The sequence below is a fragment of the Bradyrhizobium sp. 153 genome (genome assembly GCF_023073835.1).
In the GTDB taxonomy this organism is placed as follows: Bacteria; Pseudomonadota; Alphaproteobacteria; order Rhizobiales; family Xanthobacteraceae; genus Bradyrhizobium.
In genome coordinates this window covers 1-93305 of the sequence record NZ_JADPKH010000127.1, presented here as the reverse complement: position 1 = coordinate 93305, position 93305 = coordinate 1, and the positions used below count along the sequence as shown (strand labels likewise).

Sequence of the window (93305 nt, the reverse complement as noted above, 5' to 3'; positions counted from 1 at the left end):
GGAGGGGGGTAGCCCCGGGCGGGATGCTCGTCGGAAGCGAACTGCGGGCAACAGAGCGCTCGCCACTTCAACGCTAGAACCGAAAGGCCGCGCCGTGTGGCACCCCCCTCCCGGACCCTCCCCCACAAGGGGGGAGGGAATGGAGAGAGCCGTGCCCAGCCGCTCGGAAAGCTGAGGGTCGGGTCCGATCACGCCATACCCCCGATCCGCAGCTCGCGCGAGTCGATCCCCAGCGGGGCGTGGGTGGCGGCGATGATGAGGCCGCCGCTTGCCAAGTGCTCTCGCATCAATCCGGAAAACATGTTCTGACCGCCGGCATCCAGCGCCGTGGTCGGCTCGTCCAGCAGCCAGACCGGGCGGCGCACCGTCAGCAGCCGGGCCAATGACAACCGGCGGCGCTGGCCCGCGGAGAGGAAGGCGGCCGGCAGGTGGGTGGCGTGGTCGAGGCCGACCTTGGTGAGGCTCTCGGCGGCATCGCAGCGCTCGCCGCCGAGAAAATCAGCCCAGAATGCCAGATTTTCCGTCACACTCAGCGCCGGCTTCAGTGCATCGCGATCGCCGAGATAATGGCACTGCTCCGGCAGCGTCAGCTCGCCATCGCCCCCGTCCAGCGCGATCGTCCCGCCGGCCGGAATGAGCAGGCCGGCGATCAGCCGCAGCAGCGAAGTCTTGCCCGATCCGTTGCGGCCGACGACCGCCAGGGCTTCGCCCGAGGCGGCCGCAAAATCGAGGCTGGCGAACACCTCGCGTCCGCCCCGCACGCATCTGAGTCCGCTGCCGGAAAGCCGCATCTCGCTTCGTTTCAACCCGCTCAAAGCCGGGCCTCAGGAAATCTTGGGGTAGCGCATGGGAATTTTTGGCTCGCGAATTGCTGCGGCACGATTGTGGCTGTGGCGGCGCGGTTAGAAAGCTTCTATAAGCCCGGAACTACTTGATGCAGCAACTCAACCTGCCCCTGCAAGCGGCCCAGCCTGATACGCTGACGGTGTTAAAATACCCTGCCGGGTATAACTAGCAATTGGGATTCCTACATGACCTCGCTCGACAGCTTCAAATGCAAAAAGACCCTCAAGGTCGGCGCCAAGACCTATGTCTATTACAGCCTGCCCACGGCCGAGAAGAATGGTCTGAAGGGAATTTCGAAACTTCCCTATTCGATGAAGGTCCTGCTCGAGAACCTGCTGCGCAACGAGGACGGCCGCTCGGTCAAGAAAGAAGACATCGTCGCCGTCTCGAAATGGCTGCGCAAGAAGTCGCTGGAGCATGAGATCGCATTCCGCCCGGCGCGCGTCCTGATGCAGGACTTCACCGGCGTGCCCGCGGTGGTCGACCTCGCCGCGATGCGCAACGCGATGCAGAAGCTCGGCGGCGAGCCGGAGAAGATCAATCCGCTGGTCCCCGTCGATCTCGTCATCGACCATTCCGTGATCGTGAACTTCTTCGGCGACAACAAGGCTTTCGGCAAGAACGTCACCGAGGAATACAAGCAGAATCAGGAGCGCTATGAGTTCCTGAAGTGGGGCCAGAAGGCGTTCTCGAACTTCTCCGTCGTGCCGCCCGGCACCGGCATCTGCCACCAGGTCAATCTGGAATATCTGGCCCAGACGGTCTGGACCAAGAAGGAAAAGATGACGGTCGGCAAGAAGACCGGCACCTTCGAGGTCGCTTATCCCGACTCGCTGGTCGGCACCGATTCCCACACCACCATGGTCAACGGCCTGGCCGTGCTCGGCTGGGGCGTCGGCGGCATCGAGGCGGAAGCCTGCATGCTCGGCCAGCCGCTGTCGATGCTGCTGCCCAACGTCGTCGGCTTCAAGCTGAAGGGCGCGCTGAAGGAGGGCGTCACCGCGACCGACCTTGTGCTGACCGTGACGCAGATGCTGCGCAAGCTCGGCGTCGTCGGCAAGTTCGTCGAGTTCTTCGGCCCCGGTCTCGACCATCTCTCCGTCGCCGACAAGGCGACCATCGCCAACATGGCCCCTGAGTATGGCGCGACCTGCGGCTTCTTCCCGGTCGACGCCGCCGCGCTCGACTATCTCAAGACCTCCGGCCGGGCCTCGGCGCGCGTTGCGCTGGTGCAGGCCTATGCGAAGGCGCAAGGGCTCTTCCGCACCGCCAAATCGCCCGACCCGCTGTTCACGGAAACGCTGACGCTCGACCTCGGCGACGTCGTGCCGTCGCTGGCCGGCCCGAAGCGCCCCGAAGGCCGCATTGCGCTGCCCACGGTCGCGGAAGGCTTTTCGCTCGCGCTCAGCAGCGAGTACAAGAAGGCCGAGGAGCCTGCGAAGCGCTTCCCCGTCGAAGGCAAGAATTTCGATCTCGGCCATGGCGACGTCGTGATCGCCGCGATCACCTCGTGCACCAACACCTCGAATCCGAGCGTCCTGATCGGGGCCGGCCTGCTCGCACGCAATGCGGCAGCGAAGGGCCTCAAGGCGAAGCCGTGGGTGAAGACCTCGCTTGCCCCGGGCAGCCAGGTAGTCGCGGAATATCTCGCCAATTCCGGCCTTCAGGCCGACCTCGACAAGGTCGGCTTCAACCTGGTCGGCTTCGGCTGCACCACCTGCATCGGCAATTCCGGTCCGCTGCCGGAGGAGATCTCGAAGTCGATCAACGACAACGGCATCGTCGCGGCCGCCGTGCTCTCCGGCAACCGCAATTTCGAGGGCCGCGTCTCGCCGGACGTGCAGGCGAACTATCTGGCCTCGCCGCCGCTGGTCGTCGCCTACGCGCTCGCGGGCAGCGTGACCAAGAACCTCGCCACCGAGCCGCTCGGCGAAGGCAAGGACGGCAAGGCGGTGTACCTGAAGGACATCTGGCCGACGACGAAAGAAATCAACGCCTTCATGAAGAGGTTCGTGACCGCGTCGATCTTCAAGAAGAAGTATGCCGACGTGTTCAAGGGCGACACCAACTGGCGCAAGATCAAGACGGTCGAGAGCGAGACCTATCGCTGGAACATGAGCTCGACCTACGTGCAGAACCCGCCATATTTCGACGGCATGAAGAAGGAGCCGGAGCCGGTCACCGACATCGTCGAGGCGCGCATCCTCGCCATGTTCGGCCACAAGATCACCACCGACCACATCTCGCCGGCCGGCTCGATCAAGCTCACCTCGCCCGCGGGCAAATATCTCAGCGAGCACCAGGTGCGCCCTGCCGACTTCAACCAGTACGGCACGCGCCGCGGCAACCACGAAGTCATGATGCGCGGCACCTTCGCCAACATTCGCATCAAGAACTTCATGCTGAAGGGCGCCGACGGCAACATTCCGGAAGGCGGTCTGACCAAGCACTGGCCCGACGGCGAGCAGATGTCGATCTACGACGCCGCGATGAAGTACCAGGAAGAGAAGGTGCCGCTGGTGGTGTTCGCCGGCGCCGAATATGGCAACGGCTCCTCGCGCGACTGGGCCGCAAAGGGCACGCGCCTGCTCGGCGTTCGCGCGGTGATTTGCCAGAGCTTCGAGCGCATCCACCGCTCGAACTTGGTCGGCATGGGCGTGCTGCCGCTGACCTTCGAGGAGGGCACCTCGTGGCAGTCGCTGGGTCTCAAGGGCGACGAGAAGGTCACGCTGCGCGGCCTCGTCGGCGACCTCAAGCCGCGCCAGAAGCTGACCGCCGAGATCGTCTCCGGCGACGGTTCATTGCAGCGCGTTTCGCTGCTTTGCCGCATCGATACGCTGGACGAGCTCGACTACTACCGCAACGGCGGCATTCTGCACTACGTGCTGCGCAAGCTCGCGGCCTAAGCGCGGATTTGTGAACGATGGCTCACTGCGAAGTGAGTAGAAGCCTGAACGAAGGCGGCCTATCAAAAGGCCGCCTTCGCGCGTTTGCGGCACGTTTCGGATGGGCCCGGCCGGTGGAAAACCTCCTCCTGGACGGTTGCCTGGAAGGACGAATGTGCCGCGCCCCGTAAGACTACGGTGACCATCAGGCGATAAGATTCCCTCTCACAAGCAATGGTGTGCGGCGTTCGACATGACAACAATGACGGCTTCTCATCCGGTTTCACGTTGGTCCAGTGCCCTCTGGTCGGGTGCTCTCGGCATCTGTGCGATCGTCGCCGTCATCCGCCCCGCCGAGGCTGATCCCCGCGCCGTTGTCGAATTGTTTACCTCGCAGGGTTGCTCGTCCTGTCCGCCCGCCGACAAGATCATCGGCGATCTGTCCAAAGATCCCTCGGTCATCGCGTTGAGCATGCCGATCGACTATTGGGACTATCTCGGCTGGAAGGACACGCTGGCGGATTCACGCTTCTCTGCACGGCAGCGTGCCTACTCGCGCGTGCGCGGCGACCGTGAGGTCTACACGCCGCAGGTCGTCGTCAATGGCTCGACCCATGTCATCGGCAGCGATCGGACCGGCATCGAGAATGCAATCGGTAAGACCGACAAGGGCACGGGAGTGATGAGCGTGCCGGTGACGATGTCGCTTGCGGGCAAGCAGATCAACGTCTCGGTGGCCGGGAGCAACGAGCCCACGGTCTCGCATGGCGAGGTCTGGATCTGCTCGATCGCCAAGTCGGTGCCCATCACGATCACCCGCGGCGAAAATCGCGGACAGCAGGTCACCTATCACAACGTCGTACGCAACCTGCTGAAGGTCGGCGACTGGACCGGCCGTCCGGAAAGCTGGACGGTGCCGATCGAGAATCTCACGCGCGATGGCGTCGACGGCGCGGTGGTCTATGTCCAGGATGGCAGCCGAGAGAAGCCGGGCCCGATGCTGGGCGCGGCGTACACGTCGCTGCACTGATTTCTTGGCGTCGTACTCTGCTTTCAATCCTCATGGTGAGGAGCGCGCCCTTGCGCGCGTCTCGAACCATGAAAGGCCCCCCGCTGATGCAATGGGCCTCCATCCTTCGAGACGCCGCGCAAGAGCGCGGCCTTCAGGATGAGGAGAGACAGCTTTTGTGCGGATCATAGAGTGCGAATCAGAGACAAGTTCGCAGGACCAGGAACATCCCGATCCAAACAAAAAAGGACCAACTTGCGTTGGCCCTCCTTGCCGTGCGTACAGACCCGATCCTGTCGACCCCGGGGGGCTGGGGGCTGAGGAATCCGGAACCGAAGGACCGGGTCAACGCACGTAAGTCTTTTCGCAATGCAGGGCGGCAGTCGCTAGGCGGAAAAGCGGCGATACTATGATTCCTGCTAACGATGCCGTGACGGTTTGCCGCGACAGAGTTCCACCGCTGCGTGTGTTCGGATCCGCAACCGATTCCATTGGTTGAGCAAGGGAGCCCCTTGCGGCGCGGTACGGTTGGCGCGATCATGCAATTGTCATGAGCGCAGTTCCCGGGACGGTCTTCGGGGATGCGGGGTCATGTCGCGCGATCAGGAGGCGCTTCCCATGAGTCTGATGTCGGAGGATGCCGCTCCGAGCGAGCAGCGCGCGGCGACGCGCCCCGCCGCTGCGACGCCGCTGCCGAACCGGGTGACGTTCAACCGCCTCGAACTGCACCGGATTCTCAATCTCTATGGCCGCATGGTCGCCGACGGCGAGTGGCGCGACTACGCCATCGACTTCCTGAAGGACCGCGCCGTGTTCTCGGTCTATCGCCGCGCCTCGGAAGTGCCGATCTATCGCATCGAGAAGGACCCGCGGCTCGCGCGCAAGCAGGGCATGTACAGCGTGATCTCGGCGACCGGCCTGATCCTGCGCCGCGGTCACGAGCTCGAGCGCGTGCTGCTGGTGATCGATCGCAAGCTGGCGGTGGTGTAGGCGGCGTCGGGTGGGCGCAACGCGCCTACTTCCCCGGCACCGTGCTTGCACCCTCGCCGAGGGCGCGCTGCATCATCACCGTATCGAGCCAGCGGCCGAATTTCAGCCCGACATTGGGATGCGTGCCGATCATCTTGAAGCCGCTCTTGGCGTGAACGCCGATCGAGCCGGCATTGGCGGAATCGCCGATCACCGCGATCATCTGCCGAAAGCCGCGCGCCTCGCATTCGGTGATCAGCCGCTCCAGCAGCAGAGAGCCGACACCGCGGCGGTGGAACGAGGGATCGAGATAGATCGAATTCTCCACCGTGAAGCGGTAGGCCGGCCGCGGCCGGTAGGCACCGGCATAGGCATAGCCGGCGACGCGACGATCAAGGATCGCCACGAAATAGGGATAGCCGCCGTCGATCAGTGCGCGATAGCGGCGCGTCATCTCGGCAACATCGGGCGGCTCCAACTCGAACGTCGCGGTGCCCTCGCGGACGGCCTGCTGGTAAATGGCGGTGATGGCGGGAAGATCGGCCTCGAGCGCGGGCCTGATTTCGGGTGCGGACATGGCGGCAAGATTAGAGCCTTCCCGCGGCCGCTGGAAGAGGGCAGGGCTGCTTCCCAGCCGTCATTGCAGGCGCAGCAGCCTCGATCTTCTCCGCTGTCATGCCCCGCCTAGTGCGCAATTGCGCACGGGGGCGGGGCATCCAGTACGCCGCGGCTCCTCGGCTTATCACGAACGTCTCTGGATACTGGATCGCCCGCCGGAGCCCGTCATCGGGCCCGCCAAAGGCGAGACCCGGTGGCGGGCGACGACACCGGGTATGTGACGACATCTGCCCCAAACAAAAACCCCGGCCTTTCGGCCGGGGCTGATGTCGTTCTCTCAGCCTATCGCTTAATCGCGCTGGCCGAGGAGCTGCAACAGCAGCGTGAACAGGTTGATGAAGTTCAGGTACAGCGATAGCGCGCCGGTGATGGCCGCACGCTCTGCGATGTCACCGCCGGCCGAGGCGTAGCCGTAGATGTAGTCGTTCTTCAGCCGCTGGGTATCCCAGGCGGTGAGGCCCGCAAACACCAGCACGCCGACCACCGACACGATGAACTGCAGCATCGAGCTCGCCAGGAACAGGTTGACCAGGCTCGCGATGACGATGCCGATCAGGCCCATGAACAGGAACGAGCCCATGCCAGTCAGGTCACGCTTGGTGGTGTAGCCGTAGAGGCTCAGCGCACCGAAGGTGGCTGCGGTGATGAAGAACACCCGCACGATCGAGGTGTGCGTGAACACCAGGAAGATCGACGACAGCGAGATGCCCATCAGCGCCGAGAAAACCCAGAACAGGATCTGGGCAGTCGAGGGTGCCAGACGGTTGATGCCCGCCGAGATCACGAACACCATCGCGAGCGGCGCCAGCATGAACAGCCACTTCAGGGGGCTCACGAACATCGCGTAGCCGAACGGCGTCAGGAACAGCTTGCCGACGCGGACGGCTTCCGGCGTCGGGACATCCGTCACGGCGGCCATGTAGACGCCGAGCGCCGCCAGGCCCGTGATGGCCAGGCCAATGCTCATGTAATTGTAGATGCGCAGCATATAGGCGCGCAGGCCGGCATCGACCGTCGCGGCGTCAACACGCCCGGCGGCCCTGCCGAAAGGAGAAGCGTAGTTACGGTCTAGGTCCGACATGGTCGAATTCCCGTTGGTTGGTCCGGTCCGGCACGAGGGTCGCCATGCCGCCGGTTCGTCAGTTCTATCTCGGATACCGATGCCAGCCGACTAAATTCTGGCTCACAATCGGGGCTCCGAACCCACTCGATATGTGGGAAACTAACACATTCACCGCAACCGTCCACGCGCGGCCGAATGTCGCCCTCGGCCACAATCCTGACGGGAGGACGTGGTTAACCGCAGGAATCGTGCGATTCCGCTCCCGCGCGGTCAGCCGCTACCTTTTGTCACAAATTCCGCAACACCGTCGCGGGCTTTTTGTTCAATGCCAGCAACGTGCCGGCGAGCCCGAGCCCGACCGTGACGACGAGCGCGGCCGCGACCACGCCGGCCGCGCTGCCGGCCTGCCAGACGAAACTCAGCGTCATCAGCCGCGTCACGATCATCCAGGCCGCGATGCTGCCGGCGATCACGCCGAACAAGGCGGTGGCGAGCCCGATCAGGAGGTATTCGAGTGCATAGGCGCCGAGCAGCCGCAGCCGCGTCGCGCCCAGCGTCTTCAGGATCACCGCATCATAGACCCGGTGGCGATGACCAGCGGCGAGCGCCCCGCCGAGCACCAGGATCGCCGAGATCAGGGTCACGGCGCTGGCGCCGCGGATCGCCAGCGCCAGGTTGGTCACCACCGAGCCGACCGTCTCCATCACCTCGCGCACGCGCACGCTGGTCACCATCGGATAGGCATCCGCCACCTGCTTGATGATCTGGCCGTCGCCCGCAGCATTGCCGTCGGCTTCAGTCAACGTTGCGATATGGGTATGCGGCGCGCCCTTGAAGGCGTTGGGCGAGAACACAAGGACGAAGTTGATACCGAGGCCCTGCCAGTCGATGGTGCGCAGATTGCCGATTTTAGCCGGGATGTCGCGGCCGAGCACGTTGACCACGACCTCGTCGCCAAGCTTGAGGCCGAGACCGTCAGCAATCTTCTTTTCCATCGAGACCAGCGGCGGGCCGGAATAGTCGGCGCTCCACCATTCGCCCTCGACCACCTTGGAACCCTTCGGCAGCTCGCCGGTGTAGGTCAGGCCACGGTCGCTCTGCAGCACCCATTCGGAATCGGTGGAGGGCTTGAGCTCCTCGGCGCGCAACCCGCGCGCGCCGACGATGCGGCCGCGCAGCATCGGCACGTCCTCGACCTTGGCGCCGGGAGCGATCTGGCGCAGATAACCGTCGAACTGCTCGGCTTGCGCGCTCGGGATGTCGATGAAGAAGAACGATGGCGCCTGATCGGGGAGCGCGGCCAGAAACTGCCGACGCAAATTGCCGTCGATCTGGGTGATGGTGACAAGCACGGCGAGCCCGAGCCCCAGCGACAGCACGACGGACGGCGTCAGCGCGCCCGGCCGGTGGATGTTGGCGATGGCGAGCCGCAGCATCGGCAGCTGCGTTCGCGGCAGCCGCCGAGCGATGGCCATCAGCAAGGCGGCGATGCCGCGCAGCAGGGCGAACACGACGATGGAGGACGCCACGAACACCGCGGCGATGCGCTTGTCGAATGAGAGACCGATCACGACGGCAACGAGCAGGACGATCACAACGCCCATGAACACGAGGTAGCCCAGGCGCGGCCGGTGCCATTCGGAGCTGATGGTGTCGCGGAACAGCGCGGCCACGGGCACGTCGTGGACGCGGCCGAGCGGCCAGAGGCCGAAGGCCAGCGCGGTGAGCAGGCCATAGATGAAGGACAACGCGAGCTCGTCGGCATGCACGGCCGGCACGACCGGCAGCGGCAACAGCTTGCCGAACAGGCCGACGATGGCGAAGGGCATCGCGGCGCCGAGCGCAAGGCCGATCGCCGAGCCGATCGCAGCGAGCAGGATCACCTGCGCGAGATAGATGCCGAACACGTCGCGGCCCGTGGCGCCGACGGCTTTGAAGGCCGCGATCACCTCGAGCTTCCGGTCGATATGACTCTTCACGGCATTGGCAACCCCGACGCCGCCGACCAGCAGCGCGGCGAGCCCGACCAGCGTTAGGAATTGGGTGAAACGATTGATGTTGCGCTCGAGCTGCGGCGAGGCGTTGGAGCGGCTGCGGATCTCCCAGCCGGCCTGCGGCGCGGCATTGCGCGCATCGGTGATGAAAGTCTCGGTGGCGCGTTCGTTGTTGGCGGCGTCAGGCAGCTTCACCCGGTAGACCCAGCGAACCAGGCTGCCCGGCTGGATCAGGCCGGTGGCGTGCAGGCCCGCCTCGCTGATCAGGAAGCGCGGGCCGAAGCCGATGCCGCCGGCGAGCTTGTCCGGTTCGGCCTCGACGGTGCTGCGGATCTCGAACGTCGCCGAGCCGATGGTGACGCGGTCGCCGGTCTTGAGCGACAGCCGCGCCAGCAGCGTCGGATCGGCGGCAGCGCCGAACGCGCCGTCGCGCATCGCCAGCAGCTCGGACATCGGCAGCGGCGGCGCAAGTTTCAGCTGGCCGAGCATCGGATAGCTGTCGTCGACCGCCTTCATCTCGACCAGCGCCAGCTTGCCGTCCGTCGAGCGCGCCATGCCGCGCAAGGTCGCGGCGGTCGACACGGTGCCGCGCGAGCGCAGGAAGGCGACTTCTTCCGGCTTGGCCTCGCGCTGGAACAGCACGAACGAAACGTCGCCGCCGAGCAGGGTGCGGCCTTCGCGGGCAAGACCGTCGGAGAGGCTCGCCGAGACCGAGCCGACGCCGGCGATCGCCATCACGCCGAGCGCGATGCAGGCGATGAAGACGTAGAAGCCGCGCAGGCCGCCGCGCAATTCGCGCAATGCGTAGCGCAGCGAGAGCGCGACGCCATTAGGCCTCGCCAACGGTTCGGCAGCCGTGCTCATGCCGGCGCAGTCTGGGTGTCGATGCGCCCGGAGCGCAGGCGGATCACGCGATCGCAGCGGTGCGCGAGCGAGGAATCGTGCGTGACCAGCACCAGCGTCATGCCGCGCTCGGCATGCTTGCTGAACAGGAGATCGACGATCTGCTGTCCGGTGGCCTCATCCAGATTGCCGGTCGGCTCGTCGGCGACGAGGATGGCGGGATCGGGCGCCAGCGCGCGCGCGAGCGCAACGCGCTGCTGCTCGCCGCCGGAAAGCTGCGTCGGATAATGATGCAATCGATCGCCGAGCCCGACCGATTGCAGCTCCTGCGCCGCACGCCTGGCGGCGTCCGGATTGCCGGCGAGCTCGAGCGGCACCGCAACGTTCTCCAGCGCCGTCATGGTCGGGATCAGATGGAAGGATTGGAAGACGATGCCGACCTGGCGGCCGCGGAAGCGGGCCAGCGCGTCCTCGTCGAGGGCATTGAAAGGCGTACCATTGACCACCACCTCTCCGCTATCAGGACGCTCCAGCCCGGCCATCACCATCAGCAGCGTGGATTTGCCCGAGCCTGACGGGCCGATCAGGCCGATCGTTTCGCTGCGGCCCACACGCAGGCTGATATCCTTGAGGATGTGAACGCGTGCCGCACCCGTGCCCAATGAGAGATTGACGTTGGAGATGGCGATGGTGTCCGGCGCGGTGCCGGCGAGCGAAGAGGTTTCGATGCGAGTGTCCATGGTCCGGTCATATGGCAACTCCGCTGGCGCGGTCGAGAGGCGTTACGGATTGTTCATGCACATAGCCGTGTTGATGCTCGCTTTGATGACGGTCGTCACGACGGCTTCGGCCGGGGGGCAGAAGCCGATCAAGCTCGTCGTGCTGGGCGATTCCTTGAGCGCTGGTCTCGGCCTGCCGGCCCAGGAGGCATTCCCGACGAAACTCCAAAAAGCCTTGCAAGCCAAAGGCATAACGGTCGACATGGTCAATGCCGGGGTGTCCGGCGACACCTCCTCCGGCGGCCGCGATCGGCTGGACTGGTCGGTGCCTGAAGGAACCGAGGGCGTCATCGTCGAACTCGGCGCCAACGACGCGTTGCGGGGCATCGATCCCGATTTGACGCGCGCCGCGCTCAGCGACATCATCCAGCGGCTCAAGGGACGCAAGATCGCGGTGATGCTGTGCGGCATGCTGGCGCCGCCGAATTACGGCGCAGATTATGCCGCGCGCTTCAATTCGATTTATCCGGATCTGGCGAAGAAATTCGACGTGCCGCTCTATCCGTTCTTTCTCGACGCCGTCGCCGCCGACGCCAAGCTCAACCAAGCCGACGGCATCCATCCGACCGCGGGCGGCGTCGACATCATCGTCGACAGGATCATGCCTACGGTGGAGGCATTCATTGGCACGATCGCTGAGCAACGGCGTTGAAAAGCAGGCAATGCTAACCGTAATTCCCAGGGTTTTACCGGGGTGAGGTTGGCCAAGCTTCGCAGAGTCACACAACTGCGATAGGAATCAGGGTACCGGTGATTCGTCGCCGGCTCTAATTTGGATACCGTCCTTGCCTTGAGGGCTGTACCCAAGCATCGGGAGTGCGAAACGATGCCGCGTTTGTTCACGGGTCTGGAAATTCCGGCCGAGATCGGCCAGTCGCTTTCCAACTTGAGGGGCGGCCTTCCCGGCGCCCGCTGGATCGATCCCGAAAATTATCACGTCACCTTGCGCTTCATCGGCGATATCGACGGTGTCTCCGCCAACGAGATCGCCTCGATGCTGTTTCGCGTCGACCGCAAGCCGTTCGAGGTGAAGGTGCAGGGCCTCACGAGTTTTGGCGGCCGCAAACCGCGGGCAGTCGTTGCGACGATCGCGCCGAGCAAGCCGCTGATGGAATTGCAGGCCGAGCTCGAACGGATGATGCAGCGGATCGGTCTCGACCCTGAAGGCCGCAAGTTCATCCCGCATGTCACGCTGGCCCGGCTGCACGACGCCTCCGATCGCGACGTTGCCGACTATCTCTCGCTGCGCGGCTACTTCCCGAGCAAGGCGTTCATGGCGGAGCGTTTTGTTCTCTTCTCATCCCGCGCCTCCACCGGCGGCGGCCCGTATGTCGTCGAGGACGCCTACGAGCTGTGTGCGTAGGTCGCTCTTGTGCCCCGGCCGTAGAGCCGGGGCCCCGCGCTCCGCGTTGAACGAAATTTGGCGATGAACGAAACAGTGGGTCCCGGCCCAGCGCGTCCGGGACACGAATCCGCATACCCCGTCCACCAATTCACGGCTTGCAATTTCCGTCCTTCTCTGGCGGAAAGGGCCATGCTCTCGACCCCCAGTTCCTCATTCCGCGAAGCCTATCAAGCCCAGATCGCCTCCGGGGCGATCGAGCCTGATGCCGCGCAGGCCGAAATCGCCGAAGCCTATGCAGCGCTCGACCAGCGGCTCGCGGCTTACAAGCCCGCGCGCAAGCAGGGTCTGCTCAGCCGCCTGTTCAGCAGCGACAAGGACGAGGCGCCGCGCGGACTCTACATCCATGGCGAGGTCGGCCGCGGCAAGACCATGCTGATGGACCTGTTCTTTCAGCATTCCTCGGTCGAGCACAAGCGCCGCGCGCATTTCCACGAGTTCATGGCGGAGGCGCATGAGCGCATCTACGATTATCGCCAGAGCATCGCGCGCGGCGAGATCGCCGACGGCGACGTCATCGCGCTAACCGCGAGTGCGATCTTCGAGGAGAGCTGGCTGCTCTGCTTCGACGAATTCCACGTCACCGACATCGCCGACGCGATGATCCTCGGCCGTCTGTTCGCAAAATTGTTCGAGCTCGGCACCGTCGTGGTCGCGACCTCGAACGTCGCGCCCGACGATCTCTACAAGGGCGGCCTGAACCGGTCGCTGTTCCTGCCCTTCATCAAGCAGATCACCGATCACATGGACGTTGCGCGGCTCGACGCGCGCACCGATTTCCGCCTGGAGAAGCTTCAGGGCGTGCCGATGTGGCTGACACCGGCAGATGCCGATGCGGATGCCGCGCTCGACCGCGCCTGGTCGAAGATGAGCGGCGGCGCCAGATGCAAGCCGCGCGACATCTCAATCAAGGGACGCATCCTGCACGTACCATGCTCGGCCCATGGCATCGCGCGATTCTCGTTCGCCGATCTCTGCGAGAAGCCGCTTGGGGCATCGGACTACCTCAGGCTCGCGCAGGACTATCACACCATCCTGGTCGACCATATTCCAGTGATGGACGTCTCTCAGCGCAACGCCGCCAAGCGCTTCATCACGCTGATCGACACGCTCTATGACAATGCGGTGAAGCTGATGGCCTCGGCCGATGCCAACCCGATCGCGCTGTACCTTGCGACCGAAGGCAACGAGGCCAACGAGTTCAACCGGACCGCGTCACGCCTGATCGAGATGAGCTCGGAATCCTATCTGGCGTTGCCTCACGGCCGCAAAGATTCCACCGCCAGCGGCTCGACCAAGGGTCTGGTAGAGACTTAAGTCCTATTTCTATCCTCCGGTCATTCCGGGGCGCGCGCCAGCGCGAACCCGGAATCTCGCGCTACAATTTCGAGATTCCGGGTTCGCCCGCGCAATGGCGCAGGCGCCCCGGAATGACGGCTTAGAGGCTGCTGGCCGGAATCGCGGCAAGCTCGACAATTGGGCATCCACCGACTTGAACGGGGGAGGCGAAAGGGATAACCACCCGTCTCAGTTTTCCCTCCTTACGTGTCTAAAGGACAGGCTCACATGGCGCGCGACAAGATTGCTTTGATTGGCTCCGGTCAGATCGGCGGAACGCTGGCTCACCTCATCGGCCTGAAAGAACTGGGCGACGTCGTGATGTTCGACATCGCCGAGGGTGTGCCGCAGGGCAAGGCGCTCGACATTGCGCAGTCCTCCCCGGTCGACGGTTTTGACGCGCATTATGCCGGTGCGAACTCCTACGAGGCGCTCGACAACGCAAAGGTCTGCATCGTCACCGCCGGCGTGCCGCGCAAGCCCGGCATGAGCCGCGACGACCTCCTCTCCATCAACCTCAAGGTCATGGAGCAGGTCGGCGCCGGCATCAAGAAGTACGCCCCCGACGCCTTCGTCATCTGCATCACCAACCCGCTCGACGCGATGGTCTGGGCACTGCAGAAGGCCTCGGGCTTGCCGCACAAGAAGGTCGTCGGCATGGCCGGCGTGCTGGATTCGGCACGCTTCCGCTACTTCCTGGCCGATGAGTTCAACGTCTCCGTCGAGGACGTCACCGCCTTCGTGCTCGGCGGCCATGGCGACACCATGGTGCCGCTGGTGAAGTACTCCACCGTCGCCGGCATCCCGCTGCCCGACCTCGTCAAGATGGGCTGGACCTCGCAGGCGCGTCTCGACGAGATCGTCGACCGCACCCGCAACGGCGGCGCCGAGATCGTCAATCTGCTCAAGACCGGCTCGGCCTTCTACGCCCCGGCGGCGTCCGCGATCGCCATGGCCGAGAGCTATCTGAAGGACAAGAAGCGTGTGCTGCCCTGCGCCGCCTACCTGAACGGCGAGTACAGCGTGAAGGATATGTATGTCGGCGTGCCCGTCGTGATCGGCTCCAAGGGCGTCGAGCGTGTGGTCGAGATCGAACTCGCCGGCAAGGACCGCGAGGCCTTCGACAAGTCGGTCGGCGCGGTGCAGGGCCTCGTCGCCGCCTGCAAGAAGATCGCCCCCGATCTTCTCGGCCGCTAAGCGCCAGCAATTCCCGCCGAAGTCCGAAAACCGGTCTTCGGCGGTTCCGTTTCCGGGGCCCGCGCATCGTGCCGGGCTTTCCGGTTCGGCAGTCCAGAGATCTCGAAGTCAAAGAATCCGGGTTGCAGTTCCTGTGGTATATGGTATGCCAGCCACAAGACTGAGGTGGGCCCTTGAGGTCACCGCCCGCGGGTTCAGGGAGCGACCATATGAATATTCATGAGTACCAGGCCAAAGCGCTGCTGAATGAGTTCGGCGTGCCAATTTCCAAGGGCGTGCCCGTCCTCAAGCCGGCCGACGCGGAAGCCGCCGCCAAGGCGCTGCCGGGTCCGGTCTGGGTCGTGAAGAGCCAGATCCATGCCGGCGGCCGCGGTAAAGGCAAATTCAAGGAAGCCAGCGCCGGCGACAAGGGCGGCGTCCGCATCGCCAAGTCGGCCGCCGAGGTCTCCGAATTCGCCAAGCAGATGCTGGGCGCGACGCTGGTGACCGTGCAAACCGGTCCCGCCGGCAAGCAGGTCAACCGCCTCTACATCGAGGACGGCTCCGACATCGACAAGGAATTCTACCTCTCGATCCTGGTCGATCGCGAGACCTCGCGCGTCTCCTTCGTGGTGTCGACCGAGGGCGGCGTCAACATCGAGGAGGTCGCGCACAACAGCCCTGAGAAGATCGTCACCTTCTCGGTCGATCCCGCGACCGGCGTCATGGGCCATCACGGCCGCACGGTGGCGAAGGCGCTGAAGCTATCAGGCGATCTCGCCAAGCAGGCCGAAAAGCTCACCGCGCAGCTCTACGCCGCCTTCGTCGCCAAGGACATGTCGATGCTGGAGATCAACCCGCTGGTCGTGACCAAGCAGGGCCAGCTCCGCGTGCTCGACGCCAAGGTCTCGTTCGACGACAACGCGCTGTTCCGTCATCCCGAGGTGCTCGCCCTGCGCGACGAGACCGAGGAAGATGCCAAGGAAATCGAGGCGTCGAAATACGACCTGAACTACGTCACCCTCGACGGCAACATCGGCTGCATGGTCAACGGCGCCGGTCTCGCCATGGCGACGATGGACATCATCAAGCTCTACGGCATGTCGCCGGCCAACTTCCTCGACGTCGGCGGCAGCGCCAGCAAGGAGAAGGTCGCGGCCGCCTTCAAGATCATCACCGCGGACCCCAACGTGAAGGGCATTCTGGTCAACATCTTCGGCGGCATCATGAAGTGCGACGTGATCGCCGAGGGCGTCACAGCCGCCGTCCGCGAGGTCGGTCTCAGCGTGCCGCTGGTGGTGCGCCTCGAAGGCACCAATGTCGAGCTCGGCAAGAAGATCATCCGTGAATCCGGCCTGAATGTGGTGCCGGCCGACAATCTCGACGACGCCGCGCAGAAGATCGTGAAGGCCGTCAAGGGAGGCTAAGGTCATGGCCCAGGACCATCTCGCCGCATCATCTCCGCTCCCCGAGCACGCGCGCCTCGCCGCGTTTGCCGGCGAATGGGATGGTGAAGAGATGGTCTTCCCGTCGCGCTGGACGGAGGGCGGACCGGCCACCTCTCACGTCGTCGCGCGGTTGGAGCTCAACGGGTTCTATCTGATCCAGGACTCGGTCCAGATGCGCGACGGCAAGCAGGTCTTCGCCACTCACGGCATCTTCACCTACGACCGCGACGATCGGACCTACAAATTGTTCTGGTACGACTCGCTCGGCTACACGCCGCCCTCGCCCGCCTCCGGCGGCTGGGTCGGCAAGACCCTGACGCTGGTGCGCGGCTCGCTCCGCGGCAATGCGCGCCACGTCTACGAGATCATCGACGACAATTCCTATTCGTTGAAGATCCAGTTCTCGCCGGACGCGGAAGGCTGGGCCGACGTGCTCACCGGCGTCTACCGCCGCATCCACTGACCTCTCACTCGTTAGTTCGCGAAAGCAGACCTCATGTCCATCCTGATCGACAAGAACACCAAGGTCATCTGCCAGGGCTTTACCGGCAAGAACGGCACCTTCCATTCCGAGGCCGCGATTGCCTATGGCACCAAGATGGTCGGCGGCACCTCGCCGGGTAAAGGCGGCGCGACGCATCTGGGCCTGCCGGTGTTCGATACCGTGCGCGAGGCGCGTGAGAAGACCGGCGCCGATGCGTCGGTGATCTACGTGCCCCCGCCGGGCGCGGCGGACGCGATCTGCGAAGCCATCGATGCCGAGATTCCGCTGATCGTCTGCATCACCGAAGGCATTCCGGTCGTCGACATGGTGCGGGTGAAGCGCTCGCTGATCGGTTCCAAGTCGCGCCTGATCGGGCCGAACTGCCCGGGCGTCATGACCGCGGGCGAGTGCAAGATCGGCATCATGCCGGCCAACATCTTCAAGACCGGCAGCGTCGGCATCGTCTCCCGCTCCGGCACTTTGACCTATGAAGCCGTGTTCCAGACCTCCCAGGAGGGCCTCGGCCAGACCACTGCCGTCGGCATCGGCGGCGACCCGGTTAAGGGAACCGAGTTCATCGACGTGCTGGAAATGCTGCTCGCCGATCCCAAGACCGAGTCGATCATCATGATCGGCGAGATCGGCGGTTCCGCCGAGGAGGACGCCGCCCAGTTCCTCAAGGACGAGGCCAAGCGCGGCCGCAACAAGCCGATGGTCGGCTTCATTGCCGGTGTCACCGCACCTCCCGGCCGCCGGATGGGCCACGCCGGCGCGATCATCTCGGGCGGCAAGGGCGACGCCGGTTCCAAGACCGAAGCGATGAAATCGGCCGGAATCCTGGTCTCTCCGTCGCCCGCACGCCTTGGTCATACGCTTGCCGAAAAGTTGAAGGGGTAATTCACTTCTTCGTATTTTTCCGGGCGAAGTTTCGCAGCAAATAGGGTAAAGGGTGCCTGTCGCGCCGAGCCTCTGCCGGGAGCTCGGCGCCAGCGCCGTTTGTTATGCGCGAACCGAAATCGCCAGGAACTCCAGTATGTCTCGCCAGGACGCGAACGCAGCCTTTGCCCTCTCATCCTTTTTGCAGGGCACCAACGCCACCTACATCGACGAAATCTACGCCCGCTACCAGAAGGATCCGTCCTCGGTCGACCCCGAGTGGCAGGAGTTCTTCAAGAGCCTGAATGACCAGCCCGGCGACATCAGCAAGAACGCCGAAGGTCCTTCCTGGGAGCGCGCCAACTGGCCGCTGACCCCGCAAGACGAGCTGACCTCCGCTCTCGACGGCAACTGGGCCGAGGTCGAGAAATCGGTCGGCAACAAGATCGCCGCCAAGGCGCAGGCCAAGGGGGGCGGCCTATCTTCCGCCGACCTGCTCCAGGCCACGCGCGACTCCGTCCGCGCCCTGATGCTGATCCGCTCCTACCGCATGCGCGGCCACTTCCATGCCAAGCTCGATCCGCTCGGCATCGAAGCCCCGCGCAATCGCGAAGAGCTCGACCCGCGCACCTACGGCTTCAGCGAAGCCGATTTCGACCGCAAGATCTTCCTCGATCACGTGCTCGGTCTCGAATACGGCACGCTGCGCGAGATCACCGCGATCTGCGAGCGCACCTACTGCCAGACCCTCGGCGTCGAGTTCATGCACATCAGCAATGCCGCGCAGAAGGCCTGGATCCAGGAGCGCATCGAGGGGCCGGACAAGGAGATCTCGTTCACCCGCGAAGGTCGCCGCGCCATCCTGATGAAACTGATCGAAGCCGAAGGCTTCGAGAAATTCTGCGACACCAAGTTCACCGGCACCAAGCGCTTCGGCCTCGACGGCGGTGAATCGCTGATTCCCGCGCTGGAGCAGATCATCAAGCGTGGCGGCAATCTCGGCGTGAAGGAGATCGTGCTGGGCATGCCGCATCGCGGCCGCCTCAACGTGCTGACCCAGGTGATGGGCAAGCCGCACCGTGCACTGTTCCACGAATTCAAGGGCGGCTCGGCCAATCCCGATGCAGTCGAAGGCTCCGGGGACGTCAAGTATCACCTCGGCGCCTCCTCGGACCGCGAGTTCGACGGCAACCGCATCCACCTGTCGCTGACGGCGAACCCCTCGCATCTCGAGATCGTCGATCCCGTCGTGCTCGGCAAGGTCCGCGCCAAGCAGGACCAGCACGGCGATCCGCCGGATATGCGCATCTCCGTCATGCCGCTGCTGATGCACGGCGACGCGGCGTTCGCTGGCCAAGGTGTCGTTGCCGAATGCTTCGGTCTGTCGGACCTGAAGGGCTACCGCACCGGCGGCTCCGTGCACTTCATCGTCAACAACCAGATCGGCTTCACCACCTATCCGCGTTACTCGCGCTCGTCGCCCTACCCGTCAGACGTGGCGAAGATGATCGATGCGCCGATCTTCCACGTGAACGGCGACGATCCGGAAGCGGTCGTGTTCGCGGCCAAGGTTGCTACCGAGTTCCGGCAGAAATTCCACAAGCCCGTCGTTATCGACATGTTCTGCTACCGCAGGCATGGCCATAACGAGGGCGACGAGCCGGCCTTCACCCAGCCGGTGATGTACAAGAGGATTGCCGCCCATCCCTCGACGCTGGAGCTCTACTCGCGGCGTCTGATCAGCGAAGGCGTGATCACCGAGGGCGAGGTCGACAAGGCCAAGGCCGACTGGCGCGCCCGGCTCGATGCCGAGTTCGAGGCCGGCACGTCCTACAAGCCGAACAAGGCCGACTGGCTCGACGGCAAATGGGCGGGCTTCAAGATCGCCGACCAGGAAGAGGATGCGCGCCGCGGCGTCACCGGCGTCGACCTGCCAATCCTCAAAGACATCGGCCGGAAGATCACCAAGGTGCCGGACGGCTTCCGGGTCCACCGCACCATTCAGCGTTTTCTGGAAAATCGCGCCAGGGCGATCGAGAACGGCGTCGGCATCGACTGGGCGACCGGCGAGGCGCTGGCGTTCTGCACGCTGCTTCACGAACACCATCACGTCCGCCTGTCCGGACAGGATTCCGAGCGCGGCACGTTCTCGCAGCGTCACTCCGTCCTGATCGACCAGGAAGACGAGAGCCGCTACACGCCGTTCAACCATCTGGGCACCGAGCAGGGCCATTACGAGGTCATCAACTCGCTGCTGTCTGAAGAGGCCGTGCTCGGCTTCGAATACGGCTATTCGCTCGCGGAGCCGAACACGCTGACGCTGTGGGAAGCCCAGTTCGGCGACTTCGCCAACGGCGCGCAGGTCGTGTTCGACCAGTTCATCTCCTCGGGCGAGCGCAAATGGCTGCGCATGTCCGGTCTCGTCTGCCTCTTGCCGCATGGCTATGAGGGCCAGGGACCGGAGCACTCCTCGGCACGTCTCGAGCGTTATTTGCAGATGTGCGCCGAAGACAACATGCAGGTGGTCTATCCGACCACGCCGGCGAACTACTTCCACGTGCTGCGGCGTCAGCTCCACCGCGAGATCCGCAAGCCGCTGATCATGATGACGCCGAAATCGCTGCTGCGCCACAAGCGGGCGGTGTCGCGTCTCGAGGAGCTGGCGAAGGGCACGACTTTCCACCGCATCCTCTATGATGACGCCCAGATGCTGCCGAACGAGGCGATCAAGCTCGTCCCTGACGACAAGATCCGCCGCATCGTGCTCTGCTCCGGCAAGGTCTATTACGACCTCTATGAGGAGCGCGAGAAACGCGGAATCGACGACATCTATCTGATGCGCGTCGAGCAGCTCTATCCGGTGCCGCTGAAGGCGCTGGTGGCCGAGCTGTCTCGCTTCAAGAAGGCCGAAGTGATCTGGTGCCAGGAAGAGCCCCGCAACATGGGAGCCTGGCACTTCATCGAGCCCTATCTGGAATGGGTGCTGAACCAGGTGAACGGCGCGAGCCGGCGTCCGCGTTATGTCGGTCGTGCCGCCTCGGCCGCGACCGCCACGGGTCTGATGTCCAAGCATCAGGCGCAGCTGAAGGCGTTCCTGGACGAAGCACTGAGCTGAACTTTTTGAACTGTGTCATGCCCCGCCTCGTGCGCGACTGCGTACTGGGGTGGGGCATCCAGTACGCCGTGTCGTCCGTGCAGCATACGCACGCCCGGTTTGCTGGCTGGCTTGCTTTTCGCAGGCGATGACATCCGCACTTATGACCGCATTGGCGATCTCCTTAAGGAAAAGACCATGACTGAAATTCGTGTGCCGACGCTCGGCGAATCCGTCACCGAGGCCACCATCGGCCGCTGGTTCAAGAAGGCCGGCGACCCCGTCGCCGTGGACGAGCCCTTGGTGGAGCTCGAGACCGACAAGGTCACCATCGAGGTCCCGGCGCCCTCCGCCGGCACGCTGAGCGAGATCATCGCCGCCGATGGCGCGACCGTTGCAGTCGGTGCGCTGCTCGGTCAGATCACGGAAGGCGCAGGTGCTGCAAAGCTGGCCGCTGCTGCCGCGAAGCCCGCCGCTGCTGCTCCTGCGGCCGCTGCCGCCGCTCCTGCAGCAGCCTCGGCCGCGAAAGCGCCGCCGGCCGATGCGCCGCTCGCCCCCTCGGTGCGCAAGCTGTCGGCCGAGACCGGCATCGATGCCTCGACCGTTCCGGGCTCCGGCAAGGACGGCCGCGTCACCAAGGGCGACATGCTCGCCGCGATCGAGCGTGCGGCGTCCGCGCCGACCCCGGTCAACCAACCCGCCGCCGCCGTGCAGGTGCGCGCGCCGTCGCCGGCCGATGACGCCGCCCGCGAAGAGCGCGTCAAGATGACCCGCCTGCGCCAGACCATCGCGCGCCGCCTCAAGGACGTGCAAAACACCGCCGCCATGCTCACGACCTTCAACGAGGTCGACATGACCAACGTCATGGCGCTGCGTGCCCATTACAAGGATGCGTTCGAGAAGAAGCATGGCGCCAAGCTCGGCTTCATGGGCTTCTTCACTAAGGCCGTCGTGCAGGCGCTGAAGGACATTCCCGCCGTCAACGCCGAGATCGACGGCACCGACCTGATCTACAAGAACTACTACCACGTCGGCGTCGCCGTCGGCACCGACAAGGGTCTCGTCGTGCCCGTGGTGCGCGACTGCGACCACAAGTCGATCTCCGACATCGAGAAGAGCATCGCCGATTTCGGCCGCCGTGCCCGCGACGGCCAGCTCAAGATCGACGAGATGCAGGGCGGCACCTTCACCATCACCAATGGCGGCATCTACGGCTCGCTGATGTCGACCCCGATCCTGAACGCGCCGCAGTCCGGCATTTTGGGCATGCACAAGATCCAGGAGCGGCCGATGGTCGTCGGCGGCAAGATCGAGGTCCGCCCGATGATGTATCTGGCGCTGTCCTACGATCACCGCGTCATCGACGGCAAGGAAGCCGTGACCTTCCTGGTCCGCGTCAAGGAGAGCCTGGAAGATCCGGCACGCCTGGTGCTCGATCTCTGATTCCCGTTGCTCTGCGAGCGCCGTCGCCATTCGCGGCGGCGCGTGTCGAACCATGGAGGCGCGCATGACGGATAAGGTCGTTGTCATTACCGGCGGCAGCCGCGGCATCGGGCGGGCGACCGCGCTTGCGGCGGCCGCGCGCGGCTTCCGCGTCGTGGTCGGCTATGCCAGCAACAAGATTGCCGCGGACGAGGTGGTCGCGCAGATCGAGGCTGGTAACGGCAGTGCCATCGCCGTGAAATGCGATGTCGCGGAGGAAAGCGATATCCTCGAACTGTTCAAGCAAGCCGACAAGTTCGGCACGCTCGGCGCGCTCGTCAACAATGGCGGCATCGTCGGCAAGAGCGGCGTGCGCGTCGACGAGATGTCGGCCGAACGCATCCAGCGCGTGATGGCCGTGAACGTCACCGGCTCCATTCTCTGCGCGCGCGAGGCGGTGAAGCGGATGTCGACCAGGCACGGCGGCAAGGGCGGTGTCATCGTCAACCTGTCATCCGTCGCGGCAAAGCTCGGAGCACCCAACACCTACGTCGATTACGCCGCGTCCAAGGGCGCGGTCGATTCCTTCACCGTCGGCCTCGGCTATGAGGTCGCAGGCGAAGGCATCCGCGTCGCCGCGATCCGCCCCGGCCTGATCGACACCGAAATCCACGCCGCCGGCGGCGAGCCCGACCGCGCCCATCGCCTGGCCCATCTGGTGCCGATGAAGCGCGTCGGCACCGCCGAGGAAATCGCCAACGCCATCGTCTGGCTGATCTCGGACGAGGCCTCCTACGTCACCTCCGCCATTCTCGATGTGTCCGGCGGGCGCTGACACATTCTCATCACGCTCATCACGCTAAACCTACGGGACTTTCTCTCATGGCTACCTACGATCTCGTCGTCATCGGCACCGGACCGGGCGGATATGTCTGCGCGGTGCGTGCAGCCCAGCTCGGCATGAAAGTCGCCGTGGTCGAAAAGAACGCTACCCTCGGCGGCACCTGCCTCAATGTCGGCTGCATGCCCTCCAAGGCGCTGCTGCACGCGTCCGAGATGTTCGAGGAAGCCGGCCATTCCTTCGCGAAAATGGGCGTGAGCGTTTCCGCGCCGAAGCTCGATTTGCCGGCGATGATGAACTTCAAGCAGCAGGGCATCGACGGCAACGTCAAGGGCGTCGAGTTCCTGATGAAGAAGAACAAGATCGACGTGCTCCAGGGCACCGGCAAGATTTTGGGGACCGGCAAGGTCGAAGTCTCCGCCGACGGCAAGTCGCAGACAGTCGAGACCAAAAACATCGTGATCGCCACCGGCTCGGACATCGCGCGTCTCAAGGGCATCGAGATCGACGAGAAGCGCATCGTGTCCTCGACCGGCGCGCTGTCGCTGGACAAGGTGCCCGGCAGATTGCTGGTTATTGGTGCGGGCGTGATCGGGCTCGAACTTGGCTCTGTGTGGCGCCGGCTCGGATCCGAAGTCATGGTGGTCGAATTCCTCGATCGCATTCTGCCCGGCATGGACGGCGAGGTCGCACGGCAATTCCAGCGGATCCTTGAAAAGCAGGGATTTGCATTCAAGCTGGGTTCGAAGGTCACCGGCGTCGAAGCCAACAGCAAGGCATTGCTCGCGAAAATCGAGCCGGCCGCCGGCGGTGCCGCCGAGACCATCGAGGCCGATGTCGTTCTGGTCTGCATCGGCCGCACGCCCTACACTGACGGGCTCGGCCTGAAGGAAGCCGGTGTCGCGCTCGACGCACGCGGCCGCGTCCAGATCGATCCGCACTTCGCCACCAGCCTGAGGGGCGTGTACGCCATCGGCGACGTGGTTGCAGGCCCGATGCTCGCGCACAAGGCCGAGGATGAAGGCGTTGCGGTTGCAGAGATCATTGCGGGCCAGGCCGGCCACGTGAACTACGAAGTCATTCCGGGCGTCGTGTATACCACGCCGGAAGTATCCTCCGTCGGCAAGACCGAGGAGGAACTGAAGCAGGCCGGCGTCGCCTATACCGTCGGCAAGTTTCCCTTTACCGCCAACGGTCGCTCCAAGGTCAACCAGACCACTGACGGCTTTGTGAAGATTCTCGCAGATGCGAAGACCGATCGCGTGCTCGGCGTGCACATTATCGGCCGCGAAGCCGGCGAAATGATCCATGAAGCGTGCGTTCTCATGGAGTTTGGTGGCAGTGCGGAGGATCTCGCCCGCACCTGCCACGCCCACCCGACCCGCTCGGAAGCGGTCAAGGAAGCCGCGCTTGCGGTCGGCAAGCGGGCCATCCATATGTAGTCCAAGGCCCGAGCCGAATCGGGCGGGACAACACATGCTGCGCCGCCTTCTTCAACCGGTCTGGGTCCTGCTTGCGATCGTCTTCCTGATCGAAGCCTGGCTGTGGGACCATCTCGAGCCGATCGTTGCAAAAGTCGTCGCGGCGATCCCGCTCGCGCGCTTCAAGCAATGGCTGACGGAGCGCGTCGATGCGCTATCGCCGGCCATGACGCTGATCGTGTTTGCGGTCCCGATCATCCCGCTGTTTCCGCTCAAGCTGGTCGGCCTGTGGCTGCTCGCGCACGAATACTGGACGAGCGCGGTGTTCACCATCGTCTTCGCGAAGATGCTCGGCCTCGGCGTCACCGCCTTCGTGTTCGACGTGACGCGCCCCAAACTGTTGGAGATGCACTGGTTCGAGCGGCTCTACGAACTGGTGTTGAAGGTGCGCGCCAAGGCCGCCGCGCTGGTCGACCCGGTCAAGCGGCGCATCCGCGAGCTGATCGCCGGCAACGGCGAGGGATGGTCCTCCCGCACTCTCCGCCTGATCCAGCGCTTCCGCAAAAGCGTGCACGAAGCGCGATAGCTGCTCGCCTCATATTCGGTGCCATCTCCACAGACTCACTGTCATTGCCCGCGAAGGCGGGCAATCCAGTATCCAGAGACGTCGGTGATTGAACCGAGACGTCGCGGCGTACTGGATGGCCCGGTCCCGTCTCCGCCAAGGCTACGCCGGGGCCACAAGGGTACTCGGCCGGCCGGAGCTTTAGCCAAGGCGGCAAGCCGGGGCATGACAGCGGAATGTGTGGCGACGGATTCGCTGCGCCATCGTCACGCGCCGCCCTCAATGCAAATGCAATAGATGCGGCCACCACAGGCCGAGCGCGGTCATGATCAGACCGGCAATCGTCAGCACGCCACTGACATAGGCGAGCGCGAACATGCCGGTGATGATGGTGGCCGAGGCCAGCACGATGCCGATCTGGAAGGCGGCCGAGGCCAGCTCGAAGTGATGGTACTTCGCGGTCGCCTCGTCGCGATCGTGCTCGGCATGCTTGGCCTTCTCGGCGAGCTGCTCGGTGCCCTCGCCGGTCTCGGGCTCGGAGCGGTAGCGCTGCGCGGTCTTGGTCCAGTCGTCGACCTGTTTCTGCACCGTCGCCTTCATGGCCTCGTCGGTCGTGCCGCCCAGCGTCAGCTTGCCCTGTTCTGCCGCGGTCACCACCACGGTGCGGCGGATGCTCTTGGCCTGGAAGAACGCCCAGAGATTGGCAGCCTCGACGTTCTTGCTGATCGATTCGGTCTGGGCGCCCTTGCCCAGCGTTTCCGAGATCGCCAGGAACAGCGCCAGAACCGCGATCAGGAGCGCGATCTTCTTGTTCGAGCCGGACGCGTGTTCAGCGTGCTCGGCATGCTCCATGCTTTCATGTGCGCTCATGATGTCCCTCCTGCCTCGGTTCCCCACGATTGACCGAACCGCGTGCGCCGCGCAAGAGGCAAGCACGTTATGACGTCAGTGTGTCAGCGCCGCGGATGCGCGCTGGCATAGACTTCGAGCAGCCGCTCGGAATCGATGCCGGTATACACCTGTGTGGTCGAGAGCGAGGAATGGCCGAGCAATTCCTGAATCGCGCGCAGATCGCCGCCGCGCGAGAGCAGATGCGTGGCGAAGGAATGGCGGAGCGCGTGCGGGGTGGCGCTGTCGGGCAGGCCGAGCGCGCCGCGCAGCCGCTCCATCGCGAGCTGGATGATGCGGGGGCTCAAGGGCCCGCCGCGCGCGCCGACGAAGATCGGGCCCTCGGGGGGCAGCGGATACGGGCACATCGCAACGTATTCCTGCACCAGCGCGAGCACGTTTTGCAGCACCGGCACCATGCGGGTCTTGTTGCCTTTGCCGGTGACGACGAGCACGTCGCCCTCGCCCGGTCGCGGCACCTCGCGACGCTTCAGGCCGAGCGCTTCGGAGATGCGCAGGCCCGAGCCATACAGCAGCGCCATCACCGCAGCATCGCGCGCCAGAATCCAGGTCTCGCGTTCCTCGCCGGCGCGCTCGTCGGCATCGGCAAGCCGTTTGGCCGACGCCATCGGCAGCGGCTTTGGCAGGCTTTTTGCGACTTTCGGCGCGCGGATCGCGGAGAGCGCGCCGACCTTGCCCTTGCCTTCGCGCTCGAGGAAGCGGCCGAACGAGCGCAGGCCTGCGAGCGCGCGCATCAGCGAGCGACCGGCAATATCGTCGGCCCTGCGCATCGCCATGAAGGCGCGCACATCAGTGGCTTCCAGCGCGGCGAAGCGCTCAAGCGTGACGCGCTCGCCCCAATGGGAGCAGAGGAAATCCAGGCATTGCCGCAAGTCGCGGCCATAGGCCTCCAGCGTCTTCGGCGACAGCCGCCGTTCGGCGCCGAGATGCGACAGCCAGCGCGCCATCTCTTGCGCGACCGAGGGATCGGCGCTGGCGAGTTCGATGGATGGGGCGGCCGCTTTGCTCATGCACTCTGGACGTGGTGATTCCGCACAGTATATCGCATCACACCCGTTTATCGTTCGCTAAGGCCGCCCCAGGGCGCTAGCCTTGAGGCGTCCTAAGGTTCCGATTCTCCCTCCAAGCCAGCTCATGGATCATTCGTCGCGCAGCACGTCCGCCCCCGCCACTGCGACCCGCATGGTCGACGTGCTGGTGCCGGTCGCGCTCGACCAGACCTATTCCTACAAGGTGCCGCGCGGGATGGAGCTGAAGGCCGGCGATCTCGTCGGCGTGCCGCTCGGGGCGCGCGAGGTACTGGCCGTGGTCTGGGCCGAAAACGCCAATCCCGATCCGCGCCTGCATAACCGTCTCAAGGACGTCAGCGAGAAGCTCGACATCCCGCCTTTGAAGGGCGAGCTGCGCGCGGTCGTCGATTGGGTCGCCAATTACACGCTGAGCCCGCGCGGCATGGTGCTGCGCATGTGCCTGCGCATGGGCGAAAATCTCGGCCCTGAACGGATGCGCGCCGGCGTGCGGCTGGTTGGCGATCCGCCGAAGCGCCTGACGCCGGCGCGGCAGCGCCTGATTGCGGTGCTGTCGGACCGGCTGCTGCACGGCAAGTCCGAGGCCGCCAAGGAAGCGGGCGTCTCGGCCGGCGTGATCGACGGCCTCGTCGACGAAGGCACGCTCACGGTCGAACCGATGCCGCCGCCTCCGCCGCCGCCGGCACCCGATCCGGATTTTGGCCGGCCGGATTTCACACCGCTCCAACGCGCGGCGGTCGATACGATGCGCGCGCTCGCGGCCAACGGCACCTTCCACGTCGCGCTGCTCGACGGCGTCACCGGCTCGGGCAAGACCGAGGTTTATTTCGAAGCCGTGGCGGAAGCCATTCGTCGCGGAAAACAGTCGCTGATCCTGATGCCGGAGATTGCGCTCACCGGCCAATTCCTCGACCGCTTCGCGCAGCGCTTCGGCGTTCGGCCGCTGGAGTGGCATTCGGAGCTGACGCCGCGCACCCGTGCGCGCAATTGGGCGGCGATCTCCGCGGGCAGCGCGCCGGTCGTGGTCGGCGCGCGCTCGGCGCTGTTCCTGCCTTATGCCAATCTCGGCCTCATCGTCGTCGACGAAGAGCACGACCAGGCCTACAAGCAGGACGATGGCGTGCATTACCACGCCCGCGACATGGCGGTGGTGCGCGCGCATATCGCCAAAATACCGGTCGTGCTGGCCTCCGCGACGCCCTCGGTCGAGTCCGAGGTCAATGCGCGCAAGAACCGCTATCAGCGCATCGCGCTGCCCTCGCGCTTCGGCGGCCAGCACATGCCGCATATCGAGGCGATCGATCTCCGCCGCGAGCCGCCGGCGCGCGGCCGCTTCATCTCGCCCCGGCTTGCGGGCGAGATCAAGATCGCGATCGAGCGGCGCGAGCAGGCTCTCTTGTTCCTCAATCGCCGCGGCTATGCGCCGCTGACGCTGTGCCGTGCCTGCGGCCATCGCTTCGCCTGCACCATCTGCGATGCCTGGCTGGTCGATCACCGCTTTCGTCAGCGCCTCGTCTGTCATCACTGCGGTTTCTCGATGCCGCGCCCGCACGTCTGCCCGAACTGCTCTGCGGAGGAATCGCTGGTCGCCGTCGGCCCAGGTGTCGAGCGCTTGCAGGAGGAGGCGGCCGCGCTGTTCCCGGACGCGCGCACCATGGTGCTGTCGAGCGATCTCATCACCTCGATCGAGACGATGCGCAGCGAGCTTGCCGAGATCGCGGAGGGTCGTGTCGACATCATCATCGGCACGCAGCTCGTCGCGAAGGGGCACAATTTCCCGCGGCTCAATCTGGTCGGCGTGGTCGATGCGGATCTCGGCCTCTCCAACGGCGACCCGCGCGCGGCAGAGCGCACCTGGCAATTGCTCAACCAGGTGATAGGCCGCGCCGGACGCGAGCAGGGCCGCGGCGTCGGCTATCTCCAGACCCACCAGCCCGATCATCCCGTGATGAAGGCGCTGATCGCCTGCGACCGCGAGGCCTTTTACGACAGCGAGATCGACCTGCGCGAGAAGACGCTCTATCCGCCGTTCGGCCGGCTCGCCAGCCTGATCATCTCGGCAGGCGACCGGCCGAGCGCGGAAGGCTTTGGCCGCTGCCTGGTGGCGCTGGCGCCACGAGACGAGCGCGTGGTGGTGCTGGGGCCGGCGGAAGCACCGCTCGCGGTCATCAAGGGCCGCTACCGCTTCCGCATCCTGGTGAAATCGGCGCGCGGCTTCGATCTGTCGGATTATCTGCGGAACTGGCTCGCCGTGTGCCCGAAGCCGACGGGCAATCTCAAGCTCGAGGTCGACGTCGATCCGCAGAGCTTTTTGTAGGCGCTGTGCGCACTCTTTCCACGTCGTTGCGAGGAGCGAAGCGACGAAGCAATCCAGAGTCTTCCCGCAGAAAATTTTCTGGATTGCTTCGCTGCGCTCGCAATGACGGCGCGGGAGGGGTGCGCGCCTCCACCCTCGTTGCGCGCCCCAGAATGACGGCGACGCCAACAAAAAAGCCCGCGGTCCCCCAAGACCGCGGGCTTGCTTCACGCGCGCATCAAACTGATGAAAACTGCGCGGCTGAGATGAGGCGCTGGTTCGCGCGTTAGGAGACGACTTCCGCGGTGACGCGGCCGACGCCGGCGCCGGTCAGGCCGATGGCGCGGGCAGCGCCGGTGGAGAGGTCGAGCACGCGGCCGCGAATGAACGGGCCGCGGTCATTGATGGTGACGATGACGCTCTGCCCGCCATGGGTGACGCGCAGCTTGGTGCCGAACGGCAGCGAACGGTGCGCGGCGGTCATGGCGTTCTGGTTGAAGCGCTGGCCCGAAGCAGTCTTGCTGCCGGATTCGTTGCCATAATAGGAGGCGATGCCGGAGAAGCTGCGGCCCGTGCCCGACGACGGCGTCATCGACGCATTGGCGTTGCGCCAATCGGAGCTCGCGTTGGTATCGTTCTGGGCGTGGTGGCGGTGATGATGATGGTGATGCCGGTGATGTCTGGATTTGGCGGAAGCCTCGGTGGCAGTTCCACCGATGAAGAGAGTTGCGGCAACAAAAGCGATCGCCGTGCGCGGCCGGGTCGCAAAGCCCAGCGTCTTCAAAGACAGCATTTAGTGGTCCCTAAGCTAGTATTGCCACATATGTGGCTAGTGGAGCCCCCATCAGTTTGTGAGCGGTATGGCGTTTCCTTTCGCAATGCGGCGTGAATTGGGCAGTAAATCCGCTCTGTGTCGTCATGAAACATCTTGTTACCTGTGCCGATATTCGGTCGATGTTCCGCAATCCTTTGTTTTATCAATTCATTAACTAATCGATTACTTGGGAATACTGTAAAATGAAGTCATTTCCGCCAGCGTTTAGAATTGGGTAAGTATTCGGCTCATGGAACTGACGCGGCGGGATTCACGCCTTAGCGATCCGTGTTCATGGCCGGTATGCGCTAAGGGCAGGAACGAATGGGTGCCGAGCCGCCGCGAGGCTCACGGCAATTCCGTGATGCGGGAGCTCATCGTCACGCCATCGTGGCGTGCGACGAACTGGCGACAGATCCTCATGCCTTTAATTTGGCGTCATGTTGCACCTGCGCGCCTGCTATGTTAGCAAAGCCGCGATTTTAACGAGCCCGGCACCTCCCGTGCTGTTCGAAAAATCGAAGTCCCGCTTGAATTCCAAGGGCTTGGATCGCTAGGCGCCGCTTCGTGGCGACGGTTTTTCCCTTGCGAGTTTGACAGCAAAAAGAGCGCGTCTGTGGCTGCAGAAGATACGTCCGTTTCCGGTGTGTCCGGCCGTTATGCAACGGCCTTGTTCGAACTGGCCCGCGACCAGAAAGTGGTCGACGAAGTCAAAGCCGATCTTGAGAAATTCGAGGCCCTGCTGACCGAGAGCGCCGATCTCAATCGCCTCGTCCGCAGCCCGGTGTTCGCGGCTGACACCCAGTCCAGGGCCTTGTCGGCCGTCCTGACCAAGGCCGGCATCGCCGGCATCTCCGCCAATTTCCTGAAGGTGCTGACCGCCAACCGCCGCCTGTTCACGGTGTCGGACGTCATCCGCGCCTACCGCGCCCTCGTCGCCAAGTTCAAGGGCGAGACGACGGCCGATGTCACCGTCGCGGAAACGCTCTCGGGCAAGAATCTCGACGCCCTCAAGGTTGCCCTGAAGTCGGTGACCGGCAAGGACGTCGCGCTGAACGTGAAAGTCGATCCCTCGATCATCGGTGGCCTTGTCGTCAAGCTGGGCAGCCGCATGGTTGATAGTTCGCTTCGCACCAAACTCAATTCGATCAAGCACGCGATGAAAGAGGCAGGCTGATGGACATCCGCGCCGCGGAAATTTCCGCGATCCTCAAGGACCAGATCAAGAATTTCGGCCAGGAAGCTGAAGTCTCCGAAGTCGGACAGGTGCTGTCCGTCGGCGACGGTATCGCCCGCGTCTACGGTCTGGACAACGTCCAGGCCGGTGAAATGGTCGAGTTCGAGAACGGCACCCGCGGCATGGCGCTGAATCTGGAGACCGACAACGTTGGTGTCGTTATTTTCGGTGCCGACCGCGAGATCAAGGAAGGCCAGACCGTCAAGCGCACCCGCGCCATCGTGGACGCGCCGGTCGGCAAGGGCCTGCTCGGTCGCGTCGTCGACGCGCTCGGCAATCCCATCGACGGCAAGGGCCCGATCCAGGCCGACAAGCGCATGCGTGTCGACGTCAAGGCGCCCGGCATCATTCCGCGCAAGTCGGTGAACGAACCGATGGCGACCGGCCTCAAGGCGATCGACGCGCTGATCCCGATCGGCCGCGGCCAGCGCGAGCTGATCATCGGCGACCGCCAGACCGGCAAGACCGCGATCGCGCTCGACACCATCCTGAACCAGAAGCCGCTCAATGCGCAGCCGGACGAGAACATCAAGCTGTACTGCGTCTACGTCGCGGTCGGCCAGAAGCGTTCGACCGTTGCCCAGTTCGTGAAGGTGCTGGAAGAGCAGGGCGCGCTCGAATACTCGATCGTCGTCGCCGCCACCGCCTCGGATCCGGCACCGATGCAGTACATCGCGCCGTTCACCGGCTGCACCATGGGCGAGTACTTCCGCGACAACGGCATGCACGCGGTCATCATCTATGACGATCTGTCCAAGCAGGCCGTCGCCTACCGCCAGATGTCGCTGCTGCTGCGCCGCCCGCCGGGCCGCGAAGCCTATCCGGGTGACGTGTTCTATCTGCACTCCCGCCTGCTCGAGCGCGCGGCGAAGCTGAACAAGGACCAGGGCTCGGGCTCGCTGACCGCGCTGCCGGTCATCGAAACCCAGGCCAACGACGTGTCGGCCTACATTCCCACCAACGTCATCTCAATCACTGACGGCCAGATCTTCCTGGAAACCGATCTGTTCTTCCAGGGCATCCGTCCTGCGGTGAACGTCGGTCTGTCGGTGTCGCGCGTCGGCTCCTCGGCTCAGACCAAGGCCACCAAGAAGGTCGCCGGCAAGATCAAGGGCGAGCTCGCGCAGTACCGCGAAATGGCGGCGTTCGCGCAGTTCGGCTCCGACCTCGACGCCTCGACCCAGCGCCTGCTCAACCGCGGCTCGCGTCTCACCGAGCTCCTGAAGCAGCCGCAGTTCTCGCCGCTGAAGATGGAAGAGCAGGTCTGCGTGATCTGGGCCGGCACCAACGGTTACCTCGATCCGCTGCCGCTCAACAAGGTGCGCGCGTTCGAGGACGGCCTGCTCTCGCTGCTGCGCGGCAAGCACGTCGACATCCTCAACGTGATCCGCGACAGCCGCGATCTCTCCGACGACACCGCTGCCAAGCTGAAGTCGGTGGTCGAGGGCTACGCGAAGTCTTTCGCATAAGAAGGCCGTCAGGGCCGGGCTAAGGCGCGAAGCGCGTCTTCGCATCTAAAGTCCCGGCCAATCCACGCCTTCGCGTGGGTTATGAAGACGTGGATGCCCCGGGACAAGCCCGGGCATGACGATTGGGATAGGCTAGCGGCTTGATCGTAAGGGTCGAACCGCCGGGGTGAACGAAGAATGGCGTCACTTAAAGACATGCGCGTCCGCATCGCCTCCACCAAGGCGACGCAAAAGATCACCAAGGCCATGCAGATGGTCGCGGCGTCGAGATTGCGCCGCGCCCAGCAAGCGGCCGAAGCGGCGCGGCCCTATGCCGACAAGATGAGCGCGGTGATCGCCAATATCGCCAGCGCCGCCGCGGGCTCGCCCGGCGCGCCGGCATTGCTGGCCGGCACCGGCAAGGACCAGGTTCACCTGCTGCTCGTCTGCACCGGCGAGCGCGGCCTGTCCGGCGCCTTCAACTCCTCGATCGTGCGCCTGGCGCGCGAGCGCGCGCAGGCGTTGATCGCGCAAGGCAAGGAAGTGAAATTCTTCTGCGTCGGCCGCAAGGGCTATGAGCAGCTCCGCCGCCTGTTCGACAAGCAGATCGTCGAGCACATGGATCTGCGCAGCGTCCGCCAGCTCGGCTTCATCAATGCCGAGGACATCGCCAAGAAGGTTCTGGCGCGTTTCGACAACGGCGAGTTCGACGTCTGCACGCTGTTCTACGCGCGCTTCCGTTCGGTGATCGCGCAGATCCCGACCGCCCAGCAGATCATTCCGCTGACCGTGGAAGAAAAGGCGGCGAACGCGCCGGCGACATCCTATGAATACGAGCCGGAGGAGGACGAACTCCTCTCCCGCCTATTGCCGCGCAATATCGCGGTGCAGATCTTCCGCGCGCTGCTCGAAAACAATGCCTCGTTCTACGGCGCGCAGATGAGTTCGATGGACAACGCCACCCGCAACGCCGGTGAAATGATCCGCAAGCAAACCCAGATCTACAACCGAACCCGTCAAGCCCAGATCACCAAGGAGCTGATCGAGATCATCTCCGGCGCCGAGGCGCTCTGACGCACCAATTAAACGACGGTCGTTCAAGTACAGAATTTCGAAGGAGAGCTTCATGGCTACAGCAGCTAACCCGGTCGGTCGCGTCACCCAGGTCATGGGCGCCGTCGTCGACGTTCAGTTCGAAGGCCACCTCCCGGCCATTCTCAATTCGCTGGAAACCAAGAACGGCAATATCCGTCTGGTACTCGAAGTTGCGCAGCATCTCGGCGAGTCCACCGTGCGCACGATCGCGATGGACGTGACCGAAGGTCTGGTGCGCGGCCAGGAAGTGACCGACACCGGCCAGCCGATCGCGGTTCCGGTGGGCGCCGGCACGCTCGGGCGCATCATGAACGTGATCGGCGAGCCGATCGACGAAGCCGGCCCGATCCAGTCGGAAGGCAAGCGCGCCATCCACCAGGAAGCGCCAACCTACACCGATCAGTCGACCGAAGCTGAAATTCTCGTCACCGGCATCAAGGTCGTCGATCTCTTGGCCCCGTATGCGAAGGGCGGCAAGATCGGCCTGTTCGGCGGCGCCGGCGTCGGCAAGACCGTGCTGATTCAAGAGCTGATCAACAACGTCGCCAAGGCGCACGGCGGTTACTCCGTGTTCGCCGGCGTCGGCGAGCGGACCCGCGAGGGCAACGACCTCTATCACGAGTTCATCGAATCCAAGGTCAACGCCGATCCGCACAATCCGGATCCGAGCGTGAAGTCGAAATGCGCGCTGGTGTTCGGCCAGATGAACGAGCCGCCGGGCGCCCGCGCCCGCGTCGGCCTCACCGGTCTGACTGTCGCCGAGCACTTCCGCGACCAGGGCCAGGACGTGCTGTTCTTCGTCGACAACATCTTCCGCTTCACGCAAGCCGGCTCGGAAGTGTCGGCGCTGCTCGGCCGTATTCCTTCGGCGGTGGGTTATCAGCCGACGCTCGCCACCGATATGGGCGCGCTGCAGGAGCGCATCACCACCACGCAGAAGGGCTCGATCACCTCGGTGCAGGCCATCTACGTGCCGGCCGATGACTTGACCGACCCGGCGCCGGCGACCTCGTTCGCGCATTTGGACGCCACCACCGTGCTGTCGCGCGCGATCTCGGAAAAGGGCATCTACCCCGCGGTCGACCCGCTCGACTCGACCTCGCGCATGCTCTCGCCGCTCGTCGTCGGTCAGGAGCACTACGACACCGCGCGCCAGGTCCAGCAGGTGCTCCAGCGCTACAAGTCGCTGCAGGACATCATCGCCATTCTCGGCATGGACGAGCTCTCGGAAGAGGACAAGCTGACGGTGGCCCGTGCCCGCAAGATCGAGCGCTTCCTGTCGCAGCCGTTCCACGTCGCCGAAATCTTCACGGGTTCGCCGGGCAAGTTCGTCGACCTCGCCGACACCATCAAGGGCTTCAAGGGCCTGGTGGAAGGCAAGTACGACCACCTGCCGGAAGCTGCCTTCTACATGGTCGGCACCATCGAAGAAGCCGTCGAGAAGGGCAAGAAGCTCGCCGCTGAAGCGGCTTAAGCATTCTCATCTCGTCATCGCCGGGCTTGACCCGGCGATCCATCGAGAGCGTTTTGATGGATGGACCCGCGGGCCAAGCCCGCGGGTGACAAGCGGAAAAAACGGATAGCTCATGGCCACCTTTCACTTCGATCTCGTCTCTCCGGAAAAGCTCGCCTTCTCGGGCGAGGTCGACCAGGTCGACATCCCCGGCGTCGAGGGTGACTTCGGCGTGCTGGCGGGACATGCGCCGGTCGTCGCTGCGATCCGCCCCGGCATTCTCACCGTGACCACGGGCGGCAGGCACGAGAAGGTCATCGTGCTCGGCGGCCTTGCCGAAGTCTCTGAAAGGGGCCTGACTGTGCTCGCCGACGTCGCGACGTCGCTGGCCGAGCTCGATCGTGCGCAGTTCGCCGAGACGATCGCGGAGATGGAAGAGAATCTGAAGGAGCACGAAGGCAGCGAGCTCGATCACGCCATCGAGCGGCTGGACCACTTCAAGAGCATCCAGCACCAGCTCAACTCCACGGCTATGCACTAAGCCCCGGGGCACTGCTCCGGGGCTCAAGCCTAGAATTCGTGAACAGATTCAGCGCTCGTCACACCGTGGCGGGCGCTGAAGCTTTGCTGCACCGCGCCGTGCGCGCCTAGTTTAGCTGGCCCAATGCCGACGCAAATCGCGAAGGCACCGATGACGCCGCCGAGTGCCACGCGGCGATGGCGCCGATGTCGGCACCTTCACCATTCGATTGCGCTTTGCTGCCGATTCTACCCGACACTTCAAAGGCTTCACACTAACCACAGTGCATCGCGCCGAAGGTGCTCGGCTACTGTGCATGGGGTTGTTTTCGCAGTTTTAGTTTCCGAACCCCGCAAACTGCCGTGCCACGGCGCGGTAGACGTCGCGGCGGAACGGGACCACGAGGTCGGCGACGCGGTCGAGGCGCTCCCAGCGCCAGGCGTCGAATTCCGCCGGCTGGCCGTTCCGCGGCGTCAGCGGATCGATCTCGTCGTCACGCCCGGTGAAGCGCAGCGCGAACCATTTTTGGCGCTGGCCACGGAATTTCGCCAGCCGGTGCGTCTGCGGTCCGTCGTAAGGTGGGAATTCGTAGGTGAACCAGTCGGTCTCGCCGAGATAGTCGGCGCTGACGACGTTGGTCTCCTCCCAGAGCTCGCGCATCGCCGCATCGCGCAGATTCTCGCCCTCATCGACGCCGCCCTGCGGCATCTGCCAGTCGAGTCCCGGCAGGATGATCTCGGGCCCGTCGCCCTTGAAGCGGTGGCCGATCAGCACGCGGCCATTGGCGTTGAACAGGGCGATGCCCACATTGGGGCGGTAGGGCTTTTCCGTCACGCGTGCATCTTTCGCTGTCACTCCGCGCGATGGATTAGCACCGAACCTGGAACGGCAACTCGAATTATTGATCCGCCAGCGCGGAAAATTCCATCACCACGCGTTCATAGACCGGACGCTTGAACGGGATGATCAAGCCCGGGAGGTTCTTCATCGGCTCCCAGCGCCAGCTCACGAACTCGGCCTTGTGGCCGCCACCGCCGGGCTTTTCGACATTGATCTCGCTATCCTTGCCGGTGAAGCGCACCGCGAACCATTTTTGGCGCTGGCCGCGGTAGCGGCCCTTCCAGGTGCGCCCGGCCACCGTGCGCGGAATGTCGTAGGTGAGCCAGTCCGGCACCTCACCGAGCCGCTCGACCGAGCGCACGCTGGTCTCTTCATAGAGCTCGCGCTTGGCGGCTTCCCAGGTGTCCTCGCCGGGATCGACGCCGCCCTGCGGCATCTGCCAGACATGGGCGTCGTCGACATGCTCGATGCCGCCGGCGCGGCGGCCGATGAACACCAGCCCCTTCGTGTTGATCAGCATCACACCGACGCAGGTCCGGTAGGGCAGATCCTCGTAACGCGCCATTCCGCCAGACCCCTCGCATGCTGTTGTCGGTAGGACCTGATGCGGCCCGCCGGGCACCCGTGCCGTACCAATTCGTTGATTTAGCTGGATTTTGATTTCAGCATCGCGGTTGTCAATGGCACCAAAAGGATACCCCGGTCGCCCAATGTCTTGGTCCAGACGCCGATGCGCTCGATCGAGACGGGCAGGGCCGAGGCAGTGCCGACAGCGGCGCCGCGCTCGCGCGCCGTCGCTTCGAGCTTGTTCAGGGCGCGGTCGATCTCGGTCGGCGTCGGCACCACGTCGATCGCGATGTCGCCCTTCCCGAACGGCATCGCTTGGTTGGCCGCGGCCTGGGACGCGATACTGCGGGGTGAGGAGCCGTCGTCGAAGAAGCCGAGCCCGCGCTTGGCCGCTTCGCGGATGATCGGCTGCATCGCCGGCTCGGTCGCGATGAAGCGAGCGCCCATGAAATTGGTGAGGCCGGCATAGCCTTGCATCCGGCTCAGGTGCCAGTACAGGCGGTCCATGTTCTGATCGGTGCTGAGCGAGGTCAGCAATGTTTGCGGCCCGGGATCGTTGTCGGGGAAGTCATAGGGCTCCATCGGGATCTGGAGGAAGACCTCGTGGCGCTGGGCGCGGGCCCGCTCAGCAAGCTTGCCAGGGTCGGACCCATAGGGTGTGAAGGCCAGCGTCACCGCAGGCGGCAGCTTCATGATCGCATCGGTGGTCTTGGCGGCGCCGACCCCCAGGCCGCCGATCACGATGGCGACCACCGGCATCTTTGCGGCCTTGGCGCGGTCGGCATCGGCCGCGTAGACGTTGAACGGCTTCAAGTCCCCGGCGACCACCGGGATCATGCCGTAGCGCGACTTCTCCAGCAGTTTTGGTTCGATCCCGGCCATAACAGGCGGCGGTGCCGAAGCCGCCCCGCCCTTGTCGGTGGCCTCGCCAGCGCCGATCACGACGTCATGGCGTGCGCCGGTGGAGCCGTCGATCATGGTGACGGTCTTCTGCTCACTGGGAGCGGCCTGCTTCGGCGTCTCCTTGGTCCTGCTGTCCTGACCGTGGCCGGCGGCGGCCGGCTTCTCTTCGGTAGCCTTGTCCGCTGTCTTGTCCGTTGTTGTGTCCGTTGTCTTGGGCTCGCGGATCGCGATCCGCATCATCGGCTCGCCGCCGAGCGGATCCTTGTTGAAGATGGCGAAGCCGGCAAAGGTGACCAGGAACAGGAGAAGCAGGACGGCAAGCAGCTGCATGGCCGTAAACGGCAGCCGCAGCCGGCGTTTCCGGCGCGGCTTGTCCTGTCCGAGCGGGGCGCTCAGATCATCGGCCGTTTCAGTCATGCGCGATCCCGAATCACTCGCAACGACGATACCACGCCGAGGTCAAGCGGCGGCAGGCCGGGATCGGCCGGGGGCATCAGGAGTTCCAAGCAAAAAGGGCGGCTTTTGCAGCCGCCCTTTGCAAGAAGTTCGTGTGAGCCGATTCTAGTTCGCCGCTTTGGGCTTGTCGGCGGCGGCCTTGTCGCCGCCCGGCGTCGGTGCGGCCGAGGCGCTGTTCTTGATGCCGTGGAGCAAATCGTCGGCAAGCTTGAGCGCCTTGTCGTCCTTGGCGTCCGGCGGGACGTAGGACTGCGAGCCGGTCTTCTCGTCGCCATCGTTCTTGAGGTGGCCGCGCAGCGACGCCTCGCCCTTGGTGTCGGTGCGGGACTTCAGCTCGTCCGGCACGTCCTGAAGCACTTCGATGTCCGGCACGATGCCCTTGGCCTGGATCGACTTGCCCGACGGCGTGTAGTAGCGCGCGGTGGTCAGCCGCAGTGCGCCGTTGCCGCTTCCGAGCGGAATGATGGTCTGCACCGAGCCCTTGCCGAACGAGCGCGTGCCGACGATGGTCGCCCGCTTGTGGTCCTGCAGCGCGCCGGCGACGATCTCGGAGGCCGAGGCCGAGCCGCCATTGACCAGCACGATGACCGGCTTGCCCTTGGTGAGGTCGCCCGCATGCGCGGTACGGCGCTGGGTCTCCTCGGCATTGCGGCCGCGGGTCGACACGATCTCGCCCTTCTCCAGGAAGGAGTCGGAGACGGTGACCGCTTCCTCCAGCAGGCCGCCCGGATTGTTACGGAGATCGATGATGTAGCCCTTCAGCTTGTCGCCGATCTGGTTCGAGAGATTGCCGATCTCGCGCTTCAGGCCTTCGGTGGTCTGCTCGTTGAAGGTGGTGATGCGGATATAGGCGATGTCGTCGGCTTCGACGCGCGCGCGCACCGAGCGCACGCGGATGTTGTCGCGCACCAAGGTGACGTCGAGCGGATTGTCCTGGCCCTTGCGGATGATCTTGAGCTTGATCTTGGTGTTGACCGGACCGCGCATCTTCTCGACCGCCTGGTTCAGGGTCAGGCCCTGCACCGCCTCGTCGTCGAGATTGGTGATGATATCGTTGGCCATGATGCCGGCGCGCGAGGCCGGTGTGTCGTCGATCGGCGAGACCACCTTGATCAGGCCGTCTTCCATCGTGACCTCGATGCCGAGGCCGCCGAACTCGCCGCGGGTCTGCACCTGCATGTCACGGAAGCTCTTGGCGTCCATGTAGCTCGAATGCGGATCAAGGCCGGTCAGCATGCCGCTGATCGCGGATTCGATCAGCTTGGTGTCGTCGGGCTTCTCGACATAGTCGGAGCGCACGCGCTCGAAGACGTCGCCGAACAGATTGAGCTGGCGATAGGTGTCCGCGGTGGCGGCTCGCGCGCTGGAGCCCATGAACACGGCGCGCGGTTGGGTCACGAACAGCGTCAGCGCCGCGCCGGTGGCCGCGCTGAGGAGGATTACTGAAGTCTTGCGCATCATCCGCGAACCTTCTCGCCTTCATTTGCGGCCCACCATGGGCCTGGATCGATTGGAGTGCCGTCTTTGCGGAACTCGACATACAGCACAGGTTGACTCGCGTTAGTGGCGAGAATGGAGGCGACCTGAGAGGTCGACCCCATGGTCGCGACCGGCTCCCCCGTGAGCACAAACTGTCCGATGTTGACCGAAATGCGCTCCATCCCGGCGATCAGGACATGATACCCGCCCCCGGCATTGAGGATCAAGAGTTGTCCATAGCTGCGGAAGGGGCCGGCATAGACCACCCAGCCGTCACACGGCGTTGTGACCTGAGAGCCGGGCTTGGTGGCCAGTGAAATGCCCTTCTGGACCCCGCCGATCCCGTCGGAACCACCAAAGTCCCTGATCTTGTTACCATTCACCGGAAGAGGCAGGAGCCCCTTTGCCGACGCGAAGGCAATCGCGGGCGTGGTCCGGGACCGGTCCTTGAAAGCGCCCGGGCCGGACTTGGCGCTGGCGGCCGCCTTCGCCTCGGCCTGCTTTGCCGCTTCGGCCGCCTTCTCAGCGGCCTTGGCGGCGCTTTGCAGATCCTGCTCCATCTTGGTGATCAGGCCCTGGAGATCGCCGACCTGCTTTGACAGCATGATCGCGCGCGAATTCTCGGCGTCGAGGTCCTTTTCCCGCGCCGCCTGCTGGCGCTGCCGCTCGTCGACCAAAGCAGTGAGCCGGCTCTGGTCGTTGCGAACCCGGTCGCGGTCGAGGGCGAGCTGGTCGCGTTCGGTGGCGATGTTCTTGCGCAGGGCGACGAGCTCGCCGAGGTCGCCGGCGATCTTCTCGGCGCGGCCGCGCAACTCCGGCACGACGGCGCCCAGCAGCATCGCGGTGCGCAGCGACTGCAGCGCATCTTCGGGGCGCACCAGCAGCGCGGGTGGCGTGCGCCTTCCGGCGCGCTGCAAGGCGGCCAGCACTTCGACGATGTCGGCGCGGCGCGAATCGAGCGAGGCGCGCATCTGTTGCTCGCGGCCGTTCAGCGTCCGCAGCCGGGCTTCGGCTTCGTCGATCTTGGTCTCGACGGTGCGCACATTGGCGGCGGTGTCGATCAGCTGCTGATTGAGTTGAGTGCGGTCCTGGCCGAGCGCGGTGATCTCGGCCTTGAGCTTGGCCTGCGCTTCCTCCGCGCTCTTCTGCCTGGCGCGCGCGGCCTCGAGCTCCTGCTCGCGCTGCTTGATTACATCGGGCGAGACAGCCGCGGTCTGCGGCGGCGTCGCCGTCTGAGCGTGCGCGAGGCTTGTGCCTGCGAGGCCAGTGATCAGCAGCAGGTTGAGAATCGGCGCACGCATCTCGTCGGCAAAGGTGCTCGTTGTGGCGCGCATCACGCGCGGTGATAGGGGTGGCCGGCCAGAATGGTGGCGGCCCGATAAAGCTGTTCCAGAAGCATGACGCGGACCATTTGGTGCGGCCAGGTCGCAGAGCCGAACGCGATCGCGAGCTTGGCCTTACGGCGCAATTCGGGCGAAAGTCCGTCCGCCCCTCCGATCACGAAGATAGTATGTCCGGCGCCTTCGTCCCGCCAGCGCGCCAGATGCCGTGCGAATACGGTGGAGTCCAGATTCTGACCGCGCTCGTCCAGCGCCACCAGGACCGCCTTCTCCGGAATATGGGCCGAGATCGCCGCGGCCTCTTCAGCCATCCGCGTTGCTGCGTCGCGCGCCCGGCTCTCCGCAAGTTCGTAAATCGAGAGGTCGCGAAATCCGAGCTTGCGGCCGGCCTCGGCGAACCGCTCGAAATAGCGATCGGCAAGCTCCCGTTCGGGGCCCTGCTTCAGCCGGCCCACCGCAATGACAGCAACACGCATGATGGCTTCAGCGTCGTGTTTTCAAGGTCGCGCGCATCAGACGCGCGCACGACGCTAGCATGCGCGTCAGCCGATTCGAAATCGGCTCGTCAGGCCTCTAGATCGCCTTCGCCGCCCCTGGGCCCTGCGTGTACAATCGCTCGAGATTGTAGAACTCGCGGACCTCGGGTCTGAACACGTGCACGATCACGTCGCCGGAATCGATCAGCACCCAGTCGCAATTGGGCAAGCCCTCGACATGGATGTTCTTGATGCCGTTTTCCTTGAGGCTTTTGGTGACGTTTTCCGCGATCGCGCCAACGTGCCGGTTAACCCGGCCGGTGGTAACGATCATGTAGTCGGAGTACGCCGATTTGCCGCGAAGGTCGATTGTGACCGTCTCTTCCGCCTTCATGTCCTCGAGGCGGGAGAGGATCAGGCTCAGCGTCTTGTCGGCGTCGGGTTGCGCCTTCAAGGCAGCTTTGGACGATGTTTTACGCGTAGGCTTAGCAACCTTGGGTAAAACAGACTTGGACAATACAGATGTGGCCAGGGACCATTCCTTTCACTGTATCGCGAACGCCGAATCCGGCGCTCACCGGTTACACTACATCATGTGGGGTTAAGGGTTTCAATATGCCAGAGAGCCTCAAATCCACACACTCCGTCTCACTTCGTACCTTTTCTCACTTCGTACCTTTCCAGCTCCCGTCCGGGTTCCGCAGGCCCGTCGACGAGAGATTCAGCTTCAATCCGGTCAGGAACACCCAGGCCGGCGCCGGCCGATCCGCAAGCAGTGCCGCCTTATTCTCGGGCAAGCGGTAGCGCGCCAGTGCCTTGGCGGCAGGAGAGGCGAGGGCACGAAAACTTTGCGGCGGGCGATCGATGACCGCAATCGGCACCTGGGCGGCGATCCGCCGCCAGTCCTGCCAACGGTGGAATTGAGCGAGGTTGTCGGCGCCCATGATCCAGACAAAGCGCAAGCCGGGTAAACGGCGGCGCAAGATGTTGATCGTGTCGATAGTGTAGCGCGTGCGAATGACGGATTCGAGACAGCTCACCTCGATCCTGGGATCGGCCGCGACGTCACGCGCCGCCTGCATGCGCGCGCCGACCTCATGCAGCGTGCCGTTCTCCTTGAGCGGATTGCCTGGCGTCACCAGCCACCAGACGCGATCGAGCTGTAATCGCTTCAGCGCGAATTGGCTGATTGCGCGATGGGCCTGGTGCGGCGGATTGAACGAGCCGCCGAGCAGGCCGACGCGCATGCCCTGGGTGTAGGGCGGGATCGCTTGCGCCACGAAGCGCGGCACGACGAAATTGTTGCTCAATGCCCGCCCCGAGCGGCTACGGCCGCGTCTGCCCGGTGCCGAGGACCCGGTATTTGAAGCTCGTCAGCTGCTCGGCGCCAACAGGTCCGCGGGCATGGAAGCGGCCGGTGGCGATGCCGATCTCCGCACCGAAGCCGAACTCGCCGCCATCGGCAAACTGCGTCGAAGCGTTGTGCAGCACGATCGCGGAATCGACCTCGCTCAGGAATTTCTTCGCGGCGACCTCGTCCGCGCTCACGATGGCGTCGGTGTGATGCGAGCCGTGGTTCCGGATGTGCGCGATCGCGCCGTCGACGCCGTCGACCACTTTCGCTGCGATGATCGCATCGAGATATTCAGTATTCCAATCGTCTTCGCTGGCAGGCTTTACGCGTGCGTCGGTCTTCTGCACCGCATCGTCGCCGCGCACTTCGCACCCGGCATCCAACAGCATCTCGACCAGCGGCTTCAGGCTCCTTGCGGCTCCCGCACGATCGACCAGCAGCGTCTCGGCGGCGCCGCAGACACCGGTGCGGCGCATTTTTGCGTTGAGCACGATCGATTTTGCCATGGCGAGGTCGGCGCTGGCATCGATGTAGACGTGATTGACCCCTTCGAGATGCGCGAACACCGGCACGCGCGCTTCCTGCTCGACGCGCGCGACGAGGCTCTTGCCCCCGCGCGGCACGATCACGTCGATCGCGCCATTCAATCCTGACAGCATCATGCCGACCGCCGCGCGGTCGCGCGTCGGCACCAGCGTGATCGCGGCTTCGGGCAGGCCGGCTTCGCGCAGGCCTTGCACCAGGCATTCATGGATGGCGCGGCAGGAGCGGAAACTGTCGGAGCCGCCGCGCAGGATCACGGCATTGCCGGACTTCAGGCACAGCACGCCGGCATCGGCCGCAACATTCGGCCTGCTCTCGAAGATCACACCGACGACGCCGAGCGGCACGCGCACGCGCTCGATGGTCATGCCGTTCGGCCGCTGCCAGCTTTCAGTAACGACACCGATCGGATCGGCAATGCCGCGCACGGTGCTGATGCCCTCCGCCATCCCTGCGACGCGCGCCGGCGTCAGCGTCAGGCGGTCGATGAAGGAGGCGGTCGCGTTGCCGGAGGCGCGGGCTTCAGCGACGTCCTCGGCATTGGCGGCGAGGATCGCCGCAGCGTTGCCGCGGATCGCCCGCTCCATGGCTTCCAGCGCCCGGTTCTTCTGCTCCGGCAGCGCCAGCGCGAGCACGCGCGCGGCTGCGCGGGCACGGGTACCGAGATCGGACATCAGCGCCTGGAGATCGGCATTGCCGTCAACGGCTTTGAGGGGGGCGGCCATGGGAGTCAACCTTCTGCTAAGGCGGTGTCCTAGCACGGAAATCCTGCGTCTGCGAAGGGCGGGGACGGTATGGCTGGTCTCCCGGCGAACTGGTGCAACAAGGCCATTGGCCCAACCGCGATGTCATGGCCGGGCTTGACCCGGCCATCCACGCCTTTTGCGGCTCGAAGAACGTCGATGCCCGGGACAAGCCCGGCCTGACGGCAAAGGCCTTAACCGCCCACCACCAGGTCGTCGCGGTGGATCATCTCCGACCGCCCGCTGATGCCGAGGATCGCCATCACGTCCGGGGACGAGCGGCCCTTGATCCGCTCGGCGACTTCGGCGTCATAGGCGATCAGGCCGCGGCCGACCTCGCTGGCATCGGGACCGCGCACGATCACGGCGTCGCCGCGGGCGAACTGGCCCTCGACCTTGATCACGCCGGCCGGCAACAGGCTGGCGCCGGCGCGCAGCGCCGTCACCGCGCCCGCATCGATGGTCAGCGTGCCCTTCGGCTCCAGCGTGCCCGCGATCCAGCGCTTTCGCGAGGTGATGGGATTGGCCGGCGTCAGAAACCAGGTGCAGCGGCCGCCATCGGCGATGGCCTGGAGGGGGTGCTCGATCTTGCCGGAGGCGATCAGCATGTGCGTGCCGCCCGTGGTGGCGATCTTGGCCGCCTCGACCTTGGTGCGCATGCCGCCGCGCGATAGCTCGGACTCGGCGTCCCCGGCCACCGCCTCGATCTCTGAGGAGATGCTCTCGACCACAGGAATGAGTGTTGCGTTCGGGTTGTTCTTGGGCGGAGCATCGTAGAGGCCATCAATGTCGGACAGCAGCACCAGCAGGTCGGCGCTCGCCATGGTGGCGACGCGCGCGGCAAGGCGGTCATTGTCGCCGTAGCGGATCTCGTTGGTGGCCACCGTGTCATTCTCGTTGATCACGGGGATGGCGCGCCATTCCAGCAGCTTGCCGATGGTGGAGCGCGCATTGAGATAGCGGCGGCGCTCCTCAGTGTCCTGAAGCGTCACCAGGATCTGGCCGGCTTCGATGCCGTGCGCGCCGAGCACTTCCGACCAGATTCGCGCCAGCGCAATCTGGCCGACGGCGGCGGCGGCCTGGCTCTCCTCGAGCTTCAGCGGGCCGCGCGGCAATTTGAGGCGGCTGCGGCCGAGCGCGATCGAACCGGAGGAGACCACCAGCACATCGCGGCCCTCGCGGTGCAGCTTGGCCATGTCGTCCGCCAGCGCCGCGAGCCAGGACGCGCGCACCTCACCCCTGTCGGAATCGACCAGCAGCGCGGAGCCGACCTTGACGACGATACGGCGGAATTGACTGAGTTCGGGGCTGGCCATGTGGGTAGATGTGTTGGCGCTGGATGCGATTGTTCGGAAAACGGCGGAGCAGACGGCGCCGATGAGCCCTGCTTTTGCAGCAGGACGGTGACGGGCGCAAGGCAGCCGCCATGGTAAACGGCGAATGTCGGCCTTGTGTCGGGCGTCCGCCCGGCTCTAATTGCGGTCAACGATAAAGGGCCGAAGAGGAAACGAATGGATCGCCGCAAATTCATGGCCGGATGTCTCGGGCTGCCGCTGCTGGCGCAGGCGGGTGGGGCGCAAGCGCAGGCCGGGCTCACAAAGATCATCTTCCCGTTCGCAGCGGGAGCAGGCGGCGACACGCTGTGCCGGCTGATCGCGCTGGAGATGGCGCCGGTGCTGCAACGGACCCTCGTGGTCGAGAACCGCACCGGCGGCGACGGGCTGATCGGCATCAAGGCGGTCAAAGGCGGCAGTCCCGACGGCAGCATGGTGCTGGTGACGACGGGGCCGACCATGTATCTGCTGCCGATGGTGGAGACGACGCCGAGCTTCGACACGGCGAAGGACTTCTTGCCGGTGTCGCTCTTGGCGCGGTTCGAATTTGCGCTGGTGATCAACCCGGCGGTCGACGCCACTGATTTCAAGAGCTTTGTGACATGGCTGAAGGCGCATCCGGACAAGACCTCGTTCGGGGTGCCCAACAATGGCACCATCCCACATTTCATGGGCTCCAAGCTCGAGAAGGACCTCGGCATTCCCCTGACCCGCGTGCCCTATCGCGGCAGCGCACCCATCCTCAACGACATCGTCGGCGACCACATCTCGTTCGGCATCACCACGTTGGCCGATGCTCTGCCGCAACATCGTGCCAAGGGCGTGAAGATCATCGCGGTCGCGAGCGCGGAACGATCGCCGTTTGCACCAGACGTTCCGACGCTGAGGGAGAGCGGCATCGATCTTGTCGCCGACGCCTGGTACGGCATGTGGCTTCCGGCGGGCAGCCCGCAGGAGTTCGCGAGCAAGCTCGGCGCCGCCGCGCGCGCCGCGCTCGCCAAGCCCGAGGTGAAGGAGAAGCTGACGGCGATCGGGCTCATTCCGGTCGGGTCGACACCGGAAGGCTTGACGAAAGAGCTCGCAGCAAGCATCGCGTTATGGCAACCGATCGTGAAGGCGACGGGATACAGGATCGAGAATTAAGGCGTTGCTCGCACAACGCACCCCGCCGTCATGGCCGGGATTGATTCGGCCATCCATGCGCTTCCGCGCTCGACGCAAGACGTGGATGCCCGGCACAAGCCCGGGCATGACGAGCTGAGCGAGCAGCGCGCTCTCTATCCCTCATCCTGAGGCGCCGCAAAGCGGCGTCTCGAAGGATGAAAGGCCCGCGCTGTCGCAGCGAGGCCTGCATGGTTCGAGACGGCGCTTCGCGCCTCCTCACCATGAGGGGCTTAGAGCTTCCCTCGCTGCGCAATGCCGTCCTTGATCGTCGCCAGTTCGGCTTCGTCCCAGACGCCGATCAGAATGCCGCCCTTCACCTGGAGCTGGTTGTCCGCATAGGCCGCGATCTTCTCGCGCGGCGTCGTGATGTGGTCGTTCGGATGCAGCGCCCAGTCGAACAGCTCGGCCTGCAACCGCGCGATGATGCCGGCGCAACCGGGGTCATCGCCGCGGTCCACAAATTCGTCCGGATCGGTTTCGAGGTCATACAGCATGGGGCGGAAGCCGGAGGCGTGGATATATTTCCAGCGGCCGTCGAACACCATGAACAGGCGGCAGCGCTCGATGGGCTGGTTCAACTTCAGCCGCACATCCTGCATGGCGTAGTCATATTCGGAGAACGCCACACTGCGCCAATCTGATGGCGTGCGGCCGCGCAGCAGCGGCAGCAGCGAACGCCCTTCGAGAATGTGTCCCGGCACCTTGCCACCGAAATAGTCGAGGAAGGTCGGCGCGAGGTCGATCGCCTCGACCAGTGCATCGCTACGTGTGCCGCGCGTGGCGTCGGCCTCTTGCGACGGATCGATCACGATCAGCGGAATCTTCGCTGATTGCTCGTGGAACAGGTCCTTCTCGCCCATCCAGTGATCACCGAGATAATCGCCGTGATCGGAGGTGAACACGATCATGGTTGTCTCCAACAGGCCGCGCGCCTCCAGGAACTTCATCAGCACGCCCATCTGGTCGTCGATCTGGGTGATCAGGCCCATATAGGTCGGGATCACTTTCTCGCGGGCATCGTCGCGCGCCATGTTGCGGGAGTAGCGCATGTCCATGTAGGCGCCGAACACCGGATGCGGATTCTGGCGCTCGCGCTCGGAGCGGATCACCGGAATCATGTCTGACGTCGAATACATGCTGGCGTAGGGCTCTGGCGCGATATAGGGCCAGTGCGGCTTGATGTAGGACAGATGCAGGCACCACGGGCTGCCATCGGTCTCGGCCTCGGTGATGAAGTCCATCGCACGCCGCGTCATGTAGGGCGTCTCGGAGTGCTCGTCCGGCACGCGCGCGGCCTTGTCGGCATGCACCAGCAGCCAGCCGTTCTGCAACGAGCCGTCGTCGGCCGCGCCGGAATTGGCCCAATGCTCCCAAGGATTAGTAGCCTCAAAGCCCTGCTGGCGCAGATATTCATCGTATTTCGGGCGCGGCCGACCGGTCGGGTGCAGGCCGTCATCACGCTCGTAAGGTTCAAAGCCGCATTCGGAGACATGCACGCCGATGACTGATTTCGGCGGGATGCCGAGCGCCTTCATGCCTTCCAGATCGGGCGCCATGTGGGTCTTGCCAACCAGCACGTTGCGCACGCCGATCTTGTTGAGGTGATCGCCGAGCGTGGGCTCGCCGACGCGCAAGGGCCAGCCATTCCAGTGCGAGCCGTGCGAGCGCATGTAGCGTCCGGTGTAGAACGACATCCGCGACGGACCGCAGATCGGCGACTGCACGTAGGCCTTGGTGAAGAGCACGCCGCGCTTGGCCATGGCGTCGATGTTGGGCGTCTTCAGCGTGGGATGGCCGGTGCAGCCGAGATAGTCATAGCGAAGCTGGTCGCACATGATCCAGAGAACGTTCTTCGCGCCCGCCATGCGTCTCGCTCCTGACTTCGTTTGCTGGATATTGCGCTATCGATGCCGCGAAGAAAACCTCTCCCGAAGGGAGAGGTCGGCATCGGCCGACCTTGGCGGCCGTACTTAGCAGAACGCCGAAGCAAGCTTCGGCTACGGCGCCGGGTGAGGGGTCCGCTCTCTTGTCGGACGTTGGCCCGCTGCGCAGAGGTGTGGAGGGAGCGCGTCGCTCTCCTCAAGCCGACCACGGCTCCGCTTCGGCGGCGCTCTTGGCCTTGGCGGAGACCGGGTTCTCGCCGATCACGTCGGCCAGCGCGCGCAGCGCTTCCTTGACGCCCTGGCCGGTCACGGCGGACAGCAGCAGCGGCGTCTTCTTGGCGGCGCGCTTCAAGCGGTCCTTCTGCTTTTTCAATTCGTCCGGCTCGACCGCATCGATCTTGTTGAGCGCGACGATCTCGATCTTGTCCGTGAGCTGGCCGCCATAGGCATCGAGCTCGGTCCGCACCGTCTTGTAGGCCTTGCCGGCATGTTCGCAGGTCGCGTCGACAAGATGCAGCAGCACGCGGCAGCGTTCGACATGGCCGAGGAAGCGGTCGCCGAGACCGGCGCCTTCATGCGCGCCTTCGATCAGACCCGGAATGTCCGCCAGCACGAATTCGCGGCCGTCGGCATTCACGACACCGAGCTGCGGATGCAGCGTGGTGAAGGGATAGTCGGCGATCTTCGGCTTTGCTGCGCTGACCTTGCTGAGGAAGGTCGACTTGCCGGCATTGGGCAGGCCGACGAGTCCGGCATCCGCGATCAGTTTCAGCCGCAGCCAGATCCAGCGCTCCTCGCCGGGCTGGCCGGGATTGGCGTTGCGTGGGGCGCGGTTGGTCGAGGTCTTGAAATGCGCGTTGCCGAAGCCGCCATTGCCGCCCTCGGCAAGGACGAATCTTTCGCCGACCTTGGTGAAGTCGTGGATCAGCGTCTCGCGGTCTTCGTCGAAGATCTGCGTGCCCATCGGCACTTTCAGCACGATGTTCTTGCCATTGGCGCCATGGCGGTCCGAGCCCGAGCCATTCTCACCCTTCTGGGCTTTAAAATGCTGCTGATAGCGATAGTCGATCAGCGTGTTGAGGCCATCGGCGACCTCGATAATGACATTGCCGCCGCGGCCGCCATTGCCTCCGGAGGGGCCGCCGAATTCGATGAACTTCTCGCGGCGGAACGCCACGCAGCCGTTCCCGCCGTCACCGGAGCGGATATAGACCTTTGCTTCGTCGAGGAATTTCATGGGCCATAGGTAGGCCAGCCGATCCCGCGCGGCAACCCGAACTTCTCCGTCAATCGGCCGAATTTCGGCGATTTTGCCCCGTGCTTAACCCGCTGGTCGCCGCCGGATCAGGAATTTCTGCGTGCCCTCCAGCACTAGCTCCTTGCGCTGGTTGAACACGGTGCTTCTGAGCGTCACGGCGCCGGTCGTGCGCCCCGGCACCAGCTCGGTGATTTCAAGCGTGGGATAGATGGTATCGTCGGCGAACACGGGCTTGAGGAACCGGCTTGATTGCTCGAGGAAGCCGACCAGCGACTCCTCGACCATGAACGGAAACAGGCCGGCCCCTGGCGCGGTGTGAATCAAGGTCTGAAAGCCGTGGGCGAGCAGATGCGGCATGCCGCGGCTGCGGCAATATTCCACGTCGTAGTGCACCGGATGAGTGTCGCCGCTCGCGGTCTGGAACGCCGCGAACACGGCGGACGTCTGGGTGCGGCTGGGCAGCACGAAGCGCTCGCCGAGGACGAAATCCTCAAACCAGCGTTGCGTGGGGATCATGCGGTGCTGGGAGGGATCGAAGTCGGTCATGCGCTACACCATTCGGAACGGACCCGGTGCATGATCCCTATCGCGCTCCGCGCAGTGCGACAATGCGTTCAATTCACCAGAGGTGGACTTGTCCGGCGCGCCCACGCGATTAAAACGACGCAAATGCCCTTCTTCAAGTCTCTCTCCGCCTATGACGACCGCTCGGCACGGCTCGCCGGCATCGCCTTGATGGTGCTGTCGATCTTCCTGTTCTCGTTCGGCGACGCCATGGGCAAGTTCCTGGTCGGCACCTATTCGGTGGGGCAGCTCTTGTTCCTGCGCGCCTGCGCGGCGCTGCTCTTGCTGTCGCCGCTGATCTGGCGGCAGCGTCGCCAATTCCTGGAGCTGGAGCGGCCGCGGCTGCAGCTGTTTCGCGTCGTGCTGTCGACGCTGGAGGTGGCCGCCTTCTTCCTCGCGACCGTCTATCTGCCGCTCGCCGACGTCATCACTTATTATCTGGCCGGCCCCATCTTCGTCACCGCGATGTCGGCGATCTTTCTGGGCGAGCGGGTCGGCTGGCGGCGCTGGACCGCGATCCTGATCGGTTTCTGCGGCGTCTTGATCGCGCTGCGGCCATCCGCGCAGACCGTAAGCCTGCCGGCGCTGATCGCGCTCGGCGGCAGCCTGTCGTTTGCGACGCTGATGCTGATCACGCGCAGCCTGCGCAAGACGCCTGACATCGTGATGGCGTCCTCGCAATTCATCGGCACGTTTTCGCTGGGGGCCGTGCTCTCTGCATTTCACTGGGTGCCGCCGACATCGGGCAGCCTCCTGATCTTCGCACTGGCGGGATGCGTCTCGGTCACCGCGCTGTTCTGCGTCAACCGCTCGCTCAAGCTCGCGCCGGCCAGCGTCGTGGTGCCCTACCAATATTCGATGATCGTCTGGGCCGTGATCTTCGGCTTCGTCGTGTTCGGCGACGTGCCTGAGGTCGCAACGCTCGTCGGCGCAGCCATCATCATCGGTGCCGGGTTCTATATCTACTTGCGGGAGCGCGATCTCGGGCGTGAAAGCGCAGAAGTGAATCCGCCGGCTTGATCCCCACCCTCCCCTGGAGGGGGAGGGTCGCTACGCATGCAGCGAAGCGCAATGCGTAGCGGGGTGGGGTGACGCTCTCTCCGCATTGAACGCTACCCGAGTGGGGAGATCACCCCCCGCTCGCGCTTCGCGCGATCGACCCTCCCCCTCCAGGGGAGGGTGATTCGCCCACTACCTCACCCGCCTTGCACTGCTCCAGCTTTTGAGCGACGCCCACACGCCGCGCGACAGGCGGAAGCAATCGACGGGCGTGGACGATCCAAGCGCCAGGAAGCGGTGCAGCTGGACGCCGCTCCACTGGAAGCCGCACTTCTCCAGTACCTTGCGCGAGGCCGGGTTGGTGACGCGCGCGCCGGCATAGAGCTGGTCGTCCTCGAACTCCTCGAAGAAGAAGTCGATCGCGCCGCGCGCGGCCTCGGTGGCAAAGCCCTGGCCCCAATGCTCGACGCCGAGCCAGTAGCCGAGCTCGGCATTGTCCGGTGTGGAGCAGTCGATGCCGACCATGCCGATCGGCCCAGAATCGTGCTCGATCAGGAATACGGTCTCGCTGCCGAGCGCGGCGGTGGCGCGGATGAATTCAACAGCGTCATCCTGCGAATAGGGATGCGGGAGGCGGCGGGTGTTTTCTGCGATGCGGCGGTCGTTGGCGAGCCGCGCGATGGTCCTGACGTCGGCCAGTGTCGGCCGCCGCAACGTCAGCCGCTCGGTGGCGACGACGCTCGGTCTCGCCTCCTGCAAGGTCACGCTCGAGAAATCCTGCAACATGTCCGGCTCCTGGAAAGTCACTAATTCCAAAGTGAGTAAGTCAAAGAAAAGGGGAGGCCGGTTTCCCGCCTCCCCTGGAGCCTTCGATCACTTGATCTCTAGGACTCCGCCGGTTTGGTCAGGACCCGGCGGACTCCAATTTGGTCCACCGTCTATTCAGCCGCCTCAGCGATCGGGAGCACCGATACGAAGGTGCGGCCGTTGGCTTTGGCCTGGAACGCAACACGACCCTCGACCTTGGCGAACAAAGTGTGGTCCGTGCCCATGCCGACATTAAGGCCGGGGTGCCAGGTGGTGCCGCGCTGACGCGCAATGATGTTGCCGGGGGTGACGATCTCCCCGCCGAACGCCTTGATGCCGAGGCGCTTGCCCTTCGAATCGCGTCCGTTACGCGATGAACCGCCTGCTTTTTTGTGAGCCATGGCTCGTCTCCGAAATCCTACGTATGTCTAGATCAATTCCTTGACGGAATCATTTCACGATTTCTCACGCATCAATTCGTGAATTGGCGTGATCAAATCTTTTATTCGGCGGCTTCCTGTGCGGACTCCTTGGCCACCTTCTCCTTCTTCGGACGCGGGCCCTTGGTGGGCTTGGCGCCGTCCGTCAGGATCTCGCTGACGCGCAGCACCGTGATCTCGTCGCGGTAGCCGCGCTTGCGGCGCGAGTTCTTGCGGCGGCGCTTCTTGAACGCGATGACCTTCGGTCCGCGCTTGTGGTCGAGCACCTCGACCGCAACGGACGCGCCTGCGACCGTCGGGACGCCCAGGACCGGCGTGTCGCCGCCGACCACCAGAACGTCATTCAGCTGCACGATCGAGCCGACTTCGCCTTCGATCTTGCCTACTTCGAGAACATCATCCGGCACGACGCGGTATTGCTTGCCGCCGGTTTTGATGACTGCGAACATCGTTTTTTCCTTCGTGTTCAATCCCGGCCTCGCGACGAGAAGCGTCGGGGCCGGCTTTTTGTCAGTCGCTACGGGTTTATGCGAGTTTTGTGCGGGCGGGACTTATCCCATTGAAAACCCACGCAAAAACGAGCGGCGCGAGAAACGCCCCGCGCCGGTTGTGGGACTTATAGCCGCCGGACGCCGCAAGTCAAGGAAAACCGCCGAAAACGGCCAGGATTTGAAGGATTTTGGGCCCGTTGCGGTGCTTGGGCTGAATCTGCGGCCGGCTTGCAACCAACGAGTTCCCTCCCCGTTGTGTCCTCGCAAATCGAACACGCGGGCAAGGGCTATCATGGCAACAGACGAGCTGGTCAAGACGACGGGCATCGCCCAGCACGGGGCGAGCCGCCTGCCGTCGGTCGACGTCGACAGCTTCAACATCGAGATCAAGGACGACGAGGGCTTTCTGGGCGATCGCGCCAGCAAGGGCGCATTTCGCGAGATCCTCGAAGAGTGGCGCAAACCGCTTCGCAAGAGCGGCGAGGATCCCTTCGGCGACGAACCGTCCGACAAGATCAGCAAGAAGGTCCTCGATGCCGTTCTGGTCGGCGACGATACCGAGGCCACGGCCGTCGTGCACAGCGCGATCGAGGATTTCGCGCAGGAGCTCGCCTACGTGACGCGGCGGTTCCTCAAGACCAAGGCCTGGGCCAAGACCGAGTGCATCGTGGTCGGCGGCGGCTTTCGTGCGAGCCGGCTCGGCGAAATCGCCATTGCCCGGGCCGAGATCATCCTCAAGTCGGAAGGCTTCAAGGTCGATCTGGTGCCGATCCGCTTCGATCCTGACGACGCCGGCTTGATTGGAGCCCTGCACCTTGCGCCGTCCTGGATTTTCGAGGCCTATGACAGCATCCTCGCGGTCGATATCGGCGGCACCAACATCCGCTGCGGGATCGTTGAGACGCGCTGGAAGAAGGCGCCCGATCTGTCCAAGGCCGTCGTCTTCAAATCCGATCTGTGGCGCCATGCCGATGATGAGCCGAGCCGCGAGGCCGCGGTGAAGCGGCTCGTCAAGATGCTCGAAGGCCTCATCGAGGATGCCGAAGCCGAAGGCTTCAAGCTCGCGCCGTTCATCGGCATCGCCTGTCCCGGAGTGATCAACGCGGACGGCTCCATCGAGAAGGGCGCGCAGAATCTCCCGGGCAATTGGGAGAGCAGCAAGTTCAACCTGCCGGCGAGCCTCACCGAAGCCATCCCGCAGATCGGCGAGCACGACACCGCGATCCTGATGCACAATGACGGCGTGGTTCAGGGCCTTTCGGAAGTACCGTTCATGCAGGATGTCGACCGCTGGGGCGTCCTCACCATCGGCACCGGGCTCGGCAATGCGCGCTTCACCAACCGCCGCAAGGACAACGGCAACGGCAAAGACCGTGATTCCACGGAGAACGGGAAGAAAAAGGGCAAGGACAACAAGGAGTAACCTTGACTGGCAAGGTTAAGGGGCGGATTGCGTTGCGCCATGCCGGCTGCGCGCTACCGTCGAACCGTCGCTTCACTCGGCCGGCGAAGCCGCCCTTCCTGGCCAGTATTTCAATGAGCGGCATCGGGACCGCCAGTGTTTACCGCGTCTGGCGGTCCCACCCCGTTTTTGGAAGTATATGCGATCAGACGTAGCTCGGGCTTGCCCCCGCTTCTCCCGCAAGCGGGAGAGGCCGACGCGCTCGCAGAGCGCGGCGGGTGAGGGTTCTCGCCGCGTCGGGACGTCCTCAGCAATCCAACAATCCCATTGCGGAAACACCCTCTCCCCGACCCTCTTCCGCAAGCGGGAGAGGGAGTGCACCTCCATCATCGCACGAGCTCCCCTTGATTCAGCTCCAGCCGATGCGCTGAAAGAACGCCGCGATCTCCGCAGCCGCGCGCTCCGGATCTTCCCGATGTGGGAAGTGCCCCACGTCCGGAAACATCGCCAGATCGAGCTCGCTGAAGGTTTCCCCGAGCCGATCGGTCCAGGCATAGGGAAACAGCGGGTCGTGCTCGGCCCAGCGCACGCAGGTCGGCACATTGATCGGCGGCAGGCGCGGCGCCTCACCCTTCATCATCGCGACGCGCCCGGCATGCGAGGCGCGATAATGCGCAAAGCCGCCGGCGAGATTGCCGTCCTTGAGGAAGTTGTCGGCGAAGGCGTCGAGCACGTCGTCGAAAGCACTCTTCCGGTGCGCCCAGCCTTTCAGGAAGTGGCCGATGTAGAGCCGGCAGGTCTCGCGGCTGGCGCCGACGAGGCTGGCTGCCATCTCCATCTGGTGAAAGGACTGGTACCAGATGTGGTTGAGCCGGTCGGGCGCCACCATGCGCGGCCCGATGCCGGGATAGACGAAATCGAAGAAGAGCAGCCCGGCGAGCCGCGTCGGTGCCCGCCGGGCCAGGGGCTGCATCACGGCGCCACCGACGTCATGACCCACGACGCCGAATCGCTCGATGCCGAGCCGGTCCATCAGCGCCAGCATGTCCGCCGCGTGGCCATCCGGCCCGTAAGGGCCGTCAGGCTTGTCGCTGTCACCGAAGCCGCGCAAATCGGGCGCGATCAGCATGAAGCGGTCCGAAAGCCGCATCATCACCGGCTCCCAGGTCAGCCAGAATTCCGGCCAACCGTGCAGCAAAAGCAGCGGTTGGCCCCGCCCGGCGCGGACCAGGTGGAAATTGGCGCCATTGGCGGGGACGGTCAGATGCTCCACGGCGGTTCCTTTCGGAATGCAGCAGCGTTTTCGAGCGAAGTGACACCAGTTGGCGTCAAGAAAACGCGTCAAAACTAAAATCTAAAGCTCCGTTCCGATTCACCGGAGCGGAGCTCCAGGCCAAGAGATGAAACAGGCGGCGGATTTTCGCCTTTCGCGCCTTGTCTGGCCGGCCATCCTCGCCTATTACACGCCCCGACCACAGGGGGTTCCTACCTCTTATCGGCACCTTCAGGAGAGGTGGCAGAGTGGTTGAATGCACCGCACTCGAAATGCGGCATAGGTGCAAGCCTATCGGGGGTTCGAATCCCTCCCTCTCCGCCACGTCAAATTACGTGACGAATAATCCTTCGAAATCAATGCCTTGCACGCGCGCCGGATTTCTTCGGTGGAGCACTACAGTGGAGCACTCTCCATCGAGTTGTGCCACGCTGCGCCGCGAACCTCGACTCGAATGTCAGGGTGATTGAGGACGTTTCGGGTCTGTTTGAATCCTTGCGGAGCGCCCTCGATTGGTGTGTCCGCGCGGTACGGAAAAGCGACGGGAGTGCACTCTGAAGAAGCCGAAGGAGAAGGGGTTTCATGTGCCCGATGGCAACGAGATCCTAAGGTCGGACATTCCCGCCGTCGCCGAGCTGATTGCGCGGACCGCCCGATGGGTCCACCCCGACACGTTCCGCGCGTTGCCGGTCTGGGCGCCGCACGCGGCACGCGGTCAGCCGCTCTTCGACGCGAGATGGTCGCGGCGCTACACCAACACGCGGAAGGCGACGGGGATTACGTCGGAGAAGTTCGAAGGCAACGTGGCCGCGGCATACGCTCTTTTCGCCGCGCTCGACGTTCAACCGCCGCGGCCAAAGAACTGGTCCGTCTGCCACATCTGGGGCTACGACGATCCGAACTTCGCCGAGCACACCGGCGTCGTCCGCGATCGGCGCTATTTCTCATGCGTCGCCAACATGGTCTGGCTTCCGACGTCGCTCAAAGGGTTCACCGACACGTTGCCGGAAATCAAAGCGATGCTACGAGTGTGCGCCTTCCACCTGTACGGCTGGGCGTGCGAACTCGAATCCGTCGCTGCGCAGGCGGACCAAGTGCGTTCCGGCTGGATACCGTCGGACTATCCGAAGGAATGGCCGGACGGATCCGGAGCGGTCATCCTGCCTCCCGGCACCGCGCCTTTCACGCCCAGGATCGAGCGCAAGATCGCGAAGAGGAAGGCGGCGATCCGAGCCGACCTCGCGGATGCCTCCTACATCAACTACCCGAGGGAGGAAGTCGCGAAAGTTCTGGAGTTCTGGAAGATCAATCTCGGTTGAGCGCGGCGGGCGCGATCTTCAGCGTTCACTCGGGCGAGCCGCTTCCGCGATCGTCCTGGCCGACTCCATTTCTTCGAGAACCGTGCCGGGCTTGCTCAGCGAGAAGCTTTCGATCAGATGAGGTTCGAGCGGCGTCTTGGGGATGAAGCGTGGCTCGTCCTCCGTATGCGGTCCGTGCTTCGGGTTCGCCTGCCAATTCTCCCGCGAGGGAACGGCATCCAGCCCGACGACGAAGAACTCGATGTCCGTTTCGGTGATCCGCATCCTGACGAAATTGTTGTAGGCGCCGATCCGCAAGGCGCTGAACGCATCGTTTCGGTTCATCTGCAGATAGCGGCAGGTCAGCATCATGTTCCATCCGAATAGGCTGGCGCCTATCGCGAATCCGATCGGAAACATCTCGGCCAGCAGCGCGAGCAGCCACAGGTGCGTGGCGTACGGCCCCTCGAACGCGAAATGGACCGCGTTCAGCGCCGCGAAGTACGTGGCGGCGCCGATCACGACGGCGGCGTGTGCGAGCGCGTGAAGCGCGCTCGTCAGGACGACCGCGGTCCTCTTCGATTTCTCCTGCTTGATCGCGTAGCCCATGAGGGAGGCCGCGAGGACGGCGGCCACGGCAAGGTACATGTCGAGATGCGGGCGCAGCGAGATTGCGATTCCGAACGCGAAGTACACGGCGCCCATCAGGACGGAGAAGTCCCAGTTCGTCAGCGCGAAATAGAGGTTGCGCCACACCAGCGATTTGCTCGTCTCGAAGCTCGGATAGACCGCGGGTCCCGTCCCGGTGTCCGACACGCGCGCCAGCCTCAGCGTCTGATCGACGCCGCGGCGTCGCAGGTCGATGCGGTCCTCCAGCTGGTGGGTCGGATGCAGGAAGGCACCACCGCCGCCGGAGGTGATGTACTGCTGATCGTCGGGGCCGACGTACCGGTTGTAGTGGTGCGTGTCGCCGGAAATGACGACCGGCACCGTGTGCCCTCGGCCGGCGTTCTCGGCGATCTCGATCGCATATTCGACGATCTCCCAGGACTTGGATTCCGAGGATGCCTCCACGTACAGCCAGCCGGGTTCGGCGCTGCAGAGGAGGATCTTCGAATTCTCCGGCATGTTCTCGGCCATCGTCCTGAAGTAGTCGGCCTGAGGCTGGTCCATGTCGTCGGCAAGCTGGATGTCGATGGCCCAGATCCACCAGGTATCGGTGATCTGGTTGGCGAAATAGCTGCGCCGCTGGACGGTGCGCCAGCTTCCGAAAGGGACCGGCTTGGCCCGACAGAACCAGGCGAGGAAGAGCGTCAGACCGTCGTACCAATCGTGGTTTCCGGGCAAGGCGAAGAGCGGGACGCCCGCCGCTTCCCCGGGGCGCGGATCGGGCGACGCCCAGGCATACGGCCAGTACAGCTGGTTGCGGTAGGCTTCGGCGGTCGCTTTCGGATAGACCTCGTCGCCGCCCATGATCAGGGCTTGACCGCGCGGAAGCCGCCTGCCGCCGACCTCCAGCTGCTTGCGTGCAAGGAGCGTGGCGACCGCGTAGGTGCTGTCGAAGCCGTCTCCGAGATCGGCGACGAAATCGAGCCAGAGGGCTCCGTCCGGGCCGGGGCGCAGCATGTCTCGCGTCGCCCGCGCGCGCTGCATGAGCTTGGCGGTGTCGGTCGTATCGAGCGCGGCGATGAGCAGCCGCCTGTCCGCATACGATCCGAAGATCGAGGAGATCACGACGTTGATGAGCAGCTTGAACAGCAGCACCGGATTGAACCAGTGAGCCATGCGGGGATGCAACTTGAAATCTCGGATGGGCAATTGCGGCATGGGAATCACCTCGCGCGCAGAGTAGCCCCGCCTGCCGCCGCTCGGGGGAGCGAATGCGCCTATCCACAACTTCCGCTTGCGGCGCCGCGGTGAGGGCGCTCGTCCGCGACGCGGCCGGACCGGCGCGGCGGCGTGGTCCTCTTCCGCGCGGCTCGCGCAGGCGCCGCCGCAAGGAAATGGCGAGGCGGCTCCGCCCCCGAGATCCGTCGGCCTGGAAAAGCGAATCCTTCGTCGTGGGGTTCACCACCGGCGGACCGCAAGAATCCGACGTACACCTCGGTCGGCAACAAGCTGGCGGATCGGGGGAGAACCAAGCTGGAGATCAAGGATTCGGATGTTGACCCGAACCACGGATGGCGCCACAGGTTCAAAACCGAAGGTCGGAGGGCGAAGATGCTTCGGCAGGTGCTCGACGCCATCCAGGGTCACGCTCCGAGGACGGAAGGTTAGGACTACGGCGAGCCCGACGTAACGCCGCAGGAGATAAAGAAGAGATCGCCGCGCTGACCGGGCCGCGGGGTCGGCGCCGACGCGGGCAGCGCCGGTCGACGACGCCGTATCGGCGTAGGATTCGAAAAGAAGTCGGGGCCGGACAAGACGGGTGGCCCGGGCCCCGCCCCAGGTTCTTTCCGGAGCCCTTGGAACCCGTGCGGAGGTCAGCGGGAACTGACGCCCCACGGACGCTGCGGGCGCGTTTCCCGGGCCTTTCTGACCAGTGTTGGGGACGTTCGGAAGGCGACTACTTTCGGCGCCCAAATAGGTTCAAATAAACGGCGCCGACGAATCGGCGCCAGAGTATTCACGGCTGCCCTGCTAGTAGAACGCGCCCCCTAAAGGTCGGATCCTAGCGCACTTTCACTTGAGCTGAATTGTATCGATCAGTGTTGAATGACCTCGAAAACTTCGAATACGCTGGATTCTGTCGCTAATGCTTGAGACTGGCGCAAAGGGGGTAGCCGGCCGGCCAAGCGCTTTTTCTGTGGGAAGAGGCGTCTGATGACCAAAATAGTTGGCCGGTGTCGACAGCCCGCCGGTCCAACCGATCAAGTAAGACCGCGTCTCCCGCCTTCGGGAAGCGTTTGTCGGCACCGCGACCGGCTCATAAGCCGGCCACCAAGACCAACTTCACCGGCATGAGCCCGAGCCAGGACCGCCGATAAAAAGGGACAAGGCCGCGCCCGGACGGAAGGTAGGGGTGAAAGTTAGTTGGGCTGGTTCGGGCCTGGCAAGCGGCCAGCGCCGCCCCCGAGCACCGGCGCGGGACCGGCCCCGCGCCTCCCGGCGAGGCATCGCCCGGGCCGGCAGACGAGGTCGAGCGAGCGGCGACGAAGCGGCGACCAAAAGAGCGAAAGGAGGGCATTCGAACGTTCCCGAAGCGCCTCGGAAGATCGCGGGCACCCCCCAAAATTCCTGAAACTTCGGATTTTCGTGTGACCCTAAAGAAATGCCGTACATTCCGGCAGGCCCCGATTTCCGCGGCATCCGGGCCGCGCGGGCGAACGGAACGTGACCGCGGCGACGGCGCGGCGACGGAGGCGGCCCCGGCGGGCGCCGGTGCCGACGGCCACGGCAGGCCGGGGGCCCCGCACCGCGCCGACGGAATCGAAAAGGCCCGCGGCGCAGGACGCCGCGGGCCTTCGGTCTCGAACGGGTGCCGCCGCCTAGCCGGCGGTGCGGCGGCCGGCGATGCGGGCCGGCGTCGGCCCCGCCAAGCGGGCCCGGCCGTGCCCGAAGCGGTCGGCGAGCTCGGCCTTGCGGGCGGCGCGCTCGCGCCAGGCCGCCTGTGTCAGCTCCTCGGCCGCGCGGTCGAGAAGCGCGGTGCGCTTCGGCTCCCCGTACTTGCGCTCGAGGGTCTGGACCGAGGTGTCGGCGTGCGCCGCCAGCACCTCGCGGGGCATGCCGGCCTCGTCGCTGATCTGGACGGCCAGATCCTTGAGGTGGTGAGGGACGCGCCTGACGCCGATCCCGGCGTCCTCGACGATCCGGCGGAAGGTCTCCTGGTCGAGATAGCGGCCCCGGTAGCGCGTGCCGTCGGGCTTGTGGAACACCCACTCGCAGCCGATGGCCATGTCGGCCGCATACCACTCCCGCACCTGCGCCTCGAGCTCGACCGGGATGCGGTTGCCGCCGCGCCGCTTGGTGCTGTCGACGCGGCTCTCGCCGTCGCGGTGGTAGTACACCGCATCGTCCAGCACCTCGATCCAGGGCCTGTCGTGCTCCGGCAGGTACGAACCATCCATCGGGTCGTACTCGGGCGGGACCCACCTGGTGAGCGTCAACCGGCCGTGGCGGCTCACCGTCATGGCCAGGAACGGGATGCCCCGGAACCAGGCCTCGCGGTCCTCGGCGAGGGCGGCGGCCGCCTGGATGGCGTCGAGCTGGGCGGGCGTCCAGGCGACCTTCGGCAGCATGCCCGGGCTCGGAATCCGGAAATGCAGGTGGTAGCTGGGCGGCACGCCGAGCAGCTTCAGGCCCTCCTTCAGACCGCGCCGGCCGGCGTGGAGATGCCCGTGCCGGGACATCGGGCTGTACTGGGCGCCGCGGACGTCGTAGGCGTCGGCGATCCAGTCGCCGACGTCGCCGATCTCCAGTTCCGCGAACGCCTTCTTGAAGGCGCGGACGCCGGCGCGGTAGTTCGCCCGCGTCAGATGCTTGCGCCTGGCCTTCTCCTCGTCGGAGGGGTCGGCGAGGAAGACCTCCTCATAGGCGTCGAGGACGTCGGCGCAGAGCAGCGACTGGATGCGCTCGACCGACCAGGTGGTGGCGCGGATGCGGCGGCCGGCCGCGCGCGCCAGGTACACCAGCGCCTCGAGGCGCGCCTCGTCCACGGTCTTGGCACGCAGCGTGACACGACCGGGGGAGACGGCGACCTCGCCGCCGGCCTCCGGCTCCGCCCGCTGCGGCGCCTGGATCAGCAACTCGAAGCTGTCCTCCTTGCGGTCCTTGGGGCCGGGGTTCTTCGGCGCCGGCCGGAAGCGGACGCACGGGGCGCCGCCCTTCGGCCGGCGATCGAGGTGGACGCCGGGGTACACCACCGGCATGTCGTGCAGGCTGGCGACCCCGAAGGCGCGCTGGAAGGTCTCGGGCGCCAGCGCGAGGGCTTCCCCGACCGTGAGGTCGAGCCCGTCGACCGCGGTCGGCGCGGCGGTGCGCACGAAGCGGATCCGCGCGTCCGGCCACGGTTTGTCGATCGGCGTCCCGGTGGGACGCCGTTCACTTCCGATGATAGACATGGTATACGTTCCTTTCCGGATGCGCGTGCGGCTGCTGTTCCACGGCGATGACCGTGCGCGCGTCCCAGTTGCGGCCCTGCCGGGAGACCGGTGGGGCCGTCGCTTTTCCGGACAAGGGTGATCCCGGCGGCTCATCCGCAGGGGTCCCTTCCGGTCGTCCGCCCCGGCGCAGCCGAGGCGAAGCAGATCGATTCCCGAGCCGGCGCCGTCTGTAAACGAAAATCTTTTCGGGCCGGCTTTTTCCCAAGCCGTTGGATCTACTTCACAATACTTGCCATCATTGGGTCAGGCGCTCGCCTTGCGACGGCTCGCCTCGATCATCGCATAGATTGCGCGCTTGGTGGTCAGCAACTTACGAGCGATAAGAACCACCTCCAGGGTTCCGGCGCGGTAGCAGCGGCGAAGCGAAGACGCGGAGACCGGCTTCCCCTCCGGCCAGAAGAGCGCGGCGGCTTCCGGCAGGGTGAGCAGCTCATCCTCCATCCAATCCTCAGGGTCGGGGCGGGCGGCGATGCGGCGGGGCTTCGGTGCCATTGCGGTGCTCCTTTCCGGTTTTCAAGCATTCGATTTGGTCGACGGCGGCGCGAGCCGCCGCGGCGGGGCCGGCGGCGCGCGGGCCCGGGCGGGCCGGCGCCAGCCGGCGCCTCCGAGCCGGGCTCCCGACCCCGCGGGCCGCCCGCGGGCGAGGCCCCACCGCCGCCGGCCCCGGCCGGCCGCGGCCGCCCCCGCCGCGGGGGCCCGCAGGGTCGGAGTTTCAAGGATTCGATTTCAAGGATTCGTTGCAGAAAATCCGAATCCTTCAAACCGAGTTTCCTTGGAAAATCAATTCCCGAAAAAGCGAACCAAGGCCCCGGCGGATGGTCCTCATTCGTTTCAAGGATTCGATTTCAAGGACTCGTCTGCTGAAATTCGAATCCTTGAAATCGAGTTCCGTTAGTTCCGTATTTTCCGAATTGGTGCTCGCCCCGCAAAGGCTGGCGCTGGCGCCCGGCGGCGCCGGGCGCCGCCGGTGCGTGGCCTAGGCCGGCGAGCGCGGCTGGGCTGTGCGGGGCACCCAGCGCCCAGCGGTGTGCGCGCCGGCGAGGACCTTCGCCGCGATCGAGGCCGTGGCGAAGGCATAGGGATCGGTGAGGCGCCGCCGGTCGCCGACACCCGTGATCTTCGACAGCACGCCGGCGGCGAACAGGTCGTGGCGGCGCAGTCTCGTCTGCTCGTCGACGCTCTCGTTCGTGGCCGAACGGACCTCCGAGCCGGCGCTCACGATGAACTGGCCGCCATCCCAGCGGCCGCGGGCCCAGAGGCCGCCGTACTGCAGCTCGAATTCCTGACTGCCCCCGTCAGGCACCGTCGCGGTGCCGGCATCCGAAGTGACAGGGTCAACCGAGTCCACGACACCGTCGCTCGGCGGCGCTTCCGTCGACACGGCGCTCGGGTCCGCCGTGTGAAAGAGGCGGCAGCCGGCATCGTGCAGCAATCTCAAGGCATCGCGGGCGATGCGATCGTGCGTCGCCCGTTCGACGTCGGTCGTGTCGGGCGCTGGGGGATTGGCGCCCTTCCAGACCGACACTGCGCCTACCGCGGTGGCGAGCTTCGTGAATCGATACTGGAGGTCGACGGTGAGCAATTTGTCGAATGCGGCGCCCTCGCAGCCGCCGATCACGTAGGCGTCCCTGGCGAAGCACTTCGCCGGGTCGGCCGCGTGCTCGGCCAGGCGCCGCGACGGGCGCCGCGATTCCCCGATGTATGCGACCCTGTCGTCGGTCATGACGTACGCCCCAGCCGTGCACAGCAGTCCGGCCGCCGCGACGCGCGACAGCTCCGCCATCGGAAACGCGTGCACCACCGTCCGGGTCGCGGGATCCGAGACACGACGATAGGAGCCGATCCCTCCAAAGGGGCGGTGCACGATCGCGGTGGAGGCGTGGTGGAACGAAGGATTCGTGTTGCTCGTCATGCTTTCTCCTGCGTGGTGAATCTTCGGGGATCAAAGACGGTCGGGGCGGAGTCAGTACCGGACGAACTCGGCCTTCTTGAGCTCGGCGCAGGCGCGTTCGAGGAGAGCCCAGAGACCATGCCGATGGTCGTGCCTGAAGACGCAACCAGAGCTCCGATCCGCGCCGTCACCGCAAGCGTCGTTCCGCTCGACCGCTCCTACGCCATAGTAGGATCGCAGGCCGGGCTGGTCCGGGCCGAATATCCGAACGAACGCGACCACCGGGCCCCCCTCTGGGCTTTCTCCGAGACGCACTTCGACCGTCAGGATCATCGGCGATCCTCCGGGACCTCGGTCCAATTCTCGGGGATGTCGGACAGGATCGTCACCACCTCGGCGGCGTCGAGATGTCGTTTATCGAAGAGCGACTCGGCGACCGCCACGATGCGATTGCGGTGCCTGCCGACGAGGGCGACCGCGCGTGCGTAGAGTCGGCGTACGTGATCCTCGACAGCGCGGCGGAGCTCGGGATCGGCGCGCGCGGCCTCGAGTGCCTCACCCATATTCGCGCGCACGAACAGGTTTCCCACCAATCCGCTGCTTGCGTGGACGTGGGACAGCAGGAGCGCCACCCGGCCGAGGTCCGATCGGTCGGTCCCGGACCACCCCGTAGAAAGTGACCCGACGATCGATGCCTCGGCGGCGCCCGCCGCAAGAAGGCAGACCGCGGTGCGTTCGATGGCCGCCAAGGTCGGGAGGTCGTCCTGATCTCCCTTGACCTTGGTGTAACCACCGTGGTTCTGGATGAACACGTAGACCAGGCCGCCTTCGCCGGTCACGATGGTGGCGACGGCATGTGCCGCCTCATGGACGGCGCTGCGCCAGACGACTTGCGGCGAGCTAACATCGTCGCCGTGCGCCGCTTCGGCCAGATCGGCCAGCACCATCGGACGGCCCGCGTGGCGGGCGGCACGCTTGGCCGCGCGCACGACGGCCATACACTGTGCAGCCGTCGCTCCTTCGAGCGACCGCGCCACTGCCGAAACGTCTTCGCCGGCGAGTGCGCCACCGAGGTGGAAACGCAGAACGTTCGCGACGCCGGCAGCGTCCGGCGGCGTCACCTCGACCGCCACTTCAAGCCGGTTCGGCCGCAGCAGGGCGGGCTCGACCATGTCGAGATGATTTGTGCAACCCAGGATGAAGATTCCAACGGGGCGCCCGGCTCCGCCGTTCGGCTCGTTGGCGGCGATCCCGGCATCTGTCAGCAACATGACCAGGTCTATGATAGGGAGCCAAAAGGATTTCCCGCCGCGGTCGTCGAGGCGGTCGCGGCGCGGAATGAACTCAATCTCCTCGAGTACGACGATGCAGCAGCTACCGATCGAAGCTGCCTGATTCATCAGATTTTTGAAGGCTTCGATGACCGTGCCTAAATGCGAATTCTTTTCGAACACCGAGGCGACCGAAAACCGCAGCAAAGGCACGCCGGCCGCGGCGGCGATGCTGGCGCACAGCACGGATTTCCCGGTTCCTGGTTTTCCGAAAAAAAGTGCACCCTTCATCGAGTCGGCCCAGGACTGGCGGCCTTCCTTGAAATCCCGAATATCCTGTGCCAGCGCGAGTCCGAACTCGCGCGCGGCACCGAATTCGATGGCGGTGTCGAGATTCGGCGCCGTCGATACGTCGTTGCCCGCGGACCGCCGCCGCGACGCCCGGCGCATCAGTTCGATAGCCTCCTCGGGGGAGACGCCCGGGCGCATCGCCGCGACCACATCGTCGAGCTGCAGTGCGGTCAAAGCATCCGGCGGGACCGCGACGGCAGCCCCCGGGAAGCGCGAGCGCATCGCCGTGCCGACGCTGCCGGTGTCCAGATCGCCCAGCTCGATCTGGACATCCGCCGCGGCTGTCAGCGTGCGGGGGAGCTGCCGCTCCGGGTCGGTCGCAACGCCGATGACGGAGCGGCCCCACAAGAGTGCTTTCGCGACGCCCTCGTTGCCCACGTTCGTCGTATGGCGGCGGTCGGTCCCGGTGCGGGCCACCACGTACCAGTCGCGCTTGATACCATTGAGGTAGCGTTCGACGGTCTCGATCCAGGCCGATGACGCGACGGTGATGACGACTACGGCGGGGCGGGGGTCACGCAGGATGCGCCGTCTGTCGGCCGCCGTTGTGGCGCGGCGCAAGGCTGCGGCGACAATCTTGTTTCCGATCTCACTACGGCTCAGAGAGCCAGCAGCGTTACCGGCGTCCATTGTCGCGGTGTCCTCTTCGTCGTCGTCCAGGTCATGTTCCACGGCTGCCCGCCGGAGAGCGGCAAAGCCGCGCTTTTCGGACGAGCCGACTACGCCCGCCTTCGGGTCGGGAGTGCCCACACCGACTTCTTGATGCTTCGTCATTCTGCTCCTGACGTGGTTCGCGGTCGAAGCCGCCGTACGCGCGTGGTAGGAATCGAGCGTCTTCGCCGTTCACGGTGCTCGGCCCGCGTTAATTGCGAACGCCAAGGCAAATGACCTCGCGCGGCAAAACGAATCCACCGCGCGATGCGTCGTCGCGCGGTGGCCGAGGTTGGTGATGATGGAGGAGGTTTAGGCGCTGTACGCGTGCAGGTGGGCGGCACGCCCAAAATACCCCGACCGCACGATCATCTCGTCCGCGAGCCCGCCGCTGAGGTCAAGCTCCACCGCGCCGTCGCATGCCAGCGCGTAGATGACCGCTCGCGCTTCGCCGCGCATGGCGACCGACTCGGCGAGCTGGGCGAGCCCGACCGGACCTTCGCTCTCCAACGTCTCAAGGACTCCTGCGCGGTCGTCCGCATGAACGCGGACCCCACGATGACTCCAGACCTCGCGCGCCGCTGAGCAACGCGGCTCGCCGCGCACGTCGGCGGCGCGGAGCTCGATGATCCCGTGGCATCGGCGCGCGAAGGCGAGCTGCGTCAGTGCTTCAGCCGCTGGATCGTGGGAGGGACGCGCGTCGACAATATCAACGGCGTAGCGCCCGTCGAAGCGCTCCACGATAATGCCGTCCGCGGCCACGATGCGCTCGTCGATAATCACTTTGTTCTGATACTCGATGCGGTGCACGTCGCCGTCGAGGGTCGACTGGATTAAAAAATCGCGGGTCAGATTGTCGCGAATGGGAATCGCCCTGCTGGCCTTGTAACCGATGAACAGATCGCTGCGCTTCTTCATCTACCCTCGCTGATGTAGTCGAGAAATGGCAAACACGATCGCTGCGCATACGGAAGCGCGCGGCGTCGACCGGGGGGCGTCAAATTCTCCTATGTCGCGGATTGACTTCTGGGCTGGCGGATCAAATCACAATGAGCCGCAAAAGTCAACAAAAAAAGATATCTAGTAGATATCTGATCGATATCTGCTTGGAGGCGACTTGTCATCAACAGGTTTGCGGGGCCAGCCTCTTAGCTTCGCGAAGGGGCCCTGCTAGTATCCCCTGGAACGTCCAGAAGGATGCAGACGACCATGGCCGAGGAAGCGAAAAGCCCAAAAAAGCCCACGGAGTCGAAGAGGCGCGACGGACGCAAAGCCATGTTGACCTACATGAAGCCCGCGCTCATCAAAAAGGTTAAGCGTGCGGCGGCTGCAAGGGAGCAGAAGGCCTGGCAGTTCATCGAAAGGGCCGTCGAAGACGCGCTGGCGTTGGAGAAGTCCTGAATTCTTTGACTGCCGATGCAGTCGCCGCCGGCCATTGAGACCACGGCCTCGTAGCTCTGGATATTGAGTCGCCATGCCCGAGCGCCAAGACCCGGCCGAAGCTGACGATCTGACCGTCCTGCGTCCCGGACCTTTGTTCAGCGTCACGGCAGCACAGGAGATTCCGAAGCCGAAGAACTGGCAGGACTTCCAGCGCGGTTGCGTGGTTTTGTTTCAAGCCGAACTGCGGGATCCGCACGCTCAGGAGTACGGACGCCACGGTCAAAAGCAGCGCGGGATCGACATCCTCGGCCGCCGCAACGGGGTTCACGACCATTTCGTCGGCATACAGTGCCGCCGGTACGAGGTCCCGCTAAAGAAGGCCGCCATCCTCAAAGACTGTAGGGAAGCGCTCGCGATCCAGGCCAGGCTCAAGGAAATCATATTTGCCACGACGTGCCCCAGCGACACGAAGGCGACTGACGCGGCTCTGGAAGTCGAAAGCGAGCTCAGAGCCGAAGGACACGACCTGAAGGTCATCCTCTATTCCTGGTCCGATCTCGAGCTTAAGATCTGCCAGCATCCGACCGCGCTCGCCTTCTTCTTTCCCGCCGCTGTCGCGTCGACCGCAACTCAGTCGGTAAGGCTGGATTCGGACAGCATATCGGCGATCGCCGAAATCTTGGCGCGTGTTCAGCTATCGAACCATGCCGTCGTGCCCGCCGACGTGAAACCACCGGCGGACAGCACCGAAGACCCCGTTTTGCACGCCAAGATCGATCTGTGGCGAGACTTGTTCCGGAAAGGAAAGTCATTTGGGGTCTCGCGAGACGGGCTTCTCGAACTCCAATCTCAGGAAGACCTATCGGCCAAGCCGTGGGCCAGATTCCGGATCGAGACCAATCTCGGCGCTGTTGACATCAGGCTGGGGAGACTGGACGAAGCCGCCGGACATTTCGAGACGGCTTATACTATCCGGCCGACGGACTGCAACGCCATCGCCAACTTGGCCCTGGCCAGGACTATCCAGGGCAGATACGCGGAAGCGATGGAGCTCGCCCAAGTCGCGCTGAGCTCGACGCCGCGCTCCGATCAGGCCGTGTCGTATTTGCTGCAGGCGGCGGCGCGCTCTTCGTGGGAGGGCGATCCTGAAACCTTGATTCCGTCTGACCTGACCGGATCGGTGCACGCCGACGTCGGCCTCGCCGAGTTCTTGCGCAAGCGCAACGTGCCGGGCTGGGCCGAGAAGACGCTGGAGCTGGCGAGAAACCACACCGACGTTATGGAACTCAAGCTCGCGGCCGCGGTCGCTGTTCTCGAACTAGCGTTGGGACCGGAGGCCTTTCTCGGAAGACCGGGAGCCGTAAATCCGGCGGAACTTGCGAGCGCGGCCGATGAAATGACGGCAATGGCCGAAAGCTGCCTCAGCAACGACTTCGCCGACCGACACGACTTGCTCGCCTTCGTCAACAATGCGGCCTTGTTGCTCCGGTTGACGGGCAGGCAAGCCGAATGCGAATCCCTCCTCGTTCGCGCACTCCCGTCGCTTGCCGATCAGCCGCAATTGAAGAGACTGCTTGCTCTGTCCCAAGCCGCGCAAAACCGGTTCGACGATGCCGCCGCGACTTTGCGCGGAGATCCAGATCTGGAGAACAGGCTGCTCGCCGCCGAGATGGTGGCGCGGCGGGATGACAAGGAAGCCATCAAGCTCGTCGAGGACATCGATGCGACGGAGCAAGATCACGTCGCGCAATTGAAATGGCGGATCCTTGGCGACTTGGCGCTCCGGACAGGCGACTACGAACGCGTAAATCTAGCAATTGCGAACCTTGCCGACCTTCCCGAGGGTAGACTCGCGGCCGAGCTCCTGCGGCTCCGGCGAGACGTCCGGCTCGGCGTCGACGAAAGCGAGCGGCACGCACGGCTGAAGGAATTGGGTAGCGCCGATTTCACGCTTGCCAATAACCTGTCACGCTACCTGGTTGCGGACGAAATGCGTCATCAGGGCCTACCGGCCGAGGCGGCCAGGCTGATCGAGCCGATCGTCGATCTGCAGGCCCTTAACCCCGCCACTCATCTCTACCTCGGATGCCTCGCCGAAGCCCGCCGTGACGAAGCGTTCAGGGCGAAGATCGCGAGAGCATCCCCGGAAGTCCGCAAGGATCCTGAAATCCTCTGGCTGTCGGCAATCCACTCCTGGAACGTTGGCGATATGCCGGAATCCAGGCGGGCTGTGGACGCCCTTCTCACAGACCGTCCAGACAGCGCGGCGGCGCGGCTCCTCAAGATCGAGATCCTGATACGGTCTAACGAGATCGACGAACTGCTGCCGGAACTCGAACGTCCCATTGAACGACTCGCGTTCAACCGGCTGAGCGACAAGCTTCGGGTCGCCTCGCTGCTGGGTCACTTCGGGCAGATAGCTCGCGCCCTCGCCTACGCCTACAGGCTCCTATTGGAGAACAGGGAGACCTCGCAAGCCTGGCTGTGCTTCCAAGGACTCGTCCTGAGGGAGGGCTCGAAGCTCGCGAATTCCGACGGACCTTGGGATGCCACGATCGTCGGCGAAAACGCAGCAGTCGACATCGAATACGAAAACGGCGAGAAGCAGCTCGTCATCGTCGAACCGGACGCAGCGCTCCGTCGCCTCGACGAGGATTCCTGGGAGCCTGATCATCCGCTAATCCGGACGATCTCGGGGTTGTCAGTCGACGCCAGCTTCACCAATCCCGCCACCGGCAAGCAAGGCACGATCAGGCAGATCCGACACAAGTACATCGCCAAGTACCACTTCGTATTCGCCAATCACGAAGCCCGCTTTCCGGACGTCGCGGCCTTCCGTTCGGTTTCCGTTGACGTCTCGAAGCCGGAGGGCCTCGCACCTCTTCTGGAACAGCTCAAGGCGAGGCGCGACTTCGCCGCGCAAGAGCAGGACAATTACCAGACCGGGCCGTGGCCGCTCGCAATCTTCGCCGACCGCGTCGGCTGCGACACCATCGAAGCAGCCGAGGGCTTGGCGGCCCAAGGACTTCAGTTGAAGGTGGCATTCGGATCGGAAGCCGAGCGGCGCGCGGCCATCGCAGCGATCGTTTCGAACCGCGCCGCCGGTTGCGTGTTGGATTTGCTGTCGTATTGGACGTGCTGGCGGCTCGGCGCGCTTGGTGCGCTCTCGGAGACGTGCGGCACCATTCACATCGCGCAGAGCACGATGGACCAGCTTCTCGCCCGACGGGAGCGCATCGCCCATTCCGTTCAAGCCGGCATGAAAAGCGCGCGCTACGACGAAGGCAGGATGGCGGTCGTGGAGGTGGTGCCTGAGGTTGTCCTGGAGTGGCTGACTGACGTCGAAGCCGCGATAGAATGGACCAAAACGAACGCCGTCGTCTGCCCGCTGATCGTGCCAGAAAACATCCCCGGGGTTCTCAGAGAATTCCTGCGTGATGGTCCATGGGAGATCTTCGACAGCCTGATCGTCGCCATGCAGAGGGATATGCTGCTCGTCACGGACGACGCACCGACACGCGAGTTCGCCAGGCGGTTCGGCTTCGACCGAAGCACCTGGCTGCAGCCCGCATTCATGGTTGCCAGCAACCGGCACAAGATCGATTTCGACACCTACGTTAAGTGGACCGCACATCTCATCGGCGCCGGTCACAACTACATCTGCGTCTCGGGCGGGGCGTTGATTCGCGCGGCCTCAATTGATGCGGAGGCGGGCGAATGCCCCGGATATTTCTTTAGGCAGATTACCCGGATGATCGGCGGCGCCCCAGCCGAGCCGGCGTCTCACATCCGCGTTGTGCTCGAATTCCTGCGGCACGTCTGGAATGACCCTGGAGCCCTCCGATATCGCGAGAGAGCAACCGGCTTCGTGCTCGAGCAGCTTGTCCGCGAGCGGACGGCCGATTACGGCCGCATCTTGCGTACCGTCGTCCGGGCCTCCTCAGGCACTCCCGACCTGGTTCAGTATCTGATGGCCTGGTTGCGCGGACACTTCATCGATCTTGCGGCTTGATGCCCGGCAGGGGGCAGCAATCCGCGTGACCGAATTGACGAGGCAAGACCGCCGAAGCCGGTGTGCGTCCAGATCGGCCGTGTCGCGGCGGAAGTGTGCGATAGGAAAGCTTGGCGGTTCGCCACAAAAGCCGCTGAGCGGGCTCCGAAACCACGGCAACTGTACTAACTTACCGCAGCGTACTCGAGTGAGAATCCCGCTAGTCCAATGGCTGGGTCGGAAAACCATAAGCAAAGATCCCAAGCGTGGTCGTTGCGGTTGCGCTACATAGAAGGTTCAATCGCGATTTGGCTCGGGCAGTAGTACGTTAACTTTCCAGTTTTTTGCATCACGGATTCCATGTCTTCGGACGGCACAAGCGCAGAGCTCGAGGTAGATCTCGAAGCCCAAATAGTCGAGTGCGATGATGCCATTTCTCGGAATCCCCGAGACGCCAAGGCTCATCGGCAGCGAGGGCTTTTGAAGGCACGCATGCGTCGATATGACGAGGCGCTGCAGGACTTCGATCGCGCGCTGAGGCTAAGTCCCAAAGACGCCCATGCACATGGGCTCAGAGCCCTGGTGTGGGCGAAGAAAGGTGACCGCGAGCGCGCCCTTGCCGACTTCGATGACGCCATTCGGCTGGCCCCTGAGAACGCTGAACTGTATCGCTCCCATCGCGCGCGCGTGCTGTCGGAGAGTCCCGCCAGGCCGATCGCGGGCGGCGACTTCAATCTCCTCAAGAATCCCTTCGTTCTCCTCGGGCTGCCGCTCGACGCGAAGCCCGCGGCTGTCAAGGAGGCGTACGAAGACGCGGTCGAGGATGAGGCTGACGAGCCGGACGTCCTCATGCGCGCGCAGCAGACGCTTCTGACGCCGAGGCTCCGGATCGAAGCCGAAATCGGCGGCTTCCTCGACGTCGATCCGAAGCTGGCGACACAGATCGTGTCCGATATCCGCAGCGGAAGGCCGCTGGGCGAGATCAAGGAGAGCCTGACACGACTGCATTCGCTTCCGAGATCGAACGTCATCGCTCATTACGGCTCGGCGGCGCCGCTGCGGCTCGAACATTTCTGTGAGCTGATCGGGGCGCAGGCCGCCGTCGCGCCAGGAGCCGTTTGCGACGCCATCAACGACGTGCGGCAGGAAATCGCCTTGGGCCGCGTTGACCGCGACGCGGTCAGCGAGGCGCTTTCCAAATTGCTCGATCGTCAGACCAGAGCGGTGATCGAGACCCTCGGCTTCGGCGACCAGGCCGTGGCACTCTTCGATCTGTTCGTCTCCAGAATCGTCGCCGGCGGTGACGGTGCTGCGGTCTTCAGACTCGACGTCTACGTGTCGATGTTCCGTCAAACCGTGGCTTCCGAGCTCTCCAAACGTAGGGAAGCCGTGGTTACGGCCTGCGACGAGATTCGCAAGAACCCGAAGCCGGACATAGCGTATCGAAAACTTGATCAGGCGCTGCGCTTCTGGATGTCGCTGGTTCGGCCAGTCCAAACCTACGAGACTCACCGCCAGCGCGAGGATCCCGCCGCGCGCGAGATGTACGGGACCGTTCGGCAACTCGCTCTCGATCTGTCCAACGATCAACGCGAATTCGAAGGCGCGGAGAAGGTCGTTTCCATCGCGTCCGGCGTCTTCGGCCACCTGCCGCGCGCCGCCGACCAGATGGCTGAAGATACGAAGCAGCTCGCCGAGCTCCGCAACGACAAGCTGGCCGACGAGTTGCTCACGCCGCTGCTGCAGGCCTGCGAGCAGGCCAACAACTCGCACCGCACGATCGAAGGCGAATTGGGCAAGGCCGGCTTCGGCCCCGGGTCCGTCGGAAGCGTGAAATCGATCTACGACAAGTTCTCAGCCGCAGTCGATGCGACCGCCAAACTGCCCTTTTCGGACGCGCCTTGGCGTCTCGTCCGCTCGATCGCTCTTTCGCTGAACAACGATTCGTCGTTGCCGCAAGCCGCCGACAAGATCATCCAAGGACTTCTCGACCATGCGGTTCATAAGCCGCCTTCTCCGGATATGCTCGCGATGCTCCGGGAAGACCAGCGCGCGGCCCGCAAGATCCTCGTCGAGAACGACCTGACGAAGAATCTTAAGGCGCAAAAGTGGAAGGAGACCGAGCAACTCGCGGAGAGGCTCCTGACGCTGGAGACCGACGAAGAGAATTTGAGCGCCGTGCGGACCATTCGGGACGCGGCGGCGGCCAAGCGCAAGGCCAACACCCGCGTCATGTGGTTTTGGGGCGTCGTAATCGTGGGCGGCGGGCTCTGGGCCATTCTGGCCAACGGGGGAAGCAGTTCGGGACCGCAGACGACGCAATACCGGTCGCCGCCGGCCTATTCTAACACCCAACCATGGCCGCAAACGCCGGCTCCGTCTCAGACGACAGCGCCGCCCCCGCAAAGGACCGAAACATTCGACACGGGCGAGACGATGCCCCAAGTGGGCACCGGCCTGGCGCTGACCCGGGCGAATATCCGCTACTGCGCATTCCAGCGCGTTCGGATCGAGGCCGCCCGTCCCCTTATTCAAGCCGGCGTACAGGGCCAGCGCTTCAGCGCGGCCGTCGACGACTACAATTCGCGCTGCAGCGACTATCGTTATCGGCAGAGCGACAAGGATGCCGTGGACGCCGAGCTGATCGGCAAGCGGTACTCGCTGGAGTCCGAGGGGCGTGCTCTCGCGTCGTCGTGGCGACCATCCGGGGCGTCGACGACGCGGCGATGAGCGAGCAGGAAACGATGCACGCGAACGAGGGACGATCATGACGGACGGCGAAGATACGATGGCGCGGCTCGCGGTCGAATATTGGAAGCTGCTGCGCGTGCTGGAGCGGGCTCTGGACAGCGTTCCCGAGGACCGGCGTGAGAGATACGCCTCGCAGGGGCGCTACGCCGCCGACCGACTCGATGAACTTCTCCGAGATCGCAGGATGTCGGTTCAGTCGTTCGACGGGATGGACTTCGAGGTCAACCTGCCGGTATCTGCCGTCAACGGGGATGAGTTTCAGGGACGCGCCGACGTCGTGGTTGCGCGTACCATCGAGCCCGCCGTCATCGTGGACATGCGTCCCGTTCTGATGGGCAAGGTCTATCTGGCGAGCAAGGAGTGAGCATGTACCTCGGCATCGATTTGGGAACATCCAATTCGGCCATTGTCGGTAACGACGGTCGGGAATTGCGCCTCTACAAGACGGTGGACGGATCGGACGTGCTGCCGAGCGCGATTATGATCGACCGTCGCGGCGGCATGTTCGTCGGAAAGCGGGCCTACGAGCAGGACGCCTTCTCGCCGGAGAACGTCGGCAAGAAGTTCAAACGGCTCATGGGAACCTCGAGCCCGATTGAATTCAAGAGCGCCGACCGGACGATGAGCGCCGAGGAAGCGAGCGCCGAAGTGCTCAAGACGCTTCTGGCGCAGGCCAAGCTCGCGGCAGGTCAGTTCGATCTGGAGGGCACGGTCATCACCATCCCGGCGGCGTTCAATCAGATGCAGTGCGAAGCCACCATGCGTGCGGCGCAGGCCGCCGGCATCGGCCGTGTCGGCCTGGTCCAGGAACCGATCGCAGCCGCGATGGCGTCGATCGCCGATCGTCAACGCCGCAACTCGGCGCTGAAGGACGGTCAATTTCTCGTCTACGATCTGGGAGGCGGTACGTTCGACGTCGCCATCGTGCAGAGCGTCGGCGGTACGATCAACGTCGTGGGCCACGGCGGCATCAACATGCTGGGCGGCACCGATTTCGACCGCCGCGTCGTGAACGAAATCGTCCGGCCCTGGCTCATGGACCAGTTCGATCTTCCGGACGACCTGCAGAGGGATCCGACCTATCAGCGCGTGCTCAGGATCGCGGCCTTCTATGCGGAGAAGGCCAAAATCGAATTGTCCGCGCAGCCCTCAACGCGCATTTCCGCCGACGAGAGCCAACTCGCGTCCCGCGACCTGTCCGGCAAGGAAATCTATCTCGACATTCCGTTCGACCGCCGGCAACTCGAGGATCTGATCTCCGATCAGGTCGACCGATCGATCGACGCGTGCCGGAAGCTGCTCAAGGAGAACGGCTACGAGAGCGGCGACATCGATCGCGTCGTGTTCATCGGCGGTCCGACCCGCATGCCGATTGTGCGTTCGCGCGTGCCGGAACAGCTTGGCATCGCCGGAGACCTCGATTCCGATCCCATGACCGCGGTCGCATTCGGGGCGGCGATCTTCGCCGAGAGCCGGGATTGGTCCGGCGAAGCGGTGACGGCCAAACCGACCCGGGCGACGGCCAAGGCCGGCGGGTCGGTCAAGGTCGAGTACGGCTATCCGGAGCGCACCTCGGACGCGCGGATCCGGATTCGCGTCAGGCCGCAGGCGGAAGCGCAAGGCCAAGGCTATCGTCTCCAGATCGACAGCGACATGGGCTGGACAAGCGGACAGCTGCCTCTCGACGGCACCACCTCCGTCAACGACGTGCCCGTCGCGCGCCGGGGCGACAACCAGTTCCGGGTGATGGTGTTCGACCGATCGGGAAATCCCGTTCAGGAGGCCGAAACGAGGCTCGTGGTGAAGCGCACGGACGCGTCGTCTTCGGGCACGCCGATCACGCACACCATCGCCGTCAAAGTGGTGGTCGACGAAGGCGGCCTCCCCAGGAATACGCTCCACGAACTGGTGGCCAAGGGACAATCGATTCCGGCGAGCGGCACAGAAACGTACCGGGCCGCGAACGATCTCAAGGGCGGAGAAAAGGGAGGGCTCGATTTCGAGGTCTACCAGATGGAGGCTGGCGTGACGGATCCTGCCCTCAATCTCCACGTCGGCAGCTTCCGCGTCGAGAGCTCGCAACTGGAGATCGGCGATATCATCCGTCGCGGCGACGTCGTCCGCGTACACTGGAATCTCGACGAGAACGGCCTTCTGAACTGCGCGCTCGAAGTGCCATCGATCGGCCGCCGTTTCGACACCGGCAAGATGTTCACCGATCACGGAGCCAGAAAGAGCTTCGAAGGGCACGAAGGCGAAGAACTCGCCAACTCCGTCCTGGACACGACCGCGACCGAACTCGAAGAACTCGAGCGCGCCCTCGGCGCGAAGCGCAGCGCCGAGACCGAGGAACTGAATCGGCGGCTGGATGAGCAACGCGAGAATCTGAGGACGTCCTTCGAAGCGGATACGCGGCGATCGATCGCCGAGGAGGGCCGCGCCATCAGGCAGGAAATCTCCCGCATCAAGAACCGTCCTGAAAACGTGGGCGCCGTTCTGACGGAAGAGACGGATCGTCTGGTCCGGGACTACGATTCAATCGTCCGTTCCCACGCGTCCAAAGCCACGAACGACCGGTTCGACTCACTGCAGGCGCAGGTTCGGGACGCGCTCCGTCACGGTCGGCCCGACGACGCGCGAAAGTCGCACTCCGAAATGTTCGCGATCTTCATCAGCGGCGCCAAGGAGCATCCTGGCTTTCAGGTCGACTTGTTCCTCGCCTTCTCACGCGAACGTCACCTTGCCATCGACAAGGGGCTCCACGACAGGCTGGTCGCGGAGGGACAGGCCTGCATCGACCGAAACGATCTGGACGGACTGCGTCGGATCATCGGGCGCATCCTCGATAACCAGATACCGACCACAGCCAAGAACGCGGCCAGCGCGGCTCTTGCCGGACTCATGAAGTAGCATGTCCGGCTTTCCTTGGTTTCCGATAGGCCAAAAGCTGGCATCCGGCACTGTCGGCAGGCTGCGGACGGAAGGGCCTGGCTATCAGGTGCTGCAGGAGCAGGCCGGCGACGCCCTGATGCTCGTCCTCGCCTGCGGGGAGCCGGTTGCGGATGACGCGGCCCGGATCGACGGTGCCTCGCAGTTCGCCGAGTTCGAGTTCGGCAGCCGCCGCTTCCTGAGCGTGCCGGTGGCAAAGTCCTCCGAGCCCGTGCCCTTGCAGCAGTGGCCGAAGCGCTTCGGACTACCCACCACCAGCGACGTCAGAGCCCTCGGCGTGGCGATCGTTGGCATGCGCGGGCGCGCACCGCGGGCCGAGGTGGCGAGCGCCTTGTTTCTACCGGCGCTGAAAGCGTGCCTAGCGGTGAAGAACGTAGGGGCCACGGAGGATATGGGGCAGGTCGCCGCGCAGATACTCACCGCTTCGCAGGCATCCGCCCTGGACGTCGGATCGGTGCGCGCCGCCAATCCTTGGGTCTCGGCCGACGACATCAAGTTCTTCCTGTCGGCGCTCGGTGTCTCTGAACTAGCGGAGCCGGTCCCTCCGGAAGCCTTCGCCCTACCCGGTCGCCCGGCACTCGAGGCCTTCTTTCGCGAGTACGTCCTCGAGCCAAGCGCCGATCCCGAGAGGTATCAGGCGCTCAGAGTTCAGTTGCCGAACGGAATTTTGCTCTACGGACCACCCGGATCGGGCAAGACCCACGCGGTGGACACGCTGGTCGCCGCGCTGCGGCGGCCGACGTTCAGGCTGGACCTCGGGGAGGTCGGAAGCCCGTTCATCCATCAGACGACGGTCGCGATGCGGCAGGCCTTCGAGCAGGCCAAGCGGAGCGCCCCGTCGCTGCTCGTCCTGGAGGAGATCGATGCCGTAGCGTCGGCACGAGGACCTATGTCCCAAGATCACAAGGTCGAGGAACTGACCGAGATCCTTAGGATGATCGAGGCCGCAGCCAAGAACGGCGTCCTAGTGTTGGCGACGACGAACAGGAAGGAAGCGCTCGATCCCGCCGTTTTGCGGACCGGACGCTTCGATCATACGGTGCTCGTCGATTACCCTACTGCAGAAGAGGTCAAGCTGGCTCTGACCGGCATGCTCAAGGTTCGGCCGCACGACGCGATCGATCTGTCGCCAGCGAGCCGGTCGTTGGCCGGCCGTCCCATGAGCGACGCAGCTTGGGTGGTGAACGAAGCTGCCCGGCTGACGGCGCGAGCGCAGCACGACAGAATCACGAACGCCTTTCTGAACGAGGCGCTTTCCCGGCTTCGGTAGCTCGACCGAAGCACTCCCACGCTGGCCGGTGCGCTTTTTTTGTCGGCGCAGTGTCCTCCGGAAGGTGGTGGCCGTGAGGCGCTTCCGGCATTTTCCCAGCCGTCGAGGCGCTGGCGCATCGAGATCGGTTGCGCGCTGCACCTCTTCGACGAAGGTATGACCGGCCAGGCTCCGAGGCGAACGATTGAGGCAGTTTTTCCGCGGCCTGAGCCGTGGTCTAACCCCAACCGGGTCGGGGATCATCGAAAGGTTCTCGGACTCGACTCGTTGTTCTTGTTATGTTCTTATCGCGGCATGACTGACCGCCCCGCCGGATGGCGCATGCCGACCCGAAAGCAGATGGAAAGGATGGCCACGGTCGGCGCCGTCGGCAGAAAGGCACCTGCCACGCCTGCACTGGCACCAGGCGACGACCTGCCGCCGGAATACTGGAAAGCAATGCTGGACGACGTTTCCGCCGACCGCGCGCCGCTGAGGCCCTCGATCCGGACGCAACGACTGGCTGACATCCAGGGGCACCTGTTGCGGGTGGCCTGCGGCCGCTGCAGCAGGACCGTCGAGATACAGAAAGTGGACGCCGTCAGGCTGTATGGTCCGGAGGCAATCTGGCGGAACGTCGGCCAGCGACTGCTGGACAACACCTGCGCCCAGCGGACCGGGCGCCATGAGGAAGACGGCTGCTGGGCTGTCTTCGACTAGGCGGGGGCGATGGCGCCGAAGCACCACCCCACCCCTCTCTCCGGAGGAGACCGCAAGGCGCTGAGCAAGGAGCTCGGCAGGTCGCGCGCGGTGACGACGATCCTCGCGGCGCAGTCCGCCGAGGCACGGGCCAAGGGCGAGGCGCTGATCCGGACGGCGGACAAGCTGCTGTGCGAAAGCTGGAATGAACGCATGTGGTCGGATGGCGAACCGATCGACCCGTCGCCGACGATCGACCAGGCGATCAACGGCGGCTATAGCTGGCTCCAGATCGAATGCTCCCGCTGCAAAGCCGCCCGCGACGTCGACATGGCCACGCTTCGCCATCCGCCGACCACTTTCGTCCACGACCTGGCCAGCCGACTTCGCTGCAGCAAGTGTGCGAAGGCGGGGCGCCGGCCGACCACCACCCTGCTGCAGCTGGCGCAGCGGGCACGCCATCCGGACCAGGAGACCTGAAGACTTGTGCAATCTCTACTCGATCACCACCAATCAGGCCGCCATCAGCGCGCTCTTCCGCGTCGTCAATAGGTACGTCGGTAACCTTGCGCCGATGCCCGGCGTCTTTCCGGACTATAAGGCTCCGATCGTGCGCAATGGCGCCGAGGGCCGGGAGCTCGCTACCGCACGCTGGGGCATGCCATCCTCATCAAAGGCGCTGATGGACGCGACGAAGAAGCGGGCCGAGAAGCTACAGGCCAAGGGCAAGACCGTCGATTTCAAGGAGCTGCTCCGGATGGAGCCGGATTCCGGAACCACCAACATCCGCAACGTCAAGAGCAAGCACTGGACGCGCTGGCTGGATGTCGAGAGCCGCTGCGTGGTGCCCTTCAACTCCTTCAGCGAGTTCAACAAAGCCGAGGGCGGCGACATCTGGTTCGCTCTGGACGAGAGCCGCCCGCTACTCTGCTTCGCCGGCATTTGGACCAATTGGACGTCGGTCAGGAAGGTCAAGGAAGGCGAGACCACCAACGACCTGTACGCGTTCCTCACAACGGAGCCGAACGCAGAGGTCGGCACCATCCATCCAAAGGCGATGCCCGTGATACTGACCGGGCCCGAAGAGGTTGAGACCTGGCTGACAGCGCCTGCAGAGGAAGCCCTGAAGCTGCAGCGGCCGCTTCCGGACGGAGCGCTCCGGATCGTCGCCCGCGGCGTCAAGGAAGACCCGGCGCCTACGGCCTAGAATTGTGCACAGGCCTGCGCAACAGGTGGACAACGCGGAGCCTCTGCATTTCGCAATCCCGGCAGGGGCCGTTGGTGGTGCTTCGATGTCGCCGGCGCGGTAGGCATCGAGCCAATCCACTGCGGCGGCCATGGGGTCGAGGGCATCGGCCTACCTCGCCGTGTAAGCGGCGGATGTAGGACTGGCGGACTGAACGAAGGCTGAAAGCGTGGTTATCGCTGGTTCATGCCGAGCCAGCGGACTAGTCTGCAGAGATGGCAGAAAAGGAACCGCCGAACGAGCCTGCTCCTGATCCATCGCGCGAGGCGGAGGCCCGAAAGGTCGTGCAGGATTACATCGATCAGCTACGTGAAATGATCAAGCGTCTTCGTCGCAAACTGCACTGATCGATCGGCAGGCATGCATGCCGCCGCTCCGATCAGGCGCCCGCTGCGCCCGGAAGTTCTACCTGCCGCGGAGTGACAGGCTGATGCGCGTGACGATGTCGTCCCACTCATGCTCTTCGCTCGCCGGGTAATTGATCAGCACGCAGTGGATTATGCCACGCGAGAAGTTGCAGCGATCGTACCAGACCTTGTCCCGCTTGTAGCTGGACACCGCAAAAAAGCGCGAAGTCACCCGCTTGTACTGGATCCGTGATGGCGGACCTTTCTTCGCGAGAAAGGCGGCCGGCGAATCGTTCGAGGCGTTCGGGACCGCCTGGATGGTAAGGTCCGCCCTGCCGTCGGCGGTGCGAAAGCGCTGCCCCCTACCGTCCGGTTTGCCGGCTGCCTCGCTGAAGATCGAGGCCGGAAAGTCGACGGAGGTGCCGGTCTCGGGAATGGCATACGTGGTCCACGTCAGAGGCTGAGCCGATACCGCGGTTGTGATTGTCAGCGAGGCCGCCGCGATCGCCAGTTTGATAGTCATTGCCCGGTCGCTCATCTTCCGCCTACTCCATGCCTCACCGGGAAAAGCAGGAAAGAAGCTCTCCGTTCCAAGCCGGGTCACTCCTCGGGTTTCGACGGCATCACTGAGTGACCTACTACGTCGCTCTGCCGTGTTTTCTCCGATGGCAAGATGGCCGCCGGTGAGGCGCCGGCCACGATGTTTAGAGCATATGCCGGTTCTATGTCTTAAAAACTATATTCGGCCGTGAGAACTGGGCTGTCCGGTTGGTCCAGTGATGATCGTGTTCGGCACCTTCTTGAGGTCGTTCTCGCGACAACTACGCGCTCCGGATGCTGAAGCGTGCAATGTTCCGGAAAGATGGCCTACCGCCCGGTTTTCCGTGCTCTCGAGGGTACGAAGCGACGGCCGTCCCACACGAAGGCTCTCAGACCAGGGGCGTCGACCACCTCGATGCCCGCCGTCCCGCCCTCGTTCGTCAACTTCATATCACGCGCATAGACGCTGAAGACGAGCCGCTGGTGCCTTCCGTCATCCACGAACACTTCGTGGAGACAGCCACTCGGCCGGCAAACCAGAGACGGCCTGGTGCACGCGAAGTCTTCGAAGTGCTGAGCGCGAAAGCGCAGTCCCGAGGACTCTATGGATACCGAAAAATAGTGCGACGCAGCCGGCGGATTGCCGCAGACGTTGGCGTGCCCCTCGACATGATGGCGGATATCCTTGGGCAGTCCCTCGATGTGTTCGGCTGCCCAGGGTCTTTCGCTGGCCATGCTGCCGCGGGCGTTGGCTTGGCCGATCATCGTCGCCGAGAGCAACAGAGCGAGGATAGAGTTCGCAAAGGTGGCAGCCGGCGCTTTCATGCTACCCTCCCGAGGGCTTGAGCAGACGCAGCGCGTTCAAGGTCACCAGCACGGTCGCGCCGGTATCGGCGAGGATGGCGGGCCAAAGACCGGTGATCCCGACCACGGTGGTGACGAGAAAGACTGCCTTCAATCCGAGCGCGATGCTGATGTTCTGCCGGATGTTGCTCATGGTCCGCTTGGACAAGTCGACCATGGCCGCGATGTCCGACACGCGACCGTGCAGCACCGCGGCGTCCGCTGTCTCCAGCGCCACGTCCGTGCCTCCGCCCATGGCGATGCCGACGTCGGCGGCGGCGAGCGCCGGCGCGTCGTTGATGCCGTCGCCGACCTTTGCCACCACGGACCCTTGCTGCTGGAGCCGGCCGACGATGCGCTGCTTGTCCTCGGGCAGAAGTTCGGCTTCGACGTCGATGCCGAGTTGTCTGCCGATCGCGCGGGCGGTCCGTCGGTTGTCGCCGGTCAGCATTACGGTGCGAATGCCCGCTTCCGAAAGCAGCTTGAGACCCCGTTCGGCGTCCGGACGGGGCTCGTCGCGCATGGCTATCGCACCTGCGATCTTCTCGCCGATGACGAGCAAGGAGACGGTCTTACCCTCGTCGTTCAGCACCGCGATCCGCGCCTGCTGCGCATCCGTGACGGCCGCCAATTCCGCAGCGGCTTTCGACGAGCCGAGGAAAACCTCCGTCCCCTCCACGGTCGCGCGCACGCCCTTGCCGCCGATAGCCGATGCGTTGGAGGCCGGCGGGATCCGCGTCTTCTCCGCCGCAGCCTTGAACAGGATCGCGGCCGCAAGCGGATGGCTCGATCCGGATTCGAGCGCTGCGGCCATCCGCAGAACGTCCTTCTCGCTATGGGCAAAGCCGACGATGTCCGTCACCTGCGGCTTGCCCGCGGTGAGCGTGCCTGTCTTGTCGAAGCAAGCAACGGTGATCCGGCCGATCTGCTCGAGAACCGCGCCGCCCTTGAGCAGAAGCCCCCGGCGTGCGCCGGTGGACAGGCTGGCGGCGATGGCGGCGGGCGTGGAGATGACGAGTGCGCAGGGACATCCGATCAGGAGGACGGCCAGCCCCTTGTAGATCCAGCCGACCCAGTCGTCGCCGAACAGAAGGGGAGGTGCGAGGGCGACCAGGGCCGCAACCACGACAACCCCGGGAGTGTAGTACCGCGAGAACCGGTCGATGAAGCGCTCAGTCGGCGCCTTGGACTCCTGCGCCTCCTCGACCAGGCGCACCACGCGCGCGATGGTGTTGTCGGCCGCCGCGGCGATCACCCGCACCCGCAGAAGGCCCTCGCCGTTCACCGTGCCGGCGAATACGGTCGCTGCCGCGACCTTCCGGGCGGGCGTGCTCTCGCCGGTGACCGGCGCCTCGTCGACTGTGCTCTCTCCGGAAAGGACGACACCATCGGCAGGAACGCGGTCACCGGGCCTGACCTGGATCGTCGCTCCGATTTGAAGGCTGTCGGCAGGCACGTCCCGCACCCGACCGTCCTCCTCGAGGCGAGCCGTCTTCGGAACGAGTGCCGTCAGGCCTTGAATGCTGGCGCGGGCGCGGCCTGCGGCAACACCTTCCAGGAGCTCTCCGATCAGAAATAGAAAGACGACGGTCGCGGCCTCCTCGGTCGCGCCGATGATCACCGCGCCGACGGCTGCGATCGACATCAGCATCTCGATCGAGAACGGAGTGCCGGCCCCCGCAGCGGCGATGGCGCGGCGCGCGATCGGAACGAGGCTGACCAGCATCGCAACCAGAAAAGCCCAGTGCTCGGTGGCGGGTACGGCCTTGCCCAACGCGAATGCCGCAGCCAGAGCGATGCCGGATCCGATCGCGAGCATTCCCTTTCGGGTACGCCACCAGGCGGTGGCATCGTCACTCGAACGGGTCTCCTGAGCGGTTTTTCCTCCTTCGCCCGCGAAACCGTCGCTCTCGGCGCTGGCCACCCGATAACCAAGACTGGAAATCCGATTCCCGATGTCGTCGCGATCGAGGCCGTCGTGTCCCACAGTGACGGTGCCGCCGGCGACGGAAACGGACACGTCGGTGACGCCGGGCATCCGCCGCACGGCGTTCTCGATCTTGGTCGCGCAGGAGGAGCAGTCCATGCCCTCGACTTGAAATCGCATCTTTGCGCTCGATCCGACGTCTTTCATCATCTTTCTCTTTGGTGTGGCGAGAGGCTCTGGAGCTTCGCCCGTTTCACGTCTTTCCCTCCTGGCGCAGACGCTTGTAGAGGGCCGCTACGCCATCCGAGAAATCGAGCGAGGCGTTTCGCGCACAGTAGTCGCCCAGGAAATCCAGTTGCCGCATGAGCGGGAACGTCGGCGGAGCAAGATCAAGCCCCTCGTCCACGCCCGGCGGCCTGCTCGACAGGATGCCGCTCATGAACCCTTGCGCCCAAGCCATGTAATCTTTCCGGATCAGCGGGTTCGATGTGACGTCGTGGTTGAACTGTTGGCATGTCGCTGCGCCTAAGCCGACTATCGTCGCTTTCAGCGGCTGCGCCCGGGCGTCTCGCGTTGCCTCGGTCGCAAGGACGATCGTCGTCAGCACCGCCAAGATCGGCAGACTGCCAGCGCCCGACATCACTCGATGTCCGTCCGACACCACCCAGGTCCTTACTTCTTGAATTTGGCCTGGCCCGACTTCCCTTCGGCGGTCTTGATCGTGAGAGTAATCGTGGTGCCGGCGGGAATCGGATTCTTGGCCTCGCCCTTGAGCGAGTTCTCGCCTTGGGGCGAGAGGGTGACCGTTTCGCGGGCCGATCCGCCGGCGATCAGCACGGCCCCTACATAGCCCTTGGTCGATACCGGCTTCGCCTTGAAGGGCTCGAAAACGTTGATGGTGACCGTATTGCCCGACGTCAGGAGTTCGGCGTCGATGCCGGCCACGTCGAGCATCAGCCCGCCGTTGGGGCCTTTTTCGTAGTCTTCGGCAGCCGCCGGCGTGGCGAGCAGCAGCGCGGCGACAATCCAACTGATTATCCTCATGAACGTTCTCCCATCAGTTTGGCGGCAATTGAAAGCGGTTGGTTGGCCTCGCGCCTGAACAGAACGTAGAGCGCTGGCAACACCAACAGGGTGAGGATGGTCGACGAGATGACCCCGCCGATGACGACGGTCGCGAGCGGCCGCTGCACCTCCGCGCCGGCGCCGGTGGCGATCGCCATCGGGACGAAGCCGAGAGAGGCGACGAGCGCAGTCATCAGGACCGGCCGCAGCCGCGTCAGCGCGCCTTCCCGGACCGCATCCACCAGCGCTTGGCCTTCCCGCCGAAGCTTCTCGATGAAGGTGATGATGACCAGGCCGTTGAGCACGGCGACCCCGGAAAGCGCGATGAAGCCGATTCCGGCGCTGATCGAGAGCGGAATCCCGCGCAGCAGGAGCGCGACGACGCCGCCGGTGAGTGCGAGCGGCACTCCGCTGAACACCAGCAATGCGTCGGGCGCCGATCCGAGGCTGATGAAGAGCAGCAGGAAGATCAGGAACAGCGCGAGCGGCACGACGATCATCAGACGCTGCGTCGCGGAGATGAGCTGTTCGAACTGGCCGCCCCAACCGATCCAGTAACCGGCCGGAAGCTTCACCTTGCTGGTGACTTGGTCTTGGGCATCGGCGATGAACGAACTGAGATCGCGCCCCCGCACATTGGTCGTCACGGCAATCCGCCGTTTGCCATTCTCGCGGGTAATCAGATTGGGACCCGGCGTGACATCGACCTGAGCGAGCTCGGACAGAGGCACGTAGCGGATTTGCGCGAGCGGCGAACCGGCCCAGAGGGCGGTAGTCGCCTTGGCCGGGTTCTCGACCGGGGGTAGCGGCACCGGTAACGACCTGATCGCGTCGACGTCCGAACGCAGATTGTCCGGCAGTCGAACGACGATGTCGAAGCGACGGTCGCCTTCGAAAACACGGCCGGCGCTCTTGCCGCCCACGGCCATTTCGACGAGCGTCTGGACGTCGGCAACGTTGATCCCGTAGCGCGCAAGGGCCTGCCGGTTCAGTTGGACCGTGAGCACCGGCAATCCGGCCGCTTGCTCGGCCTTCACGTCGGCGGCCCCCTCCACCCTCTGCAGGACCGCTTGGACCCGGCTCGCGGCCTGGATCAATTCGTCTAGGTTGTCGCCGAATATCTTGACGGCGACATCGCTCCGCACGCCGGAGATGAGTTCGTTCATGCGCTGCTGGATGGGCTGCGAGAACCCATAGGCGCTGCCGGGGACGTCTTCCGCGGCCTGCTGGATTTCCGCGACGACGGCGGCCTTCGGCTTCTGCGGATCGGGCCATTCCTTTCTCGGCTTGAGCATGACGTAGTTGTCCGAGGTGGATTGCGGCATGGGGTCGGTCGCAACCTCCGCCGTGCCGGTGCGGGCGAACACCTCCTTGACCTCTGGAAGCTTGGTCAATCGCTTCTCCAGCATGGATTCCATCGCCACCGACTGAGTAAGGCTCACGCTAGGGATGCGGACGACCTCGGCCGAGGCATCTCCCTCGTCGAGGCCGGGGATGAACTCACCGCCCATGTGGGATGCCGCGATTCCGCAGACCGCGACGAGCAGCGCCGCGATGACCGCCACGCCGAACCTGTTTCGGATCGATGCGGCGAGCAGCGGCGAATAGATGCGGCGCGCCGTTCGCATGAAGATATTTTCGTGTTCGGAGACGCTGCCGGTGACGACGAGCGCCACGGCCGCCGGCACGAACGTCAAGGACAGGATGCTGGCGCCGGTCAACGCCATCAGCACCGTCAAGGCCATCGGCGTGAACATCTTGCCTTCGACGCCGGTGAGCGTGAGGATGGGCAAATAGACGACGGCGATGATGAAGGTGCCGAACAGACTGGGGCGGATGACCTCGCGCGAGCCGGCGAGGATGGTCTCGAATCGTTCCTCTCGGGTGAGAACGCGGCCCAGACGGCGCTGCTCCAGCGCCAGCAGGCGGAGACAGTTCTCCACGATGATCACCGCACCGTCGATGATGATGCCGAAGTCGATGGCGCCCAGGCTCATGAGGTTGGCGCTGATCTTGTTCTCCACCATGCCGGTGATCGCGAACAGCATGGACAGCGGAATCACGCACGCGGTCGCGACCGCGGCCCTGAAGTTTCCGAGCGTCAGGAAGAGCACCACGATCACCAGCAGCGCGCCCTCGAAGAGATTCCTCGCTACCGTCGCGACCGTTGCTTCGACCAGGCGTGTGCGGTCATAGACCGTGTGCGTGATAATTCCTTCGGGCAGCGAGCGTCCGATCTCCTTGAGCTTCGAGGCGACGCGCTGCGCGACGGTGCGGGGATTCTCGCCGATCAGCAGCATGGCGGTGCCTAACACCACTTCCGTCCCGTTCAACGTCGCCGCGCCGGTGCGAAGGTCCGTTCCCTCCCTGACGTCGGCAACGTCGGATACCCGCACCGGAAAACCGTTTCGAGACCCGATTACGATATCCTTGATCTCCTCGACGTTCGCGACCTGACCCGGCGTGCGGACCAGGTACTGCTCGCCGTTGCGCTCGATGTAGCCGGCGCCGACGTTCGCGTTGTTCGAGGCGAGCGCCGCCATGATGTCGCGGAAGCTGAGCTTGTAGGCCATCAGTTGCGCGGGGTCCGGCAGCACCTGGAACTGCCGTTCGAACCCGCCGACGGAATTGACTTCGCTAACGCCCGCAACGGTCCGTAGCTGTGGCCTGACGATCCAGTCCTGGATCGTGCGCAGGTCGGTCGGAGTGTACGTCTCTCCGCCTGCCTTGCGGGCCTCCGGCTTGGCCTCGATCGTGTACATGTAGATCTCGCCGAGCCCGGTGGAGATCGGTCCCATGGCGGTCTCTATGGCGGTCGGCAACTGATCCCTGACCTGCTGAATCCGCTCGTTGACCAATTGCCTGGCGAAATAGATGTCGGTGCCGTCCTTGAAGATCACCGTGACCTGGCTGAGCCCGTAGCGCGACAGGGACCGCGTGCTCTCGAGTCGGGGCAGTCCGCCCATGGCGGTCTCGATCGGAAACGTGATCCGCTGCTCGACCTCAAGGGGCGAGTAGCCGGGGGCCCTGCTGTTGATCTGCACCTGGACGTTGGTGATGTCGGGAACCGCATCGATCGGCAGACGCGTGAAATTCCAGGCGCCGAAGCCGGCCATGGCGAGAACGCCGATCATCACCAGCCAGCGCTGGCGGATGGCGAAGGAGAGAATGCCGTCAATCATTGTCCGCTCCCCCTTTCGCCATTTCGGCCTTGACGATGAAGCTGTTCCGGGCCGCGTACAGATCGCCTTCGAGGACGCCGAACGTGACTTCCACGAAGTCCGGATCGCGCTCGCCGAGCTCGACGTCGCGGGCTGCGAACTTCTCCCCGTCGCGGACGAACACGACGGTGCGGTTCTCGACGGTCTGCAAGGCCGAGGATTTCACGGCTACCGCCACCTTCTTTTCGGACAGGATCAATCGGCCGGTGGCGAACAGGCCGGGTCGCAGGCGTTGTCCGGCATTCGGTACGACGGCCCTGGCCAGCGCGCTCTGGGTCTCGCTGCTGCCTACCGGCGACACATACGAAATCCTGGCCTCGATCTTGGCTCCGCCGTCCGCCGGATCGATCAGGATCTGGTCGCCGATCCTCACGCGGCTTAGGTTGCGCCGGTACACGGAGAAATCGACCCACACGGTCGAGAGGTCGGCGATTACGAACGCCGGCTTCTGCTCGGAGACGTATTCGCCGAGCGTGGTCTGCCGATCGATGATCGTGCCCGCCAGAGCGGCCTTCAGTTCGTAAGGCGTCAGGCTTTGGTTGCTTTCGACGATCGCCAGAACGTCGCCCTTTTCGACCCGGTCGCCAATTCGCTTGCGAACCTCGCGAACGAGGCCCGGAAAGCGCGGGGTGATCTGAACCAGCGATTCCTGGTTGGCTTGGACCATGCCATTCAGCAGCAGGCTGTCGTGCAGCACTGCAGGCCCTGCTTTCGCAAGCTCGATCTCGGCGCTGGCGACCTTGGCGTCGCTCATGGCGACGCTGTCCGAATGCTCTTCTTCCTTTTCGGACTTCTCCGTGGCAACCGTCTTGGTGGTCGCCGGTGTCAGCATCCGATAGCCCGCGTAGGCGAGGGTCCCGGCAACCAGAAAGAAGACCAAAAATCGGGTGAGTGACCGGATCATCTTGAGCTCTCGCGCGCGAGCGAAAAGGGATTGCCGACCAATCCTTCGATTGTCGCGACGGCAACGTGGAAGTTCTGCAGTGCCTCCTGCTCGCGCAGTCGCGCCTGTGCGAGGCTCGCCTGGACGTCCAGGACCTCCAGAAGTGTGTACCGGCCCTGCCCGTATCCATCCGATATGGCCTGTGCCGCCTGCTCCGCCTTCGGGATCGCAACTTCGCGCAGGATGGCAAGCTCCCGCAGCGACCCCTGCAGCGAGTCGTAGGCGCGCCCCGCGATCACGATCAGCGCATTCCGGTTCGCTTCCCGCTCCGCCCTGGTCTTGGCCAGGCTCTCCTGCGCCGAGAGGATGTTGCCCTGGTTCTGGTCGAACACCGGGATCGGTACCGAGAGCGTCAACCGGACGGCATCATCGTTGGTCTCGTTGAAGTGGCGCCATCCGGCGGCGATCCGGACGTCGGGATAAGGCTTCAGCCGGGCCAACAGCAGTTCCGCATTCCGTTGCGCGTAGATCGCGGTCCAGCGGACCAGTTGCGGGTTCGCGTCGATCGCGGCGACGACCGACTGAAACGAAGGCGGCCGCCCGGTGGCATCGAGCCGTCCGGAGACCGAGGCGAATTTGGGCGCGGCGTCTCCCATCAGCACCGCCAGTTCGCGCCGCGCGCTCGCGAGCGTCGATCGGAGCCGCTCCCGGTCCGCCTTGACCAGTGCGGAGGCAACTTCCGCCCGCCCCGTCTCCGCTGGCGAGGACGCGCCGGCCTCGACGCGCCGCTGCAGCAGCGGGGTCAGCCGGTCGATGGCGGCGACCTGGTCGTCGAGCACCTGGATTCGGCGTTGTGCGCCCAGCACGTTGAGGAAGGCGATGGCGGCCTCGGAGAGGACCTCGAGCCGGACGGCCTGACGCTGGACTGCCGCCGCCTCGACACCGGCCGCACCGGCCGCTATGCGGGCCTCCCGCTTTCCGAACCACTCGAAAGCCTGGCTGATCTGCAGTGTTGTCTCTGCGGACTTCGTGCCCCGATACTTGCCCGTGCCTAATGAATCATCCTGTTCGTAGGAGACCTCGGGATTCAGCAGCACTCCGGCCTGGATGCGCTGTCCGGTCGCGATCCCAACATCACGCTCGGCCGCAGTTAGACGAGGGCTGGCAGCGAGCGCGCGCGCAAGCGCGGCTCTCATCGTCAGGGTTTGCGAATGCGCCCCGCCCGTGAGCCACGGGCTGACCAGAAACGCCATCGCACACGCAACTCGCGTGGCCTTCGTCCGAAACATGAGCAGTTGCCTGACCAAGCAGATCAATCGAGCGCTCGCGCGCTCCGAGAAGACGCTCTCAGGTCCGGTATTTGGGGGGCGGCGTATCGAGTCCCGAGTGATCCTCAAGTAGGAACGTCGGCGTGGCGTATGCCGGGGGAACGGCTTTTGAGGCCGGCTCGGCAACGAGGACGGGCGGCGGAATCAGCAGGGGGACGCAGCTGTAGCAATGATCGACGACGGTAACCGTCTTCTTCGATCCTTGGTCCCCCTTGACTTGGTCTGAACTGGCAAGTGCGTCAGAAATTTCGATCCGATCGGCGCTCTCGAGCGTTTCGCCGGCGCACGCGATTTCCCCTGCAAATCCGACCATGACATAGGCGAGCGTGAGCAGCACGGTCAGCAGGCCGCGCAAGCCGAAAGCGAAGGAGCTATGGCCAATCTGCCGTATCATCGAGGCCACGGATAGCAAGGACCGGGACCGAACACTATCACAAATTCCCGATTGTAAGGCGCGGTTCACACGATCGGGCAAACCACCGGCGGGCCGCTCGGCCGGTCGGTCCATCTTTCCCAACATCTCCAGCGTGGGGCGAACAGGAATGCGTCCATCTTCAGTCCGTCGTATTTGCCGCGGATATGGAGGACCGAACGCACGATCAGATCGACCAGAACCGCTCCATGCGTCGCGCGAGCTTGAATCAGCCTGGCCGGGCACTGCCTTCGTACATGAAGGTCATCGGCTTCGGTCCGGCTATATGGCCGGTGTCTATCCGGTCGATGCGGAATCCCGAGTCCTCGATCATGGAGCGGATCGGACGATTAAGATGGCAGCCGCCGCTGATGCGCCGCCATGGCGGCGTCAAGCGGTCCTGCCACCAACGCACGCTCGCACTAGGCGCCAGGCCATGCTCGGAGAACAGGAGCTTGCCGCCGGGGCGAAGCACCCTGCGCATCTCGGCAAGCGCTAGAGCAGCCTGCGGAACGCTGCACAAGGTCCAGGTGGTCACGATGCTGTCGACGGTACCATCGTCGAGCGGAATGGCTTCGGCGGAAGCTTCGACGAATTGCACGGGCAAGCCCGCATGCACGGTTCCGCGAGCCATGGCGACCAGCTTCGGAGAAGGTTCAAGCGCCAATATTTCCTTCGCCGGCGATCGATAGAACGGCAGGTTGCGGCCCGAGCCAACGCCGATCTCCAACACGCGGCCCTCCGCGGCGCCGATCACGCGTTCGCGAAAAGGCAGGAGCTGCTTGTTGCTCATCGCGAGATCGAGAAGCCTCGGCAGCACGAAGTCGTTGTAGAAACCCATCGAACGCTCCCGGAGCTTGTAACCGCGGTTTCGGAGACGATCGGAGTGTGCACCACCAACGCGCCCGAACCGAGCCGTTCGGAATGCCGACGAGGCTCAGCACCGCGGCTCGATCATCTTGCTGATCTCCTCGGGCGCCGCGAAAATCACATCGGCGCGATCGCCCATCATTCCGGCCGGCACGATGGCCGGAGCCCCGCTCTCCGGACCGTCCTTGCTGGAATCCGTCTTGATCCGGAGATTGCGTTCCCAAAACGCGCGCGTCTTGCCGTCGGCCGTAGTCACGCGATAGGTGTCCCGGCAGTGAGTGATGCCAGTGACGCGCTCGGAAGCTTGAATGCTCCTCAGGTTTGGAACGCGCCCACCTCCCATCATTCCGCCCATCATGCCCCCGCCCATCATGCCGTCCATTCCTTGCGCCGATTGCCCCGGCGGTGCGCCTGGCTTGGTCGCCTCCTTCAGGAAGGCGAGCAGATCGGCGCGCGCGCGCGCGTCCTTGATGCCCTCGAACGGCATGGCGTTGTCCGGCACCATGCGTTCCGGGTCTGTCAACCAGGAATCCAGCGAGCGGTCATCCCAAATGATCCCCGAAGCTTTCAGCGCGTCGGAGTAGCGGTCGAAACTCGGCAAGCTGCCAGCCTTCCTCCCCCAGAGGTTTGCAAGACTCGGGCCGGTCATGTTGCGGTCGGGCTCGAGGGAGTGACATGCTGCACAGGCCCGAAAATCCTGCTCCCCGCGAGCCAGGCTGTCCTGCGCGAGAGCCGCTGGCGAGACGAGGACAGCAGCGAGAGCCGCAAGTAGAATGCGGTGCATGATCAATCTCCTCGGCCCGAGAAGAACAGGTACTTGACCAGCGCGGCCGCGCCCAACGCGAGCA

The 93305-nt window shown here is 64.5% G+C and carries 76 protein-coding genes and 1 tRNA gene; 35 read left to right on the top strand and 42 right to left on the bottom strand.

Features of this window, described 5'->3' with window-relative positions:
* Nucleotides 1–188: 188 nt before the first annotated feature.
* A complete protein-coding gene (ccmA, locus tag IVA91_RS30090) occupies nucleotides 189–791 on the bottom strand; it encodes a heme ABC exporter ATP-binding protein CcmA (protein ID WP_247281255.1) in 603 nt (200 codons plus the stop codon).
* Between the two features lie 240 nt (nucleotides 792–1031).
* Here ccmA and acnA point away from each other — a divergent pair, with 240 nt between their 5' ends.
* From acnA to IVA91_RS30075, 3 genes are all read left to right on the top strand, one after another.
* The gene (acnA, locus tag IVA91_RS30085) at nucleotides 1032–3752 is read left to right on the top strand and encodes an aconitate hydratase AcnA (protein ID WP_247281254.1); all 2721 of its coding nucleotides are present in this window, start codon (nucleotides 1032–1034) and stop codon (nucleotides 3750–3752) included.
* 232 nt (nucleotides 3753–3984) lie between these two features.
* Nucleotides 3985–4761 (top strand): DUF1223 domain-containing protein, encoded by a 777-nt coding sequence (locus tag IVA91_RS30080; RefSeq protein WP_247281253.1) that lies wholly within the window; start codon nucleotides 3985–3987, stop codon nucleotides 4759–4761.
* A gap of 597 nt (nucleotides 4762–5358) precedes the next feature.
* Complete coding sequence (locus tag IVA91_RS30075) at nucleotides 5359–5730, top strand: DUF2794 domain-containing protein (protein WP_247281252.1); 372 nt, start codon at nucleotides 5359–5361, stop codon at nucleotides 5728–5730.
* A gap of 25 nt (nucleotides 5731–5755) precedes the next feature.
* On the opposite strand, the gene IVA91_RS30070 is transcribed toward IVA91_RS30075, so the two are convergent.
* The 4 genes from IVA91_RS30070 to IVA91_RS30055 all read right to left on the bottom strand — a co-directional run bounded on the left by IVA91_RS30070 (nucleotide 5756) and on the right by IVA91_RS30055 (nucleotide 10967).
* Nucleotides 5756–6286: a GNAT family N-acetyltransferase gene (locus tag IVA91_RS30070; RefSeq protein ID WP_247281251.1), complete on the bottom strand. Its 531-nt coding sequence runs from the start codon at nucleotides 6284–6286 to the stop codon at nucleotides 5756–5758.
* A 330-nt stretch (nucleotides 6287–6616) separates the two neighbouring features.
* Nucleotides 6617–7408 (bottom strand): Bax inhibitor-1/YccA family protein, encoded by a 792-nt coding sequence (locus IVA91_RS30065; protein ID WP_247281250.1) that lies wholly within the window; start codon nucleotides 7406–7408, stop codon nucleotides 6617–6619.
* A gap of 269 nt (nucleotides 7409–7677) precedes the next feature.
* The gene (locus IVA91_RS30060) at nucleotides 7678–10248 is read right to left on the bottom strand and encodes an FtsX-like permease family protein (protein WP_247281249.1); all 2571 of its coding nucleotides are present in this window, start codon (nucleotides 10246–10248) and stop codon (nucleotides 7678–7680) included.
* Nucleotides 10245–10967 carry an ABC transporter ATP-binding protein gene (locus IVA91_RS30055; RefSeq protein WP_247281248.1) on the bottom strand — a complete coding sequence of 241 codons (723 nt, stop codon included), beginning with the start codon at nucleotides 10965–10967 and terminating at the stop codon, nucleotides 10245–10247. Before IVA91_RS30055 ends, IVA91_RS30060 begins: the two co-directional genes overlap by 4 nt.
* Before the next feature lie 55 nt (nucleotides 10968–11022).
* Here IVA91_RS30055 and IVA91_RS30050 point away from each other — a divergent pair, with 55 nt between their 5' ends.
* The 12 genes from IVA91_RS30050 to IVA91_RS29995 all read left to right on the top strand — a co-directional run bounded on the left by IVA91_RS30050 (nucleotide 11023) and on the right by IVA91_RS29995 (nucleotide 25094).
* Nucleotides 11023–11658 carry an arylesterase gene (locus IVA91_RS30050; protein WP_247281247.1) on the top strand — a complete coding sequence of 212 codons (636 nt, stop codon included), beginning with the start codon at nucleotides 11023–11025 and terminating at the stop codon, nucleotides 11656–11658.
* Between the two features lie 174 nt (nucleotides 11659–11832).
* A complete protein-coding gene (thpR, locus tag IVA91_RS30045) occupies nucleotides 11833–12369 on the top strand; it encodes an RNA 2',3'-cyclic phosphodiesterase (protein ID WP_091893084.1) in 537 nt (178 codons plus the stop codon).
* A 171-nt stretch (nucleotides 12370–12540) separates the two neighbouring features.
* Nucleotides 12541–13725, top strand: coding sequence for a cell division protein ZapE (gene zapE / locus IVA91_RS30040; protein WP_247281246.1), 1185 nt, complete (start codon nucleotides 12541–12543; stop codon nucleotides 13723–13725).
* A 249-nt stretch (nucleotides 13726–13974) separates the two neighbouring features.
* On the top strand, nucleotides 13975–14943 hold the full coding sequence (gene mdh / locus IVA91_RS30035; RefSeq protein WP_247281245.1) for a malate dehydrogenase: 969 nt from the start codon (nucleotides 13975–13977) through the stop codon (nucleotides 14941–14943).
* 209 nt (nucleotides 14944–15152) lie between these two features.
* A complete protein-coding gene (gene sucC, locus IVA91_RS30030; RefSeq protein ID WP_247281244.1) occupies nucleotides 15153–16349 on the top strand; it encodes an ADP-forming succinate--CoA ligase subunit beta in 1197 nt (398 codons plus the stop codon).
* 4 nt (nucleotides 16350–16353) lie between these two features.
* Entirely contained in the window at nucleotides 16354–16833 is a 480-nt protein-coding gene (locus IVA91_RS30025; protein WP_247281243.1) for a DUF1579 family protein, read from the top strand.
* A gap of 33 nt (nucleotides 16834–16866) precedes the next feature.
* Nucleotides 16867–17751 (top strand): succinate--CoA ligase subunit alpha, encoded by an 885-nt coding sequence (gene sucD, locus IVA91_RS30020; RefSeq protein ID WP_247281242.1) that lies wholly within the window; start codon nucleotides 16867–16869, stop codon nucleotides 17749–17751.
* 136 nt (nucleotides 17752–17887) lie between these two features.
* A complete protein-coding gene (locus tag IVA91_RS30015; RefSeq protein WP_247281241.1) occupies nucleotides 17888–20845 on the top strand; it encodes a 2-oxoglutarate dehydrogenase E1 component in 2958 nt (985 codons plus the stop codon).
* 177 nt (nucleotides 20846–21022) lie between these two features.
* Nucleotides 21023–22267, top strand: a complete 1245-nt coding sequence (odhB, locus tag IVA91_RS30010) for a 2-oxoglutarate dehydrogenase complex dihydrolipoyllysine-residue succinyltransferase (protein ID WP_247459919.1) — start codon at nucleotides 21023–21025, stop codon at nucleotides 22265–22267.
* 64 nt (nucleotides 22268–22331) lie between these two features.
* Nucleotides 22332–23081, top strand: a complete 750-nt coding sequence (locus tag IVA91_RS30005) for an SDR family oxidoreductase (RefSeq protein ID WP_247281239.1) — start codon at nucleotides 22332–22334, stop codon at nucleotides 23079–23081.
* Between the two features lie 47 nt (nucleotides 23082–23128).
* Entirely contained in the window at nucleotides 23129–24529 is a 1401-nt protein-coding gene (lpdA, locus tag IVA91_RS30000; protein WP_247281238.1) for a dihydrolipoyl dehydrogenase, read from the top strand.
* A gap of 34 nt (nucleotides 24530–24563) precedes the next feature.
* Complete coding sequence (locus tag IVA91_RS29995; RefSeq protein WP_247281237.1) at nucleotides 24564–25094, top strand: hypothetical protein; 531 nt, start codon at nucleotides 24564–24566, stop codon at nucleotides 25092–25094.
* A gap of 258 nt (nucleotides 25095–25352) precedes the next feature.
* Here IVA91_RS29995 and IVA91_RS29990 read toward each other — a convergent pair whose 3' ends face one another.
* Nucleotides 25353–25943 (bottom strand): DUF4337 domain-containing protein, encoded by a 591-nt coding sequence (locus IVA91_RS29990; RefSeq protein ID WP_247281236.1) that lies wholly within the window; start codon nucleotides 25941–25943, stop codon nucleotides 25353–25355.
* 83 nt (nucleotides 25944–26026) lie between these two features.
* The gene (locus IVA91_RS29985; RefSeq protein ID WP_247281235.1) at nucleotides 26027–26992 is read right to left on the bottom strand and encodes a tyrosine recombinase XerC; all 966 of its coding nucleotides are present in this window, start codon (nucleotides 26990–26992) and stop codon (nucleotides 26027–26029) included.
* 124 nt (nucleotides 26993–27116) lie between these two features.
* Between IVA91_RS29985 and IVA91_RS29980 the strand changes: the two genes are divergently transcribed.
* Nucleotides 27117–29327, top strand: a complete 2211-nt coding sequence (locus IVA91_RS29980) for a primosomal protein N' (RefSeq protein WP_247281234.1) — start codon at nucleotides 27117–27119, stop codon at nucleotides 29325–29327.
* Nucleotides 29328–29592: 265 nt separating this feature from the next.
* Here the strand turns inward: IVA91_RS29980 and IVA91_RS29975 are convergent, their stop codons facing one another.
* Nucleotides 29593–30099 (bottom strand): septal ring lytic transglycosylase RlpA family protein, encoded by a 507-nt coding sequence (locus IVA91_RS29975; protein ID WP_247281233.1) that lies wholly within the window; start codon nucleotides 30097–30099, stop codon nucleotides 29593–29595.
* 637 nt (nucleotides 30100–30736) lie between these two features.
* Between IVA91_RS29975 and IVA91_RS29970 the strand changes: the two genes are divergently transcribed.
* The 5 genes from IVA91_RS29970 (at nucleotide 30737) to IVA91_RS29950 (ending at nucleotide 35894) form a co-directional block, all read left to right on the top strand.
* Entirely contained in the window at nucleotides 30737–31297 is a 561-nt protein-coding gene (locus IVA91_RS29970; RefSeq protein ID WP_247281232.1) for a F0F1 ATP synthase subunit delta, read from the top strand.
* Complete coding sequence (atpA, locus tag IVA91_RS29965) at nucleotides 31297–32826, top strand: F0F1 ATP synthase subunit alpha (RefSeq protein WP_247281231.1); 1530 nt, start codon at nucleotides 31297–31299, stop codon at nucleotides 32824–32826. Before IVA91_RS29970 ends, atpA begins: the two co-directional genes overlap by 1 nt.
* A 177-nt stretch (nucleotides 32827–33003) precedes the next feature.
* A complete protein-coding gene (locus IVA91_RS29960; protein WP_247281230.1) occupies nucleotides 33004–33879 on the top strand; it encodes a F0F1 ATP synthase subunit gamma in 876 nt (291 codons plus the stop codon).
* A 52-nt stretch (nucleotides 33880–33931) separates the two neighbouring features.
* Nucleotides 33932–35374, top strand: coding sequence for a F0F1 ATP synthase subunit beta (gene atpD, locus IVA91_RS29955; protein ID WP_247281229.1), 1443 nt, complete (start codon nucleotides 33932–33934; stop codon nucleotides 35372–35374).
* Nucleotides 35375–35486: 112 nt separating this feature from the next.
* On the top strand, nucleotides 35487–35894 hold the full coding sequence (locus IVA91_RS29950; protein ID WP_247281228.1) for a F0F1 ATP synthase subunit epsilon: 408 nt from the start codon (nucleotides 35487–35489) through the stop codon (nucleotides 35892–35894).
* 315 nt (nucleotides 35895–36209) lie between these two features.
* On the opposite strand, the gene IVA91_RS29945 is transcribed toward IVA91_RS29950, so the two are convergent.
* The 10 genes from IVA91_RS29945 to proB all read right to left on the bottom strand — a co-directional run bounded on the left by IVA91_RS29945 (nucleotide 36210) and on the right by proB (nucleotide 45890).
* Complete coding sequence (locus tag IVA91_RS29945; protein WP_247281227.1) at nucleotides 36210–36707, bottom strand: RNA pyrophosphohydrolase; 498 nt, start codon at nucleotides 36705–36707, stop codon at nucleotides 36210–36212.
* Nucleotides 36708–36771: 64 nt separating this feature from the next.
* Nucleotides 36772–37278 (bottom strand): RNA pyrophosphohydrolase, encoded by a 507-nt coding sequence (locus IVA91_RS29940; RefSeq protein ID WP_247281226.1) that lies wholly within the window; start codon nucleotides 37276–37278, stop codon nucleotides 36772–36774.
* A gap of 80 nt (nucleotides 37279–37358) precedes the next feature.
* On the bottom strand, nucleotides 37359–38600 hold the full coding sequence (locus IVA91_RS29935) for a divergent polysaccharide deacetylase family protein (RefSeq protein ID WP_247281225.1): 1242 nt from the start codon (nucleotides 38598–38600) through the stop codon (nucleotides 37359–37361).
* Between the two features lie 144 nt (nucleotides 38601–38744).
* Nucleotides 38745–40100, bottom strand: a complete 1356-nt coding sequence (locus IVA91_RS29930) for a S41 family peptidase (protein ID WP_247281224.1) — start codon at nucleotides 40098–40100, stop codon at nucleotides 38745–38747.
* Entirely contained in the window at nucleotides 40097–41419 is a 1323-nt protein-coding gene (locus tag IVA91_RS29925) for a peptidoglycan DD-metalloendopeptidase family protein (protein ID WP_247281265.1), read from the bottom strand. The genes IVA91_RS29930 and IVA91_RS29925 overlap by 4 nt, the downstream gene beginning before the upstream one ends.
* A 32-nt stretch (nucleotides 41420–41451) precedes the next feature.
* Entirely contained in the window at nucleotides 41452–41934 is a 483-nt protein-coding gene (gene rlmH / locus IVA91_RS29920) for a 23S rRNA (pseudouridine(1915)-N(3))-methyltransferase RlmH (RefSeq protein WP_247281223.1), read from the bottom strand.
* A gap of 97 nt (nucleotides 41935–42031) precedes the next feature.
* Nucleotides 42032–42388: a ribosome silencing factor gene (gene rsfS / locus IVA91_RS29915; RefSeq protein ID WP_024338888.1), complete on the bottom strand. Its 357-nt coding sequence runs from the start codon at nucleotides 42386–42388 to the stop codon at nucleotides 42032–42034.
* Nucleotides 42389–42599: 211 nt separating this feature from the next.
* Nucleotides 42600–43244, bottom strand: coding sequence for a nicotinate-nucleotide adenylyltransferase (locus IVA91_RS29910; RefSeq protein ID WP_247281222.1), 645 nt, complete (start codon nucleotides 43242–43244; stop codon nucleotides 42600–42602).
* Nucleotides 43245–43260: 16 nt separating this feature from the next.
* Nucleotides 43261–44556: a glutamate-5-semialdehyde dehydrogenase gene (locus tag IVA91_RS29905; protein WP_247281221.1), complete on the bottom strand. Its 1296-nt coding sequence runs from the start codon at nucleotides 44554–44556 to the stop codon at nucleotides 43261–43263.
* A 212-nt stretch (nucleotides 44557–44768) separates the two neighbouring features.
* Nucleotides 44769–45890: a glutamate 5-kinase gene (proB, locus tag IVA91_RS29900; protein ID WP_247281220.1), complete on the bottom strand. Its 1122-nt coding sequence runs from the start codon at nucleotides 45888–45890 to the stop codon at nucleotides 44769–44771.
* 195 nt (nucleotides 45891–46085) lie between these two features.
* Here proB and IVA91_RS29895 point away from each other — a divergent pair, with 195 nt between their 5' ends.
* Nucleotides 46086–47051, top strand: coding sequence for a Bug family tripartite tricarboxylate transporter substrate binding protein (locus tag IVA91_RS29895; RefSeq protein WP_247459918.1), 966 nt, complete (start codon nucleotides 46086–46088; stop codon nucleotides 47049–47051).
* Between the two features lie 251 nt (nucleotides 47052–47302).
* On the opposite strand, the gene IVA91_RS29890 is transcribed toward IVA91_RS29895, so the two are convergent.
* From IVA91_RS29890 to IVA91_RS29880, 3 genes are all read right to left on the bottom strand, one after another.
* A complete protein-coding gene (locus IVA91_RS29890; protein ID WP_247281218.1) occupies nucleotides 47303–48937 on the bottom strand; it encodes an alkaline phosphatase family protein in 1635 nt (544 codons plus the stop codon).
* Between the two features lie 214 nt (nucleotides 48938–49151).
* On the bottom strand, nucleotides 49152–50192 hold the full coding sequence (obgE, locus tag IVA91_RS29885) for a GTPase ObgE (protein ID WP_247281217.1): 1041 nt from the start codon (nucleotides 50190–50192) through the stop codon (nucleotides 49152–49154).
* Nucleotides 50193–50276: 84 nt separating this feature from the next.
* Nucleotides 50277–50759: a MaoC family dehydratase gene (locus tag IVA91_RS29880; RefSeq protein WP_247281216.1), complete on the bottom strand. Its 483-nt coding sequence runs from the start codon at nucleotides 50757–50759 to the stop codon at nucleotides 50277–50279.
* Between the two features lie 123 nt (nucleotides 50760–50882).
* On the opposite strand from IVA91_RS29880, the gene IVA91_RS29875 reads away from it, so the two are divergent.
* Nucleotides 50883–51797 (top strand): DMT family transporter, encoded by a 915-nt coding sequence (locus IVA91_RS29875; protein ID WP_247281215.1) that lies wholly within the window; start codon nucleotides 50883–50885, stop codon nucleotides 51795–51797.
* A gap of 171 nt (nucleotides 51798–51968) precedes the next feature.
* On the opposite strand, the gene IVA91_RS29870 is transcribed toward IVA91_RS29875, so the two are convergent.
* From IVA91_RS29870 to rplU, 3 genes are all read right to left on the bottom strand, one after another.
* Entirely contained in the window at nucleotides 51969–52562 is a 594-nt protein-coding gene (locus IVA91_RS29870) for a GNAT family N-acetyltransferase (protein WP_247279922.1), read from the bottom strand.
* Nucleotides 52563–52714: 152 nt separating this feature from the next.
* On the bottom strand, nucleotides 52715–52984 hold the full coding sequence (rpmA, locus tag IVA91_RS29865) for a 50S ribosomal protein L27 (protein ID WP_018643862.1): 270 nt from the start codon (nucleotides 52982–52984) through the stop codon (nucleotides 52715–52717).
* Between the two features lie 101 nt (nucleotides 52985–53085).
* Nucleotides 53086–53472, bottom strand: a complete 387-nt coding sequence (gene rplU / locus IVA91_RS29860; protein ID WP_247279921.1) for a 50S ribosomal protein L21 — start codon at nucleotides 53470–53472, stop codon at nucleotides 53086–53088.
* Between the two features lie 334 nt (nucleotides 53473–53806).
* Between rplU and IVA91_RS29855 the strand changes: the two genes are divergently transcribed.
* Nucleotides 53807–54937 (top strand): ROK family protein, encoded by a 1131-nt coding sequence (locus IVA91_RS29855; protein ID WP_247279920.1) that lies wholly within the window; start codon nucleotides 53807–53809, stop codon nucleotides 54935–54937.
* Nucleotides 54938–55325: 388 nt separating this feature from the next.
* On the opposite strand, the gene IVA91_RS29850 is transcribed toward IVA91_RS29855, so the two are convergent.
* Entirely contained in the window at nucleotides 55326–56189 is an 864-nt protein-coding gene (locus IVA91_RS29850; protein WP_247279919.1) for an alpha/beta hydrolase, read from the bottom strand.
* A 234-nt stretch (nucleotides 56190–56423) separates the two neighbouring features.
* Between IVA91_RS29850 and IVA91_RS29845 the strand changes: the two genes are divergently transcribed.
* A tRNA-Ser gene (locus tag IVA91_RS29845) sits at nucleotides 56424–56513 on the top strand.
* A 260-nt stretch (nucleotides 56514–56773) separates the two neighbouring features.
* Nucleotides 56774–57508: a hypothetical protein gene (locus IVA91_RS29840; RefSeq protein ID WP_247459916.1), complete on the top strand. Its 735-nt coding sequence runs from the start codon at nucleotides 56774–56776 to the stop codon at nucleotides 57506–57508.
* A gap of 18 nt (nucleotides 57509–57526) precedes the next feature.
* Here the strand turns inward: IVA91_RS29840 and IVA91_RS29835 are convergent, their stop codons facing one another.
* From IVA91_RS29835 to IVA91_RS29810, 6 genes are all read right to left on the bottom strand, one after another.
* The gene (locus IVA91_RS29835) at nucleotides 57527–59251 is read right to left on the bottom strand and encodes a hypothetical protein (protein WP_346015541.1); all 1725 of its coding nucleotides are present in this window, start codon (nucleotides 59249–59251) and stop codon (nucleotides 57527–57529) included.
* A 1724-nt stretch (nucleotides 59252–60975) separates the two neighbouring features.
* Nucleotides 60976–62547, bottom strand: a complete 1572-nt coding sequence (locus IVA91_RS29830; RefSeq protein WP_247459913.1) for a hypothetical protein — start codon at nucleotides 62545–62547, stop codon at nucleotides 60976–60978.
* A 285-nt stretch (nucleotides 62548–62832) separates the two neighbouring features.
* Complete coding sequence (locus tag IVA91_RS29825; RefSeq protein WP_247459911.1) at nucleotides 62833–63081, bottom strand: hypothetical protein; 249 nt, start codon at nucleotides 63079–63081, stop codon at nucleotides 62833–62835.
* A gap of 484 nt (nucleotides 63082–63565) precedes the next feature.
* Complete coding sequence (locus IVA91_RS29820; protein ID WP_247459909.1) at nucleotides 63566–64501, bottom strand: hypothetical protein; 936 nt, start codon at nucleotides 64499–64501, stop codon at nucleotides 63566–63568.
* Nucleotides 64502–64809: 308 nt separating this feature from the next.
* Complete coding sequence (locus tag IVA91_RS29815) at nucleotides 64810–66876, bottom strand: AAA family ATPase (RefSeq protein ID WP_247459907.1); 2067 nt, start codon at nucleotides 66874–66876, stop codon at nucleotides 64810–64812.
* A 189-nt stretch (nucleotides 66877–67065) separates the two neighbouring features.
* Complete coding sequence (locus IVA91_RS29810) at nucleotides 67066–67671, bottom strand: hypothetical protein (RefSeq protein WP_247459906.1); 606 nt, start codon at nucleotides 67669–67671, stop codon at nucleotides 67066–67068.
* Nucleotides 67672–67962: 291 nt separating this feature from the next.
* On the opposite strand from IVA91_RS29810, the gene IVA91_RS29805 reads away from it, so the two are divergent.
* From IVA91_RS29805 to IVA91_RS29765, 9 genes are all read left to right on the top strand, one after another.
* The gene (locus IVA91_RS29805; RefSeq protein ID WP_247459904.1) at nucleotides 67963–68154 is read left to right on the top strand and encodes a hypothetical protein; all 192 of its coding nucleotides are present in this window, start codon (nucleotides 67963–67965) and stop codon (nucleotides 68152–68154) included.
* Nucleotides 68155–68227: 73 nt separating this feature from the next.
* Nucleotides 68228–72148: a tetratricopeptide repeat protein gene (locus IVA91_RS29800; RefSeq protein WP_247459902.1), complete on the top strand. Its 3921-nt coding sequence runs from the start codon at nucleotides 68228–68230 to the stop codon at nucleotides 72146–72148.
* A gap of 339 nt (nucleotides 72149–72487) precedes the next feature.
* Complete coding sequence (locus IVA91_RS29795) at nucleotides 72488–74857, top strand: tetratricopeptide repeat protein (protein WP_256466421.1); 2370 nt, start codon at nucleotides 72488–72490, stop codon at nucleotides 74855–74857.
* Between the two features lie 37 nt (nucleotides 74858–74894).
* A complete protein-coding gene (locus IVA91_RS29790; protein ID WP_247459899.1) occupies nucleotides 74895–75242 on the top strand; it encodes a hypothetical protein in 348 nt (115 codons plus the stop codon).
* 2 nt (nucleotides 75243–75244) lie between these two features.
* Nucleotides 75245–77788: an Hsp70 family protein gene (locus IVA91_RS29785; protein ID WP_247459921.1), complete on the top strand. Its 2544-nt coding sequence runs from the start codon at nucleotides 75245–75247 to the stop codon at nucleotides 77786–77788.
* 1 nt (nucleotide 77789) lies between these two features.
* Complete coding sequence (locus tag IVA91_RS29780; RefSeq protein WP_247459897.1) at nucleotides 77790–79097, top strand: ATP-binding protein; 1308 nt, start codon at nucleotides 77790–77792, stop codon at nucleotides 79095–79097.
* 321 nt (nucleotides 79098–79418) lie between these two features.
* A complete protein-coding gene (locus tag IVA91_RS29775) occupies nucleotides 79419–79796 on the top strand; it encodes a hypothetical protein (RefSeq protein ID WP_247459895.1) in 378 nt (125 codons plus the stop codon).
* A gap of 9 nt (nucleotides 79797–79805) precedes the next feature.
* On the top strand, nucleotides 79806–80255 hold the full coding sequence (locus IVA91_RS29770; RefSeq protein ID WP_247459894.1) for a hypothetical protein: 450 nt from the start codon (nucleotides 79806–79808) through the stop codon (nucleotides 80253–80255).
* A gap of 4 nt (nucleotides 80256–80259) precedes the next feature.
* Nucleotides 80260–80982 (top strand): SOS response-associated peptidase family protein, encoded by a 723-nt coding sequence (locus tag IVA91_RS29765; protein WP_247459891.1) that lies wholly within the window; start codon nucleotides 80260–80262, stop codon nucleotides 80980–80982.
* Between the two features lie 444 nt (nucleotides 80983–81426).
* On the opposite strand, the gene IVA91_RS29760 is transcribed toward IVA91_RS29765, so the two are convergent.
* From IVA91_RS29760 to IVA91_RS29710, 11 genes are all read right to left on the bottom strand, one after another.
* The gene (locus tag IVA91_RS29760; RefSeq protein ID WP_247459889.1) at nucleotides 81427–81891 is read right to left on the bottom strand and encodes a hypothetical protein; all 465 of its coding nucleotides are present in this window, start codon (nucleotides 81889–81891) and stop codon (nucleotides 81427–81429) included.
* 344 nt (nucleotides 81892–82235) lie between these two features.
* The gene (locus IVA91_RS29755) at nucleotides 82236–82733 is read right to left on the bottom strand and encodes a hypothetical protein (RefSeq protein ID WP_247459888.1); all 498 of its coding nucleotides are present in this window, start codon (nucleotides 82731–82733) and stop codon (nucleotides 82236–82238) included.
* Nucleotide 82734: 1 nt separating this feature from the next.
* Nucleotides 82735–84885 carry a heavy metal translocating P-type ATPase gene (locus IVA91_RS29750; protein WP_247459920.1) on the bottom strand — a complete coding sequence of 717 codons (2151 nt, stop codon included), beginning with the start codon at nucleotides 84883–84885 and terminating at the stop codon, nucleotides 82735–82737.
* 46 nt (nucleotides 84886–84931) lie between these two features.
* Nucleotides 84932–85318: a hypothetical protein gene (locus IVA91_RS29745; protein ID WP_249809580.1), complete on the bottom strand. Its 387-nt coding sequence runs from the start codon at nucleotides 85316–85318 to the stop codon at nucleotides 84932–84934.
* Nucleotides 85319–85350: 32 nt separating this feature from the next.
* On the bottom strand, nucleotides 85351–85722 hold the full coding sequence (locus IVA91_RS29740) for a hypothetical protein (RefSeq protein WP_247459883.1): 372 nt from the start codon (nucleotides 85720–85722) through the stop codon (nucleotides 85351–85353).
* Nucleotides 85719–88925, bottom strand: coding sequence for a CusA/CzcA family heavy metal efflux RND transporter (locus IVA91_RS29735; protein ID WP_247459881.1), 3207 nt, complete (start codon nucleotides 88923–88925; stop codon nucleotides 85719–85721). Before IVA91_RS29735 ends, IVA91_RS29740 begins: the two co-directional genes overlap by 4 nt.
* The gene (gene ihpB, locus IVA91_RS29730) at nucleotides 88918–89868 is read right to left on the bottom strand and encodes a divalent metal ion exporter adaptor subunit IhpB (protein ID WP_247459879.1); all 951 of its coding nucleotides are present in this window, start codon (nucleotides 89866–89868) and stop codon (nucleotides 88918–88920) included. Before ihpB ends, IVA91_RS29735 begins: the two co-directional genes overlap by 8 nt.
* Nucleotides 89865–91136, bottom strand: a complete 1272-nt coding sequence (gene ihpA, locus IVA91_RS29725; RefSeq protein ID WP_247459878.1) for a divalent metal ion exporter subunit IhpA — start codon at nucleotides 91134–91136, stop codon at nucleotides 89865–89867. The genes ihpB and ihpA overlap by 4 nt, the downstream gene beginning before the upstream one ends.
* A gap of 58 nt (nucleotides 91137–91194) precedes the next feature.
* The gene (locus IVA91_RS29720) at nucleotides 91195–91683 is read right to left on the bottom strand and encodes a hypothetical protein (RefSeq protein WP_247459876.1); all 489 of its coding nucleotides are present in this window, start codon (nucleotides 91681–91683) and stop codon (nucleotides 91195–91197) included.
* Between the two features lie 133 nt (nucleotides 91684–91816).
* Entirely contained in the window at nucleotides 91817–92428 is a 612-nt protein-coding gene (locus tag IVA91_RS29715; RefSeq protein WP_247459874.1) for a class I SAM-dependent methyltransferase, read from the bottom strand.
* 96 nt (nucleotides 92429–92524) lie between these two features.
* Nucleotides 92525–93241, bottom strand: a complete 717-nt coding sequence (locus IVA91_RS29710; protein ID WP_247459872.1) for a c-type cytochrome — start codon at nucleotides 93239–93241, stop codon at nucleotides 92525–92527.
* Nucleotides 93242–93305: the final 64 nt, after the last annotated feature.

What these genes read in the sequence shown, in the direction of transcription:
- IVA91_RS30025 (WP_247281243.1), top strand. Translation starts at nt 16,354, where the DNA reads ATGGCCCAGGACCATCTCGCCGCATCATCTCCGCTCCCCGAGCACGCG.
- IVA91_RS29715 (WP_247459874.1), bottom strand. Translation starts at nt 92,428, where the DNA reads ATGGGTTTCTACAACGACTTCGTGCTGCCGAGGCTTCTCGATCTCGCG.
- IVA91_RS30055 (WP_247281248.1), bottom strand. Translation starts at nt 10,967, where the DNA reads ATGGACACTCGCATCGAAACCTCTTCGCTCGCCGGCACCGCGCCGGAC.
- IVA91_RS30080 (WP_247281253.1), top strand. Translation starts at nt 3,985, where the DNA reads ATGACAACAATGACGGCTTCTCATCCGGTTTCACGTTGGTCCAGTGCC.
- atpA (WP_247281231.1), top strand. Translation starts at nt 31,297, where the DNA reads ATGGACATCCGCGCCGCGGAAATTTCCGCGATCCTCAAGGACCAGATC.
- IVA91_RS29870 (WP_247279922.1), bottom strand. Translation starts at nt 52,562, where the DNA reads ATGTTGCAGGATTTCTCGAGCGTGACCTTGCAGGAGGCGAGACCGAGC.
- IVA91_RS29735 (WP_247459881.1), bottom strand. Translation starts at nt 88,925, where the DNA reads ATGATTGACGGCATTCTCTCCTTCGCCATCCGCCAGCGCTGGCTGGTG.
- IVA91_RS29940 (WP_247281226.1), bottom strand. Translation starts at nt 37,278, where the DNA reads ATGGCGCGTTACGAGGATCTGCCCTACCGGACCTGCGTCGGTGTGATG.
- IVA91_RS29745 (WP_249809580.1), bottom strand. Translation starts at nt 85,318, where the DNA reads ATGTCGGGCGCTGGCAGTCTGCCGATCTTGGCGGTGCTGACGACGATC.
- IVA91_RS29800 (WP_247459902.1), top strand. Translation starts at nt 68,228, where the DNA reads ATGCCCGAGCGCCAAGACCCGGCCGAAGCTGACGATCTGACCGTCCTG.
- IVA91_RS29770 (WP_247459894.1), top strand. Translation starts at nt 79,806, where the DNA reads ATGGCGCCGAAGCACCACCCCACCCCTCTCTCCGGAGGAGACCGCAAG.
- sucD (WP_247281242.1), top strand. Translation starts at nt 16,867, where the DNA reads ATGTCCATCCTGATCGACAAGAACACCAAGGTCATCTGCCAGGGCTTT.
- IVA91_RS29905 (WP_247281221.1), bottom strand. Translation starts at nt 44,556, where the DNA reads ATGGCCGCCCCCCTCAAAGCCGTTGACGGCAATGCCGATCTCCAGGCG.
- IVA91_RS29820 (WP_247459909.1), bottom strand. Translation starts at nt 64,501, where the DNA reads ATGACGAGCAACACGAATCCTTCGTTCCACCACGCCTCCACCGCGATC.
- IVA91_RS29950 (WP_247281228.1), top strand. Translation starts at nt 35,487, where the DNA reads ATGGCCACCTTTCACTTCGATCTCGTCTCTCCGGAAAAGCTCGCCTTC.
- IVA91_RS29935 (WP_247281225.1), bottom strand. Translation starts at nt 38,600, where the DNA reads ATGACTGAAACGGCCGATGATCTGAGCGCCCCGCTCGGACAGGACAAG.
- IVA91_RS29785 (WP_247459921.1), top strand. Translation starts at nt 75,245, where the DNA reads ATGTACCTCGGCATCGATTTGGGAACATCCAATTCGGCCATTGTCGGT.
- IVA91_RS29795 (WP_256466421.1), top strand. Translation starts at nt 72,488, where the DNA reads ATGTCTTCGGACGGCACAAGCGCAGAGCTCGAGGTAGATCTCGAAGCC.
- IVA91_RS29780 (WP_247459897.1), top strand. Translation starts at nt 77,790, where the DNA reads ATGTCCGGCTTTCCTTGGTTTCCGATAGGCCAAAAGCTGGCATCCGGC.
- IVA91_RS29855 (WP_247279920.1), top strand. Translation starts at nt 53,807, where the DNA reads ATGGCAACAGACGAGCTGGTCAAGACGACGGGCATCGCCCAGCACGGG.
- lpdA (WP_247281238.1), top strand. Translation starts at nt 23,129, where the DNA reads ATGGCTACCTACGATCTCGTCGTCATCGGCACCGGACCGGGCGGATAT.
- thpR (WP_091893084.1), top strand. Translation starts at nt 11,833, where the DNA reads ATGCCGCGTTTGTTCACGGGTCTGGAAATTCCGGCCGAGATCGGCCAG.
- IVA91_RS29930 (WP_247281224.1), bottom strand. Translation starts at nt 40,100, where the DNA reads ATGATGCGCAAGACTTCAGTAATCCTCCTCAGCGCGGCCACCGGCGCG.
- ihpA (WP_247459878.1), bottom strand. Translation starts at nt 91,136, where the DNA reads ATGTTTCGGACGAAGGCCACGCGAGTTGCGTGTGCGATGGCGTTTCTG.
- IVA91_RS29805 (WP_247459904.1), top strand. Translation starts at nt 67,963, where the DNA reads ATGGCCGAGGAAGCGAAAAGCCCAAAAAAGCCCACGGAGTCGAAGAGG.
- IVA91_RS29790 (WP_247459899.1), top strand. Translation starts at nt 74,895, where the DNA reads ATGACGGACGGCGAAGATACGATGGCGCGGCTCGCGGTCGAATATTGG.
- atpD (WP_247281229.1), top strand. Translation starts at nt 33,932, where the DNA reads ATGGCTACAGCAGCTAACCCGGTCGGTCGCGTCACCCAGGTCATGGGC.
- ccmA (WP_247281255.1), bottom strand. Translation starts at nt 791, where the DNA reads ATGCGGCTTTCCGGCAGCGGACTCAGATGCGTGCGGGGCGGACGCGAG.
- IVA91_RS30060 (WP_247281249.1), bottom strand. Translation starts at nt 10,248, where the DNA reads ATGAGCACGGCTGCCGAACCGTTGGCGAGGCCTAATGGCGTCGCGCTC.
- IVA91_RS29890 (WP_247281218.1), bottom strand. Translation starts at nt 48,937, where the DNA reads ATGGCGGGCGCGAAGAACGTTCTCTGGATCATGTGCGACCAGCTTCGC.
- IVA91_RS29710 (WP_247459872.1), bottom strand. Translation starts at nt 93,241, where the DNA reads ATGCACCGCATTCTACTTGCGGCTCTCGCTGCTGTCCTCGTCTCGCCA.
- IVA91_RS29825 (WP_247459911.1), bottom strand. Translation starts at nt 63,081, where the DNA reads ATGGCACCGAAGCCCCGCCGCATCGCCGCCCGCCCCGACCCTGAGGAT.
- IVA91_RS29990 (WP_247281236.1), bottom strand. Translation starts at nt 25,943, where the DNA reads ATGAGCGCACATGAAAGCATGGAGCATGCCGAGCACGCTGAACACGCG.
- IVA91_RS30050 (WP_247281247.1), top strand. Translation starts at nt 11,023, where the DNA reads ATGCACATAGCCGTGTTGATGCTCGCTTTGATGACGGTCGTCACGACG.
- zapE (WP_247281246.1), top strand. Translation starts at nt 12,541, where the DNA reads ATGCTCTCGACCCCCAGTTCCTCATTCCGCGAAGCCTATCAAGCCCAG.
- IVA91_RS29925 (WP_247281265.1), bottom strand. Translation starts at nt 41,419, where the DNA reads ATGCGTGCGCCGATTCTCAACCTGCTGCTGATCACTGGCCTCGCAGGC.
- IVA91_RS29995 (WP_247281237.1), top strand. Translation starts at nt 24,564, where the DNA reads ATGCTGCGCCGCCTTCTTCAACCGGTCTGGGTCCTGCTTGCGATCGTC.
- proB (WP_247281220.1), bottom strand. Translation starts at nt 45,890, where the DNA reads ATGGCCAGCCCCGAACTCAGTCAATTCCGCCGTATCGTCGTCAAGGTC.
- IVA91_RS29750 (WP_247459920.1), bottom strand. Translation starts at nt 84,885, where the DNA reads ATGAAAGACGTCGGATCGAGCGCAAAGATGCGATTTCAAGTCGAGGGC.
- IVA91_RS29960 (WP_247281230.1), top strand. Translation starts at nt 33,004, where the DNA reads ATGGCGTCACTTAAAGACATGCGCGTCCGCATCGCCTCCACCAAGGCG.
- IVA91_RS29830 (WP_247459913.1), bottom strand. Translation starts at nt 62,547, where the DNA reads ATGTCTATCATCGGAAGTGAACGGCGTCCCACCGGGACGCCGATCGAC.
- IVA91_RS29880 (WP_247281216.1), bottom strand. Translation starts at nt 50,759, where the DNA reads ATGACCGACTTCGATCCCTCCCAGCACCGCATGATCCCCACGCAACGC.
- IVA91_RS30070 (WP_247281251.1), bottom strand. Translation starts at nt 6,286, where the DNA reads ATGTCCGCACCCGAAATCAGGCCCGCGCTCGAGGCCGATCTTCCCGCC.
- IVA91_RS29980 (WP_247281234.1), top strand. Translation starts at nt 27,117, where the DNA reads ATGGATCATTCGTCGCGCAGCACGTCCGCCCCCGCCACTGCGACCCGC.
- IVA91_RS30015 (WP_247281241.1), top strand. Translation starts at nt 17,888, where the DNA reads ATGTCTCGCCAGGACGCGAACGCAGCCTTTGCCCTCTCATCCTTTTTG.
- acnA (WP_247281254.1), top strand. Translation starts at nt 1,032, where the DNA reads ATGACCTCGCTCGACAGCTTCAAATGCAAAAAGACCCTCAAGGTCGGC.
- rpmA (WP_018643862.1), bottom strand. Translation starts at nt 52,984, where the DNA reads ATGGCTCACAAAAAAGCAGGCGGTTCATCGCGTAACGGACGCGATTCG.
- IVA91_RS29810 (WP_247459906.1), bottom strand. Translation starts at nt 67,671, where the DNA reads ATGAAGAAGCGCAGCGATCTGTTCATCGGTTACAAGGCCAGCAGGGCG.
- IVA91_RS30005 (WP_247281239.1), top strand. Translation starts at nt 22,332, where the DNA reads ATGACGGATAAGGTCGTTGTCATTACCGGCGGCAGCCGCGGCATCGGG.
- ihpB (WP_247459879.1), bottom strand. Translation starts at nt 89,868, where the DNA reads ATGATCCGGTCACTCACCCGATTTTTGGTCTTCTTTCTGGTTGCCGGG.
- IVA91_RS29815 (WP_247459907.1), bottom strand. Translation starts at nt 66,876, where the DNA reads ATGACGAAGCATCAAGAAGTCGGTGTGGGCACTCCCGACCCGAAGGCG.
- IVA91_RS29985 (WP_247281235.1), bottom strand. Translation starts at nt 26,992, where the DNA reads ATGAGCAAAGCGGCCGCCCCATCCATCGAACTCGCCAGCGCCGATCCC.
- rplU (WP_247279921.1), bottom strand. Translation starts at nt 53,472, where the DNA reads ATGTTCGCAGTCATCAAAACCGGCGGCAAGCAATACCGCGTCGTGCCG.
- rlmH (WP_247281223.1), bottom strand. Translation starts at nt 41,934, where the DNA reads ATGCGTGTTGCTGTCATTGCGGTGGGCCGGCTGAAGCAGGGCCCCGAA.
- obgE (WP_247281217.1), bottom strand. Translation starts at nt 50,192, where the DNA reads ATGAAATTCCTCGACGAAGCAAAGGTCTATATCCGCTCCGGTGACGGC.
- IVA91_RS29740 (WP_247459883.1), bottom strand. Translation starts at nt 85,722, where the DNA reads ATGAGGATAATCAGTTGGATTGTCGCCGCGCTGCTGCTCGCCACGCCG.
- odhB (WP_247459919.1), top strand. Translation starts at nt 21,023, where the DNA reads ATGACTGAAATTCGTGTGCCGACGCTCGGCGAATCCGTCACCGAGGCC.
- IVA91_RS29875 (WP_247281215.1), top strand. Translation starts at nt 50,883, where the DNA reads ATGCCCTTCTTCAAGTCTCTCTCCGCCTATGACGACCGCTCGGCACGG.
- IVA91_RS29895 (WP_247459918.1), top strand. Translation starts at nt 46,086, where the DNA reads ATGGATCGCCGCAAATTCATGGCCGGATGTCTCGGGCTGCCGCTGCTG.
- IVA91_RS29720 (WP_247459876.1), bottom strand. Translation starts at nt 91,683, where the DNA reads ATGGACCGACCGGCCGAGCGGCCCGCCGGTGGTTTGCCCGATCGTGTG.
- IVA91_RS29975 (WP_247281233.1), bottom strand. Translation starts at nt 30,099, where the DNA reads ATGCTGTCTTTGAAGACGCTGGGCTTTGCGACCCGGCCGCGCACGGCG.
- IVA91_RS30075 (WP_247281252.1), top strand. Translation starts at nt 5,359, where the DNA reads ATGAGTCTGATGTCGGAGGATGCCGCTCCGAGCGAGCAGCGCGCGGCG.
- mdh (WP_247281245.1), top strand. Translation starts at nt 13,975, where the DNA reads ATGGCGCGCGACAAGATTGCTTTGATTGGCTCCGGTCAGATCGGCGGA.
- IVA91_RS29755 (WP_247459888.1), bottom strand. Translation starts at nt 82,733, where the DNA reads ATGAAAGCGCCGGCTGCCACCTTTGCGAACTCTATCCTCGCTCTGTTG.
- sucC (WP_247281244.1), top strand. Translation starts at nt 15,153, where the DNA reads ATGAATATTCATGAGTACCAGGCCAAAGCGCTGCTGAATGAGTTCGGC.
- IVA91_RS30065 (WP_247281250.1), bottom strand. Translation starts at nt 7,408, where the DNA reads ATGTCGGACCTAGACCGTAACTACGCTTCTCCTTTCGGCAGGGCCGCC.
- IVA91_RS29775 (WP_247459895.1), top strand. Translation starts at nt 79,419, where the DNA reads ATGCCGACCCGAAAGCAGATGGAAAGGATGGCCACGGTCGGCGCCGTC.
- IVA91_RS29760 (WP_247459889.1), bottom strand. Translation starts at nt 81,891, where the DNA reads ATGACTATCAAACTGGCGATCGCGGCGGCCTCGCTGACAATCACAACC.